This is a genomic window from Mycobacterium timonense, assembly GCF_025821985.1.
Classification (GTDB): domain Bacteria; phylum Actinomycetota; class Actinomycetes; order Mycobacteriales; family Mycobacteriaceae; genus Mycobacterium; species Mycobacterium avium.
This window is the reverse complement of the sequence record NZ_JACKSY010000097.1, coordinates 1-113,229: the sequence shown is the minus strand read 5'-3', so window position 1 is coordinate 113,229 and position 113,229 is coordinate 1. Positions and strand designations below refer to the sequence as shown.

112 protein-coding genes and 7 pseudogenes (1 of these 119 only partly in view) are annotated in these 113,229 nt (G+C 65.5%); 67 read left to right on the top strand and 52 right to left on the bottom strand.

The genetic code is table 11. The features are described from left to right. Together H7I87_RS21240 and H7I87_RS21235 are read right to left on the bottom strand one after the other, a co-directional pair. On the bottom strand, positions 1-237 hold the start of the coding sequence (locus H7I87_RS21240) for a cytochrome P450 (protein WP_023862349.1). 984 nt of this gene lie to the left of the window's left edge; the window shows 237 of its 1,221 coding nt (coding positions 1-237); it begins with the start codon at positions 235-237; the stop codon falls past the left edge of the window. Between the two features lie 23 nt (positions 238-260). Further along, positions 261-1,415: a thiolase family protein gene (locus H7I87_RS21235; RefSeq protein ID WP_023862348.1), complete on the bottom strand. Its 1,155-nt coding sequence runs from the start codon at positions 1,413-1,415 to the stop codon at positions 261-263. Positions 1,416-1,587: 172 nt separating this feature from the next. Between H7I87_RS21235 and H7I87_RS21230 the strand changes: the two genes are divergently transcribed. Together H7I87_RS21230 and H7I87_RS21225 are read left to right on the top strand one after the other, a co-directional pair. Beyond that, positions 1,588-3,090, top strand: a complete 1,503-nt coding sequence (locus tag H7I87_RS21230) for a class I adenylate-forming enzyme family protein (protein ID WP_031345000.1) — start codon at positions 1,588-1,590, stop codon at positions 3,088-3,090. Between the two features lie 29 nt (positions 3,091-3,119). Then, on the top strand, positions 3,120-3,422 hold the full coding sequence (locus H7I87_RS21225; protein ID WP_023862346.1) for a hypothetical protein: 303 nt from the start codon (positions 3,120-3,122) through the stop codon (positions 3,420-3,422). A 72-nt stretch (positions 3,423-3,494) separates the two neighbouring features. On the opposite strand, the gene H7I87_RS21220 is transcribed toward H7I87_RS21225, so the two are convergent. Further along, entirely contained in the window at positions 3,495-3,719 is a 225-nt protein-coding gene (locus H7I87_RS21220) for a hypothetical protein (protein WP_023862345.1), read from the bottom strand. A gap of 25 nt (positions 3,720-3,744) precedes the next feature. Between H7I87_RS21220 and H7I87_RS29055 the strand changes: the two genes are divergently transcribed. Continuing rightward, a complete protein-coding gene (locus H7I87_RS29055; RefSeq protein WP_224111073.1) occupies positions 3,745-4,053 on the top strand; it encodes a hypothetical protein in 309 nt (102 codons plus the stop codon). Here the strand turns inward: H7I87_RS29055 and H7I87_RS29370 are convergent. The 3 genes from H7I87_RS29370 to H7I87_RS21195 form a co-directional block, all read right to left on the bottom strand. Further along, complete coding sequence (locus tag H7I87_RS29370; RefSeq protein WP_504928662.1) at positions 3,948-4,493, bottom strand: helix-turn-helix domain-containing protein; 546 nt, start codon at positions 4,491-4,493, stop codon at positions 3,948-3,950. The two genes, H7I87_RS29055 and H7I87_RS29370, sit on opposite strands and share 106 nt — an antisense overlap. Beyond that, positions 4,463-4,966, bottom strand: coding sequence for a cytochrome c oxidase subunit 3 (locus tag H7I87_RS21200; protein WP_224111257.1), 504 nt, complete (start codon positions 4,964-4,966; stop codon positions 4,463-4,465). Before H7I87_RS21200 ends, H7I87_RS29370 begins: the two co-directional genes overlap by 31 nt. Before the next feature lie 142 nt (positions 4,967-5,108). Beyond that, positions 5,109-5,762: a hypothetical protein gene (locus tag H7I87_RS21195; RefSeq protein WP_031344947.1), complete on the bottom strand. Its 654-nt coding sequence runs from the start codon at positions 5,760-5,762 to the stop codon at positions 5,109-5,111. A gap of 244 nt (positions 5,763-6,006) precedes the next feature. Here H7I87_RS21195 and H7I87_RS21190 point away from each other — a divergent pair. Beyond that, positions 6,007-6,504: pseudogene (locus H7I87_RS21190) on the top strand (wax ester/triacylglycerol synthase domain-containing protein); the annotation flags it as partial. 28 nt (positions 6,505-6,532) lie between these two features. Here the strand turns inward: H7I87_RS21190 and H7I87_RS21185 are convergent. Both H7I87_RS21185 and H7I87_RS21180 read right to left on the bottom strand, forming a co-directional pair. After that, positions 6,533-7,474, bottom strand: a complete 942-nt coding sequence (locus tag H7I87_RS21185; RefSeq protein ID WP_023860639.1) for a class I SAM-dependent methyltransferase — start codon at positions 7,472-7,474, stop codon at positions 6,533-6,535. 85 nt (positions 7,475-7,559) lie between these two features. Beyond that, entirely contained in the window at positions 7,560-8,789 is a 1,230-nt protein-coding gene (locus H7I87_RS21180; protein ID WP_023860640.1) for an amidohydrolase family protein, read from the bottom strand. Positions 8,790-8,937: 148 nt separating this feature from the next. Between H7I87_RS21180 and H7I87_RS21175 the strand changes: the two genes are divergently transcribed. Genes H7I87_RS21175 through H7I87_RS21160 form a run of 4 tightly spaced genes read left to right on the top strand, consistent with a single transcriptional unit; the run spans position 8,938 to position 10,513 of the window. Next, on the top strand, positions 8,938-9,543 hold the full coding sequence (locus H7I87_RS21175) for a TetR/AcrR family transcriptional regulator (protein WP_023860641.1): 606 nt from the start codon (positions 8,938-8,940) through the stop codon (positions 9,541-9,543). After that, entirely contained in the window at positions 9,540-9,980 is a 441-nt protein-coding gene (locus H7I87_RS21170) for a pyridoxamine 5'-phosphate oxidase family protein (RefSeq protein WP_023860642.1), read from the top strand. The genes H7I87_RS21175 and H7I87_RS21170 overlap by 4 nt, the downstream gene beginning before the upstream one ends. Positions 9,981-9,999: 19 nt before the next feature. Continuing rightward, positions 10,000-10,326 carry a hypothetical protein gene (locus H7I87_RS21165; RefSeq protein WP_023860643.1) on the top strand — a complete coding sequence of 109 codons (327 nt, stop codon included), beginning with the start codon at positions 10,000-10,002 and terminating at the stop codon, positions 10,324-10,326. Positions 10,327-10,363: 37 nt separating this feature from the next. Further along, positions 10,364-10,513, top strand: coding sequence for a hypothetical protein (locus H7I87_RS21160; protein ID WP_023860644.1), 150 nt, complete (start codon positions 10,364-10,366; stop codon positions 10,511-10,513). Between the two features lie 16 nt (positions 10,514-10,529). Here H7I87_RS21160 and H7I87_RS21155 read toward each other — a convergent pair whose 3' ends face one another. The 3 genes from H7I87_RS21155 to H7I87_RS21145 are packed head-to-tail and all read right to left on the bottom strand — an operon-like array spanning position 10,530 to position 13,168. Then, positions 10,530-11,534, bottom strand: a complete 1,005-nt coding sequence (locus H7I87_RS21155) for a DUF2889 domain-containing protein (protein WP_023860645.1) — start codon at positions 11,532-11,534, stop codon at positions 10,530-10,532. Positions 11,535-11,544: 10 nt separating this feature from the next. Further along, positions 11,545-11,979, bottom strand: coding sequence for a Zn-ribbon domain-containing OB-fold protein (locus tag H7I87_RS21150; RefSeq protein WP_023860646.1), 435 nt, complete (start codon positions 11,977-11,979; stop codon positions 11,545-11,547). Between the two features lies 1 nt (position 11,980). After that, a complete protein-coding gene (locus H7I87_RS21145; RefSeq protein WP_023860647.1) occupies positions 11,981-13,168 on the bottom strand; it encodes a thiolase family protein in 1,188 nt (395 codons plus the stop codon). 111 nt (positions 13,169-13,279) lie between these two features. Here H7I87_RS21145 and H7I87_RS21140 point away from each other — a divergent pair, with 111 nt between their 5' ends. From H7I87_RS21140 to H7I87_RS21130, 3 genes are read left to right on the top strand one after another with little or no spacing between them, the layout of a single operon-like run. Next, entirely contained in the window at positions 13,280-13,738 is a 459-nt protein-coding gene (locus H7I87_RS21140) for a MaoC family dehydratase (RefSeq protein ID WP_023860648.1), read from the top strand. Beyond that, positions 13,735-14,928: a thiolase family protein gene (locus H7I87_RS21135; RefSeq protein WP_023860649.1), complete on the top strand. Its 1,194-nt coding sequence runs from the start codon at positions 13,735-13,737 to the stop codon at positions 14,926-14,928. The genes H7I87_RS21140 and H7I87_RS21135 overlap by 4 nt, the downstream gene beginning before the upstream one ends. Positions 14,929-14,931: 3 nt before the next feature. Next, entirely contained in the window at positions 14,932-16,524 is a 1,593-nt protein-coding gene (locus tag H7I87_RS21130; RefSeq protein WP_023860650.1) for a class I adenylate-forming enzyme family protein, read from the top strand. Here H7I87_RS21130 and H7I87_RS21125 read toward each other — a convergent pair. Together H7I87_RS21125 and H7I87_RS21120 are read right to left on the bottom strand one after the other, a co-directional pair. After that, positions 16,504-17,829 carry a TetR/AcrR family transcriptional regulator gene (locus H7I87_RS21125; protein WP_224111062.1) on the bottom strand — a complete coding sequence of 442 codons (1,326 nt, stop codon included), beginning with the start codon at positions 17,827-17,829 and terminating at the stop codon, positions 16,504-16,506. The two genes, H7I87_RS21130 and H7I87_RS21125, sit on opposite strands and share 21 nt — an antisense overlap. Then, positions 17,826-18,140 carry a hypothetical protein gene (locus H7I87_RS21120; protein WP_023860652.1) on the bottom strand — a complete coding sequence of 105 codons (315 nt, stop codon included), beginning with the start codon at positions 18,138-18,140 and terminating at the stop codon, positions 17,826-17,828. Before H7I87_RS21120 ends, H7I87_RS21125 begins: the two co-directional genes overlap by 4 nt. A 121-nt stretch (positions 18,141-18,261) precedes the next feature. On the opposite strand from H7I87_RS21120, the gene H7I87_RS21115 reads away from it, so the two are divergent. Continuing rightward, the gene (locus H7I87_RS21115; protein ID WP_023860653.1) at positions 18,262-19,461 is read left to right on the top strand and encodes an amidohydrolase family protein; all 1,200 of its coding nucleotides are present in this window, start codon (positions 18,262-18,264) and stop codon (positions 19,459-19,461) included. Between the two features lie 26 nt (positions 19,462-19,487). Here H7I87_RS21115 and H7I87_RS21110 read toward each other — a convergent pair whose 3' ends face one another. After that, the gene (locus H7I87_RS21110; RefSeq protein WP_023860654.1) at positions 19,488-20,642 is read right to left on the bottom strand and encodes an acyl-CoA dehydrogenase family protein; all 1,155 of its coding nucleotides are present in this window, start codon (positions 20,640-20,642) and stop codon (positions 19,488-19,490) included. Between the two features lie 226 nt (positions 20,643-20,868). Here H7I87_RS21110 and fdxE point away from each other — a divergent pair, with 226 nt between their 5' ends. From fdxE to H7I87_RS21095, 3 genes are all read left to right on the top strand, one after another. Continuing rightward, on the top strand, positions 20,869-21,063 hold the full coding sequence (gene fdxE / locus H7I87_RS21105; RefSeq protein WP_023860655.1) for a ferredoxin FdxE: 195 nt from the start codon (positions 20,869-20,871) through the stop codon (positions 21,061-21,063). Positions 21,064-21,138: 75 nt separating this feature from the next. Continuing rightward, positions 21,139-23,421: an acyl-CoA dehydrogenase family protein gene (locus tag H7I87_RS21100; protein ID WP_023860656.1), complete on the top strand. Its 2,283-nt coding sequence runs from the start codon at positions 21,139-21,141 to the stop codon at positions 23,419-23,421. A gap of 55 nt (positions 23,422-23,476) precedes the next feature. After that, complete coding sequence (locus tag H7I87_RS21095; RefSeq protein ID WP_023860657.1) at positions 23,477-24,667, top strand: acyl-CoA dehydrogenase family protein; 1,191 nt, start codon at positions 23,477-23,479, stop codon at positions 24,665-24,667. Positions 24,668-24,670: 3 nt separating this feature from the next. Here the strand turns inward: H7I87_RS21095 and H7I87_RS21090 are convergent, their stop codons facing one another. Continuing rightward, complete coding sequence (locus H7I87_RS21090; RefSeq protein ID WP_062886474.1) at positions 24,671-25,690, bottom strand: acyl-CoA dehydrogenase family protein; 1,020 nt, start codon at positions 25,688-25,690, stop codon at positions 24,671-24,673. A 93-nt stretch (positions 25,691-25,783) separates the two neighbouring features. Here H7I87_RS21090 and H7I87_RS21085 point away from each other — a divergent pair, with 93 nt between their 5' ends. From H7I87_RS21085 to H7I87_RS21030, 12 genes and pseudogenes are all read left to right on the top strand, one after another. Further along, positions 25,784-27,334: a class I adenylate-forming enzyme family protein gene (locus H7I87_RS21085; RefSeq protein ID WP_062886473.1), complete on the top strand. Its 1,551-nt coding sequence runs from the start codon at positions 25,784-25,786 to the stop codon at positions 27,332-27,334. Between the two features lie 10 nt (positions 27,335-27,344). Further along, positions 27,345-28,154: an enoyl-CoA hydratase-related protein gene (locus H7I87_RS21080; RefSeq protein ID WP_062886472.1), complete on the top strand. Its 810-nt coding sequence runs from the start codon at positions 27,345-27,347 to the stop codon at positions 28,152-28,154. 1 nt (position 28,155) lies between these two features. Further along, on the top strand, positions 28,156-29,007 hold the full coding sequence (locus H7I87_RS21075) for a mycofactocin-coupled SDR family oxidoreductase (RefSeq protein WP_083071349.1): 852 nt from the start codon (positions 28,156-28,158) through the stop codon (positions 29,005-29,007). Between the two features lie 12 nt (positions 29,008-29,019). Next, a complete protein-coding gene (locus tag H7I87_RS21070) occupies positions 29,020-30,315 on the top strand; it encodes an FAS1-like dehydratase domain-containing protein (protein WP_083071350.1) in 1,296 nt (431 codons plus the stop codon). Between the two features lie 9 nt (positions 30,316-30,324). After that, a complete protein-coding gene (locus H7I87_RS21065) occupies positions 30,325-31,467 on the top strand; it encodes an acyl-CoA dehydrogenase family protein (RefSeq protein WP_062886469.1) in 1,143 nt (380 codons plus the stop codon). A 10-nt stretch (positions 31,468-31,477) separates the two neighbouring features. Beyond that, entirely contained in the window at positions 31,478-32,233 is a 756-nt protein-coding gene (locus H7I87_RS21060; RefSeq protein ID WP_062886468.1) for an enoyl-CoA hydratase, read from the top strand. 15 nt (positions 32,234-32,248) lie between these two features. Then, positions 32,249-33,076: an alpha/beta fold hydrolase gene (locus tag H7I87_RS21055; RefSeq protein WP_062886467.1), complete on the top strand. Its 828-nt coding sequence runs from the start codon at positions 32,249-32,251 to the stop codon at positions 33,074-33,076. Positions 33,077-33,140: 64 nt separating this feature from the next. After that, positions 33,141-34,130, top strand: coding sequence for an NAD-dependent epimerase/dehydratase family protein (locus H7I87_RS21050; RefSeq protein WP_062886466.1), 990 nt, complete (start codon positions 33,141-33,143; stop codon positions 34,128-34,130). Between the two features lie 173 nt (positions 34,131-34,303). Beyond that, positions 34,304-34,544, top strand: a pseudogene (locus H7I87_RS21045) (CoA transferase); the annotation flags it as partial. Positions 34,545-34,625: 81 nt separating this feature from the next. After that, positions 34,626-35,846: an IS21 family transposase gene (gene istA, locus H7I87_RS21040; protein WP_062888175.1), complete on the top strand. Its 1,221-nt coding sequence runs from the start codon at positions 34,626-34,628 to the stop codon at positions 35,844-35,846. Continuing rightward, positions 35,846-36,661, top strand: a complete 816-nt coding sequence (gene istB, locus H7I87_RS21035) for an IS21-like element ISMyma9 family helper ATPase IstB (RefSeq protein ID WP_083071352.1) — start codon at positions 35,846-35,848, stop codon at positions 36,659-36,661. Before istA ends, istB begins: the two co-directional genes overlap by 1 nt. A 53-nt stretch (positions 36,662-36,714) precedes the next feature. After that, positions 36,715-37,704: pseudogene (locus H7I87_RS21030) on the top strand (CaiB/BaiF CoA transferase family protein); the annotation flags it as partial. 7 nt (positions 37,705-37,711) lie between these two features. On the opposite strand, the gene H7I87_RS21025 reads toward H7I87_RS21030, so the two are convergent. Genes H7I87_RS21025 through H7I87_RS20965 form a run of 13 tightly spaced genes read right to left on the bottom strand, consistent with a single transcriptional unit; the run spans position 37,712 to position 49,586 of the window. Further along, positions 37,712-38,563: a thioesterase family protein gene (locus H7I87_RS21025; RefSeq protein ID WP_031347540.1), complete on the bottom strand. Its 852-nt coding sequence runs from the start codon at positions 38,561-38,563 to the stop codon at positions 37,712-37,714. Positions 38,564-38,570: 7 nt separating this feature from the next. Beyond that, positions 38,571-39,323, bottom strand: a complete 753-nt coding sequence (locus H7I87_RS21020) for an alpha/beta fold hydrolase (protein WP_023864518.1) — start codon at positions 39,321-39,323, stop codon at positions 38,571-38,573. Further along, positions 39,320-40,216, bottom strand: a complete 897-nt coding sequence (locus tag H7I87_RS21015; RefSeq protein ID WP_170926748.1) for a TIGR03619 family F420-dependent LLM class oxidoreductase — start codon at positions 40,214-40,216, stop codon at positions 39,320-39,322. Before H7I87_RS21015 ends, H7I87_RS21020 begins: the two co-directional genes overlap by 4 nt. 45 nt (positions 40,217-40,261) lie before the next feature. After that, complete coding sequence (locus H7I87_RS21010; RefSeq protein ID WP_023860679.1) at positions 40,262-41,425, bottom strand: acyl-CoA dehydrogenase family protein; 1,164 nt, start codon at positions 41,423-41,425, stop codon at positions 40,262-40,264. Continuing rightward, on the bottom strand, positions 41,425-42,015 hold the full coding sequence (locus H7I87_RS21005) for a flavin reductase family protein (protein WP_023860680.1): 591 nt from the start codon (positions 42,013-42,015) through the stop codon (positions 41,425-41,427). Before H7I87_RS21005 ends, H7I87_RS21010 begins: the two co-directional genes overlap by 1 nt. A 29-nt stretch (positions 42,016-42,044) precedes the next feature. After that, positions 42,045-43,535, bottom strand: coding sequence for an aldehyde dehydrogenase (locus H7I87_RS21000; protein WP_023860681.1), 1,491 nt, complete (start codon positions 43,533-43,535; stop codon positions 42,045-42,047). Positions 43,536-43,545: 10 nt separating this feature from the next. Further along, complete coding sequence (locus tag H7I87_RS20995) at positions 43,546-44,328, bottom strand: enoyl-CoA hydratase/isomerase family protein (protein WP_023860682.1); 783 nt, start codon at positions 44,326-44,328, stop codon at positions 43,546-43,548. Next, the gene (locus H7I87_RS20990; protein ID WP_023860683.1) at positions 44,325-45,932 is read right to left on the bottom strand and encodes a class I adenylate-forming enzyme family protein; all 1,608 of its coding nucleotides are present in this window, start codon (positions 45,930-45,932) and stop codon (positions 44,325-44,327) included. Before H7I87_RS20990 ends, H7I87_RS20995 begins: the two co-directional genes overlap by 4 nt. Positions 45,933-45,948: 16 nt before the next feature. Next, positions 45,949-46,461 carry an aromatic-ring-hydroxylating dioxygenase subunit beta gene (locus H7I87_RS20985; RefSeq protein WP_023860684.1) on the bottom strand — a complete coding sequence of 171 codons (513 nt, stop codon included), beginning with the start codon at positions 46,459-46,461 and terminating at the stop codon, positions 45,949-45,951. After that, a complete protein-coding gene (locus H7I87_RS20980; RefSeq protein WP_023860685.1) occupies positions 46,458-47,756 on the bottom strand; it encodes an aromatic ring-hydroxylating oxygenase subunit alpha in 1,299 nt (432 codons plus the stop codon). Before H7I87_RS20980 ends, H7I87_RS20985 begins: the two co-directional genes overlap by 4 nt. Continuing rightward, positions 47,753-48,193 carry a Zn-ribbon domain-containing OB-fold protein gene (locus tag H7I87_RS20975; protein WP_023860686.1) on the bottom strand — a complete coding sequence of 147 codons (441 nt, stop codon included), beginning with the start codon at positions 48,191-48,193 and terminating at the stop codon, positions 47,753-47,755. The genes H7I87_RS20980 and H7I87_RS20975 overlap by 4 nt, the downstream gene beginning before the upstream one ends. Next, on the bottom strand, positions 48,190-49,308 hold the full coding sequence (locus H7I87_RS20970) for a thiolase family protein (protein WP_031347541.1): 1,119 nt from the start codon (positions 49,306-49,308) through the stop codon (positions 48,190-48,192). Before H7I87_RS20970 ends, H7I87_RS20975 begins: the two co-directional genes overlap by 4 nt. A 32-nt stretch (positions 49,309-49,340) precedes the next feature. Next, the gene (locus H7I87_RS20965) at positions 49,341-49,586 is read right to left on the bottom strand and encodes a hypothetical protein (protein ID WP_023860688.1); all 246 of its coding nucleotides are present in this window, start codon (positions 49,584-49,586) and stop codon (positions 49,341-49,343) included. Between the two features lie 197 nt (positions 49,587-49,783). Between H7I87_RS20965 and H7I87_RS20960 the strand changes: the two genes are divergently transcribed. The 7 genes from H7I87_RS20960 to H7I87_RS20930 are packed head-to-tail and all read left to right on the top strand — an operon-like array spanning position 49,784 to position 57,196. Continuing rightward, on the top strand, positions 49,784-50,707 hold the full coding sequence (locus tag H7I87_RS20960; RefSeq protein WP_031347542.1) for an alpha/beta fold hydrolase: 924 nt from the start codon (positions 49,784-49,786) through the stop codon (positions 50,705-50,707). Further along, positions 50,704-51,525: a 2-oxo-hept-4-ene-1,7-dioate hydratase gene (gene hpaH / locus H7I87_RS20955; protein WP_023860690.1), complete on the top strand. Its 822-nt coding sequence runs from the start codon at positions 50,704-50,706 to the stop codon at positions 51,523-51,525. The genes H7I87_RS20960 and hpaH overlap by 4 nt, the downstream gene beginning before the upstream one ends. After that, positions 51,522-52,286, top strand: a complete 765-nt coding sequence (locus H7I87_RS20950) for an aldolase/citrate lyase family protein (protein ID WP_023860691.1) — start codon at positions 51,522-51,524, stop codon at positions 52,284-52,286. Before hpaH ends, H7I87_RS20950 begins: the two co-directional genes overlap by 4 nt. A gap of 45 nt (positions 52,287-52,331) precedes the next feature. Beyond that, positions 52,332-53,504 (top strand): acyl-CoA dehydrogenase family protein, encoded by a 1,173-nt coding sequence (locus tag H7I87_RS20945; RefSeq protein ID WP_033724999.1) that lies wholly within the window; start codon positions 52,332-52,334, stop codon positions 53,502-53,504. A gap of 6 nt (positions 53,505-53,510) precedes the next feature. Further along, positions 53,511-54,548, top strand: coding sequence for an acyl-CoA dehydrogenase family protein (locus H7I87_RS20940; protein ID WP_023864507.1), 1,038 nt, complete (start codon positions 53,511-53,513; stop codon positions 54,546-54,548). Then, on the top strand, positions 54,545-55,696 hold the full coding sequence (locus tag H7I87_RS20935) for an acetyl-CoA acetyltransferase (protein ID WP_023873770.1): 1,152 nt from the start codon (positions 54,545-54,547) through the stop codon (positions 55,694-55,696). Before H7I87_RS20940 ends, H7I87_RS20935 begins: the two co-directional genes overlap by 4 nt. Then, positions 55,697-57,196: a class I adenylate-forming enzyme family protein gene (locus H7I87_RS20930; RefSeq protein WP_023864505.1), complete on the top strand. Its 1,500-nt coding sequence runs from the start codon at positions 55,697-55,699 to the stop codon at positions 57,194-57,196. 16 nt (positions 57,197-57,212) lie between these two features. Here H7I87_RS20930 and H7I87_RS20925 read toward each other — a convergent pair whose 3' ends face one another. Beyond that, positions 57,213-57,749, bottom strand: coding sequence for a hotdog domain-containing protein (locus H7I87_RS20925; RefSeq protein WP_083071355.1), 537 nt, complete (start codon positions 57,747-57,749; stop codon positions 57,213-57,215). 206 nt (positions 57,750-57,955) lie between these two features. Here H7I87_RS20925 and H7I87_RS20920 point away from each other — a divergent pair, with 206 nt between their 5' ends. Beyond that, positions 57,956-60,403 carry a CaiB/BaiF CoA-transferase family protein gene (locus H7I87_RS20920; RefSeq protein ID WP_033725002.1) on the top strand — a complete coding sequence of 816 codons (2,448 nt, stop codon included), beginning with the start codon at positions 57,956-57,958 and terminating at the stop codon, positions 60,401-60,403. Between the two features lie 53 nt (positions 60,404-60,456). On the opposite strand, the gene H7I87_RS20915 is transcribed toward H7I87_RS20920, so the two are convergent. After that, on the bottom strand, positions 60,457-61,164 hold the full coding sequence (locus H7I87_RS20915; protein WP_031345010.1) for a TetR/AcrR family transcriptional regulator: 708 nt from the start codon (positions 61,162-61,164) through the stop codon (positions 60,457-60,459). A 135-nt stretch (positions 61,165-61,299) separates the two neighbouring features. Here H7I87_RS20915 and H7I87_RS20910 point away from each other — a divergent pair, with 135 nt between their 5' ends. From H7I87_RS20910 to H7I87_RS20870, 9 genes are all read left to right on the top strand, one after another. Then, a complete protein-coding gene (locus H7I87_RS20910; RefSeq protein ID WP_023864501.1) occupies positions 61,300-62,436 on the top strand; it encodes an amidohydrolase family protein in 1,137 nt (378 codons plus the stop codon). 4 nt (positions 62,437-62,440) lie between these two features. After that, on the top strand, positions 62,441-63,649 hold the full coding sequence (locus tag H7I87_RS20905) for a thiolase C-terminal domain-containing protein (protein ID WP_023864500.1): 1,209 nt from the start codon (positions 62,441-62,443) through the stop codon (positions 63,647-63,649). Continuing rightward, entirely contained in the window at positions 63,646-64,095 is a 450-nt protein-coding gene (locus tag H7I87_RS20900) for a Zn-ribbon domain-containing OB-fold protein (RefSeq protein WP_033725005.1), read from the top strand. Before H7I87_RS20905 ends, H7I87_RS20900 begins: the two co-directional genes overlap by 4 nt. A gap of 4 nt (positions 64,096-64,099) precedes the next feature. Further along, positions 64,100-64,309, top strand: coding sequence for a hypothetical protein (locus tag H7I87_RS20895; protein WP_023860701.1), 210 nt, complete (start codon positions 64,100-64,102; stop codon positions 64,307-64,309). Between the two features lie 19 nt (positions 64,310-64,328). Continuing rightward, positions 64,329-65,144, top strand: coding sequence for a mycofactocin-coupled SDR family oxidoreductase (locus H7I87_RS20890; protein ID WP_023864499.1), 816 nt, complete (start codon positions 64,329-64,331; stop codon positions 65,142-65,144). Positions 65,145-65,317: 173 nt separating this feature from the next. Then, positions 65,318-66,523 (top strand): cytochrome P450, encoded by a 1,206-nt coding sequence (locus H7I87_RS20885; RefSeq protein WP_033725006.1) that lies wholly within the window; start codon positions 65,318-65,320, stop codon positions 66,521-66,523. Positions 66,524-66,578: 55 nt separating this feature from the next. Continuing rightward, complete coding sequence (locus H7I87_RS20880) at positions 66,579-67,418, top strand: NAD(P)-dependent oxidoreductase (RefSeq protein WP_023864497.1); 840 nt, start codon at positions 66,579-66,581, stop codon at positions 67,416-67,418. Beyond that, on the top strand, positions 67,415-68,236 hold the full coding sequence (locus H7I87_RS20875; RefSeq protein WP_033725007.1) for a mycofactocin-coupled SDR family oxidoreductase: 822 nt from the start codon (positions 67,415-67,417) through the stop codon (positions 68,234-68,236). Before H7I87_RS20880 ends, H7I87_RS20875 begins: the two co-directional genes overlap by 4 nt. 176 nt (positions 68,237-68,412) lie before the next feature. Beyond that, positions 68,413-69,530, top strand: a protein-coding gene (locus H7I87_RS20870; protein ID WP_155255800.1) for an IS3 family transposase whose coding sequence is annotated in 2 segments (ribosomal slippage) — positions 68,413-68,680 and positions 68,680-69,530 — 1,119 coding nt in all. Because the reading frame shifts where the segments join, the coding sequence is not laid out codon by codon here. Between the two features lie 155 nt (positions 69,531-69,685). Here the strand turns inward: H7I87_RS20870 and H7I87_RS20865 are convergent. Continuing rightward, the gene (locus H7I87_RS20865) at positions 69,686-70,771 is read right to left on the bottom strand and encodes a phosphotransferase family protein (RefSeq protein ID WP_023864495.1); all 1,086 of its coding nucleotides are present in this window, start codon (positions 70,769-70,771) and stop codon (positions 69,686-69,688) included. Between the two features lie 49 nt (positions 70,772-70,820). Here H7I87_RS20865 and H7I87_RS20860 point away from each other — a divergent pair, with 49 nt between their 5' ends. Beyond that, complete coding sequence (locus H7I87_RS20860) at positions 70,821-71,930, top strand: TIGR03857 family LLM class F420-dependent oxidoreductase (RefSeq protein ID WP_023864494.1); 1,110 nt, start codon at positions 70,821-70,823, stop codon at positions 71,928-71,930. Between the two features lie 44 nt (positions 71,931-71,974). Here H7I87_RS20860 and H7I87_RS20855 read toward each other — a convergent pair whose 3' ends face one another. Genes H7I87_RS20855 through H7I87_RS20835 form a run of 5 tightly spaced genes read right to left on the bottom strand, consistent with a single transcriptional unit; the run spans position 71,975 to position 75,982 of the window. Beyond that, positions 71,975-72,556: a nuclear transport factor 2 family protein gene (locus H7I87_RS20855; protein ID WP_023864493.1), complete on the bottom strand. Its 582-nt coding sequence runs from the start codon at positions 72,554-72,556 to the stop codon at positions 71,975-71,977. Between the two features lie 3 nt (positions 72,557-72,559). Then, positions 72,560-73,483 (bottom strand): SDR family NAD(P)-dependent oxidoreductase, encoded by a 924-nt coding sequence (locus H7I87_RS20850; RefSeq protein WP_023864492.1) that lies wholly within the window; start codon positions 73,481-73,483, stop codon positions 72,560-72,562. After that, positions 73,480-73,914, bottom strand: a complete 435-nt coding sequence (locus H7I87_RS20845) for a Zn-ribbon domain-containing OB-fold protein (protein ID WP_023864491.1) — start codon at positions 73,912-73,914, stop codon at positions 73,480-73,482. The genes H7I87_RS20850 and H7I87_RS20845 overlap by 4 nt, the downstream gene beginning before the upstream one ends. Further along, positions 73,908-74,711 (bottom strand): enoyl-CoA hydratase/isomerase family protein, encoded by an 804-nt coding sequence (locus tag H7I87_RS20840; protein ID WP_023864490.1) that lies wholly within the window; start codon positions 74,709-74,711, stop codon positions 73,908-73,910. The genes H7I87_RS20845 and H7I87_RS20840 overlap by 7 nt, the downstream gene beginning before the upstream one ends. Continuing rightward, the gene (locus H7I87_RS20835) at positions 74,708-75,982 is read right to left on the bottom strand and encodes a cytochrome P450 (protein ID WP_023864489.1); all 1,275 of its coding nucleotides are present in this window, start codon (positions 75,980-75,982) and stop codon (positions 74,708-74,710) included. The genes H7I87_RS20840 and H7I87_RS20835 overlap by 4 nt, the downstream gene beginning before the upstream one ends. A 147-nt stretch (positions 75,983-76,129) precedes the next feature. Here H7I87_RS20835 and H7I87_RS20830 point away from each other — a divergent pair, with 147 nt between their 5' ends. Further along, positions 76,130-77,212, top strand: a complete 1,083-nt coding sequence (locus tag H7I87_RS20830) for a Gfo/Idh/MocA family protein (RefSeq protein ID WP_023864488.1) — start codon at positions 76,130-76,132, stop codon at positions 77,210-77,212. An 18-nt stretch (positions 77,213-77,230) separates the two neighbouring features. Here H7I87_RS20830 and H7I87_RS20825 read toward each other — a convergent pair whose 3' ends face one another. Continuing rightward, positions 77,231-78,067, bottom strand: coding sequence for an SDR family oxidoreductase (locus H7I87_RS20825; RefSeq protein WP_031345208.1), 837 nt, complete (start codon positions 78,065-78,067; stop codon positions 77,231-77,233). 293 nt (positions 78,068-78,360) lie between these two features. Here H7I87_RS20825 and H7I87_RS20820 point away from each other — a divergent pair, with 293 nt between their 5' ends. Continuing rightward, entirely contained in the window at positions 78,361-78,984 is a 624-nt protein-coding gene (locus H7I87_RS20820; RefSeq protein ID WP_023864486.1) for a TetR family transcriptional regulator, read from the top strand. A 97-nt stretch (positions 78,985-79,081) separates the two neighbouring features. Here the strand turns inward: H7I87_RS20820 and H7I87_RS20815 are convergent, their stop codons facing one another. Continuing rightward, positions 79,082-80,206 carry a Zn-dependent alcohol dehydrogenase gene (locus tag H7I87_RS20815; protein ID WP_033726928.1) on the bottom strand — a complete coding sequence of 375 codons (1,125 nt, stop codon included), beginning with the start codon at positions 80,204-80,206 and terminating at the stop codon, positions 79,082-79,084. Between the two features lie 16 nt (positions 80,207-80,222). Continuing rightward, entirely contained in the window at positions 80,223-81,683 is a 1,461-nt protein-coding gene (locus tag H7I87_RS20810; protein ID WP_050483933.1) for an aldehyde dehydrogenase, read from the bottom strand. A gap of 79 nt (positions 81,684-81,762) precedes the next feature. Between H7I87_RS20810 and H7I87_RS20805 the strand changes: the two genes are divergently transcribed. From H7I87_RS20805 to H7I87_RS20795, 3 genes are read left to right on the top strand one after another with little or no spacing between them, the layout of a single operon-like run. Continuing rightward, a complete protein-coding gene (locus H7I87_RS20805) occupies positions 81,763-82,197 on the top strand; it encodes an FAS1-like dehydratase domain-containing protein (RefSeq protein WP_080708765.1) in 435 nt (144 codons plus the stop codon). Then, positions 82,194-82,679, top strand: coding sequence for a MaoC/PaaZ C-terminal domain-containing protein (locus H7I87_RS20800; protein ID WP_033726927.1), 486 nt, complete (start codon positions 82,194-82,196; stop codon positions 82,677-82,679). The genes H7I87_RS20805 and H7I87_RS20800 overlap by 4 nt, the downstream gene beginning before the upstream one ends. 12 nt (positions 82,680-82,691) lie before the next feature. Next, positions 82,692-84,032: a TetR/AcrR family transcriptional regulator gene (locus H7I87_RS20795; protein ID WP_023864478.1), complete on the top strand. Its 1,341-nt coding sequence runs from the start codon at positions 82,692-82,694 to the stop codon at positions 84,030-84,032. Positions 84,033-84,046: 14 nt separating this feature from the next. On the opposite strand, the gene H7I87_RS20790 is transcribed toward H7I87_RS20795, so the two are convergent. The 4 genes from H7I87_RS20790 to H7I87_RS20775 all read right to left on the bottom strand — a co-directional run bounded on the left by H7I87_RS20790 (position 84,047) and on the right by H7I87_RS20775 (position 87,541). Continuing rightward, positions 84,047-85,237 carry a CaiB/BaiF CoA transferase family protein gene (locus H7I87_RS20790; RefSeq protein WP_033726925.1) on the bottom strand — a complete coding sequence of 397 codons (1,191 nt, stop codon included), beginning with the start codon at positions 85,235-85,237 and terminating at the stop codon, positions 84,047-84,049. A 242-nt stretch (positions 85,238-85,479) separates the two neighbouring features. Beyond that, the gene (locus tag H7I87_RS20785; RefSeq protein ID WP_031345066.1) at positions 85,480-86,343 is read right to left on the bottom strand and encodes a 3-carboxyethylcatechol 2,3-dioxygenase; all 864 of its coding nucleotides are present in this window, start codon (positions 86,341-86,343) and stop codon (positions 85,480-85,482) included. A 92-nt stretch (positions 86,344-86,435) separates the two neighbouring features. Continuing rightward, positions 86,436-86,588 carry a DUF7156 family protein gene (locus H7I87_RS20780; RefSeq protein ID WP_167380293.1) on the bottom strand — a complete coding sequence of 51 codons (153 nt, stop codon included), beginning with the start codon at positions 86,586-86,588 and terminating at the stop codon, positions 86,436-86,438. 38 nt (positions 86,589-86,626) lie between these two features. Beyond that, the gene (locus H7I87_RS20775; RefSeq protein WP_158084962.1) at positions 86,627-87,541 is read right to left on the bottom strand and encodes a spirocyclase AveC family protein; all 915 of its coding nucleotides are present in this window, start codon (positions 87,539-87,541) and stop codon (positions 86,627-86,629) included. Positions 87,542-87,844: 303 nt separating this feature from the next. On the opposite strand from H7I87_RS20775, the gene H7I87_RS20770 reads away from it, so the two are divergent. After that, a complete protein-coding gene (locus H7I87_RS20770) occupies positions 87,845-88,885 on the top strand; it encodes a spirocyclase AveC family protein (protein ID WP_167380292.1) in 1,041 nt (346 codons plus the stop codon). 6 nt (positions 88,886-88,891) lie between these two features. Here H7I87_RS20770 and H7I87_RS20765 read toward each other — a convergent pair whose 3' ends face one another. Then, on the bottom strand, positions 88,892-89,482 hold the full coding sequence (locus H7I87_RS20765; protein ID WP_023860726.1) for a TetR family transcriptional regulator: 591 nt from the start codon (positions 89,480-89,482) through the stop codon (positions 88,892-88,894). A 165-nt stretch (positions 89,483-89,647) separates the two neighbouring features. Between H7I87_RS20765 and H7I87_RS20760 the strand changes: the two genes are divergently transcribed. Then, positions 89,648-90,844 (top strand): cytochrome P450, encoded by a 1,197-nt coding sequence (locus H7I87_RS20760; RefSeq protein ID WP_023860727.1) that lies wholly within the window; start codon positions 89,648-89,650, stop codon positions 90,842-90,844. A 15-nt stretch (positions 90,845-90,859) separates the two neighbouring features. Here H7I87_RS20760 and H7I87_RS20755 read toward each other — a convergent pair whose 3' ends face one another. Then, on the bottom strand, positions 90,860-91,780 hold the full coding sequence (locus H7I87_RS20755) for a TIGR03619 family F420-dependent LLM class oxidoreductase (protein WP_023860728.1): 921 nt from the start codon (positions 91,778-91,780) through the stop codon (positions 90,860-90,862). Positions 91,781-91,998: 218 nt separating this feature from the next. Between H7I87_RS20755 and H7I87_RS20750 the strand changes: the two genes are divergently transcribed. The 8 genes from H7I87_RS20750 to H7I87_RS20715 all read left to right on the top strand — a co-directional run bounded on the left by H7I87_RS20750 (position 91,999) and on the right by H7I87_RS20715 (position 100,413). Continuing rightward, positions 91,999-93,621, top strand: a complete 1,623-nt coding sequence (locus H7I87_RS20750) for a PEP-utilizing enzyme (protein ID WP_033726923.1) — start codon at positions 91,999-92,001, stop codon at positions 93,619-93,621. After that, positions 93,618-94,634, top strand: a complete 1,017-nt coding sequence (locus H7I87_RS20745; protein ID WP_033726922.1) for a DUF7064 domain-containing protein — start codon at positions 93,618-93,620, stop codon at positions 94,632-94,634. Before H7I87_RS20750 ends, H7I87_RS20745 begins: the two co-directional genes overlap by 4 nt. 61 nt (positions 94,635-94,695) lie before the next feature. Further along, entirely contained in the window at positions 94,696-95,061 is a 366-nt protein-coding gene (locus H7I87_RS20740) for a DUF4286 family protein (protein WP_023860730.1), read from the top strand. Beyond that, on the top strand, positions 95,061-95,669 hold the full coding sequence (locus H7I87_RS20735; protein ID WP_023864474.1) for a nitroreductase family protein: 609 nt from the start codon (positions 95,061-95,063) through the stop codon (positions 95,667-95,669). The genes H7I87_RS20740 and H7I87_RS20735 overlap by 1 nt, the downstream gene beginning before the upstream one ends. A 19-nt stretch (positions 95,670-95,688) precedes the next feature. After that, positions 95,689-97,839, top strand: a complete 2,151-nt coding sequence (locus H7I87_RS20730; protein ID WP_033726929.1) for an acyl-CoA dehydrogenase family protein — start codon at positions 95,689-95,691, stop codon at positions 97,837-97,839. Positions 97,840-97,852: 13 nt separating this feature from the next. Beyond that, entirely contained in the window at positions 97,853-98,989 is a 1,137-nt protein-coding gene (locus H7I87_RS20725; RefSeq protein ID WP_023864473.1) for a thiolase C-terminal domain-containing protein, read from the top strand. Then, complete coding sequence (locus tag H7I87_RS20720) at positions 98,986-99,396, top strand: Zn-ribbon domain-containing OB-fold protein (protein ID WP_023860734.1); 411 nt, start codon at positions 98,986-98,988, stop codon at positions 99,394-99,396. The genes H7I87_RS20725 and H7I87_RS20720 overlap by 4 nt, the downstream gene beginning before the upstream one ends. A 15-nt stretch (positions 99,397-99,411) precedes the next feature. Next, entirely contained in the window at positions 99,412-100,413 is a 1,002-nt protein-coding gene (locus tag H7I87_RS20715; RefSeq protein WP_080708767.1) for a PEP/pyruvate-binding domain-containing protein, read from the top strand. Positions 100,414-100,500: 87 nt separating this feature from the next. On the opposite strand, the gene H7I87_RS20710 is transcribed toward H7I87_RS20715, so the two are convergent. The 4 genes from H7I87_RS20710 to H7I87_RS20695 form a co-directional block, all read right to left on the bottom strand. Continuing rightward, positions 100,501-101,619, bottom strand: coding sequence for a phosphotransferase (locus H7I87_RS20710; RefSeq protein ID WP_023860736.1), 1,119 nt, complete (start codon positions 101,617-101,619; stop codon positions 100,501-100,503). A 68-nt stretch (positions 101,620-101,687) separates the two neighbouring features. Continuing rightward, positions 101,688-102,158: a Zn-ribbon domain-containing OB-fold protein gene (locus tag H7I87_RS20705; RefSeq protein WP_023860737.1), complete on the bottom strand. Its 471-nt coding sequence runs from the start codon at positions 102,156-102,158 to the stop codon at positions 101,688-101,690. After that, the gene (locus tag H7I87_RS20700; RefSeq protein WP_023860738.1) at positions 102,155-103,297 is read right to left on the bottom strand and encodes an acyl-CoA dehydrogenase family protein; all 1,143 of its coding nucleotides are present in this window, start codon (positions 103,295-103,297) and stop codon (positions 102,155-102,157) included. The genes H7I87_RS20705 and H7I87_RS20700 overlap by 4 nt, the downstream gene beginning before the upstream one ends. Continuing rightward, positions 103,294-104,115, bottom strand: a complete 822-nt coding sequence (locus H7I87_RS20695; RefSeq protein WP_033725017.1) for an SDR family NAD(P)-dependent oxidoreductase — start codon at positions 104,113-104,115, stop codon at positions 103,294-103,296. The genes H7I87_RS20700 and H7I87_RS20695 overlap by 4 nt, the downstream gene beginning before the upstream one ends. Positions 104,116-104,234: 119 nt before the next feature. Between H7I87_RS20695 and H7I87_RS20690 the strand changes: the two genes are divergently transcribed. The 3 genes from H7I87_RS20690 to H7I87_RS20680 all read left to right on the top strand — a co-directional run bounded on the left by H7I87_RS20690 (position 104,235) and on the right by H7I87_RS20680 (position 106,836). Then, entirely contained in the window at positions 104,235-105,716 is a 1,482-nt protein-coding gene (locus tag H7I87_RS20690) for a class I adenylate-forming enzyme family protein (RefSeq protein WP_023860740.1), read from the top strand. A gap of 202 nt (positions 105,717-105,918) precedes the next feature. Continuing rightward, entirely contained in the window at positions 105,919-106,245 is a 327-nt protein-coding gene (locus tag H7I87_RS20685; protein WP_224111056.1) for a DUF732 domain-containing protein, read from the top strand. A 441-nt stretch (positions 106,246-106,686) separates the two neighbouring features. Beyond that, a complete protein-coding gene (locus H7I87_RS20680; protein WP_224111052.1) occupies positions 106,687-106,836 on the top strand; it encodes an MmpS family transport accessory protein in 150 nt (49 codons plus the stop codon). A 15-nt stretch (positions 106,837-106,851) separates the two neighbouring features. Here the strand turns inward: H7I87_RS20680 and H7I87_RS29330 are convergent, their stop codons facing one another. Together H7I87_RS29330 and H7I87_RS20670 are read right to left on the bottom strand one after the other, a co-directional pair. Beyond that, complete coding sequence (locus H7I87_RS29330) at positions 106,852-107,187, bottom strand: hypothetical protein (protein WP_443677351.1); 336 nt, start codon at positions 107,185-107,187, stop codon at positions 106,852-106,854. 40 nt (positions 107,188-107,227) lie between these two features. Beyond that, positions 107,228-108,195, bottom strand: a pseudogene (locus tag H7I87_RS20670) (IS3 family transposase); the annotation flags it as partial. Between the two features lie 55 nt (positions 108,196-108,250). Between H7I87_RS20670 and H7I87_RS20665 the strand changes: the two are divergent. Both H7I87_RS20665 and H7I87_RS20660 read left to right on the top strand, forming a co-directional pair. After that, positions 108,251-109,360: pseudogene (locus tag H7I87_RS20665) on the top strand (IS256 family transposase); the annotation flags it as partial. A gap of 60 nt (positions 109,361-109,420) precedes the next feature. Next, positions 109,421-109,777 (top strand): annotated as a pseudogene (locus H7I87_RS20660) (MmpS family transport accessory protein); the annotation flags it as partial. On the opposite strand, the gene H7I87_RS20655 reads toward H7I87_RS20660, so the two are convergent. After that, positions 109,749-110,729 carry an epoxyqueuosine reductase gene (locus H7I87_RS20655; protein WP_224111051.1) on the bottom strand — a complete coding sequence of 327 codons (981 nt, stop codon included), beginning with the start codon at positions 110,727-110,729 and terminating at the stop codon, positions 109,749-109,751. The pseudogene H7I87_RS20660 and the gene H7I87_RS20655 overlap by 29 nt on opposite strands. Positions 110,730-110,956: 227 nt before the next feature. On the opposite strand from H7I87_RS20655, the pseudogene H7I87_RS20650 reads away from it, so the two are divergent. Next, positions 110,957-111,999 (top strand): annotated as a pseudogene (locus H7I87_RS20650) (hypothetical protein). 144 nt (positions 112,000-112,143) lie between these two features. Further along, on the top strand, positions 112,144-113,229 hold the full coding sequence (locus H7I87_RS20645) for an IS630 family transposase (RefSeq protein WP_264002861.1): 1,086 nt from the start codon (positions 112,144-112,146) through the stop codon (positions 113,227-113,229).

The following is a 113,229-nucleotide window of genomic DNA, read 5'->3' as shown; positions in this document are numbered from 1 at the left end:
GGCCGGCACGCCTACCGACGGGTAGGAGTTGAACAGGTCGTCGTTGCGGGCCGCCTCGAACACGGACGCGTAATCGACCAGCGCCCAGAAGCCCTCGTAGTGGTCGGAATATGCGACGGGGCACCCTGCTTCGCGCATCTCGCGGAAGCGGCCGTAGGGGTCCTCGCGAAAGGCGGGTGAGTGGTGGTCGAGGTCGACCTTGGCGCGCGGGCGCGATTCCGCCTGGGTGTCGGTCATCGGCAGTACTCCCTTCGATAACGCTATTTGGACAGGATGGCGACGGCTGCCGTACCGGGTGCCCCGTATAGCTGGGCGAGGCCGACCCGAGGGTCGTTCGGCACCTGGCGTTCACCCGCGCGGCCACGCAATTGCTGAACTAATTCGTAGACTTGGCGCAGCCCGGATGCGCCGACCGGTTCTCCGTTGGCCAGCAGACCGCCGTCGGTGTTGATCGGCAGCCGCCCTCCGATCGTGGTGGCGCCGTCGGCGAGCAGCGCCTCCTGTTCTCCGTCCTTGCACAGTCCCGTCTCGGCCATGTGGATGATCTCGGACCCGGAGTCGGTGTCCTGCAGTTGCGCGACGTCGACGTCCTCGGGGCCGATGCCGGCCAACTCGTACGCGGCGCGGGCGGCCTCTACGGTGGTGCCCGGCACTACCGGCAGCTCGATCGAGGTCCGCAACAGCTCGTAGGCGCCCTCGCGGCGGCTACGCAGCGCAGTAGCCCGGAGGTAGATCGGGGTGTCGGTGTATTGCTTGGCCACCTCGGCGCGGCACACCACCACCGCGGCGGCGCCCTCGTTGGGGTTGCAGTACATGTATTGGCGCAACGGGGCATTCACGATCGGTGAGGCTAATATTGTGTCGACACTCATCGGCTTGCGGCGCCACGCATGTGGGGTCAACGCCCCGTTGTCGAAGTTCTTGGCGGCCACGCGGGCCAGGGTCTGCTCGGTGATGCCGTGATCGTGCATGTAGCGCATGATCTTGCTGCCGAAGTAGTGCGTCGTCAGGAACATGCCCTGATCGCCGTACCACTGGGGCAGCCCCGACACCGACGGGTCGGCGCCGAACGCGCCGCGCGGATGCTTGTCCAGGCCGACGCCGACTGCAATGTCGGCCTCGCCGAGTTGGACGTCTCGCGCGGCGAGAGTCAACAGAGAGTTCCCTGTGGCGCATCCGCTGAGTGTCGCGCGCGCCGGGACGCCCGTCATGCCGGCCAAGCCGGTCACCGCCTCGGGATTGGCGACCTCGAGGCTGCCCGCGTAGAGACTGCCCACGTCGGACCATTGGACTCCGGCATCGCGTAGCGCCCGACTGATCGCCACCGCGCCCATCTCCAGCGCCGACCGGTCCTCGTACCGACCGAACGGATGAAGGCCGACGCCGATGATCGCGATATCGGGCGTGCTGCTCATTGCGTTCCCTTCAGCATGCGTCACTGTCGAACGTCGGCGACAGGAGTGCGCGTTGACTCAGATATCACTAAGTCTATAACTATATATCTGATTAGTAGGCGCGGGTCTAGAATCGGGTCGCCGTGCAGTGACGGCGTTGGGGCGTCAGTTCGCAGGTGGAGGCTGAGGGGCGTTGAGTATTTCGTTGCTTCTGGAGATGGCGGCGTCGGGTGATCCCGACCGGGCTGCCGTGGTGGACGGTGATATCCGTTTGACCACTGCCGAGCTGAGCGATCTCGCTGACGGCGGCGCGGGCGTGGTCGCCGCATCCGGGGCATCCCACGTTGCCTATGTGGGCACTGGGGGCGTGCTGCTCCCCCTGCTACTGTTCTCGGCGGCGCGCGCAAATACGGCGTTCACGCCGCTGAACTACCGGCTGAGCGTGGACGGGCTGCGCGAACTCATCGACCGGCTGCCCGATCCGTTGGTCGTGGTCGACGGCGAGTACCGCGACGTCGTGGCCGGTTCCATCAAACGGGTGATGACATCGGAGGAGTTCATCGAGGCCGCGCGATCCACCGAGCGCGTCGCGGCGTTCGCCGACCCGGACGACGTGGCGGTGGTGCTGTTCACCTCGGGTACCACGTCGCGTCCTAAAGCCGTTGAGCTGACTCACAATAACCTCACCAGTTACGTCACCGGCACTGTCGAGTTCGGTTCCGCCGATCCTGCCGACGCGGCGCTGGTGTGCGTGCCGCCCTATCACATCGCGGGGGTCGGGGCCGCATTGTCAAACCTGTACGCCGGACGGGCGATCGTGTACTTACGCCTGTTCGACCCGCACGAATGGGTGCGGCTGGTTCGCGACGAGCGGATCACCACGGCCACCGTGGTGCCGACCATGCTGGCCCGCATCGTCGCGGTCCTCGAGGAGCAGTCGGCCGAGCTTCCGACGTTGCGCACCTTCGCCTACGGCGGATCGAAGGTGGCACGGCCCCTGGTCCGGCGGGCGCTCGAGCTGCTGCCGCACGTCGGCTTCGTCAACGCCTACGGGCTGACCGAGACCAGTTCGACCATTGCAGTGCTCACACCCGAGGACCATCGCCTGGCCCACGAGGCGGGGGACGACGAGGCCGTCGCCCGTCGACTGACGTCGGTCGGTCGCCCCGTTCCGGGCATCGAAGTACAGATTCGCGCGGAAGACGGGTCGGTGCTCGGTCCGGACCAGACGGGAGAGCTTTTCGTGCGCGGCTCCCAGGTATCGGGCCGCTACGCCGAAATCGGTTCAGTCCTCGACGCGGAGGGCTGGTTCCCGACCAAAGACATTGCGATGCTCGATGACGACGGCTACTTGTTCATCGGTGGGCGATCCGACGACACCATCATCCGGGGCGGCGAGAACATTGCCCCGTCGGAGGTCGAGGATGTGCTGGTTGAGCATCCGGACGTCCGCGACGTCGTCGTCGTCGGTCTGGACGACGCCGAATGGGGTCAAATCATCGTCGCGGTGATCGTTCCCGAGCCCGGCGCCGCGCCCACCTCCGAGGGGCTGCGCGAGTTCGTCCGCAGCAGGCTGCGTGGCTCTCGGACACCCGATCGCATCGTGTTTCGGGACGAGCTGCCGACCACGCCGACCGGCAAGGTGCTGCGCCGCACGATTCTCGAAGACCTCAAGCCGGCGACTGCCGAGCACTGAAACCACCCTCGAGACAGCAAGGAGTCGACATGATCAAGACCGGCACACGCCTGCAGAGCCAGGTGTGTGACACTCAGGTGATCGTCGTCAAGGCCGCCGAGAGTCTGGACGATCTGCGTTGCGGTGGGCATCCGATGGTGCCGCTCGGCGCCGAGCGGTCCGCCGACGCCGCGCCCGACCCGGCCTTCGCCGAGGGCAGCACGATGGGCAAGCGCTACGTCGACGACGGTGGCGCCGAGGTGCTGGTCACCAAGGCCGGCGCCGGGTCACTCAGCGTCGGCGCGACGCCGCTGGTACTCAAAGAGGCTAAGCCGCTGCCGGCCAGTGACTGACAGCCACAAACGCCCCTGGCTGGTGACGTCGGCGTTTGGATCGCCCTCGGTCCCGACGCCGCGTTCGTGCCGCTAGTTCGGCTTCTCGGGCCCGCCGGGTTGCACGCCTCGAGAGAGCATTGTCGCTAACTCATCGATGACGTCTTTGTCTTCCGGAAGCTCCTCGTCGTCGCCATAGGTCATGGAAAGGAAGGCCGCCGCGACGCCGACGAATAGCATGGCCAGGCGCAGCTTCAGAGCAGGTGAGGAGTGCCGCAGCCCCTCGGATGCCAGGTATTCGTCGACGGGCTCGACCATCGGCGCCAAGCTTTCGCTGATTTTGGTGGCGCAGCCGCTCGACTTCGCCCGCGGTCGGCCGGCTGGCGAACAGATGGACCACCGCCCGAGCTATCGATCGATTCGCCGCTACGAACTCATAGAAGCCGGTGGTGAAACGCCGGATCAACCGGTCGTGGTCCATTGTCGTGAGCACGGGGTCATCAAGCCAACGTTGGTACAGACCGCCCACGCCATCGAGCAAGGGTGTCACGACTGCGTCGAAGAACAGTTCTCCTTACTGTCGAAGTATCGGAAGATCAGCTTGTGTGATACGCCTGCGCGCAACGCGATTTCGCGCGTGGTGGCCTCGTAGCCGCGCTCGGCGAAGACTTCGCGGGCGGCCTCCTGCAACAGTCCGGGGGGGGGGGGGGGCTGCCTCGTCGCACTCGTTGGCCGTGACCTGCCTGAGCCGAACCCTAGAGCCAGAGGTACATACCGGCGAGGACCGTCCACAGGACCGCACAGTATGCCTCGAAGACTCCCCGCAGAATGTGTGGTGCGGTGCGCAACTCCATGAAGTCCAGGCCTACGAATCGGACTTTGATCATCGCCAGCGCGAGAACGACGACGGCGACCGTCGAGCCGATACCGTGTTCTGCGCCCACCGCCCACGACACGGTCGTGATGGAGACCAGAGCCAGCCAGACGTACGGCGACCGGGCGTTGAAAAGCGAACGGGGCATCACTCAGCTCACCAGGTAGAGAAGGGCGAACAAAACGATCTACAATAGGTCGACGAGGTGCCGGAAACATGCGCCACCTTCGACGAGGCCCGTTCGGGTGGGGCTCAGTTCGGTGCGTCGACCCTGAAAGAACAGCAGGATGAGCACCGCGACCCCGATCAGCACATGGAACAGGTGCAGCCCGGTGAGGATGAAGTAGTAGAGGCAGAAGTTGTTTTGGGTGGGGACGTGGCCCTGGGACACCTTGGCGGCGTACTCGACGGCCTTGAGTCCGACGAACGCGAGGCCGCAGATCAGCGCACCTGCGAGTTGCGCTGGGCCGCGTTGCGACGAGCGAATCGCCCGCATCGCGGTCACCACGAACAATGAGCTGGTCAGCAGGACCAGCGTGTTGTTTAGCCCGATGCCGATGCTCCTGGTGTGACGCGAGTCGTCGAACAGCTTCGGTGCCAACGAACGCTGATACATGAAGGTGGCGAAGAACACTCCGAATACCGCCATGTCGCCGAACAGAAAGATCCACACCCCTGGTTCACCGGGCACTCGGCGAGCGGCTTCGGCCGCGTTCGACCTCCTGACGCCAGCTGATCCTAGGGCCGTCTGGTTCACGCCGCCGGTTCCCGTATCTGTTCTGCCGCCGCCTTGTCGCGCTCGGCGGCCTCGACGTCGACGGCCTTGGCGAGCATCACGGAGGCGATGACTTGCCAGATGCAGAACACGGTGAGGGGATCCAGAAGGCGAAGATCCCATTCCACGCCAACGGTCCGGTCTTGAACAAGTAAACGGCGCAGCCAGGCACCCCTAAAACCGCGTACCAGATGTTGAAGTAGCCGAACCAGCGCGGAAAGCTCGGCACCGGGCGCTTGTCGACGAACAGGACGGCGAACGCAAGGATCACGACCTGAGTGATCAGCGGGCCGACGAGCCCGACGAAGATGAACCAGAACACATCGTTGAGTGCTTGCGTCACATCGGGATTGCGTTCCGGACGATAACCTGCAGTGACGGCGAAGATGGCGCACAGCGAGAAACCGAACGGGAAGGTCACGCCGAGCAGGATCTGCGTGAGCGACATAACGCCCCTATAGCCTTCGATCCTGCGCACTTGCCGAGCCAGCAGCGCCCAGAACGGGGTCCAGGCGAAGGCGAAGAAAATCATCAACGCCAAGCCGATTCGGATGCGCAGCCCGTCCTGGGTGTATCTCGCGGCGACCTGCGCTGCGGTGTCACTGGGGTCAATCGGTGGGATGACGCCGGCGATGAACCAGAACATCACCAGAAACGCGAACAACATGCCGATACCCGACCAGGCAGCTAACTTCTCGACCTTCACGTGCATGACACGCTCCTACAGTCGCAAACACCGAGCGCTCGTCGTTCTGCGTCACCGAGCGACTCGATCTCAGCGGACGGATCGGGACCGGCAGCCGTGTGGTCAGTGCCGGCTCCCGCTTGGTCACGGCCGTCGGCTCGAGCGGGGCGATCCAAAGAGGCCCACGAACAAGTAGCTAAATGTTTTGATGTTATCCGTGGCACATCGGGGTACCCGAATACGATGACTCCGATGCAGGGGAGGGGGAGCGGTGAAGAGGCTTGGGGGCTGGGACGCCGTCCTGCTCTATAACGAGATTCCCAACCTGCCTCAGCACACCCTGAAGATAGGCATCGTCGACGCGTCGGATTCCGACGAATTCGGCTTTGACCACTACCGTCGGGCCTTGGCGCGCAAACTGCATCTTCTCGAACCGCTGCGCTATCAACCCGTCGACATCCCGCGCCGTCTACATCGTGCAATGTGGCTGGAGAACTGCGACATCGACCTCGACTACCACGTCCGGCGCTTGCAGATCCGGGCTCCCGGGGGTCGCCGCGAGCTCGATGCCGCGATCGGAGAAATCGCCAGCACCGCACTGGATCGCAGTAAGCCGTTGTGGGAGTTCCACTTCGTGGAGGGCATGGCGGACAATCGGTTCGCGATTATCGGGAAGGTTCATCACGCGTTGGCCGACGGCGTCGCCTCTGCCAATTTGATTGCGCGCGCTCTGGACTTTCCCGACGCCTCGTGGCCGGACAGGGACGACTACCCACGCGACCCCCGCAGGCGTGTCATCAGTGCAGTCGGGCTTCGACGAACACGCTTTCCGGGATTGCGGCATCGAGGCCGGCGGGCGCGGCCCGGTTGCTGGCGGCCATCAGATCGTGTGCGCTCGTCGCCGAGGTGACGGACCATCCGTGCGCTCGTAACCAGTCGACGACCTCCGTGCGCTCCCCCTCGTAGAGCAGGTTGCCGGACTCGGTGATGTCTTTGCCGCCCAGCTTGACCGCGACGTTCCGATACAGTTCCGTCTGCTTTTCACGGCGCGCGAAACTCTCTGCGCTGAAGAACTCGTTGGTGAACGCTTCGACGGCGACCCGGCTCCCGGGGGCGCTGAGTGACTGGATCCGCTCGAACAGCAGGTCCTGGGCGTCGGCTGTCAGATACGGCAACAGGCCCTCCGCCGACCATGCCGTTGGAACCGATGCGTCGAACCCCGCCGCCGTCAAGGCTTTCGGCCAGTCCAGACGCAGATCGATGCCGACGCCGATGTGGGAAGCAACCGGGTCGACCGCATGAGATTCCAGTGTGCTGGTCTTGAATTCCAGCACCTTGGGCTGATCGATCTCGTAGACGACGCATCCGGGAGGCCAGGCGAGCCGCCACGCGCGTGAGTCCAGACCGGCCGCTAGGATCACGACCTGCCGGATGCCGTCGCCGGCCGCCGCCAGGAAGTAGTCGTCGAAGAACTTCGTTCGGCACGCCGTGTAACCCAGCATCGCCTGCATCCGGTCCTCGAATTGTGGATCGACATCAGCCAATTGGGCCGGCAGTTCGTCGTCCAGGTAAACCCGCCAGATGCCGTCGCCGGCCGCCTCGAGGAACAGTTTCGCGTAGGGATCGCTGATCAGCGGATCGGCGCTCTGGGTCTCCTTCGCCCGCCCACCGGCAACGCCGAGCGCGGTGGCGCCGACGCTCTCGTTTATGTCCCAAGTGTCATCGTCAGTTCTGGCCATCGGATCCCTTTCGCAGCTCTCGGTGAAACGAGCCTACACGAAAGTTAGCTGTGCTTATTAAATGACGGTCGGCGCAGCCGGCGACTCAGGCGTTCACGAGCGCGGGCGGCTTGATGGCCTCCGGGTCGGGATTGGCGATCGGCAGACCCATGAAGCGACGAACATTGTCACCCATGAAGTCATAGGTGCGCCGGCGGTCCATGCCTTCGGCATATTTCCAGTACCGCTTGGGCTCGGCCAAGCCTTCGGGATGCGGCCAGTCCGAACCGAACATCACCTTGTCCCATCCGACTGTCTCCACGACATCGGCAACGGAACCCTCCCAGAACGGGCTCACCCAGATGTTACGGCGAAACACGTCGTGCGGATGCTCGGGGAAGTTCTGCGGCATCTTGCTGTAGGTCGACTGCAGATCGTCGAAGAGCGGCTTGATCCACGCGCTACCGTTCTCCACGCTGGCGATGCGTAGCTTGGGGAATCGGGTCAACGTGCCGTGGCAGATAAGGCTGGTCAGCATGTCTGCGATCTCGCGGTGACCCAACGCCGTCCACTTGAATGCCGACATCTCGAACGCGCTACTGGTTGACGGCGGCTCCCACCTGTCGATGTACTCCTGCAGCGGCGGCTGGCTGGCGTGCAACACGATCGGCAGCCCCGCATCCTCGACGTCGCGCCAGAACGGATCGAACTCGGGGAGCGCGGGGGAGCGCCATCCCTTGTAGCCGTTAACCGGCGCCGGCTTGATCAATGCGACCTTGGCGCCGTTGTCCAAGATGTATTCCAGCTCGCGGCGGGCTTCGTCGACGAGGCCGAGAGTGAGCACCGGCGTCGAGTAGATCCGGTTGGCGTGGTTGAAACCCCAGCGCTCGAGCATCCACTGGTTGAGGGCATGGATGATCGCCGCCGTCAGGTCGGGATCCTCCGCGGCCGAATGCTCGACCAGGTTGGCCAGGGTCGGGTAATTCAGGCACGCGTCAACGCCTTGGCGGTCGAGTTCGGCGATCCGGTCCTCGGGGTTGCGTGCACCCGGCGGCGTTTCGATGCCCCGGCCCGACATCTCCCGCATGGTCAGACCCTCGGGGTTCTGGCCGGAGTAGAACTTCTCGTGCGCCCCGGGAGCGGCGACCCGTTCGAACGTCGGGTTCGGCATGTAATCGGTGATCTTGTTCAGGATCGCGATGCGGGTGTGCCGGCCGATCTGGACGAACTGCACCTTCGGCCGGAACTGTTCGGGCAGATATTTCGTCAGCGCATCGGGCGTCTCGTACATGTGCTGATCGGCATCGAAGATCGGTGCGTCGGTGAACTGTGTCATCGTGGTGCCTCCCGCTACTCGACATGTGGCTCGACTACGAGCTTGACTGAAGTTGACGGTGGTGTCAAGTGATTGCCATTGAATCCCGAGATAAACTTGATCATCTGCGGAGATTGCGGTTGACGGTGGTGTCATATACAGTCGTCGCATGACGCTGACCCCGTCGGCCGAACGACAACTGGACGCCACCCGGGGTGAACGCACCCGTTCGGCGATCCTGGACGCCAGCCGTCGTCTCTTTCTGGAACGCGGCTATGCGGGGACGCCGATCAACGCGATCACCGAGGCGTGCGGGATATCGCGAGCCGGCTTCTACACCTACTTCAAGGACAAGCGCGAAATCTTCAACGTTCTTGGTCAGAACGCATACCGCGAGGCCCTCGCCGTCATCGCCGGATGGGCCGACGCCGACGAGCCGTTCGGACCCGCCGACATCCGAGCCTGGGTCGGCCACTACTTCGACTACATGGACCACCACGGCGCGTTCGTTCTCGCGTCGGCGCAGTCGGCGCCCGACGACGACGACTTCCGAAACTCGCGCAACCGCATGGTGACCCGGGCGTCATGGAAGCTGGGTCAGGCGATCGCCCGACACGGCACGCACTCGCCAGACGTCATCGGGGTCGCGGTGATGGGGCTGTTGGACCGGGCCTGGGATACGGTTCACCGGCAGACCGTGGCCGTCGACCGCGACGAAATGATCGCGGTGGTAGCGGAGATGATCGTCGCGATGGCAACGCCCCTCGCCTCGTGATCGCGCTGTCGCTCGACGCGCCGTACGTCATCGAGTTCATCCGTACCAACCACCGCGTTTTTCTGTTCTGTCGTGATGGCGCCCGACGTCCGGCCGGCTATGCCATGCGTTCGATCGCGTACCGGTCCGACACCCGCCGCCTCTACTTCGCCACCTATGCCAAGAGCGCCAAGGTGCACCACCTGCGCTCGGCCCCCGAGGTCGCATGCTTGGTCGGCGACGACCAGGGCTGGGTGTCCGTTGCTGGCCTCGCGCATGTCTACCAACCGTCCGCGGCCGAGGTCGACGAACTCATCGGCGAAAGCTCACCGGACCCACGCGTGCCCGAGTCGGTCGTGACGCAGGTCCGCGACCGCCTCCTCAGCGGCAAGCGGTGCTTCATCGGCGTGACGCTCACCGAGGTCCGCGCCGCCGAGCTCCCCGGTCGACGTGCCTAGTCCGCGCGGTCCGGTCGCTATGACCGAGGACGAACTAGCCGAATTCTTGGCGCGGGGGCCCACCGGCGCGATCTGTGTGGTCGACGCCGACGACCGGTTGCTGGCCCTACCGGCGCGCGTGGTCGACTCCGACTCCGCTACGATCACCGTCACCGTCGGCGGCGTTGATGGCGGCGCCACGCAGCGTGCCGAGGTCCAGGCCTGCATTGTGGCCGACACCTTCACCGCCTATCGGGACATTCGTGGGGTGATCGTGCAGGGGACAGTGAGGTGGCCACCCGCGCCGGATGACGTGGCGGTGCTGGCGGCTCGCCGCACGCTGACGTTCTCGTTCGCGAATGTCTAGAGGATTGGTCGCCGGCATTCTGGTTACTCGGTAAGGCATGTCAGGATTCGATACCAGCCAACCGATCACCGACGAGGCAGCCCTCGAAGACATCGACGAGGCAGACCAAGCGACCGTGCAGAAGTCCGGGTCCGAGCGTCCTGCCGAACCCGACGAATTAGGTGACGCGACGCCCGGCCCGCGCTGAGGCGCTCAGGCGTCCTTCACGTGGCGATCAGCGCCTCGACGTCGGCGACGCTGCGCAGCAGATCGTTGAGGTGGGTGCAGGTGCTGGTGCCGAACAGCTCTCGGCGGACACGAAAGTGCAGCTCCTGCAACGTCATTCCGGTGATTCGTTCGGCGCTCGCCACAGCACCCGGGCATTCCTGCCACGGCAGCACCCGCGGAGTGGCACGTGACTCGACGATGACGCCGGTCTCGGCGTCCACGACAGCGTCCAAGGTGTACTCGTGGATGATCGTCTCCACCCCGTCGCTTCGGACATAGGTGTCACGGAACATCGCGTCGACGCCCATTCGCCCGGCGGCTTGTTCGTGGATGTCGATGCGGCGTCTGCGGCGCATGCCGTGGCGCGGCAACTGCGCCACGTCGTGCCAGGCCGAAGGATCGTCGTCGTGATCGAGGTCGGGAGCCTGCGGGCCGGTCACGATCACGGGGTCACCCGCCTCGAATGACGTCTGCAGCAGTCCCCCCGTCGCGAAGCCCGCGCACTGGTCGGCAACCGGCAGGTAACCCGACTTCGCGACGTCGCCGAGCAGGTTCGACGCCGACAGCGCATGACCGGATATCAGCGTGGCCACGGGGACATCGTCCAGCAGCGTGTAGCGCAGGTCGCGGGCTTGCCGCAGCTCGGGAGCCACCTTGTCGACCGCCGCGCGAAACCCGCTCATCGCGGGCGCGCCCGCCAGCCGGGACATCGCTGCGACCGGCGGTGTCACCTCGACGTGACGGACGACGCGGGCGATCAGCTCGATGGTGGCCGAGAGTGTTGCGGAGCCGAGTTCGGTCACCGTCCCGTCGGCCGCCGTCCACAGGTCGCGCGCCCGCCCGTTCAGATACACCGGGTCCAACGAGCCCTCGTCCCGGGTCATGTCGATCGACGTGGTCCGCCGCGCCGACCGCGGCCGACGCGGCGGATTGCCGGTCGTGGGTTCGTGCACGCCGTGCAGCGGATGAAGCCCGACGGGCGGGGAGCCCAGGTCCGCCACCGGATGGACTCTAGCTGTCCTTGGCGGGCCGGAACGCGAAGGTCAAGAGCGACTGACCGTCGGCGGTCTCCAGCGTGGTGGTGGCCGACACGAGGGGCTGGCCGATCCGCAGTTCGGCCGCGGTCGCGTCGACGATCAGCGTCTCAACCAGCACACCTTCGGCCAGCTCGACGAAGCCCACCACGTACGGCCGGAACGTCTTGGGATCGCGATTGCCCTTGTACGGCAGCGGCGGCGGGAACTCCTGGGTGGTGTAGGTGTAAAGCGTTCCCGACGTGGACAGTTCGATCGGCTCGATGTCGTCCTGGATTTCGGGGTCACCGTCGAAAAGGTCGGGCCGTTCCGCGGGGAACTTCACCGCGCCCGTGGAACGTCTGCGCGAGCCGAACAGCACCGCGCGGTCGCCGTCCACCCGGAACAGACCCTCGGTGATCAGCGCGGTCATCTCATGCCACCTCGATGACCATCGCGGCACCCATGCCACCGCCGGCGCACATGGACAACACGCCGATGCCGCCGCCGCGCCTGCGCAATTCGTAGATCGCCGAGGTGACCATGCGGGCGCCGGTCGCCGCGATCGGGTGGCCCAGGCTGATGCCCGAGCCGTAGACGTTGACGATTTCTTCGTCGAGCCCGAGTTCGCGGGCACACGCCACCGCCTGCGCGGCGAACGCCTCGTTGATCTCGAACAGCGCCACGTCCTCGAGCTTGCGGCCAGCCAACTCGAGCGCCTTGGGGATGGCGGTGATGGGTCCGCTGCCGGTGCGGTTCGGCGCAACCCCGACCGCGCTCCACGAAAGGATATGAGCAAGAACGTTGTTCGCGGTGTCCGGGGCGGCGAGCGCCACCGCGGCGGCGGCGTCGTTGATACCCGAGGAGTTGCCGGCGGTCACCGTGAAGCCGTCGATCTCGGGATGCAACACCTTCAGGGCGGCCAGCGACTCCATCGAACTGCCGCGTCGGGGATGCTCGTCTTCGGCGAACGTGATCGTGGTGCCGTCGGCCTGCGGCACCTGGATCGGCACGATCTCTTCAACGAATGAGCCGGCATCGATCGCCTTTACCGCGCGCTGGTGGCTGCGCAGCGCCCATTCGTCCTGCGCCTCACGGGAGATGCCGTACTGCACGGCGCAGTTGTGCGCGACGGTAATGGACATATCCAGCGCGGGCGCGTCCGCGGTCGGGGGATGCGACAGCGGAGTCCATGGCTCGTAGTCCTCGGGGGATTTGCCGGTGGTGAAGGGCTTGCGTTTTTGCAATATCGGTCCGGTGGACAACGATTCCATGCCGCCGGCCAAAATGGCGCGGCTCATGCCCGCCGCGATCTGCCCCGCGCCCACTGCGATCGCCGAGAGGCTGGATGCGCACTGGCGGTTGACGGCCAGCCCGGGAACGTTGGTCAGCCCGAGGTCGACAGCGACGTAGCGGGCGCTGTCGCCGCCGCCTTGCATGCTCTCGGCCAGTACCAGGTCGTCGAACTCCGCCGCATCGAGGCCGGACCGATCGACGACCGCCGCGACGACGGGCTTGGCGAGCTCGATCGCGGGCACGTTGGCCAGCGTGCCCTTGCGCGCCGTTCCGATCGGTGTGCGGGCAGCGGCCACGATCGCTGCACGGGACGTGGTGGTGGCCATGTGTCTCCCAGATCGTTAGAGTTGACGGGCTGCTTGCCCGACGAGCGAGGCCAGTCTATACCGTTAAATAGATATCGGTATAACGGCGCAGGTGAGGTTGGGAGCAGCCCCATGAAGGTGATCAGGTCCGTGGACGATGCCCTCGCGACGATCGGGGAGGAACTCGGCGTCAGCCGCTGGGTCGACGTCGACCAGAGTCGGATCGATGCGTTCGCCGATGTCACCATGGATCACCAATGGATACACGTCGACGTCGAGAAGGCCAAGGCTGAAAGCCCTTACGGGGCAACGATCGCGCACGGCTTCCTGACCCTGTCCCTCATCCCCGGCGTGAGCAAGGACAACTACCGCGTCGAGAACGCCAAAATGGGCATCAACTACGGCCTGAACAAGGTGCGGTTCCTTTCCGCGGTCACCGCCGGCAGCCGCATCCGGGTCCGATCCGAGCTTGCGGACGCCGCCAAGGTCGCCGATGACACGGTGAACCTCACCGTGCGTCACACTGTCGAGATAGACGGAGTCGACAAGCCGGCCGCGGTCGCCGAGCTGATCGCGCGGTTCGTCTGGTGACCGGCGGTCCGTTCGGGGGAAAGGCCGTCCTCACCGGGATGGGCAAGTCGCAGATCGGTCGGCGGCTCGGCCGAACGGGCCTGGACCTCACGCTCGAGGCGGTGCTCCGGGCGATCGAGGACGCAGGGCTGAGCGTCGACGACGTGGACGGTATCGCCAGCTACCCGGGGCCGGGTGTACCCGATCCCGGGTTCTCCGGTGCCACCGTCCAGGAGGTCCGCAATGCGCTCGGACTGCGCTCGCGGTGGTACGTCTCGGCGCTGGAGACCGCGGGTCAGATAGGCCCGGCGATCGAGGCATGCATGGCGGTCAGTCTCGGGCTCGCCAATCATATCGTCGTCTATCGGTCGGTGTGGGAATCCACTGCCGCGCAGCAGGCCGGCGGCGGCCGCGCCTCGGTGTTGTTCGGCGGCGGGGAGCTGCCCCCGCACCTGGAGTGGACCGCACCCTTCGGCGCACTGTCGGCGGCCAATTGGCTGGCGATGCCCGCCCAGCGATATATGCACGACTTCGGGCTGACCCGCGAGCATTTGGGTCGCATCGCGATCAACGCCCGCACCAACGCCGGACTCAACCCCGACGCGATCTACCGCGAACCCATGACGATGGACGACTACCTCGGCGCGCGCATGATCTCCGAGCCGCTGTGCCTCTATGATTGCGACGTGCCCTGCGACGGCGCCACCGCCGTGATCGTGTCCCGTCGTGACGCCGCCAACGGCCTGCCGCGGCACCCGCTGACGGTAGAGTCCGTCGGACCGGGCATGTTCGAGCGGGCGACCTGGGATCAGCGCCGCGACGTGACCACGATGGCCGCCCACGACTCGGCCGCCACGTTGTGGGAGCACACCACGCTGACTCCCGCCGACGTCGACATGGCCCAGCTTTACGACGGCTTCTCCTTCCTGACCGTGATGTGGTTGGAGGCGATGGGCTTCTGCGAGCACGGCAAGGTCGGCGAATTCCTCGACGACGGTTCACGTATCGCTTTGGACGGCTCGCTGCCGATCAACACCAGCGGCGGGCAACTCTCCGGCGGGCGACTGCACGGCATGGGCTTCCTGCACGAGGCGTGCGTGCAGTTGTGGGGCGAGGGCGGCGACCGGCAGGCGCCCCGTACTCCCGAGGTGGTGGCCGTCGGGGTGGGCGGCGGGCCGGTGGCCGGATCGATGCTGCTGAGTAGCCGGTAGCCCATGCCCGCGGCCGGAGTCGACGACATGACGCTCGGTGACATCGTGACCGACAACGCGGTCCGCTTTCCCGACGTCGTCGCCTACCGGCACGGCCACCGCACCGTCACCCACGCACAGCTGCGGGACCGGGCGGTCCGGCTGGTGTCCGCGATGGCCGCGGCCGGGGTGAAGCGTCAGGATCGCATCGCGGTGTTGAGCCGCAACAGCATCAAGTTCGGCGAACTGAACGCCGCTGCTCAGCTCAGTGGAATCGTCATGGCGACCATCAACTTTCGGCTCTCGGTATCGGAGATGGACGACGCGCTGCGCCGCGTCGCCCCGTCGATGGTGTTCTGCGCGGACGAGTTCGTGCCGATGGTCGCCGAGCTGGTCCCCGAACTGCCGTGCATACCCCTCTTCGTGACCGTCGGCGGCGAGCCACCGCGCGGCGGCGTCGATTACGAGCGGTTCGTCGACGGCGGCCGCGGCGGCGAACCCGAGTTCGTCTCCCACCCAGACGACATCGCGTACTTACTGTTCACCAGTGGCACCACCGGCGCGTCCAAGTGCTGCATCCTCGGACAGCGGGAGATGCGCCGGGTCGCGTTCACCATGAACAACGAGATGCGTTGCGGCAGCACCGATCGGGGGCTGATCAACATGCCGATGTTCCATTTCGGCGCGCTCGGCATCATCGGTGGACTGCATGCTCGGGGTGGAAGCGTGGTGCTGCAGCAGCAGTTCGACGCGGCCGATGCGGTGCGGCTGATCGCTGACGAGCGGATCACGACGCTACACCTGGCCCCGGTCATGCTGAGGGCACTCCTTGATGAGGTGAGTGATCGCTCGGCGATGCAATCGGTACGCACGGTGGTCTATTCGGCCGCGCCGATGACCGCGGCCATCCTGCGGCGGGCGCTTGCCGTGCTGCCGGACGCGGGTTTCCTCAACCTTTACGGGCAGACGGAAGTCATCGTCTCTGGACTGCCCCGCGAACTGCACATTCTCGACGAACCCAACGCCGCCGAGCGGCTGAGTTCGGTTGGCTTCCCATTTCCCGACACACGGGTGCGTGTGGTCGATCCGGACGGCGGCGTCGTGCCCGTAGGGCAGGCAGGCGAGATCATCGTGCACTCCGACTCGATGTTTCGCGGCTACTGGCAGGACGTGGCGGCAACGCAAGCGACGCTGCAGGATGGGTGGTGCCACACCGGCGATATGGGCCGATTGGACGGGCGCGGGCTGCTCTATCTGATGGATCGCAAGAAGGACGTGATCATCAGCGGCGGGGAGAATATTTATTCGCCCGAGGTCGAGGATGCGATCAGTGCGGTTGATGGAGTGGCCGCCTGCGCGGTGGTCGGGGTGCCCGACGACAAATGGGGCGAGGCGGTCTGCGCCGTCGTCGTGCCGCGCAGCGGTTCGTCGCCGACCCTGGAAATGCTGCAAGAAGGTGTGCGGGAACGGCTGGCGCGCTACAAAGTGCCTCGTCGACTGGCGCTGGTCGCCGAGCTGCCTGTACTGGCCAGCGGCAAGGTGGACAAGAAACGGCTGCGCGCCGATCTCACGGCCCATGCCGGTGGGCTCCCAAGCTCACGCTTCACGCAAGAGTGAACGGCGCAATAGTTTGACCATCAGTTCAGCGGCCCGCTCCTCGCTGTCCGACGCGCTGGCCCCCGTCGGTTCGGACATCCGGCCCAGGACCGCCACGAACACGGCGGCCGCCACGTCGACGTCGATACCAGCCGGTAGGTCCACAGTGGACACCAGCGCCGAAACCGCCTGGAAAATCGCGCCGATGCCGTGGTCAACATCGGCATCGGAGAGCTGTTCGGCGACCGTGCCGTCGAACCACGCCCGGATCACGCCGCGGTAGGTGCGATGGAATCGGACGTAGCCACGCATCCACTCGATCAGCGAACCGGCTGCAAGGGCAGGCAGGGCGGCGGCGTGCTCCTCGATCTCGACGACCGCGCGGCGGGTCAGGTCGGCGAGGATCTTGTCCTTGGTGCTGAAGTACCGGTACAAGGTCGCGCGACTGATATCGGCGGCGGCCGCGATCTCTTCCATGCCGACGGCGTAGTAACCGCGTTCAGCGAACAACGCGGAGCTGACCGACAGCACGTCGCGCGCAATCGGCGACACCGACTCCTCGATAGCCGCCGCCGTAACTGCGGCGCCGCCGAGCGTGCGCGGTCTGATGACTGCGCGCGCACCTGTGGTCCGCGGTGCGGCCGCCTGCAGCGCGTCGGCTGGGGTCTCGGGAAAAAGCATCAATTGCAATGCGATGGTCAGCGACCACGTGACGCTCGCGCCAGCGGGCAACGGGAACATGGCCCTGTACCGGTAGAGATGGACCATGTGGGGGATCCGCCCCAGTACTGCGGCTGCGTCGTCGGCGTCCAGACCCCGCAGGCGCACGCTGCGCAACCTATCGGTGACCTCTTTGTGGAACTGGTTGGCGGCGGTGCTCGCATCGATGACGGACAACCCCGAGGGCGTGCCGATGCCAGGGAATTCGGCGAATACGGCGGCGTGGGCGTCGTAGATATCGGCCCACTCGACCAGCCATCGGTGCAACGCGTGCACTCCGTCGACCGTCGGGCCGAGTCCACCGAGGTGTTCGCCGTGTTCGAGTACATCGTGTTCGGCCAAAGCACTCAGTTCGCGGAAGATTTCCTCCTTGCCGGCGAAGTATTGATAGACGGTTGCGCGAGAGGCGTTGGCCGCCTTGGCGATGGCGTCAAGCGAGGTGGCGTGATATCCGTCGGCTAGGAACACTTCTGCGGCGCACGCGAGTATGCGCTCGCGCGTGTGCAGTCCGCGCCGTCCCACGCCGGCATTGGCCACGGGGGCATAACCAGGGCGCCGCAGCTTGTCAGGAATACGGGCCATGGGAGAAGTGTCCGGCAGGCTCATCGGCCCGACGGCGCTCCGGGGAGGTTGCGCTTGGCCTTGCCGGGATAGCCGAAGAACTTCTCGAAGTTGGCGTCATTGATGGGCTGCGCGCTGTTGCGGGCAGCAGCCGACCGCAGCGCGTCGAGGCGGGCCCGGGCCTTGTCGAGCGCCTCCAATGGTCCGGACGCCGTCAGGCGCTGCACCTCGCGCGTGGCCGCGGCGATCTCGAGGCGAAGGCGTTCGCCCGCTTCGCCGAAGGTGAGCAGGTCGTGGTCGTCTTCGTCGACCTTGTCCCGGGTGGCGTCGTCAGCGGGTGGACGTGTGGATTCCATGTAGGGCCTCACAGCGGGTAGACGGTTGTGGCGTGCGTCATATAGTCTGTGAGACAGACCGTCAGAAAACAAGACGATTTGTCAGAACAGTACGACAGCTCGTCCGATGCGAAGGAGCATCATGCCGCTTCAGGATGACCACCAGATCGTGTCCGTCGACGACCACTTGGTCGAGCACCCGCGGGTGTGGCAGGACCGGTTGCCGCAGAAGTACCTCGAACAGGGCCCTCGCATCGTCGAGGAAAACGGTATGCATCTGTGGCACTACGACGGGCAGGTCTTCCCGACAATCGGCCTCAACGCGGTCGCCGGCAAACCGCCGGAGCAGTGGGGCCTGGATCCCGTTCGCTACGAAGACATGATTCCGGGGTGCTACGACCCTGTCGCCCGGGTCGCCGACATGGACCTCGATGGTGTGCAGGCGGCGTTGTGCTTCCCGTCGTTCCCGGGATTCGGCGGCGGGACGTTCCAGCGCGCGCAGGACAAGGAACTCGCCCTGTTGTGCGTCAAGGCGTGGAACGACTTCTACATCGACGAGTGGTGTGCGGTGGCGCCCGAGCGCTACATCCCGTTGGCGATCCTGCCGACTTGGGATATCGACGCTTGTGTTGCCGAGGCCGAGCGCGTCGCGGCGAAGGGCGCGCGCACGATCTCGTTCCCGGACAGCCCGGTGCCGCTGGGTCTGCCGTCGTTCCACTCCGATCACTGGGACGGCTTGTGGCGGGTCTGCTCGGAGGCCAAGATGCCGGTCTCGCTGCACTTCGGGTCCGGCTCTTTCGTGCCAGGCTTTTCGTTCTCATCGGTCAAGCCGATCGCGGGCCAGATCACGGTGCCGGACGCGCCCTTTGCCGTGGCGACGGCGCTGTTCTCGACCAACCTGATGTGGAGCACCGTCGACCTGCTGTTCTCCGGCAAGCTGCAGCAGTTCCCCGACCTGCAGATTTCGCTGGCCGAAGGCGGCATCGGCTGGGTGCCGTACATCCTCGAGCGCTGCGACTACGTCTGGGAGCGGCACCGCTACTACCAGAACATCGACTTCGACACCCGTCCGTCGGATTTGTTCCGCAAGCATTTCTGGGGCTGCTTCATCGACGACGAGCACGGCCTGACGAATCGGCATGCGATCGGCATCGACCGCATCATGCTCGAGATCGACTTCCCGCACAGCGACTCCAACTGGCCGAACTCACGAAAGCGCGCCGCCGAGGTGCTGGCAGATGTGCCCGACGATGAATGCGCGTTGATCGTCGAGGAGAATGCCCGCCGGATGCTTCACTTCCCGCGGGTACCGGCCAGCGATCGGCAGCTCGCCGGCGTCTGACGCCGAAGGCTGTCAGTCGTCTAGGTCTAGAGCCTGCCCCGCGAGACCAGCTGCGCGGCAATGACGTTGCGTTGTATCTCGTTGGTTCCCTCGCCGACGATCATGAGGGGGGCGTCGCGGAAGTAGCGCTCGACATCGTATTCGGTGGAGTACCCGTAGCCACCGTGGATTCGTACGGCGTTGAGCGCTATTTCCATGGCCACCTCCGACGCGAACAGTTTGGCCATCCCAGCTTCCATGTCGCACCGTTCGCCGCTGTCGTACTTCTCTGCGGCGTAGCGGGTGAGTTGGCGTGCCGCGGTGAGTTTGGTGGCCATGTCGGCCAGGTAGTTCCCCACTGATTGGTGCTTCCAGATCGGCTGTCCGAAGCTCTCTCGCTCCTGTGCGTATTTCAGCGCGTCCTCCAGTGCTGCGCTGGCCACCCCCAGCGCCCGCGATGCGACCTGAATGCGGCCCGTTTCAAGGCCTTTCATCATCTGCGCGAATCCGCGGCCCGGCTCGTCTCCGAGGATCGCCGAGACAGGCACGCGGCAGTCGTCGAACGACAGCTCGCAACTCTCCACTCCCTTGTATCCCAGCTTGGGGAGGTCGCGCGAGACGGTGAGGCCTTGACCGTGTTCGACCAGGATGATCGAAATGCCTTTATGGCGTGGTACGGCTTCGGGATCGGTCTTGCACAGCAGTGCGATGAGGCCGGACCTGCGGGCGTTGCTGATCCAGGTCTTCGCGCCGTTGATCACCAGCTGGTCACCGTCGGCTCGTGCTGTGGTCGTCATCGCCTGCAGGTCCGAACCACCGCCGGGTTCGGTGAGCGCCATCGTGGCCCGGAGCTCTCCGGTCGCCATCCGCGGCAGGTATTTTTGTCGCTGTTCGTCGTTGCCGTACATCGAGATCAGCTTCGCGACCACGGTGTGCCCGCCCATCGCGCCCGCCAGGCTCATCCAGCCGCGGGCCAGTTCCTCGGTCACTTGTACGTAGCAGGGCATCGACACCGGCGAACCGCCGTATTCCTCGGGCACGGCAAGACCGAAGATCCCGATCCGCTTCATCTGCTCGATCCACGCTTCCGGGTATTCGTTTGCGTGCTCGACCTCGCGGACGGTGGGCTTGACGTCGCGGTCGACGAAGGCCCGCACCGTGGCGACCAGCATGGTCTCTTCATCGCTGAGCGCGAATGTCATGGCAGTTTCCTACCGGACATGACCGTCAGAATCAAGTGAACCACTAACGGGATCGAGCCTCGCGACGTGGGTCGAGAAATCGAGGTACACCGGATCAATTTCGGTGACAGTTACGTCAGAAAGGCGGCGGCCCGGAGGTCTGTCGAAATAGTTAAAGCTTTAGTCTTATGCTGGCACCTGGACGAGAGACCGTGCGCCGCCGGAACGGTCGAGCGAAGGAGGTCACATGAGAGTTCGGCTCGAGCAATCGAAGTGCGTGGGACATGCCCAGTGTTACGCCGTCGACCCGGATCTGTTCCCGATCGACGACGCTGGCTATTGCATCCTCGAGGAGCGCGAGGTGCGCCCGGAAGACGAGCAGCTCACTCGGGACGGCGTGGCCGCCTGCCCCGAACTCGCACTGATTCTCGAAGAAGGCTGACCGCACGCTTGCCAATCGGCTGCAATAAACGGCACACTGCAGACATAGTTAACCAAGTTGACTTTGTGGAGTGCGATGCAGACTGATGATTGGCGGCCGCGTCTCGAGTCGCTACTCGCCGACTTTCGTCGTCGCCAGGCCGACTCGACTCGCGCGGGGGAGAAAGCTGACCGCATCGAGGTGGCCCGCGCTTGGCACGCCGAACTCGTCGACCACCAGCTGGCTGCGCCCGGGTGGCCCCGCGAGGTCGGTGGCCTCGAATTATCGTTGGCGGATCAGCTGGACTACTACCGGATGACCACGGATGCGGGTGCGCCACCGCATCCGTGTCCGTTGTCGTTCATCGTCGCGCCCACGCTCATCGCGCACGGCACCCAGCAGCAGAAGGATCGTTTCCTCACACCGTTGCTGCGCGCGGACGAGTTCTGGTGTCAAGGGTTTTCCGAACCCGGGGCCGGCAGTGACCTGTCGTCGCTGTCCACCCGCGCGGTCCGTGACGGCGACGTGTACCGGGTGACGGGCCAGAAGGTGTGGACCACGATGGCCGACCGCGCCGATTGGATGTTCGCGCTGGTGCGCACGGGGTCGGGGGACAGACCGTCCGACGGGATCACCTATCTCTTGATCCCGATGAAAAGTCCGGGAATCACTGTGCGCCCGCTGCGCGACATCAGCGGCGCGGCGCACTTCGCCGAGGTCTTCCTCGACGACGTCGAGGTGTCCGTCGAGAACGTGGTCGGGGCTGAGGGCGCGGGCTGGTCGATCATGCGCACGTCGCTGGGCCACGAGCGGGCCACCGCTTTTCTGGCTGACGAGTTCAAGTACCGGCGCACGGTCGACCGGGTGATCGATCTTGTCGTCTCCCGAGGGCTCGCCGACGACCCGTCGGTACGGCAGGACGTCGCTCGGCTGGAATCCGGGGTTCGCACGATCGCCGCCAATAGCGCCCGCGCATTGGCTGCGGTATTGCGCGGCGAGGATCCGGGCGGTGTGGCTTCGGTGAACCGGTTGGTGAAATCGGAGTTCGAGCAGCACATGCACGCGCTCGCTTTGCGCGCGGCCGGTCCCTTTGCGGCGCTGGGCAGCCGCGCCCCCGACGCCGTGGACAACGGACGCTGGACGTTCGGCTACCTGATGAGTCGGGCGACCACGATCGGCGCGGGAACGGCGGAGATCCAACGCAACACGATCGCCGAGAGCGTACTTGGGCTGCCTTCACACCGCGGCGAGGGTACCCGGGCAGCCGCCGTCGCGCCGGGTGCCCCGCTCGCCGTGCCCGAGGAGGATGAACGCGAGCTGCGCGAGGTGTTGTCGGCGACACTGCGGGCCAAGGTGGATGTAGCGGCATTGCTCGACCGCAAGCGTCCCGTCGACGCGTTCGACATCGACGTGTGGTCGGCGCTCGTCGAATTCGGCCTACCGGGGCTTGCCGTCGACGAATCCCTGGGCGGCGCCGGCGCCCGGCCGCGCCTGCTCTACGTCGCCATCGAGGAAGCTGCGAAGGCATTGGCTCCTGCGCCGCTGGTCCCGACGGTGATCGCACTCGACGTCGCGTTGCATTGTGGTGCAAAGACTTTGGTCCAGCGAATCACGGACGGGGCGGCTGCCGCGTTCGCCGTGACGATGGATGACAGCGGCTGGGTGACCAGCGGCGCTGCGCTGCCCGAGTGGGACGGGGCGCGTCTTGTCGGTGTGGTCCCGATCGTGGCGGGAGCACCAGTGGCCGAGGTGCTGGTGGTGTTGGCGCGTCTCGCCAGCGGAGCCGGTGAGGTATTGGTGGCCGTCGACGCGTCCGCTGACGGCGTCGAGGTGACGGCCCATCAGCCGCTCGACCTCACCGGCACCATCGGTGCGGTCACCTTCAGCAGCGCGGCCGGGGAGGTGCTGGCCGACGGAACTGATGTGCCCGCGGCGCTACGCGACGCGTACGGCCAGGCGGTGCTGGCGGTGGCCGCGGACTCGATCGGGGTGGGCTCGCGCGCTCTGGCGATGGCCGTCGACTGGGCACGTGAACGCCGCCAGTTCGGCAGGCCCATCGGCAGCTTCCAGGCGGTCTCGCATCGGTGCGCGGACATGCTGGTCGCCCTGGAGGGCGCCCGCGGCCAGGTCCTCGCCGCGGCCGGGACCGGAGTCGAGAAGTCGGGCTACTTGCCAGATTTGGCTGCCGCCGCCGCGCTCGATGCCGCGGTGGCCGCCACCGAGGGCGCGTTGCAGATCCACGGCGGTATCGGCTTCACCTGGGAACACCCGATCCACTTGTTGCTACGTCGCGCCAAGGCCAACTCGGTGTTGGTCGGCCGCGCCGACGCGCTGCGAGACCGGGCCGCCGGCAAACTGACGGCGCCGTACCGGGAATAGCGCTTCGAGCAGCACTGAGCGGCAAAGATGTCACATCGAACAGGAAGACGGAAACGTGGAATACGGGATGGGTCCCGAATTGGAGGCCTTCCGGGCCGAAGTGCGGGCTTTCATTGCGGAGCATGCACCGCCCGTCCGTCCGCGGGCCGGTGTCCGTAGCGCCGAGAACGAGGCCGAGCTCAAAGCCCTTCAGGACTGGACGGCGCGCCTCTTCGAAGCCGGCTATGTCGGCGCGGACTGGCCCGTGGAGTTCGGCGGCCGCGATGACCGCTCCGCCGAACATGCCATCGTGGTGGGTGAGGAGCTTGCCCGAGCCGCGGTGCCAGGTGTGCCGAGCGGTAACGCGCTGGCCTCGCACGCGCTGATCCACTACGGCACCGACGACCAGCGCCGCCGGCACCTGCCCGAGATTCGGGCGGGTCGACAGTTGTGGTGCCAGTTGTTCAGCGAGCCCGGTGCGGGAAGCGACCTTGCCTCGCTGCGCACACGCGCGGTGCTCGACGGCGATACCTATACGGTCAGCGGGCAGAAGGTATGGACCACTGACGGGCACTGGGCCGACTACGGATATCTGTTGGCGCGCACCGATCCCGACGTCCCGAAGCACAAAGGCATCAGCGCGTTCATCCTCGACATGTCCAGTCCGGGCATCACGGTCCGTCCGCTGCGCGAGTTGACTGGCACCTCGGATTTCAACGAGGTGTTCTTCGATTCCGTCGAAGTGCCCACCGACGCCATGATCGGAGAACCAGGACAGGGCTGGGCGATCGCGAACGCCACGTTGGGGCATGAACGCACCAGTGTCGGCGCCGCGGTTGTCAAGCTCAGGCTGGCCATCGACGGACTCGTCGCGCTCGCCTCGCGCGTCACCGTCAACGGCCGTCCCGCGATCGACAACGATCGGATCCGCGATCGGATCGGCGAGTTCAGCGCCGAGGCGGAGGCGCTGTCCGCGCTGACGTACGCCAACCTCACGCGTTGGCTGCGGGGCACCGAACGCATGCACGACGGCGCGATGGCCAAGTTGATGTTCAGCGAACTGAACCTCGAGATGGCGCGCTTCGCCCTCGAACTCGGCGGCGAGGCAGGCGTATTGGTGGAGGGCGACCCGGAGGTCCTCGACGGCGGTCGCTGGCAGGACGAGTGGCTCTACGCCCGGGCCTACACCATTGCCGGTGGCAGTTCGGAGATCATGCGCAACCTGATCGCCGAGCGGGGCCTGGCGCTACCGCGGGATCGGCGCTGAATGTCAGGCCCTGACCAGCGCCGCGCGGTGTTCGGCGACGCTCCCGTTGAAGGCCTCGTCGACCTTGATCCGGCGCAGGAACAGATGCAGATCATGCTCCCAGGTGAAACCGATGCCGCCGTGCACCTGCAGCGCCGTTCCGGCCACCTTGGCGGCCGCGGACTTCGTGTACGCCGCCGCGGCGGACGCGGCCCGGGACCGTGCAGCGCCCGAAGCGGTGTCCAGCGCGAGCGCCGCGGCCCACAGGCTGGCCCGGCCTGCCTCCACCGCGACGGCCATGTCGGCGCAGTGATGCTTGACAGCCTGGAAAGACCCGATCGGCGCGCCGAACTGCTCGCGCCGCCTGGCGTAGGACACCGTCATGTCGAGCAGACGGGCCGCCGCGCCCAACGCATCGAACGCCCGGTGCACCGCCAACGCGTCGTGCAGCAGGGCCAGAGTGCCGCCAGGCAGCCGCGTCCAGTCGGCGATCGTCGCGTCGAGGTCCAGTCGAGCCCACGAACGGCTCAGGTCGAGCGTCGACATGCCCGACATGCCCGACAGCGTCGGCGCATCGAGGACTGCCAGGTACTCGCCGTCGTTGCCCACTCGGCCCGCCACCGCGATGGAGTCCATATCGGCCGCCATCGGCACCGGCCGGGTGACGCCGGCCAGCCGCAGCGCATCGCCATCGAGTCTGCCGTCGGGACCAAGCGCCAATCCGGTCAGCTCGCCGCCCGCCGCGGACGAGTCGACATGGTCGAGCAACCAGGCCGCGATGTTGAGGTCTGCGACCGGCAGCGAGCTCGCCGTATACCCGTGCTCCTCGGTGATGACGGCGAGATCGACATGAGTGCCACCTGTTTCGGGGATGAGCAGCGTCAGAAGGCCCGATTCCGCCGCATGCCGGACCGCCGCGGGATCAACGGTGGCCGCCGCCGAATCCAGCGTCGCGCGCACCCTGGCGATGGGGTTATTTTTGTTGAGCCAGTCCCGCTCCGTCGCGGCGAGTTGATCCTGTTCGTCCGTCAGCCCGAAGTCCATCGCAACGCCTTTCACGAAGTTGACCTAGTAAACCATGTCTACTAGGTTCAGCGGAACGGCTGTCCGCCGCAGAGGTCGATCGGGAAAGTCGAGATGACGAGCATCCACGAGGCGCTGGGACGACTCTGGGACGCCAACGACCACGACCGCATGTTGGAGCGCGACGGGCATTGGGTGTCCTGGGGTTCCGTGCGATCGCTCGCCGAGCAGATCGACCGGGAACTGACCGCTGCCGGGTGTCAGACCGGTGGCCGAGTCGCCGTCGTGCTCTCCAATCGAATGGAGTCCGTCGCGGCGCTCATCGCAATCTTCCGGAGCAGACGCACGTTGGTGACCATCAGCCCGTTGCAGCCGCCGGATCGGCTGAGTGACGATCTTTCGGCCTCTACAGCCCCTTTCGTCCTTGCACCGGCGGCGTTGTGGTCCGAAGAGGCGTTCACCCGCGCCGTCGCCGATCTCGGAGCGACCGGCTGGAGGCTCGACGACGGTGAACTCGCGCTCGAGGTACGCGGCACAAAGGAGCCGGTCAGTGGCGATCCAGCGGTCGCCATCGAGATGCTGACCTCGGGCACGACGGGTGCCCCGAAACGCATCCCCCTGACCCGTGTGCAGCTCGAGGCCGCCTTGGGCGCGGCGTTGCGGCACAACGATCGCCCGGACGTCAGGACCAAGCCCCCGTTCACCGGAACGGTCGGCCTGGTGACTTTGCCGATCGTGCACATCGGTGGGCTGTGGTCGTTGTTGCAGTCGCTGGTGGCGGCCCGTCCGATCGCGATGCTCGATCGATTCACGGTGCAGGGCTGGCACGCCGTGGTCAAGCAGTACCGGCCGGCGGTGGCGGGCCTGCCCCCGGCGGCCATGCGATCGGTGCTCGACGCCGATATCCCGCGGGAGGATTTGGCGAGTATTCGTGCCATCAATGCGGGCACCAGCCCAGTCGACCCCGCGTTGGTCGACGCGTTCTTCGAGAGATACGGAATCCCGGTCCTCGTCGTCTACGGCGCGACCGAGTTCTCCGGCGCGGTGGCGGGATGGACGGTCAAGGACTTCCACACGCGCTGGGCCGACAAGAGAGGCAGTGTCGGGCGCGCCTTTCCCGGGGTGCGGCTGCAGGTCGTCGACGACGACGGCGCTGTGCTCGGGCCGGGGGTCAGCGGCAGGCTGCAGATCGCCACACTCCAGGCTGGGAGTTCCGGTGAATCTTGGGTGACCACAAGCGACTTGGCGCATATCGACGCCGACGGCTTCCTGTACATCGACGGCCGTGCCGACGACGTGATCATCCGCGGCGGCTTCAAGGTGGCGCCGGAAACCGTGGTCCGGGCGTTGCGGACACACCCGGCGGTCGCCGACGTGGCCGTAGCACCGATACCGGACCGGAGATTGGGTCACGTCCCCGTCGCGGCCGTCGAGTTGCGCAACGGGGCCGAAGTCGATGCCGAAGCTCTGCGCGAACACTGCCGGACCACGCTGACGCCCTACGAGGTGCCGGCTCGCGTGTTCATCGTCGACGAGTTGCCTCGTGGAGCGGCACTCAAGGTCGACCGGCGCAGGCTGCTCGCGATGTTGGATGAACTCGGCATCGGCAACGTCCAAACTGCGGGAGTGGCTGAAAACCACCATCAGGAAAACTCATTGACTTGAAAGGATCCGAATGACCGACACAGCGTCCGACGTGGCGAGCCAGGCGGCCCGCGTGGAGCGGCGCGGCAACGTCATGTTGATCACCATCAACCGGCCGGAGGCGCGCAATGCCGTTAACGGGGCCGTGAGCACGGCCGTCGGCGACGCGTTGGAGGAGGCACAGGGCGATCCCGGGGTGTGGGCGGTCGTCATCACCGGTGCCGGCGATAAGTCTTTCTCGGCGGGTGCGGACCTGAAGGCCATCTCGCGGGGCGAGAATCTCTTCCACGCGGAGCACCCCGAGTGGGGCTTCGCCGGCTACGTGCATCACTTCATCGACAAGCCCACGATCGCCGCGGTCAACGGCACCGCGCTCGGCGGAGGCTCCGAGCTCGCTCTGGCCAGTGATTTGGTGGTTGCCTCCGAAACTGCGAGTTTCGGACTGCCTGAAGTGAAGCGCGGCCTGATCGCCGGTGCGGGCGGCGTATTCCGGATCATCGAACAGCTGCCGCGTAAGGTCGCGTTGGAATTAGTGTTGACAGGTGAGCCGATGTCTGCCGTGGACGCTCTGCGTTGGGGCCTGATCAATGAGGTCGTGCCGCACGGCGCCGTCGTGGAAGCCGCCTTGGCACTAGCTGAGCGGATCACCTGCAACGCGCCACTGTCGGTACAAGCCAGCAAGCGGCTCGCCTACGGTGCCGATGAGGGGATCATCGGCGCGGAAGAACCCAAGTGGGAGCGCACGACAAGGGAGTTCACGGCTCTCCTGAAAACCGAGGACGCCAAGGAAGGTCCATTGGCCTTCGCGCAGAAGCGTCAACCCGTATGGAAGGCACGCTGAAATGGGTCGAGTACAGGACAAAGTGGTTCTGGTTACCGGCGGGGCACGCGGCCAGGGCCGCAGCCACGCCGTCAAACTGGCCGAGGAGGGTGCCGACGTCATCCTCTTCGACATCTGTCACGACATCGACACCAACGAATACCCGCTGGCGACATTGCGTGACCTCGAGGAAGCCGGTCTGGAGGTGGAGAAGACGGGTCGCAAGGCTTACACGGCCGAGGTCGACGTTCGCGACCGGGCCGCGGTGAGCCGCGAACTTGCCAATGCGGTAGCCGAGTTCGGCAAACTCGACGTGGTAGTCGCCAATGCCGGTATCTGTCCGCTGGGCGGTCATCTGCCGATCCAGGCCTTCGCCGACGCCTTCGACGTCGACTTCATCGGCGTCGTCAACACCGTCGATGCCGCGTTGCCCTACCTGACGTCCGGTGCGTCGATCATCACCACCGGCTCGATCGCCGGCCTCATCGCGGCCGCGCAGCCCCCAGGAGCGGGCGGCCCTCAGGGCCCGGGTGGCGCGGGCTACAGCTTCGCCAAGCAGCTGGTGGATTCCTACACCTTGCAGCTCGCGGCACAACTCGCCCAGAAATCCATCCGCGCCAACGTGATTCACCCCACCAACGTGAATACGTCCATGCTCAACAGTGCGCCGATGTACCGGCAGTTCCGGCCGGACCTCCAGGCACCGAGTCGCGACGACGCCCTGCTCGCCTTCCCCGCCATGCAGGCCATGCCCATCCCCTATGTCGAAGCCTCGGACATCTCGAACGCGGTCTGTTTCCTGGCCTCCGACGAGTCCCGGTATGTGACGGGCCTGCAGTTCAAGGTCGACGCCGGCGCCATGCTGAAGTTCTAGGAGGTAACAGCGATGACCACCACCGAGAAGGCCGCTGCCGACGCGGCCGCCGAAGAGGGCCGGATCACCGACGAGGACATCGAACGTGCCAAGCGGCAGATCGGAATTCCCGTCAACCAGCGCGACGAAGCCTGGAACAGGCTGCCGTCGGCCGATGCCATCACGCACTTCGCATTCGGCTGCGGTGACGACAACCCCTTGTTCTACGATCCGACGTACGGAACGTCGACACGCTGGCACGGACAGATCGCGCCCCCGACCTTTCCGATCACGACGGGCCTGGATCAGACTCCGAAGTTCACGGATCCGGAGCGAAAGAAGCTGTTCCGCGGACTGTTCCGCGGGACTGGCAAGTACTACGCGGGGGTGAAGTGGACATGGTACTGCCCTATCTATGCCGGTAGGCCGGTGTTGTCGGAGAACTACACGCTCGACGTCCAGGTGAAGGAGAGCGAATTCTCCGGTGGACGTTCGGTCAAAGAGACCTTTCGGTATCTCTACGTCGACATCGACGGCAACCCGATCGCGACCCGTGACGAGTCCTACATCAACGCCGAACGCCAAGGGTCGAAGAAGTCCGGGAAGCTCAAGGATATTCAGCGCAAGCACTGGACTCCCGAGGAGTTCGCCCAGGTCGAGGAAGAGTACGAGGCAGAGGTACGGCGAGGCGCCGATCCGCAGTGGTGGGAGGATGTCTCCGTCGGCGACGAACTTCCGGGAATCATCAAGGGCCCCTTGACTGTCGTCGACATCATCTCCATGCACATGGGGTGGGGCTGGGGCGGCTACGGCGTAGGGCCGCTCAAATTCGCCCACCAGTTGCGCAAGCGGATGCCCGCCTTCTACCAGCCGGACGAATTTGGCGTCCCTGACGTCGTGCAACGCCTGCATTGGGATGCCGGACGCGCTCAGGCACTGGGTATTCCGGCACCGTACGACTACGGTCAGATGCGCGCCGCGTGGGTGAGCCACTTGCTCACCAACTGGATCGGCGACGATGGCTGGCTGGCCGAGATGGACTTGCAGCTGCGCGGCTTCAACTACCACGGGGACGTGCACAGGTGCACAGGTACCGTCACCGCGAAGGGGCACGGGCCCGATGAACCGGTGTCACTGGATGTCTTCGCCACCAGCCAACGGGACGAGACCACAACGCGGGGCACCGCCAAGGTGTTGCTGCCGTCGAAAACGACCGGCGCCGTAGTGCTACCGATCCCGGACATCGACCTCAGACGGCGGGGCGCGCAGGTGGTTTCACGGGTATCGGGCAAGGTCGGTGAAGAGATGCGACGACTGTATGGAGAGTGAGATCGGCACATGAAGAGACTCGTTCTGGAGGCCGAGCACGAGGCCTTCCGCGAGACGGTGCGGCAGTTCATCGACCGCGAGCTCGTACCTAACGCCGAACAGTGGGAACGTGATCGTCTCGTCGACCGCTCGGCATTCGTCGCCGCCGGCAAATACGGGCTGATCGGGTTCAATATGCCCGAGCAGTACGGCGGCGGCGGCGTCGACGACTTCCGCTTCAATGCGGTCATCGACGAGGAGATCGCCCGCTACGGCGGGCCGGCGCCGTCGCTGAGCCTGCAGAACGACGTTGTGGGCCCGTACTTCTCGTCGTTGGCCAACGACGAGCAGAAGGAGCGCTGGCTACCGGGCATCATCAGCGGTGAGTCGATCGTGGCCGTCGCGATGACCGAGCCAGGCGCGGGTAGCGACCTGGCCGGCATCCGCACCTCGGCCGTGCGTGATGGTGACGACTGGATCATCAACGGTGCCAAGACATTCATTTCCTCGGGTATCAACTGCGATCTGGTCGTGGTGGTGTGCCGCACAGACCCCGAGGCCGGGCACAAGGGCTTCACGTTGTTCGTCGTCGAGGCGGGCATGGAGGGTTTCACCCGTGGCCGCAAGCTCGACAAGATGGGGTTGCATTACCAGGACACCGCCGAGCTGGCCTTCGAGAATGTCCGGGTGCCGTCGGCGAACCTGCTGGGCAAGGAGGGGAGGGGATTCTATCACCTGATGCACAACCTCCCGTCGGAACGGTTGTCCATCGCCATCTCGGCTCTCGCAGGCGCACGCGAGACCTGGCGCCAGACGCTCCAATACGCCAAGGACCGCAAGGCTTTCGGGCAGCCGATCGGCAGCTTCCAGCACAACCGGTTCCTGTTGGCAGAGATGGACACCGAACTCGAGATCGGTGAGCAATACATCGACCGATGCCTTCAGGCGGTCGTGGACGGCGACCTGACCGCAGTCGAGGCGTCAAAGGCAAAGTGGTGGTGCACCGAGACCGCCAAGAAGGTCATCGACGGTTGCGTCCAGTTGCACGGCGGCTACGGCTACATGACCGAATACCGGGTTGCGCGCGACTATATGGACAACCGCATCATGACTATCTTCGGTGGCACCACAGAGATCATGAAGGACATCATCGGACGCGACCTCGGCCTGTGATTCTGCGGTAATGAGCAGCATCTCGGTCGAGCACGACGGCGCGGTTCTACGAATCCGGCTGGACCGGCCGGAGAAGCTCAACGCCGTCGACACCCCGATGCTCGACGAGTTGGCGGCACGTATCCGCGGCGCGGAGGCCGATGAGGCCGTTCGTGCGGTACTGCTTACCGGCGCTGGACGAGGCTTCTGTTCCGGCGGCGGCCTCACCGGCGGTGACACGGCGGGCGCGGCTTATGCCGCCAACCGGGTGGTCCGCGCCATCACCTCGCTACCCAAACCGGTCGTCGCGGGGGTGCACGGTGGGGCGGTCGGATTCGGCTGTGTGCTGGCGCTTTGCTGCGATCTGGTGGTGGCCGCCCCGTCGGCGTACTTCCAATTGGCCTTCACCCGGGTCGGGCTGATGCCGGACGGCGGTGCGTCCGCGCTGCTACCGGGGCTGATCGGGAGGGCGCGTTCCGCGCGCATGGCGATGACTGCGGAACGAGTCTCCGCGGAAACCGCATTCGGCTGGGGGATGATCTCGCATCTCACGGGCGAGCACGAGTACCACCCCGTGCTGGCCGATGTGCTGCAGTCCGTCTCGGACGGTCCGACAGTGGCGTTCGGATGGACCAAGCGCGCGCTGGCCGCGGCGACCCTGACCGACCTCGAGCCGGTACAGGCGATCGAAGCTGAGGGCCAGTCAGCGTTGCTCTACACGGTTGACTTCCGAGAAGGCGTGCGCGCCTTTCGGGAGCGGCACCCGCCAGATTTTCGTGGTCACTGACAAAGGAGGGCCGTAGTGACAACCCCAAGGGTACAAGTGGATGGCCTCGACATCGAATACAGCGACACCGGGCGAGGACCTACCGTCCTGTTCGTGCACGGCGTCTACGTGACCGGCGCGTTGTGGAACGACGTCGTGGCCGAACTCGGTGGTGGATTTCGCTGCATCGCGCCGACCTGGCCGTTGGGCGCCCACAGTACACCCACCGACGGCGCCGACCTTGGCGCTGAGGCAGCTTCGCGGCGCATCGTCCATTTCATGGAAGCCCTCGATCTGACCGATGTCACCGTGGTGGCCAACGACACCGGCGGCGGTCTGGTGCTGGCGTCGCTGGGTGACCCAACGCTGGACACATCCCGGGTCGCGCGGCTGGTACTGACCAATTGTGATAGCTACGAACACTTTCCGCCCGGGTCGTTCGCTCAGATCGTCAAGCTGTGCCGACTTAGCTCCACGTTGGGTGGCGCGGTATTGCGGATCTTGGCCACCGGGCCCGGGCAGGCCTTCTTCCTCAAGGCCGTGTCCAAGCATCCGCAGAGCCGGCAACGGCAGCGGGAGATCTTCGGAGCCTTCGCCACCAGCGCAGCCGCCCGCCGCGATGCCGTTACGGTGACCGCCTCGCTGGATCCGGCTCTCACGTTGCGCGCCGCACCCGCGATCGAGGCGTTCGACCGACCCGTCGCGCTGACGTGGGGCACCGAGGATCAGCTATTCCCACTCGACCACGCCCGACGACTGCGCGACGCATTCCCGCATGCCACGTTGATCGAGATCCCCGACAGCTCGACCTTCGTCATGCTCGATGCGCCCGGCAAACTTGCCGGCGTGATTCGCAACCGATAACCTACCCAATTGTGACAGTGCACTGTCATAGTTCCCAATCGCCCGAGCCGAAGGGATTCCCGATGTGGCAGGTCCGCTGAAGCTGGTAATCGGCGCGAGCGGCTTCCTCGGCTCACACGTCACGCGGCAATTGGTGGAGCGTGGCGAACGAGTGCGAGTCCTGCTGCGCCGCACCAGTTCCACAGCGGCGATCGACGATCTCGACGTCGAGCGCCACTACGGTGACATCTTCGACGACGACGCCTTGAGGGCTGCGATGACGGATTGCGACGACGTGTACTACTGCGTTGTCGACACCAGAGCCTGGCTGCGCGACCCGGCCCCGTTGTTCCGCACCAACGTCGAGGGCCTGCGCCACGTGCTCGACGCTGCCGCGGACGCGGAGCTGCACCGGTTTGTCTTCACCAGTACCATCGGCACGATCGCGCTGAGCGAGAATGGCCGCCCGGTCACTGAGGATGAGCCATTCAACTGGGCCGGCAAGGGCGGCGGCTACATCGGTTCTCGCGTAGCGGCCGAGCAGCTGGTATTTCAGTATGTGCGTGAACGGGGTTTGCCCGCGGTCGCGCTATGCGTCTCGAATACTTACGGCCCCGGTGACTTTCAGCCGACGCCGCACGGCTCACTGCTGGCCGCCGCGGCGAAGGGCAAGATGCCGGTGTACGTCAAGGGCATGTGGATGGAGGTGGTCGGCATAGAAGACGCCGCCCGCGCACTGATTCTTGCCGCCGAGAAGGGTCGCATCGGCGAGCGGTACATCATCTCGGAGCGCTTCATCAGTGCGCGCGAGCTCTACGGGACCGCCGCTGAGGCCGGGGGAACGCGGCCACCCTGGATTGGGATCCCATTGAAGGTCATGTACGCGTTGGGCTTTGGCGGCGACGTCGCCGCGACCCTATTGCGACGCGACATGCTGTTGTCCACCCTGTCGGTGCGGTTGATGCACATCATGTCCCCGATGGACCACGGCAAGGCCGAGCGCGAACTGGGTTGGCGTCCCGAGCCGATCCACGATTCGATCCGGCGCGCAGTGGCATTCTACCGAACGCGCTAGCGCCTTCGGGACAGCTCGAGTTCCTCGAGTTCGATGCCATCTGGTCGACGGATGAGCACCCTTAGGGGTTCTAGAACATATGTGTTGATAGTAAAACCTCGACCGACATTGCTTACCTAGTAACCTATGTTGGCACTGAGCCGCTCTGTACGCACCAGGATGGATGTGAGCGGATGCAGAAACCGATGACCGGTGCGTGTGCTCGAAGTCGCGCAATTCACCTTCGTGCCGTCTGCGGGCGCGGTCCTCGCCGACTGGGGCGCCGACGTCATCAAGATCGAGAACCCCGTGACAGGAGATGCGCAAAGAGGACTCGTCACCGTCGCCGGTCGCTCCGCCACCACACCGGGAGTCTCTTTCTCGCCGACCGTCGAAGCCCCCAACCGTGGTAAGCGCAGCGTCGGACTGTCCCTGGCGTGTCGGTTCCGGTCGAAAATTGAGCAGGTAGTTCCGGTCGAAAAGTGAGCACCCTTCAACGTTTGGAGAGTGATCACTGTGGAGGATTGGGCTGAGATCCGGCGGTTGTACCGGTCGGAGAAGCTCTCGCAGGCTGAGATCGCCCGGCGGCTGGGCTTGGCACGGAACACCGTGGCCAGCGCCGTGCGGTCGGATTCGCCGCCACGCTATGAACGCCCGCCGGTGATGACCTCGGCCTGGGCGCAGATCGAACCCGCGGTGCGGGTCGTGCTGAGTCAGCATCCGACGATGGCGGCGTCGGTAATCGCCGAGCGGGTCGGCTGGACCGGTGGTCATTCCTGGTTCTCGGAGAACGTGGCGCGGATCCGCCCGCAGTATGCGCCGCCCGATCCGTGCGACCGGCTGGTGCATCGCCCGGGTGAGCAGGTGCAGTGCGATCTGTGGTTCCCCGGAGCGGTGGTGCCCGACCACGCCGGGGTGCTGCGGTCCTTTCCGGTGTTGGTGATGGTCGCCGCCTATTCGCGGTTCATCGCCGCACTGATGATCCCGTCGCGGGTGACCGGGGATCTACTGGCGGGGATGTGGCAGCTGCTGGCCGGCGGCATCGGCGCGGTCCCACGAACACTGCTGTGGGACAACGAGTCCGGTATCGGCCAACGCGGCCGACTGGCCGACGGTGTAGCCGGGTTCTGTGGCGTGCTGGGAACCCGGCTGATCCAGGCCCGCCCCTATGACCCGGAAACCAAAGGGCTCGTGGAGCGGGCCAACGGCTACCTGCGCTCGTCGTTTCTGCCCGGACGCCAGTTTGGCTCGCCCGCACAGTTCAATACCCAGCTCGCCGATTGGCTGGCCCAGGTGGCCAACCCGCGCACGCACGCCACCACCACGGCGATCCCGGCCGACGCCCTGGCCGCGGACCGGGCGGCGATGGCGGTGTTGCCGCCGGTGGCCCCGACGACCGGCACCACGGTCAGCACCCGACTGGGCCGTGACTATTACGTCAGCCTCGGCGGTAACGCCTATTCGGTGCATCCGGAGGTCATCGGGCGGATGATCACCGTGACCGCACATCTGGACCGTGTCGTGGCCGCATGCGGTGACCGCAGGGTCGCCGAGCATCAAAGACTCTGGGGCACAAACGGATTAGTTTGCGCCCCAGAGCATCTGGCAGCGGCTTCGGTATTGCGGGAGCACTACCGGCAACGCCCCGCGGTCAGCAGCCATCTCGACGTCGAGGTCCAGATCGCAGATCTGGGCGCTTACGACGCGGCGTTCGGGACCGGAGAGGAGGTCGCCTGATGGCCACCACCAAACGCACCCCGGCTCCCGGCGAGGCCGACAAGCTGATCGCCCACCAATCCCGACTCCTCAAAGCGCCGCGGATTGCCGCGCACTATCACCGGCTGGCCGAACAAGGCCGCGCCGCCGACTGGTCGTTGGAGGACTACCTGGCCGCCGTGCTCGCAGTGGAATCCAACGCCCGCGCGGAATCCGGGGCCCGCCAACGCATCCGTTATGCCGGTTTCCCGGCGATCAAGACCATCACCGACTTCGACTTCACCGCCCAACCCCACGTCGATCGCGCCCAGATCGCCCGACTGGAAGCCGGCGGCTGGCTAGCCGAAGCCCGCAACATCGTCCTGCTCGGCCCACCGGGCACCGGCAAGACCCACTTGGCCACAGCGCTGGCGATCGCCGCCGCCCAGGCCGGACACCGGGTCGCGTTCGCCCCGGCTACCGGCTGGATCAGCAGGCTGGCCGAGGCCCACCACATCGACCGGCTCGAGACCGAGCTACGCAAGATCTCCCGCTACGGGCTCATCGTCATCGACGAAGTCGGCTACATCCCCTTCGACACCGAAGCGGCCAACCTGTTCTTCCAACTGATCTCCACCCGATACGAAAAGTCGTCGGTCATCTTGACCTCCAACCTGCCGTTTTCCCGCTGGGGACAGGTATTCGGGGAAGCCACCATCGCCTCAGCGATGATCGACCGCATCGTGCACCACGCCGACGTCATCGCCCTCAAAGGCGCCAGCTACCGCATCAAACACACCGCGATCGAGTCACTGCCCTCCGTCGAAGTCGATCGTCAGGCAGACTCAACCCCGTAACCTGCTCACTTTTCGACCGGAAGAAACTGCGCAGGATTCGACCGGAGCCGACACTGGCGTTGCAACAGACCCGACCGGTGTTCGAGGAGCTTGTCCGGCGCAGCGATGTCTTCCTGACCAACCTGTTGCCTCAGGCGAGGGCGAAACTGCGGATTGACCTGGATGAGGTGCGGCGTATCAATCCGTCGATCGTCTACGTCGCGGGCAGCGGCTTCGGGAGCGAAGGGCCCGACCGTGAGACGGGCGCACACGACGCTACGGCGTTCTGGGCGCGCGCCGGCAACGCCGACGGAGTGACGCCGACGGAATCCGAAGTGCCGACAGGCATGCCGGCGGGCGCGTTCGGCGACAACATGGGCGGCATCACCATCGCGGGCGCGGTCGCCGCGGCCCTTTACGGCCGGCAAACGACTGGGCAGACGTCCGTCGTCGACGTGTCGTTGTTGGCGGTCGGGGCGTGGGCCAATCAGTCCAGCGTCAACCTCTCCATGCTCTACGGCTGTCCCCTGCCGAAGATCGACCAGCGCACGCAAGCGCCGGGCAACCCGCTGACCGGCGCCTACCGGTGCTCGGACGGCCGCTTCATTCAGCTTTCGATGCTTCAGCCCACTCGCTACTGGAGTCCCCTCTGCCGACTCCTCGGTCTCGACGCAGCCGCCGTGGACGAGCGGTTCGCCTCGTTCGAGTCGTTGGCGGCCAACGCCGATGAAGCCACCGCGCTGCTCGCCGACGCGATCGGATCGCGAACCTTCGACGATTGCACGCGACTGCTGAGCCTTCTGAAGGGCCAGTGGTCTCCGGTGCAGGACGCCTGGGAGGTCGCCCACGACGAGTCATTGATCGCCAACGGGCGCATCGCCGATGTCAGGGATGCCCAGGGAAATCAGCAACGGCTGGTGGCGAACCCGGTGAAATTCGACGAAGCGGCCGTCCACCTGACACGCGCACCGCTGTTCGCCGAGCACACCGACGAGGTGCTGCGGGAACTGGGCATGGACGACCATGAGCTGATCGAGCTGAAGATCGAAGGTGCCATTGCCTGAGCGCCGGTCAGCCCGACACTATTGATGCCGGTGGCGTGAATCCAGGGTTCGCCAATGCCGTCGCCATGCCGCTGCCGATGGGGCCCGATTCGTCGAACAGCGTCGCCACGCCGGTGGCAACCCCGGCCTGGCTGTAGTGCGTCATCGCAGCTAATCCGATGTAGACGCCCTCCGGTAAGCGACTGAGCGTGATCGTGTAGTCGGCGTTGATGAACTGCAAACCCTCAGTGCCCCAATGGGTTATCGAACTGGTGACGTCCCCGGCCATGATGGCGCGAGTGAACGGCGACAGCGGCTCGTCATCGACCAGCAACTTGGTCTCCCGTATCCACGCGAATTTCTGCCCATGGTGGCGCCACTCTTTGACGCCGACACCCGGACTGCCCGCCACCGGGTCCCGGCCGAACGAATGCAGCACCATCGGGACATCGTCCGCCAACGTCACTGGCTCCGCCGGAACGGCGGGCATGGTGATGGGCGAGGTCCACACCGTGTCCACGGTGGTGTGCTCGCTGCGCCGGAGGAACAATGCGCTGGCCCGGGCCACGATCACGTCAGCCTGAGTCATGACCGCGTCCACCAGCCGAAGTCGGCGGCCGTGGCGCACCACCGACGAGTGCATCCGCACGGGCTGCAACGCCACCGGCCTGAGCAGATCCACCGTCAGCCGGGCGGGCTGGAGGTCGGCGTCGTCGACTTCCTGCTCCACCGCTCGCCCCAGCAGCCCGCCTACGTAGTTGCCGCTGATCGACGGACCCCATGGCCCTCTGGCCAACCGGGTTGGCACATACTCGTCACCGTCGGTGACGAAGAAGCATGTCGGCACCGGGTCGGATGGATTCGTCGATGAGTCTGTCATCTAGTTTTTAACCCCTTAGCCGGCATCGCTGGATGAGTATCTCCGCCAATCGTGCCGGATGGCTGAACATCACCTCGTGGCAGGCATCGACGGGGATGACGGTGTCTACTCCGCCGAGTGCGGCGATGCTGGCGTGTTGTGATGCCACCGATAGGGCGCGGTCGCGGGTGGTCAGTATCCAGGTGCGCGGCACGTCGGCGGGCAGGCCGCTGCGGTCGACCGGCTCTGCGGGTATCCGCGCGGACTCAGCGTGCAGCTTCGACATCGTCAGCCGGCGCTGCGCTGGGGTCATGCCGTTGCAGAATGCCCACCGTGCCGCCGGTGCCGGAATCTTCATGGGTTTGCCGATACGGGCGGCGCGTCGGGCGAAGATCGCCAAGGGGCCGCCGAGGGTGTCCGCGATGGAGGAACCCTGAGGTGGTACGAATGCCGTCGCGAGGATCATCTCTCGGACCCGCGATGAACCGAGCTTGGTGACGACGCCGGGCACCGTCACGCCCGCCATCGAGTGGCCGACGATCACGATGTCACCGAAACCGGCGTTTTCGATGTCGGCGACGACTGAGTCGACCCAGTCGGCGATCGTGACGGTAGCGAGGTCGCCGGGCTTGTTCCCGTGACCAGGAAGATCCACCGCCAGAGTCCGCAATCCCGGCTCCGCGCGCCGCAATTCGGCGACGACGAGATCCCAGCAGTCACCGGCATGTTCGCCGCCGTGGACGAGCACGAGATCGGGCAGCCCCGCGGTGGGCTCCGTCACCGGTGGACCAGCTGAGAGCTCAGCATGTCGATGTCGGCCCGGAAGTCGGTGAAGCTCCTGCTGGCCGGCTCGATGGTGATCCACGTGACCCCCGCCTCGGCGTAGGCGCCGAGCCGTGGTTGTACTGCAGCGCAAAATCCTGCGCAGTCACCGCTGGCGAGCAGGTCTGCCTCGAACGGGACGAAGGCGACGTCGGCAGCCTGGCGGCCCGTCTCCCCGCGTTGCTTGTTCACTCTCGCGATCCAGTCGGCGAGCGTGTCGAGGTTCTCGAGTGGACGGGCTCGGGTAATGGCGGCCATTTCGCCCGATGCGGCCATCGGCATCCAGCCGTCGGCGACCTCGATGACCCGCCGCTGTGCGGCCGCGCTGTTGCCGCCGATCCAGATCGGGGGGCCCCCGGTCGTCAGCGGCGGTGGCAACGCGACGTGGCCGCTCACCCCGAACTCGGGACCGTCGTGGTCGACTCCCGCCCAGGCGGCCTTCCAGGCCGCGATCGCCTCGTCGAGCAGCGCGCCTCGCCGGTGGAAATCAGCTCCCAGTGCTTCGAATTCGGCTTTCAGGTAGCCAGCCCCGGTGCCCAAGGTGAACCGGCCGCCGGAAAGCAGATCGAGGCTCGCTGCGGCCTTCGCCGTCAGATACGGGTTGCGATAACCCGACACCAGGATGTAGGTCATCAATCGGATCCGGGTGGTGGCGGCAGCCGCGAAGCTCAGCGACACGAACGGGTCGAAAGCGTGGTGGCCGCCGCGGGCCAACCACTCCCGGTCGGGATAGGGATGTTCGGACATCGAAAAGCCATCGAAGCCGGCATCCTCCACCAACCGCGCGACATCGCCGATCCCGGCGCCCTCACACCAGCGGCTCCAGTGTTTGACGGCCCGCATGGGGAACATCAGGTTGTATCGCACTTCATCCCTCCGGCTCCTGTACTCGACCCGCTACCGCACCAGCGATCGGGCGATGATCTCACGCTGCACTTCGGTAGCACCCTCGCCGAGCCGCTTGACCCGCAGGTCGCGGAACCATCTTTCCAGCGGCAGTTCGGTGGAGATTCCCAGTGCACCGTGAATCTGGATGCAGCGGTCCAGAACTCGGTAGGCGGCCTCGGTGGCGAACATCTTGGCCGCCGAGGCGTCTACCCGGACGTCGCGTCCGAGGTCGGCGTTCCACGCGGCTTGGTAGATCAGCAGCCGGGCGGCCCGCAGGTCTACCTCACTGTCCGCAAGCATCCACTTGACGCCCTGCTTCTCGGCAAGCCTGCCGCCGAAGACGTCTCGGTTCTTGGCCCACTGGCAGGTCATGTCCAGTGCGCTCTGCGCGATGCCGATCGGCCCCGCCCCGTACACGATACGGCCGTGCACCAGGAACTCGGTGGCCAGCGAAAAGCCCTGTCCCTCACTGCCGATCAATTGTTCGGTCGGGACCCGGACATTGTCGAAGTGCAGCTCGTAAGGGGCGAAGGACGCCATCACAGGGATGCGGCTGAACGTGACGCCGGGCGTGTCCTTTTCGAGAATGAATGCCGAGATCCCTTGTCGCCCCTCACCAGTGCGGGCGTACACCACCCCCCAATCGGCGTGCGGCGCGTGCGAGATCCACATCTTGGCTCCGTTGAGCACATAGCCGCCGTTGTCGCGCGTCGCTCTGAGCTTGATCGCCCGCGCCGGATCAGATCCGCCGGAGGCCTCGGTGATCGCGGTGTACGCCTTGGACATGACACCATCGATGACGGGTCTGGCGTACTTCTCGAACTGCTCGGGCGATGCCTTGAACATGATGTTGGGCGGGTTGCCGCCGAACGCACCGAGGGCCGGAAAGAAGGCTCCCATGCGGCATTTCGCGGCTTCTTCGGCGACCACGACTTGGCCGAGCACGCTGAGCCCGGCGCCGCCGTATTCGGCCGGCGTCTGCAGCGCCCACAGCCCGAGCTCCCTGGCTTTCGCCTGCAACCCCACGAGCTGTTCGCGAGGTAACCCGACCGCGTCGTGGTCCAGCTTCTCTTCGAGCGGATGCACGTGCGTAGCCATGAACCGCCGCACCGTGTCGCGCAGCATCACCAATTCTTCAGGCAGCTGCCATGCGCCGGAAGGCTCTTCGGCCATCAGGCCCGCGCCGCTGCTGCCGCCCGCAGGTCGCGTGCACTCTGCAACTGGGGCTCGTGGTTGGCCTCGTACTGCTCGATCCACTCGCGCGGCAACCTGCCCCACGCCTCGCCGATCCGCAGCCGTTGCGCGGAGCTGAACACCTCCGCAGCGACCACGTCACCGACGAAGATGGTGTTCTCGTCATTGTCCAGCGACCCCGTGATGCGGCACTCCACGTAACTGTGTGCGTCGAGCAGGATCGGCGCACCCGTCACGCCCGGTTTGGTGCGCAGTTTCGAGATCTTGTCGCCATCGCGGCCCGAACTGCCGCCGAGTGTCATCAGGATCTCGAGAGACTTGTCGATTTCGTCCGGGCCTGCCGACAGCATGTGCATGACGAAGATGCCGGAGTTGACCAGCATGTCGTGCGTCTTGTTGTATTTGGTCAGGCTGACGGTCGCGCGGGGTAGTTCAGGCACGATGCTGGCCGCGCCCGCCGACAGCGACATCAGCCCGTTAGCGAAGCCGGCGTCGATCGTGGTTACTGCCACCGGAAATGGCCGCAACCCGGCCAGCACCTTGTCGGCGGCCGCGAGGTCGAGTGTCATGTGTATTCCCCTTGTCCGAGTGATTGAAGTCAGCCGAGTGTGAAGGGGTCGCGCGTGTCCCCAGACAGCTCCACCCACACCGCCTTGGTTTCGGTGAAGTCCTTGACGGCGTCGATGCCGTTCTCTCGCCCGATGCCGCTGTAGCCGATGCCGCCGAACGGAACATGAGGTGCGACGACGCGGTAGGCGTTGACCCACACGGTGCCGGCGCGCAGCTTGGCGGCCACCCGGTGTGCGCGGTGAACGTCCTTGGTCCACACGGCTGCGGCCAACCCGAACTCGGTGCCGTTGGCCGCGGCCACGGCTTCGTCCTCGTCGGCGAAGGTCATCACCGCCAGCACCGGACCGAAGATCTCTTCGGCGACGGCCCGCATCGAAGGGTCCACACCGGTCAGCACCGTCGGCTTGACGAAGTAACCGCCGAGGTCCGTGGCCGGCTCGCCGCCATAGGCGATCGTGGCTCCCTGCTCGCGGGCAGACGCGAAGTGCGCCAGCACCTTTTCGTATTGCGGCTGGTTGGACACCGGGCCCATCTCGGTCGTCGGGTCCTTCGGGTCACCGAGTTTGATGGTCGCGGCCCGCGCGACGATCCTGTCCACCAGGGCATCGGCGACGCTGTGTTCGACGAGAAGGCGCGAGCCCGCCAGACACGTCTGGCCGGTAGCGGCGAAGACGCCGGCGATCACCCCGTTGGCCGCGGCATCGAGGTCGGCGTCGGCGAACACCACCTGCGCCGACTTACCGCCGAGTTCTAGCGAGAGCCGGGTCATGTTCTCGATCGCGGCCTTGCCGACCTGGATGCCGGTCGCCGTCGATCCCGTGAAAGCGATCTTGTCGACGCCCGGGTGCGACGCGAGCGCGGCACCCGTCTTCGGCCCCCAGCCGGTGACGACGTTGATCACGCCCGGCGGAAAACCGGCTTCGGCGAATAGCTTTGCGAACGCGAGCGTCGATGTCGGGGTGTGGTCGCTGGGCTTGACTACGAAGGTGCAACCCGCGGCCAGACCAGCCGCCAGTTTCCACGTCAACAGCAACAGCGGTGAGTTCCAGGGTGTGATCGCGCCGACCACCCCGACGGGTTCATGCCGGGTGTAGACGAAGTAGTTGGGCTTATCCACCGGTATGACGTCGCCCTGCAGCTTGTCTGCCAGTCCGCCGTAGTAGAAGTAGTAGTCCGGCAGCGACCGCATTTGGCCGACCATTTCGCGGACCAGCTTTCCGCCGTCGCGCACCTCAAGCTCGGCAAGCTGTTCCGCCTCTCGGGCGACGATCTCGCCGAGTCGTCGAAGCAACTTGCCGCGTGCGGTCGCAGTGAGCACGCCCCACGGTCCGTTGAGTGCGGCACGGGCGGCGGCTACGGCGCGGTCCACATCGGCGGTCCCACCGTCAGGCACCCGCGCCCACGGCCTGCCGGTGTAGGGGTCGACGCTGTCGTAGGTGGAACCCGATGCGGCGGCCGACGGCTCGCCCCCGATCAGCAGGTCGAATTCCACCAACTGCTCGGTCGCTGCGTCGGTCATCGCCTCCTCCTCATCGAGTCCGGGGTTTCTTCTTGTTATTCAACGAGTCCGGGGTGGCCCCGGCATTACCGAGATCGGTGAAGAGCTTGCCGTGTCGGGCTGCGATGCTGGGGGCAAGATCACGAGCCTCCCACATTGCGCGAACGGTGCCTTGGACTCCATTGGGTCTGCGAGCGGCGATCTCGGAGGCCAGTTCGAATGCGCGGGCGCGTAATCGATCATCCGGAACCACCTCGGTGACGAGACCTATGCGCAGCGCGGTCTGCGCCGACATCCGCTCCTCGCTGCCGAGCAGCGCCCAGCGCATCACCTCGCCGTAGGGCACGCCGAGGGCCAACATGCCCATCGGCTCTAACGCCGAGACGATGCCCGCGTTGGCATGTGGGTCAAAGAACGTGGCCGTCTCACTACAGATCGAGAAGTCGCATTCGTTGACGAAGTACATGGCTCCACCAGCCACGATGCCATGTAGTGCCGCGATCACCGGCTTCCACACCTTGTGCGCCTTCGGCCCCAGGAGTTCGCCAGGGTCTTCCTGGTTGAAGATAGGCTTGTGCGTCCACCAGGTGCCCTCGATTACGTCGATTCCGGTGCAGAACGCGCGCTCGCCGTTGGCGCACAGCACCGCGACCCGGATGTCGTCGTCCTCGCGGACCCGGGTCCAGACGGTGCCGAGTTCGGCGGCCATCTGTTGTGTGAAGCTGTTCAGTTTCTCGGGCCGGTTGAGCGCCACGATGGCGACGTGGTCGGTCACCTCGAACTCGATGGTGGCAAGGTCGGTCTGCTTGATCACAAGCGCTCCTCGGTCGATCCGGTCGGTACCGGCATCTTCGCACCCGCGTTGCCGACATGGCTAACCTGGTTAGCGATCTCGCGCTTGAGGATCTTGCCGGCGGGGCCCAACGGGAACTCGCGCCAGAACACGAACCGGCGCGGCTGCTTGTACCCGGCCAATTCGGCGCGGCACAGCGCAGCAAGATCGGCGGTCAGCGCGTCCTGATCGCGCACGTGGGCTTTGGGAATCACCGCGGCGACCGGCGTCTCACCCCACTCGGGATCAGGCACCCCGACCACCGCCACCATGTCCACGTCGTGGTGCTGGGACAGTACCCGCTCAATTTCTGCCGGGTAGACATTGAACCCGCCAGAGATGATGAGATCGGTTTTGCGACCCGTGATATGGAGGTAGCCCTCGTGGTCGAGGTAGCCCAAGTCGCCGCTGCGTAATCCGTCGGGCCGGAACGTCTCTGCGGTCTGCTCGGGCCGGTTCCAGTACCCAACTGCGTTGGCCGGGCTGGTGATCACGATTTCACCGACGTCGCCGGGTGCGGCGTCGTTGCCCTCGGCGTCGATGACGCGGATCACGCACATCGGGGTTTCCCGCCCACACGACGTAGCGATCGACGTTCTGCCGGAGACGATATCGCGATGGTCCTGCGGCGTGAGAATCGTCGCCTGTCCGCCGCATTCGGTCAACCCATAGCGTTGCTGCAGATCACAGCCGAGCAGGTCCATCGCCTTGCGCGCGAGGCCCGGCGGCACGGGGGCCGAACCGTAAGAGATGCGCCGCAGGCTCGACATGTCCCGTGGTGGTCCTTCTTCGAGGATCGCCAACGTCCGGTGCAGCATCGTCGGGATGAAGGTCGTGAACGTGATGGCACTGCGTTCGATCTCGTCGATGACGGCGTGGGGGTCGAACCTCTGATGGATCACCATGGTCTGACCGAGATAAAGCCAGGACACCGTGCGCACCATGCCGCCCGCAGTAAAGAAGGGGGTGGTCGCCAGCATGACGTCTGAGCGATTTGCCTCGGTCACGAGGTTGGTGTCCGCCGCCTGATAGAGCAGAGCCCGGTGAGTGTGCATCACACCCTTGGCGCGACCGGTGGTGCCGCTGGTGTACAGGATGACCGCGACGTCGTCCGGCGCGATGTCGCGGCGCGGGGCGCCAGGCCGTGCTTGCGCCAAGGCCGTGTCGTAGTCGGAGACCAGTTCGCTGGTCCCGGGTGCTGACCCGGCGCCTATCCCCAGTATCAGCCCCAGCTCGGTTAATTCGCCCAGGAACCTCTCGAGGTGATCCGCGTGGATGATTACCGCTCGTGCGCCGGAGTCATCGCGCACGTGGGCGACCTCGTCGGGAGCCAGCCGTATGTTCACCGGCACCGCGATCAGCCCGGCCTTGGCCAGGCCGAACGAGATCTCCGGCCATTCCAGGCAGTTGCGCGCGATCACCATCACGCGGTCCCCTGGTGTGAGCCCCCGGCTGGCCAGGACTCCAGCCAGCCGCCGGGCCCGCTCGTCGACCTGCGACCAGGTCAACGACCGGTCGGCGTCGACGAGCGCCCGTTTGTTGGGGTAGCGCCGTGCGTTGTTGGTCGCGATGTCTCCGACGAGCATCAGATGCGAGGGCCCTTCAAATCAGGAAAGCAAGTGTCTCGACTGGTCCGCCTGCGTCGATCAGGTGCACGATTTTGCGGATCAGTTGCAGGCCGTTGGGTGATCGGCGGATCACGTGGGTAACGCGGCCAGCCCAGAATCGTTGGCGCAGACGGTATTCGAACAGAGCAAAGTTGGATTCCACTGTGACAGTGTCGGGGCCAGTGTGCACTACCTCGCTGTTGGAGATGACCCGGCGCATCACCGATGGTGGTGTCTGTGAGTGCCGGTTTCCGGTGTTGAGCTGAGCCACCCGGCTTTTGATCCGTCGCCGGTTGTCGTTGATGTAGGCCAGTGCGGTGCGCGGGTCGTCGTCGGGATGCATCGGGACGCGGTATTCGACCGTGTCGTCGTCGGCCCACAGCGCCTCCCACTCCGAGTAGCGGCCCTCGTCGGCCAGGCGCGCCTCGAGATATAGAAATGACAGGATCTCGGCGTCCGGAATCGGGCGCAGCGCCGGACGTGCCTGGGTTTCGGAGTTGACGGTCATGCTCCGGCCCGCCCGCCGACCACGGCAGCCCACTGCGCATAGAAACCGCGCTGGGGAGTCTCGGCGCTTTTGTCCCGGTTGATGATTCCGGTCGCGTCGTCGACATCGCTTTCCACGCCGCGGGACAACACCAGCCACTCCGGCAGCTCGGCGGCGAGCCCGGCTTGGTTGCGCATGCCGATTTCTCCGTCGTCGGCGATCAGGAATCCGGCCGGGCCCATCGCTCCCTCGGAGCGGCGTAGCGTGCGCTCGTTCAACGCATCCTGACCGGGTATCAGGACCGCGGTGGTGTAGGCGATGGTGCGGTCGGGGGCCTGCGGCTCGACGAACATGACGTTCATCTCCGCCAGGAACAGGTTGGGCCAGATCAACGTGTGCGGCGGGCCCACCACCAGCGCGTCGTGCGCCTGCTCCGGACCGTAGGCACCCTCGAGTGCCGCGACGTAGTCGGCGAGCTTGGCCCGCGGGATCCGGCCGTACCAGACGAATTCCTCGTCGAGCTTGCGGTATTCGTCGCTGTAGTCGATCTCGGAATGGCCGTTGCCGAGGTCGCGGACCAGCACGTCGACCTTGGTGGGGACATGCGACACCTTGGCGGGCTTGATCGCGTCGTACACAGAGGCATGGGTGAACAGTGCGTGGTAGCCGTCGACGTTGTTCTCCACCACCATCTTCCAGTTGGCGTGGTGCAAGTGCTTCATCCAGTTGGCACGCAAGTCGATCTTGCGTGTGGGGGACAGGTTGAGGAGACGATCGATGGCGTGCGTTGCCTTGCCGAGATGCTCGATCAACGAGATGCCCTCCGGCGCCAGTGACGCGAAGATGAATCCGCCGTAGCTGTCCACCCGGGGTGCCTGGGCAAGACCGAGTTCGGAGCGCACCCGGTTGAACGCCTCCCCGTAGCCTTCCCGCATCGGAACGCCCTGCAGCGCGCCGGTGTTGCTGAATGTCCAGCCATGGTATGGGCACCTGAAGGAGTTGGCATTGCCCTTTTCGGCGTTGCACAGCTTGTTGGCGCGGTGGGTGCAGCGGTTGAGCATCACGCGAACGACGCCGTCCTTGCCGCGCGCCACCACGACTGGGTCGCGCCCGATCATCCGGGTGAGGTAGTCACCCGGTTCGCTGACCTCACTCTCGTGGGCGACGTAGACCCAGCCGGTCTTGAAGATGCTGTTCATCTCGCGACGGAAGATCTCGGCGGACGTATACACGGTGCCGTGCACGCGGTCACCACGTACGACGGTGTTGACATCGAAGTCGTCGTCAGCCGCAGTTGTGGATTCAAGTGTCGTCACAGGTCCTCCGGGATGTCGATGGCCGGGATGGCGACGTCGCCGAGGCGGCGGAAGCCGATACGCACCGCTGTGCCGATGGGCGGTGCGGTGTCCGCGGGTTCCACGGTCGTCATCACCACTCGATGCCCGCTGGACAGCTCGACGTCGACGATCGGGTAGGGCGCGAGGCCGTGCACCAGGCCGGGCTCGCGCCGGTGCATGAGCGTCGCAGCGTGTACGGTTCCGCTCGGATCGACTGTACGCCAGTCCCGTTCGCTGTACCCGCACCGGTCGCAGGCCTGTTGGTCGAGCTCCAGCGCCAGAGCGCACGCCGCGCAGAACGGCAGCGCGAGCTCACTGCGGGCGGCCGCCCGGTACAGCGGCGCCAGCAAGTCGTCGTCGACGGCGGGCGCCAGCGCGCTGTTCAGCAGCCAATCCTCGAGCGCGGTGGTGGTCATGCGGCGCGCTCCAGCACCAACGCAGCATGGTGGTCCATCCTGCCGCCGATACCGCCGACGAGCGCCACCGTGGCCCCTGGAACCTGACGTTGCCCGCCGGTGCCGCGCAGCTGAATCATCGCCTCCGCCAACGGCGTCATACCCTGCAAGTAGAAACCGGACAGCTGGCCACCGCCAGTGTTGGTCGGCAGTGTGCCGCCCGGACCGGTGTGGCCGTCGCGCACGAATGCACCCGCGGGAATGTCGCCGGTGAGCCGGTATTCGTCGAGCAGCGCCAAGGTCACGATCGAGAACGGGTCGTACAGTTCGGCGACATCGAGGTCGGAACGGCTCATGCCGGCCTGTTCGAGCGCGTCCTGTACCGCGCGGCCACCGCCGCCGAACCACGACTCGGCACCCGCGCGACGGCGCCGCACCGGGTGTTCACGCCCGGCGCCGCGCACCCGCAACCGGGTGGCGCCGATCGAGGGCCGCCCGGTGAGTACGACGGCGACCGCGCCGTTCACCGGCCGGGCGCAGTCCAGCAGGCGAAGCGGTTCGGCGATCATCGGGGACGAGTCATAGTCGGCGTCATCGAGCGGCTCTCGATTGACCGCATCGGGATTGCCACGCGCCCACTCCCTCGCCGTGGTGGCCACCCAGCGCAGCGCGTCGGTACCGGTTCCGGTGACGTGCAGCCAACGCTGTGTCAGCAGCGCATACGTCGGCACCGAGCCGAGCAGCCCCGAGGCCCGCTCGAGACCACGCACCCCGACGTTGCCCCCACTGTGTGCGTAGGTCGAGCCTGCGCCCCGGCCTGCCACCAACGGTGCGTCGGCGAATACGCACAGTACGGTCGCGGCCTCGCCGGTGACGATCGCGTGGCGTGCGCGCTGGATCATGGCGATGGTCGTCGCGCCCTTGATCTCGACGTGCTCGAGCAAGCGCAGACCCGAGAAGCCGGCCGCCGCGGCGAAGCCGATGCCCAGCCGTTCGGGCCGGACGCCCTGCGACGAGCCGACCAGGATCCCGTCGATGTCGGCACGCCCGAGTCCGGCGTCGACCAGCGCGGTGTCGCTCGCCTTGACGGCCAGTTCGAGCGGGGTCGCGCCCGGACGCAGCGACATCGGTGTCATGCCCAGACCAACCAGGTCGGCGTCGGCGGCGTTCACGGCCGCTCCGTCGGCCGGCGTTCGCCGCGGTAATTGCCCACCCTCACCCACTCCTCGCGGTCTTCGGGGGTGGCCAAGGTGAAGCTCGCCAACTCCAAAGGGCACAGGAAGACCTGCTCGCCGCCCTCGAGGTCCTCGACGAGCAGGCGGGGGCCGTTGCCGTTGACGTCCAACGACAACCGCACGGCCGCGAACTCGTTGACCAGGTCGGCGAGCACGCGGCGTCCGGCCGGAGTGTTCACCTGCCCAGTATTACCGCATACAAGTGTCAGAATCAATGCAGGGAGAGCCAATGCCTGCTGGTGTATCGCTCGTAGGCCGAGCGACGTGAGCCGTTCCCACATGGGAACATGAGGCTTGTGCGACGATGGGAACCAGGCGAGGCGATGTCAGGATTAGATGACGGATGCGTCAGATACGGACATATGAGAAGGTTGGGATGAGCGAAGTACAAGCACCCGCAACGGCGGTCGACGTGAGCCGAGTCGACACGGAGAACTACCGCAGCATCTGGATGTACCTCAAGGAGCTCGAGTTCCGGCAGGGGTTCGTCTCCATCCCGGTCAACGGCGTGTCCGTCCGTACCCGTTATGCCGAGGCGGGCGCCCCGGATAAGCCGCACGCCATCCTGCTGCACGGCACCGGCGGGCACTGGGAGACGTTCGCGCCCAACCTGGCCGCTCTGTCGCAGCACTTCCATTGCGTGGCGATCGACATGGTCGGCAACGGGTTCTCCGACAAGCCGGACTATGACTACGAGATCGCGGTTTACGTCGAACACGTGCTAGGGGTGATGGACCACTTCGGCATGGCGTCGGCCAATTTCGTCGCCATGTCGCTGGGTGCTTTCGTCGCATCGGCGATCTGCGTCGGCCACGCCGACCGGGTGGACAAGGTGATCCTGATGTCGCCCGCCGGGCGGGAGGCGTCGGCGTCGAACATGGCGCGCATTCGGGCGGAACGAACCAAGGCGGTCAACGAACCGACATGGGAATCGCTGCACGCGGTGTTCGCCCACCTGATCGCCGAGGAGGCCAACCGCCTGCCCGATCTCATCGGACTACGCCAGGCGATCTATCGTCGCGAGGACACCCGCAACACCATCGACCGGCTGCTGATCCTGCAGGACGAGAAGGTTCGCCACCGCAACCTCATTCCCGACGACAAGTGGCGCGGCATCGAGGCGCCGGTGATGATCGTGGCCTCGGGCAAGGACCACGGTGTGTACCAGGACACTGCGCGCACCATCGCCGAACTGATACCGAACTCAGAGGTGTTCGAGATGCCTTCCGTGCGGCACTGGCCGCATTTCGAGGATCCCGAGACATTCAATGCCGCGGCGATCGAGTTCCTCACGACATGAGCGGACCTGCCGACGACGAGGTCGCGAAGATCGCCCAGCGGCTGTACGAGGCCGAGCAGACCCGCACGCCGATCCGGCAGTTGTCGCTCGAATATCCCGATATGACCATCGAGGACGCCTACGCGGTGCAGCGGGCGCTCGTCGCGCTCAAGGTGGCCGACGGGCGGGAAGTCAAGGGGCGCAAGATCGGCCTGACCTCGAAGGTGATGCAGCGGGCGGTGTCGATCGACGAACCCGATTACGGCGCGCTGTTCGACGACATGTTCATCGAGGACGGCGGCCGCATACCGTTGGGCCGCTACATCCGCCCGCGTGTCGAGGTCGAATTGGCGTTCGTACTCGGAGAGGAGCTATCCGGCCCGGGCGTCACGTTGTTCGACGTGCTGCGGGCCACCGAGTTCGTGACTCCCGCGCTCGAGATACTCGACGCCAGGGTGCAGATGTCGGATCCCGATACCGGCCATCTGCGCACCATTGTCGACACCATTGCCGACAACGCCGCAGACGCAGGTCTGGTCCTGGGCGGGCGAGTGTTCCGTCCGTTGGACGTCGACCTGCGATGGGTGGCGGCCCTGCTACTGCGCAACGGCACGATCGAGGAGTCAGGGGTGGCCGCCGCGGTGCTCAACCATCCCGGCAACGGCGTGGCCTGGTTGGCCAATCGACTTGCCCCGCATGGGGTTTCGCTGGAGCGCGGGGAGGTCATCTTGTCGGGGTCGTTCACCAAGCCGGTTTTCGCCGAACCGGGTGACAGCTTCGTCGCGGACTACGGGCCGCTGGGCACGGTGTCGGTGACGTTTGAACCGGAGGAGTCGTGACAAATCGGTGGACACAGCGCATCGGCGACGGCGACCCGCGCATCGGCATGTGGGTGGCCTCGGGCAGCGGCTACGTCACCGAAATCTGTGCAGGGTCCGGGATTGACTGGCTGCTGGTGGATCAGGAACACGCGCCCAACGATGTACGCACCACGCTCGAACAGCTGCAGGTCTTGGCCGGCTACCCCGATGTCGACGTGCTGGTGCGTCCACCCTCGGCTGACCCGGTGTTCATCAAGCAATTGCTCGATATCGGGGCTCAGAACATCATCGTTCCGATGATCGACGGCCCTCGTGACGCAGGCGCGGCGGTTGCCGCCACGCGCTACCCGCCGGCGGGCATCCGCGGGGTGGGCAGCGCGTTGGCCCGGGCATCGCGTTGGAACCGTGTTTCTGACTATCTCGTCACCGCGGATGCAACGGTGTCGTTGACCGTCCAGGTGGAGAGTGTGGCAGGCCTGGCTCGGCTCGGAGAGATCGTCGACGTCGAGGGAGTGGACGCCGTCTTCATCGGTCCGGCCGACCTGGCAGCGTCGATGGGCAAACTTGGGCAGCCGGAGCATCCAGACATCGTGAGCGCCATTGAAACCGCGCTGGCGACCATCGTGGAACACGGCAAGTGCGCCGGGGTGAATGCGTTCAGCGAGCCACTCGCGCGCCGCTACATGGCGGCCGGCGCGAGCTTCGTGCTTGTGGGAGCGGACGTGGCACTGCTGGCCCGCGGTACCGAAGCGCTGGCCGCGAGGTATCGCAGCCGATGACTGATGCATTGTTTCTGACTATCGTGTCACCTAGAATTCTGGATCATGGACCTCGACTTCACGCCTGACCAGCTGGAGTTTCGCGACCAGGTCCGCACGTGGCTCGACGAGAACAAGCCGACCGAGCCGCGCCCACGCGACGACGCGGGTATCCGCGAATACGACCTCGCCTGGCAGCGCACTCAGGCCGAAGGCGGTTGGGCGGGCATCGCCTGGCCCACCGAGTACGGCGGTAAAGGGCTGACGTTGCTTCAGCAGTTGATCTGGTATGAGGAGTACGCCGCGCGGGGGTTTCCCGGCATCGATGCATGCTTCGTCGGTAACTCGCACGCCGGGCCGACCCTGATCACCAGAGCCACCGACGAGCAAAAGTCGTTCCACCTCCCGAAAATCCTTGGCGGTGAGGTGATTTGGTGTCAGGGATTTTCTGAGCCTGACGCCGGATCGGATCTGGCGGCGTTGCGCACCAAGGCGGTGATCGACGGCGAGGACCTAGTGGTGTCGGGACAGAAGCTGTGGACCAGCTTCGCCACCGTCGCCGACTACCAGGAACTGCTGGTGCGTACGGACAACACCGGCAGCAAGCACAAGGGCATCACCTGGGTGATCTGTGACATGAGCACGCCGGGCATCGACGTCCGCCCGATCGAGACCATCGAGGGCGGGTCGGAATTCTGCGAAGTGTTCTACGACGATGTGCGCATTCCGCTGAGCAACGTGGTCGGCGCTGTGGGTGAAGGTTGGTCGGTCGCGATGGCGACGCTGTCTTTCGAGCGTGGTACCGCGTTCACCGCCAACCAGGTGCGTTTGGCGAAGATCATCGAGGACCTCATCGACTATGCCCGCGACCACGTCGGGCCGGACGGCCGCAGGCCCGCCATCGCCGACGACGACATCGCGCGACGGCTGGCGCGGGCCCGTGCGTCGGTGGTGTCGCTGCGGGCGCTCACTTACACCAACATTTGCGAGGCCATGAAGACCGACACGCCGGGCCCGCGGGGTTCGATCGTCAAGCTGATGTACGCCGAATTGGCCAAGGAGATCGGCAAATTGGCGATGGATGTTGTCGGTCCCGCCTCGATCAGGTATTCGTCGCGCTGGGACGTCGACGGCTGGGTCGGTTACTACTACTACAGCTTCTCCCAAGCCATCGGCGGTGGAACGTCGGAGATTCAGCGCAACATCGTCGGCGAACGCGTACTGGGACTGCCGCGATGAGAGGACATGACGGTGGATCTGCTGCCCGGAGCTGAGCAACTCGAAATCGTCACGGCAGCAGGAGAATTCCTTGCCGATCGAATGCCCGTTGAACGAATTCGCGCCAATCGCCATGCGCAAGCGCCGGTTCCCGAGTCGCTGTGGCGCGAATGTGGCGAGTTGGGCCTGCTAACGCTCGGACTCGACGAGGAGTCCGGAGGGGCGGGACGGCCCTTCGACGACGAGGCACTGCTTTTCGTCGAACTCGGCAAGCGGCTCGCGCCGGGGCCGTTCCTGGCATGTACGTTGGGCGCCCGGGTGGCTGCCCGTTGTGGCGACGACGCGCTGGCGCAGCGGATCGGCTCCGGGACAGCTTCGGTGGCCCTCGCGGTACTGCGCGGCGACGGCGACGTGCGCCACGCCCGGCCCGTTAAAGGCACCTTCGACCTGTTCGAACCGGCGGGTGCCTCGCACGCCCTGGTGGTGGCCCGTAGTGGCGCCGCTTTGGTCGACATCGATTCCTTCGGCCAACTGGTACCCGTGCACGCCGCCGACCCCGGCACGAGGATATCCTCGGCCACAGTCGAATCCGCCGAACCCCTGCATTGGTTGCCAGCCGAGGACGAATGGATCTGGGCCCGCGCCATGGTGCTCGCGTCGGCCTATCTCACCGGCTTGGCTGCTGCCGCGGCGGCGTTGGCCACCGAACATGCCAAGACTCGGGTGCAGTTCGGGAAGCCGATCGGCGTGCATCAGGCGATCAAGCACGCCTGCGTCAACATGGAGATCGCTGCCGAGGCCGCTCAGGCGCAAACATTCTTCGCTGCGATCGCGTTGGCTGATGGACGCGCCGACGCACTGCTACAGGTGTTGTCGGCTGTCACGGTGGCCGGCTCGGCGGCGGTCGACAACGCCGCGGCAGGCATCCACGTGTTCGGCGGGATGGGCTACACGTTCGAGAATGACATGCACCTGTACCTGAAGCGCGCACACGTGTTTCGGCACTTGTTCGGTGAGCCCACCGAAGTGCTGGCCGAGCTGCTGGCCCAGGACCGCGCCCAATGAGCGGCTCTGTCGCCATCGCGGGCGTCGCCCTGTCCGACGTCGGCCGGGTCGACGACAAGGGACCCTACGAGCTGATCGCCCAGGCCAGCCGCCGCGCCCTGGCGGATGCGGGCCTGACACCGGATGACGTCGACGGGTTGGCCTCTACCGGCCAGGGGACCCTGCCCCCGGTCGATGTCGGCGAGTACCTCGGACTGCGGCCCCGCTGGATCGACTCCACTGCGGTCGGGGGAGCGTCGTGGGAGGTGATGGCCGCGCACGCGGCCGACGCGATCGCCGCCGGTCATGCCGATGTGGTGCTGCTGACCTACGGCTCGACTGCCCGCTCGGACCTTCGAAAGGGGTTGCGTGGGGCCAACATCAACTGGGGTGCGCGTGGGCCGCTGCAGTGGGAAGCGCCGTACGGCCACACCCTGATCTCCAAGTACGCGATGGCCGCGCGGCGGCACATGTTCACCTATGGCACCACGATCGAGCAGCTGGCCGAGGTCGCCGTGTCCGCGCGGTTTAACGCGGCCGACAATCCCGAGGCCTACTACCGCGATCCGATCACCATCGACGACGTGCTGGGCGGACCGATGATCGCGGACCCATTCACCAAACTGCACTGCTGCATTCGCAGCGACGGTGGGGCCGCGGCCGTGCTCGTCAGCGCGGAACGCGCGAAGGATCTGCGTAGCAAGCCGGTATGGGTGCTGGGCTCGGGTGAGACCACCTCGCACATGCTCACTTCCCAGTGGGACGACCTCACCGTCGGGCCGGCCTCGGTCAGCGGGCCGCTTGCTTTCGCCCGCGCCGGCGTCTCCCCGTCCGACGTCGACGTCGCCGAAATCTACGACGCGTTCACCTACATGCTGCTGCTCACCGTCGAGGACCTCGGCTTCTGCCCGAAGGGGGAGGGTGGTGCATTCATCGAGAAAGGCTCGCTGCGGCTGGGCGGTGAGCTTCCCACCAACACCGACGGTGGCGGGCTGTCGGCGTGCCACCCGGGTCAGCGAGGGTTGTTCCTGCTGGTGGAGGCGGCTCGCCAGTTGCGGGGCGAATGCGGGCCGCGGCAGGTGCCGGGCGCCCGGATCGCCTGCGTCAGCGGTACGGGCGGCTGGTTCTGTTCGAGCGGCACCATAATTCTGGGCGTCGAGGAACCGTAAGTGGGCCGCGCACCGCTGAGCGCCGACGTCGCCGACACCCGGGCGATGTTAGAAGCGGCGGCCGCCGTCCACGGCGACATCGAAGCCTACGTCGAGCCTGGGGCGCGGATCACGTTCGCGGAGTGGATCGGCCGGGCCCGTGGCGTGGCAGCGCAACTCGCTGACCTTGGCGTCGGCAAGGGTGACGTGGTCGCGCTGTGGCTGCCGTCGGGCATCGACTACGCGACGTGTTATGCGGCCGCGGCGATGATCGGCGCGATCACCACCGGGCTCAATCCGCGCCTCGGTCGTCGAGAGATCGAATCGATCCTGCGGCAGGTGGATCCGTTGTTGGTCATCGCCGACGGGCGGCTTGGTGCGCTACCCGACGCCGGACACCGGCTGTTGCCGCGCGACGCGCTGTGCAGTGACAAGTCGTGCTCGGCGCCGCCTTCGGCGGAGCTGACCCGCCGCGACCTCGTTGCGTTGATCTTCACCAGCGGCACGACGGGGACGCCGAAGGGCGCGGCCTTCGATGCCGACCGGCTGGCGGCCGGTGCGGCAGCGGCGGGGGTAATGAGCGCGCCGTATGACCGGCGGCTCACGTCCACGCCGTTCGCCCACGCCGGCTATATGTTCAAGCTCTGGGATCAACTCGTGTGGGGCAGCACGCTGGTGGTGCCACCGACACCGTGGTCGGCGCAGGGCATGTTCGAAGTGCTGCGCGAAGAGCGGGTCACCGTCGCTGGTGCGGTACCGACCCAGTGGGCCAAGCTGCTCGACGTCGATGGCGTGAGCCCGCAGGCCTTGCCGCACTTGCGCATCGGGGTCGCGGCAACAGCACCGGCACCACCCGAACTGGTGCGGCGGGTCGCCGAGGGCATCGGCGTTCCGCTGGTGGTGCGCTACGCGATGACCGAATGCCCGACCATCTGCGGCACGGACCCGGCTGATGCACCCGAGGTCCAGTTCCGCACCGTGGGACGGCCCGCCGCGGGAATGGACATACGGATCGCATCCGACGGCATCGTCGAGGTCAGGGGCCCGTGTGTGATGCGTGGATACTGGCGTAACCCGAAACTCACCGCGGAGGTGTTACGCGACGGCTGGTTGCGTACCGGCGACGTCGGCACTCTCGGTGCCGACGGCAACCTCACCCTGGTCGGGCGCAGCGGCGACATGTACATCCGCGGCGGCTACAACGTGCATCCCGGCGAGGTGGAGCGGGTCCTCGCCGGTCATCCCGCGGTGAAACAGGCCGCCGTCGTGGGGCGCTCGGCCCCGGTGATCGGTGAGATCGGAGTCGCTTGTGTCGTGCCGGTGGACGCCGCCGCGCCGCCGACGCTAGCCGAGCTACGCACCCGCGTAGCGGATGAACTGGCCGATTACAAGGCGCCCGACGAGCTTCTCATTGTCGACGAATTGCCACTGACCGCGATGCTCAAGCCGGACCGGCTAGCCTTGCTCAAGCAGATTAGATTGCATGACAAAGACATTCAACGTCAACGGTCGGCGCGATGAGAAGTTTAGCGCTGACTCATGGCTGATCGGGGCGCAACTCGATGAACAGGCCCTCGGCTTCGGCGCACAACGTGTCCCCGTGGGTGAGCTCCGCGCGCAGGATCCGTTTGCGCCCTTGTTCGCTGACGAACCACGCGCGCACCGCGAGTTCCGCGCCGACGGGTGTGATGGACCGGAAGTCGGTGTGTAGATACGCGGTTCGCGCAGGCGCACGACCGCCGCTACTGGCGAGGCGGCCAAGCACCTCATCGAATAACAGCGGGATCGCCCCACCGTGGACGGCTCCGCCGCCGCCCAGGAAATACCGGCCAAACGTAACTGTGCCCGTTACCGTCTCACGGTCGCCCGCAATCGGTGTAAAGCAGGGGGACATGGTTTGCCCGCGACCGGGAAGATCGAGTCGGCGAGCGAAGATCTGTCGGCGCTCGGGGACTGCGGATTCGGCCAGCCGCTCGGCCCACCTGTTCAAGTCGTCCGTCAGGGTCACCAGGGTGGCCGCGTCCGGAGCGGCCGCAGCCACATCGTCGAGGAAATTGCGCAGCGCACAGATCATATCGCCGTATTCGGCACCTCCGCCCGGGTTGCGTACCGTCGGCTCCTGCCAGGTCCTCATCGGCGGGAACCCGCCCCGCGGCTCCGCGTCATGCGTCTCCATCATCGCAGAAGACTAATACATTGACATTAATATTGATCGCTGCGATGCTGGCGTGACGTGTGTCACTTCACGTCTTCATGAGATCGGCGCCAGGGAGAGCGAACATGCCGGAAGTCGCGTCGGACGGCCCGCTGGCCGGCCTCGTGGTGGTCGACCTGTCGACGACGCTGCCCGGCGCGCAGGCGACGCAGTTTCTCGCCGACTGCGGTGCCGAGGTGATCATGGCCGAGCCGCCCGACGGCAGTCCGCTGCGCGAGCTCGCGGGCTGGCCCGCCCTGTTGCGTGGAAAGCGCAGCGTGACGTTGGATCTGCATGACGACGCAGACCTCGACCGGTTGCGGGCAGTGCTGCGGGGCGCCGACGTCATGGTGAACACGCTGCGGCCGAACACCGCCGAGCGCCTCGGCCTCAGTGCCGAGTCGCTCTCCAGCCGGTATCCGCGGTTGGTGGTCGCCAACATCACCGGCTGGGGGTCGACCGGGCCGTTCCGTGACTACAAGGGTTGGGAAGCCCTGGTAATGGCGAAGACCGGTGTCATGCATGAAAAGCGCGGACTGACGACAAGGCCGGGACCGGCTTACACCACATTCTCCTACGCGTCGTGGGGAGCCGCCCACGCCGCTGTGCAAGGTGTGCTGGCCGCGCTCCTCGAGCGAGACAGCAGCGGGCTGGGCCAAACGGTCGAAACCAACCTGGTCACCGGCATGGGTTCGATGGATCCGTACAACTGGTTCTACGAGATGGTGCTCGAGCGGTATCCCGGCGCCTACGAACCGATGGATGCCGCCTACGACGACCAGGGCAGGCCCCAGGCCTACCTCATCTATGCACTCCTGGTGTGTCCGACGAAGGATGGTCGCTGGTTGCAGTTCGCGCAGGTGTCACCGAAGTTGATCGGCGCCTGGCTCACCGAACTCGACTTGCTGAAAGAACTCAGCGACCCGAAGTGGCAAGGGTTTCCGATGCTGCCGACGGCCGAACTTCGGACCGAGTGGTGGGACATGATGATCGAGCGGGTGGGGGCCCGCACCCTCGCCGAGTGGCAGCTGGCCATGACCGAGAACCTCGACCTGAGTGGCGAACTCTTCCGGAGTCCTGCGGAGTCGCTGGACCATCCCCAGACCGTGCACGAAGGCCGCACCGCCACCGTCGTCGACCCCGATCTCGGGCCGGTCCGTCAACCCTCGACCCTCATTCATGCCGACGGCAAGCCACTGACCCAGCTCCGGCCGGCACCGCGCATCGGCGAGCACAACGGCTCGGTCACCTTCGACCAGGTGGGCGACGCTGCGCCGACGCCGCCCGGACACCGCGACGCTCCACCGTTGACGGGCGTGACGGTCTTGGAGTTCGGCAGCATGTTCGCCGGCCCGTACGGCGCCACCCTGCTGGCCGACCTGGGTGCCCGGGTGATCAAGGTCGAGCCGCTGGACGGCGACAACATCCGCAACCTCGTCGCATTTCCCGAAGCCGGCGGCGCAAAAGTGCTGCAGGGCAAGGAAAGCGTCGCGATCGACTTCACCAAACCCGAGGGCCTTGAGCTGGTGTACGAACTGGCCAAGCGGTCCGACATTGTGCTGCAGTGCTTCCGTGGCAAGGCCGCCGAGCGGGCGAAGATCGACGAGCCGTCGCTGCGAGCGGTCAACCCGGACTTGGCGTTCGTGACGACCTCGGGTTACGGGGTCGACGGACCGTTCGCGCACCGCGCCGCCTACGCGCCGTCGGTCGGTGCGGCATCCGGCCTGGCGCTGGTCGATAGCCACGACACGGGCGAGCCGGCTGCCGACTTGGATGACTTGCATCGCCGAGCAGTCAAACTGCACGCGGGCGGGGCTGTGCCCGCAGTGCAATCTGACGGCATCGCCGCGCACGGTGTCGGTTCTGCGCTGCTGGTCGTGCTGTATGCCAAGCGGATGGGACGACCGATGTCCAACGTGGCCACCACGATGCTCGCCACCGCGCAGCAGGCGATGATCGTCTACAACGCAAGCTATGCGTCCCGTCCCGCGGACGCAGCCGCCGACGATCAATTCTTCGGCATGAATGCCCTGTACCGGATGTACCGCGCGGCAGACGGTTACGTCTTTCTCGCCGCACCTTTGCCGCGCGAATGGCCTGCGCTGACGAAGGCGATGTCGCCCTACATCGACTTGGACGCCGATGAGCGCTTTACCGATGCCGAATCTCGCGCGGCGCATGACGACGAGCTGATCGCCGCGCTGACAACCGTTTTCGCCAACAAGACCAAGCTGGAGTGGGAGCACGAACTGTCCGCCCAGGATGTCGGCTGCGTCGAGGTGGTGGAGGCCAATTCCGAATTGGTGCTGCAGACCGATCCGTACCACGAGGCGGGCTATGCCGTGGATGCCTTCAGCCCGATCTTCGAAGAGCACCGCCGGCTCGCCCCGTTGTGCCGGTTCTCCCGCTCACGCACTCGAGCCGACGCAGGATGCACCATCGGGCAGCACACCGATGCGGTGCTGCGCGAAATGGGTCTGGACGACGCGACGATCGCCGACCTCAGGGCGAAGGAGATCGTGGGCGGCAGCTGACCTTCCCGCGCGAGCAGACGCAAAATCTCCCTAGCTTCGGCGTGTCGCGGTGATTATGCGTCTGCTCGCGAGGGGGGGGTGTCGCCGCGCTCAGCCATCAGCGCGCGCGTTTCGTACGACACCGGCGCGGTCAGCATGCCCACCCACGTGTCCACGTAATTGTGCAGCTGCGCCTCGCTGAGTCCGTGGCCCGATCGGGCTGCCGCAGCAAGGACGTTGATCAGGCTGACGTAGAGCTGGAAGGTTCGGCCGCGCCGAACACGCCCGGGCAGGTCCTGGAGGGCGGCCTCGACGAGTTCCTCGACTTTCTCCTGGGTCCACTCGTTGTCGATATGGTCCGGCCAGTAGTCGCTTCGGGCCCGGGGATCCTCGGCGAGCCGGGCGAGGAAAGGCGCGAACATCTCACCCGCGGCGATGCTGTTGGCCAGCGGCCGCACCAGCAGCCATACCACGGCTCGGGGATCCGCTTCCTTGCCCTGCTCACGCATCGCCGCGAGCATCTCCTGGCGATCGGCCCCAAGTGACGCCTGACGGTACGAGATCAGCGCACGTATCAGGTTGTCGCGAGAGCCGAAGTGGTACCGGATCACCGAGGTGTTGGACTGCCCGGCCGCCTGCTGAATCTCCCTGAGTGTCACCGCCTCGATGCCGCGCGTGGCGAACAAACGCTCGGCGACCTCCATCAACATCACCCGAGTGGATTCGCCCGATGCGTTGCGCCGACGCTGGCCCGCGGGCGACTCGGTCCCCGGCTCCGGCATGAGCCTCCTCCAGTTCGCCTCAGTCTCACCAGCGTCACTACCACCAGAAAGAATAATGGCTAGACATTAAAAACCCTGGACTTGAGTCAGATTAGCTGGCATCATCTGCGTGAGCGACGGATCCATGGAGGGGTAATGGGAATGATCTGGACGAATTCGGGTGACTCCCACTTCCTGGAACCCGACGACCTGTGGCGATCCCGCTTGCCCAAGGCACTGGCCGATCTGACGCCGCACGCCGAGAAGGATCCCGACGGCGAGTACGAGACGGTCTCGGTCGACGGGCAGATCTTCCGGCGCAAGCTGCCGTCGTCGGCGATGGAGGCCTTCATCGAGGAGAGCATGAAGCCACAGGGAATCCGGGACGCCAAGGCGCGATTGGCGGATCTGGACAAGGAGGGTGTCTGGGGTGAGGTGATCTTTCCGTCGTTGGGCATGTGGGCCTCCACTTTCCGCACCCCCGAATTGCTCAAGGCGTGCATGCGCGCGAGCAACGAGTGGGCGCTCGAAGAGATCTGCGCGGTATCGCCGCGCTACGTGGTGACCGCGCAGGTGTCCACACTCGTCGTGGAGGATGCCGTCGAGGAGTTGCAGTGGGCCGCGGACAAGGGCTTCAAGGCGGTGTTCTTGCCGACGACACCACACCCGAGCGCCCCGGACTGGCATCGCAAGGAGTGGGAGCCGTTGTGGGCGGCGGCCGAGGAGGCCGGTATGGTGATCGCGTTCCACATCGGCACCGACCCGGTCGACATGACGATCGGTGGCGCCAGTGGCGGGGCGGGGATGGTGTACCGGGGGCCCGGCGGAGCGGTGATGAATTACGCCGAGACCACGTTCTCCGGTCAGCGGGCGGCGATGAAGATGGTCGCCTCCGGCGCGTTGGACCGCCACACCGACCTTCGGGTGCTGATCTCCGAAGGCGGTGCGACCTGGGTGCCGTTCCTCGGTGACCGGATGGTCGAAGGCTACCGGCAACACCATATGGCGGTCCGGCCCAAGCTGAGTCGCAGTCCCAAAGAGATCCTCTACACCCAGGTGTACGCGTCATTTCAGCACGACGAGACCGCGGTGGCTGCCTATGAGCACATGGGCTACAAGAACGTGATGTTCGGCAGCGACTACCCGCACATGGAGGGCACCTTCGGCCACACCCAGGACACCTTGAAAGGCCTCTTCGACGGGGTGAGCGACGAGACCCGGCTACGCATCACCCAGGGCACGTTCTACGAACTGTTCCCCGACGTGCCGCCTATCCCGGCCGAAAACTTCTGAGCGCGTGGCTACTTCCGCTCCCGCAAGAGGGCTGCGAGACGTCGCGATCGTCGGCGTCGGCGCCACGCCCTACTACAAGCGCGGGGGGTCGTTGCCCAAGTCGGTCACCGAACTGGCCGGCGAGGCCATCCTGGCCGCGTGCGAAGACGCCGGCCTTCCTGTCACCGATGTCGACGGGTTCGCCTACTACTCGGGCGCGAGTGCTGGATACACCGAGAAGATGGACACCGCGGACTTCGTGGAAACGCTGGGGATTCCGGAGGTCCGGTTCACGGCCGCACTGACCTCGGGCGGTGGGGGATCCGCGGGCGCGATCGGGCTGGCGCGGGCCGCCATCGTGGCCGGTGATGCCTCGGTGGTCGTCACGGTGATGGCACTGCAGCAATCCAAACAACGTCTGGGCTCGGTTTTTTCGGCATTGGAGCCCGATCCGATCAATTCGTTCCTGCAGCCGTCGGGGCTTTTCGGGCCCGGCCAATTGATGTCGGTGATGGCTCGTCGGCATATGCACCTCTACGGCACCCGCCGCCAGGCGTTCGCCGAGATCGCGCTTTCGACGCGGGCCAACGCGGCGAATCGGCCGAAAGCGATGCACCCCGAACCCCTTACGCTGGAGGACTACTTCAACGCCAGGATGATCGCAGAACCCTTGTGTCTCTACGACTTCTGTCAGGAGACCGACGGCGCCGTCGCGGTGATCACCACCAGCATGGACCGGGCCAAGGATCTGCGGCAGCCACCGGTGCCGGTCGTCGCCGCCGCCCACGGTGGCGTCCGCGAGTGGGGCAGGGCGTTCGCCTGGATGGGGATGCCCGACGAATACTTCGCCTCCTCGGGCAATGCGCCCATCGCCAAGCGGCTCTACGAGCAGGCCGGTATCAGCGCCGCCGACATCGACGTCGCGCTACTCTACGACCACTTCACCCCGATGGTGCTCATGCAATTGGAGGACTACGGGTTCTGCGGCAAGGGAGAGGGCGGTGCTTTCGTCGAAAGCGGAGCGATCCGGTACGACGGCGGCTCGATTCCGGTCAACACCCACGGCGGTCAGCTCTCCGAGGCCTACATCATCGGGATGACCCACATCATGGAAGGAGTCGAGCAGATGCGCGGCACCGCCATCAACCAGGTCCCCGACGCCGAATTGGCGCTGGTTACCGGCGGACCGGCGAGCCTGCCGGTGAGCGGGCTGATTCTGGGACGCGCGGCATGAGCGCATCGACCGCAACGCTGGCCACCACGATTCCCGGCGAGCACGTGCGGATCGCGGTCAACAAAGACACCGAGCCGTTCTGGCAGGCCGCGAAACAACGACGGTTGGTGGCGCCGCAGTGCGGCGACTGTCGGACCTTCCGGCTGCCCCCGACGCCGTTCTGCCCCAATTGCCAATCCAAGACGGTGAATTGGGTCGAACTCAGCGGCGAGGCTGTCATCTACAGCTTCGCCGTCGTGCACGGTTTCCCTGGAATGCCTGACCTCGTGCTGGTGCCGGCGGTCCTCGACCTGCCCGATGCGCCCGGTGCGCGGCTGGTCTCCAACATCGTCGATGTCGCACCCGCCGACGTCGCGATAGGCATGCCTGTGCGCGTCGACTTCTCGCCGATTACCGACGGCTGGCTGCTGCCCGTCTTCCGGGTCGACGATCAGGCCGAGGGATAACGCCGTGTCCGACGACAGCGCTCTGCACGAGAAGCCACTCGAGTTCCTCACCAGCATTGCCAACACCGGCGGATCGTGTGACGGCCAGGCGATCCTGCCCGTCAACGGCCACTTCCGTTGTACGTGCTCGTGTGGCGACTGGGACGTCGAAGTCGACGACCCTCAGGAAGGCTTGCGGCAAGCAAGGATTCACACCGGAAGTGTGACCGGATAGGCTCGAGGAGTAGGGAAACATGGGTAATCTGAACGGCAAAGTCGCCTTCATCACCGGGGTGGCCCGGGGGCAGGGTCGCGCGCATGCGGTCCGGCTCGCGGCGGACGGTGCGGACATCATCGGCCTCGATATCTGCCGCGACATCGAGTCCATCGACTACCCCAACGCGAGCCCCGAGGACCTCGACGAGACCGTCAGGCTCGTCGAGAAGGAGGGCAGACGCATCGTCGCCCGGCAGGCTGACGTGCGCGACGCCGATGCCGTCGAGCAGGTGGTGGCAGACGGGCTCGGCGAATTCGGCCGCATCGACATCGTGATCGCCAACGCCGGCGTCATTCGACTGGGCCACGGCGGAGACCGGCGGCAGACCTTCCGCGACATCGTCGACGTCAACCTGATCGGCGTGTGGAACACCGTCGAGGCCGCTGTCCCCGCCCTTATCGACGGCGGCCGTGGCGGATCGATCGTACTCACATCGTCGAGTGCCGGACTGAAGGGCACCGGCACGGATCGGGCCGGGGGACAGGCCTACACCGCGGCCAAGCGGGGGTTGGTCGGCCTGATGCAGGTCTGGGCGAATGAGTTCGCGCAGTACTCGATCCGCGTCAACACCATCCATCCGACCGGTGTTGCCACCGGAATGGTGATGAACGAGACCATGGGCAAGCTGCTGGAAGCCAACGACACGGCGGTTGCGGCGATGCAGAACGCGTTGCCGATCCAGATCCTGATGCCGGAGGACATAGCAAACGCGGTGGCGTTCCTGGTGTCGGAGGAGGCGAAGTTCATCACCGGCACCGCGTGGCCGCTCGACGCCGGCTTCGCGGTGCGCTGACAGTCACGACGGGTGTCGAGGACTATTGCGTCCGTCCTTCGACGTAGTTAACCTAGTTCGATGAGTCTGGTCGAGTCGTCATCGCCATTCGCGCCAGATTGACAGTGGACTGTCGTAATATGCGAGCCGCGAGGCTTGGAATTGCGCTCCCTCGCGCTGCACGGAAGGACGTCATGATCCAGGATCAGCCCACGGCAACATGTCCCGTGAAGCACATCGATATGAACACGCCGGACTCGCCTGCGCTGACGCACTTCCATCTGCTCGACAAATGTCAGGACGAGGCCCGGCCGGTATTCCGGAATACCGAGGCCGATATGGCTTACTGGGTGTTCACCGACAACTCGGTGATCCTGGACGGCCTGCAGCATCCCGAACTCTGGTCCAGCAGTGTCATCGTGCCGACCGAACCGGAGCCGCCGTACAAGTGGATCCCGATCATGCTCGACCCGCCCGACCATGCCAAGTGGCGCCGCGTGCTGGCCGAGTACTTCTCACCGGGTCGGGTCAAGGGCCTGCGCGACGCGCAGCAGAAGCTCGCCGCGGAACTCGTCGACCAAGTTGCAGGCGAAGGTGGGTGCGACTTTGTGGCGCGGATCTCGCGGGTGTTCCCGTCGACCGTGTTCCTGAGGATCATGGGAATGCCCGTGGAAGATCTCGAGAAGTTCCTGGCTTGGGAGGACATGATCCTGCACCAGAGCGGGGTAGGCGAGGAAGTCAACGCGGCCCGGCTCGAAGGCATGACGCATGTGATGGGCTACTTCTCGGGCTTGATTCAACAGAGGCGCGAGAACCGTGACCCGGACGCCGACGACATCGTCAGCAAGGCCATCGACTGGGCCATCGACGGGGAACCGATCAACGACCTGGAGCTGCTCAACTGCCTGCTACTGCTGTTCATGGCCGGGCTCGACACGGTCTCCAACCAGCTGTCGTACGCAATGCTGCATCTGGCGACCCATCCGGCCGATCGCGCCCGGATCGTCGCCGAGCCCGAGCTCATCCCGAAGGCGGTGGAGGAACTGCTTCGGGTCTATCCGATCGTGCAGACCGCGCGGAAGGCAACCCGGGACATGGACTTTCATGGATGCCCGGTAAAGGCCGGCGACATGGCGTCGTTCTCGCTGGCATTCGCAGGTCGGGACGAATCGGCATATACCGATGCACGTACGGTCGATTTCGACCGCGGCGTCACGCGTCACCTGTCCTTTGGTGGCGGCCCGCACCGGTGCCTGGGTTCGCACCTTGCCCGGCAAGAGCTGGCGGTGGTGTTGGAGGAATGGCACAAGCGCATTCCGGACTACGAGGTTTCCGGGCAGCCTATCGAGCACGGCGGTCAAGTATTCGGCGTGGATGCACTGAACCTGACGTGGCGCTGACGTGCGTGTGCCGTTAGCTTTCGGTGCCAAGCCCATCGACGCCTAAAGGAGCGCAATGCCCAACACCGTCGGGTTCCTCGGTGCCGGACAACTCGGCGAACCGATGGTCGATCGGTTGCTCGGTGCCGGCCATGATGTCGTCGTGTACGCCCGCCGGGAGGAGGTTCGTCGCCGACTAAAGGTGAAGGGCGCGGCGGTAGCCGACTCGGTCGCCGACCTGGCACGCAGCAGTGACGTGCTTATATCGTGCCTATTCTCCGATGCGCAGCTACGAGAAACCGGGCTCGGCACAGGCGGTTTCATCGCCAACATGAAGCCGGGCGCCATCTTCGTGTCCCATACGACGGGCACGCTGCCCACCCTCGCGGCATTGCGGGACTGTTCTCCGGTGCCGCCGGTCGTCCTGGACGCCCCGGTCAGTGGCACCGTCGACGACATCGCCGCGGGCATGCTGACCGTGCTGATCGGCGGGCCCAGTGATGCCGTCGCCTCGGTGACCCCGATCCTCGCCGCCTACGCCGATCCTGTGGTGGCGACCGGGGCACTGGGCAGCGCGTTGGCACTGAAGCTGATCAACAATCTGTTGTTTGCCGCGAATGCCCAACTTTTGGGTTCGGCAACGCAACTAGGACAGCAGCTGGGCATCGCGCCGAGCGTGTTGCTGTCCACGCTGCAGGTGTGCAGCGCGAGGAGTCACGCGGCCGAGCAGGCTCACCGCATCGGCGGGATGGACAGGTTCGCCGAGTTGGCCGGCCCATTCCTACGCAAGGACATCGCGGCGTGCCGCGTGGCGGCGGCCGAGGCGGGGGTGGAGTTGGGACTGTTGGGCAGGGCCGTGCGCGAGGGGCCGCTTGCCTTGGATGTCGAGTCGGCGACTGCAGGGTCGAACCGGTGACGGGTCGGCTCGCGGGAAAGGTGGCGTTCATTACTGGTGCCGCCAGGGGACAGGGCCGCGCGCACGCGGTGCGGATGGCGGAAGAAGGGGCCGGCATCATCGCCGTCGACCTCGCCGGTCCGTTGCCCGACTCGGTGCGCTATCCGTCCGCAACCGCAGACGACCTCGCCGAGACCGTGGCCTTGGTGAAATCGAAGGGTGGTCGAATCTTGGCTAACGCCGCGGACATCCGCGATCTGGACGCGCTGCGGACCGCTGTCGACCAGGGCGTCGAAGCATACGGGCGGCTGGACGTCATCGTGGCCAACGCCGGGATCTGTGTCCCGGCGCCGTGGTATGAGATCACCCCGGAGTCGTTTCACGACATCATCGACGTCAACGTGACGGGTACGTGGAACACAGTGATGGCAGGCGCACAACGGATCATCGACGGGGGTCGGGGCGGGTCGATCATTCTGATCAGCTCCTACGCGGGTGTGAAGGTGCAGCCGTACATGGTGCACTACACCGCCAGCAAGCACGCGGTGACGGGTATGGCCCGGGCCTTCGCCGCGGAGCTGGGCAAGCACGATATCAGGGTCAACAGCGTGCACCCGGGTCCGGTCAACACCCCAATGGGCGGCGGCGACATGGTCGCGGCGCTATTCGTCGCAATCGAGACGAATCCCGCCCTGAACAACATGGGCACGCCGTTCCTGCCGCAGTGGGCCTGCGAGCCGGAAGACGTTGCGGCTGCCGTGTGTTGGCTGGCCTCTGACGAGTCCCGCTTTGTCACGGCCACCCGGTTGTCGGTCGACCAGGGCATGGCGCAGTTCTAGCGTTATCGCGTCATTCTTCGTCGGTAAAGCATCCCGAACCCTGATCGCAGCTGCCCCTCGGCTCAGGCATGCTCGGGTAGCTCCGCCAACGCCCACTGGCCTGACCCCGATCGGTTGATCCATGGCTTATGAGAGTCTTGCGGCCCACGGCGTGGGCAGGAAGGCTCGACAAGATCATGGCAACGAGGAAGCGGCATAGCCCCGAACAGATTGTGCGCAAGTTGATGGCGGCTGATCGGCTGCTGGCGGAGGGCAAGGACACCGCGGCGGTGTGCCGCGAGCTGGGTGTCTCCGAAGCGACCTATCACCGGTGGCGTAACCAGTTCGGCGGGCTTAAGGCCGAGGATGCCAGGCGGCTTAAGGACCTCGAACGTGAGAATGCCACGCTCAAGCGGCTGTTGGCTGATGCGGAGTTGGAGAAGGTCGCGCTCAAGGAGATCGCGAAGGGAAACTTCTAGGCCCGGAACGCCGGCGGGCAGCCGTTCGTCACCTGCAGCGCGTGCTGGGGGTCAGCGAACGGTTCGCCTGCCGGGTGACCGGGCAACACCGCGCCACCCAACGCCATGAACCAGCCTCGGCAACCGCGGCCGATCCTGACGCCGCGTTACGAGGTTGGCTTCGCCAGTACGCCAAGGACCACCCACGACGTGGGTTCCGCCCTGCGTATCACGATGCCCGCGGCGAAGGATGGATTGTGAATCATAAGAAGGTGCAACGCCTTTGGCGCGAAGAAGGGCTTCGAGTGCCGCAGCGCCGCCGGCGCAAACGCCGCGGCAACTCCACCGCCGCTGACGTTGCTACCGCCGATGCGCCCAACCGGGTGTGGGCGGTGGACTTCCAGTTCGACTCCACCACTGACGGCCGGCCGATCAAGATCGTCTCCATCGTCGACGAGCACACCCGCGAATGCCTCGGTGGATTGGTCGAACGCGGTATCACCGGCGAGCACCTGATTGGCGAGCTCGACCGTCTGGCGGGCCAGCGCGGCACTTATCCTGCGGTGCTGCGGTGTGACAACGGCCCCGAATTGGCCTGCAGCGCAATGGCCGACTGGGCCGCCGGGCAGGTCGGGCTGCATTTCATCCCACCCGGCCAGCCGTGGCGCAACGGCTACGTCGAATCCTTCAATTCCCGCATCCGCGACGAATGCTTGAACATCAACAGCTTCTGGTCACTGCCCCAAGCACGGATCGTCATCAGCGACTGGAAACACGAGTACAACCACCATCGCCGGCACTCCTCACTCGGCTACCAGCCCCCGGCCCGCTACGCTGCCACCTGTACCCACCAATGAACGACTCTCGTTCGCTGTGGACCAGTTCACGGGGTCCGGTCACCCACAACTGGGCACGGCGCCCGAGGGGTTGCACGTCGGGCCGTGGGCCGCGCCGTCGGAAGCGTGGACGACCGACTTCCTGGCCGCCCTCGTCCCTGGTGTGATGGATATTGTCAGAACTTATTCAGATAGCATTCGGTTAGCGTGACCGATGTTTGCGGGTAGCTGTGTGCCGTTGCGGCATCCAGCCCGTCGCGCACCAAAAGCCGGGCGAGTCTGTTGTTGATCAGCGACAGGACGAAAGCACCCAGCAGTTGGTAGTAGGCGATGTCACCCGTCAATGTTCCTCCGAACTGCTGATAGCGCCTGACGATTTCGTCGTCATCGGGTACGCCTTGCGGCCGCGTGAAGCCCAGCCCTTCGCACAGGAAGCGCTCGAAGATCAGCCACCACCCGAGGTCGATGTCGGGAGGTCCGGTACCGGCGGTCTCCCAGTCGAACAGTGCGACCACCGCAAGGTCCTCGCCGAAACACATGTTTCCGACCCGGGCGTCGCCCCAGACCACCGTCTCGGCGTCGGTGTCAGGCGCTGTCGCAAGGATAACCTGCAGCGCATCGGCGAGCGTGGTCGTGCCCACCACCAGATCGGCTCGGCACCATTCGTACCAGTCGCTCAGCTTGTCGAGATAGCGTTGCAATGCCGTGCGGGCCGGGTCGGCATCGCCGCGGAGGAACCGCAGCGTTTCGGGGTCGTCGACGCGGTGCAGATCGACCAAGGCGCGTAGCCCGTTGTCGCACAGCAGCTCCCGCTCGCCAGCGGACAGGTCGACAGTCCAACCGCGCTTATGCCAACTCGGAACGTCCGACGGCGTCCGTCCCCGCACGCGGCGCATCACATAAAACGGCGACCCCAAAACCGCCGCATCGCGTTCGATACCGACGATCTCGGGAACCGGAATACCCTGCGCGCCAAGTCGTTGCATCACTTCGGCCTGCCGCGGGGCATCGGGCACAGCAAACAACTGGTGGTCGTCGGCCTGTGTGCGCAACACCAGGTCCTCGGCATGGCGCATGCCGGCTCGGTCGTTCCAGGCGGCGGTGAAGAACACCGTTCGCCCGGAGTAGCCGGCCTGCGGGACGGCGAAATCGGATGTCTCGAAGGCTGTCGCTTCTGCAGCTGCGAGCCGCGAAGGCAGCCAGCTCTGCAGCACCTCGCTCACGCGGTCGCCGACGTCACCGCGCGCCGACGCGTACGCCATCTCCGAACCCCTTGCCAGCCTACTGAACGCTACTGTCAGAATAGCGACCGTGGATAACCGCCGGTTGCGCAGTCCGACGCTCGGTGCCTACGTGCTTCCCGGACGTGTCACCGATCCTGCCGCCGTGATCGGCCAGGCACAGGCCGCCGAGCGCCTCGGACTGCACACGGTGTGGCTCAGCGAACGATGGGGAACCAAGGACCTCGGCGTGATCACCGGTGCGATCAGTCAGGTCACGTCGAAAGTCCGAATAGCTTCGGGCGTAACACATTTACAGTCACGGCATCCCGCAGTGCTAGCGTCGCTGGCGATGACTGCCCAGGCCCTCTCGGACGGGCGGTTCATCCTCGGCGTCGGACGCTCGGTGGAGGCCATGTGGAAGGCTGTCGGGTTGCCGCCGTCCACGAGCGCCTCGATCGTCGACCACGCCGACATCTTCCGTCGGCTGTGCCGCGGGGACAGGGTGCGCTACGACGGACCCGCGGGCACCTACCCGTCGTTGCGGCTCAACGACCTTCCGGATCAACCGGTGCCACCGCTCGTCTTCGCCGCGATCGGCCCCAAGGGCCTCGAGCTTGCGGGCCGTCACTTCGACGGTGTTCTGCTACATCCGTTCTTGACTCCCGCCGCCGTGCGGCGCTCGGTGGATCTGGTTCGGGGCGCTGAACGGGCCTCGGGCCGTCCGGCGGGCAGCGTTCGGGTGTACGCCACCGTGGTGGTCGCGTGCGACCTGCCCCCCGACGAGGAGGTCGCGGTGGTGGCGGCGCGGGCCGTGGCGTATTACCAGATTCCCGGGTTCGGTGAGCGGCTGGCGGCCGCCAATGGATGGGATACGGAGCCCTTGACCCGCTTGCGATCCCATCCAGTGCTCCGCGACGTCAGAGGTTCGGCGGACTCCGTGCTCACCCGCGAGGAAGTCGTCGAGGTCGCGTCGCTGTTACCCGCGGCATGGATCGGCGAGGCGTCGGCGACCGGAGCTGCCGCGGCCTGTCACACCGCCTTTGAGCGCTACCGCGAGGCCGGCGCCGATGAACTCGTCCTGCACGGCAGTACGCCCGACCGGCTCGGAGCAGTGTTTGCTGCGACCGAGGCAGATCCGCGCGTGGGCCCGACACATGGAACTGGATCCAGGTCGAGTCGCCGGAGTTCCGGTGACTGAGACGCGGATGATGTGCCGACCGAGCCCTACCTCGTGGACGGAGGTCAGTGCGACCGGATCCCGAAGTCGATGTCCTGAATACCGGAGAACGGCTTGAAGTCGGCCTTGCCCAGCCACGATGGGGCTGCATTGTGCCCGGGTTCGGGGCGCGCCCAATCCACCCACGAACCCCAATCGTCGCGACGGAGTTTCTGCTCGAGTGTCTGCGGGTGTGCGGCCTCGGCGGCCGCGTAGCGGGCGGCGAAGTCCTTCATTTCGGGCAATAGCCACACGTCCTCCTCAGCCCGCCACTTTCCGCCACCGGCGTACTCGATGAATTGAAAGGAGGGGAAGTCGATGGGCCCGCCGCCCGGCTCCGGATTGTCGGCGCGATTGAGCACCTTGTACGCGACGCGCTCGCCGTCGATGAGGTACCACACCAGCACGCTGTAGACCTGCGGTGCCGCACCCATCGTCCCCTCGAGGAACTTGGCGATCTCCGCGGGGCCGGTGAATGTGCCGTAGAAGTGGTCGAAGTACGTCGCGTCGTCGGTGAACAGGGCGGCCCAGGCCTGCCAGTCTTCGAGTACCGGGCCAGTCATGAAGTAGCGCCTGAATTCCCGCTCGACTTCCGCCGCATCTGGCATCGCTCAACCCCCCAATCGCAGCCCGGTGTTCCGGGTACCGAACACGTCGGTGGCGATGATGGCCCCGAGCTTGGTTGCGTCCCAGCGCTTCTGGCCGTTGGAGACAGACGCGACCGGATGCCAGCCCTTGAGAAGTTGGAGATGCTCGCCCATCGCGCGGATCACCTGACCGCTGACGTGACCGGCCTCGGGGCTGGCCAACCAGGCCACCACCGGCGAGCCCAGTGAAGGGTCCTTGGGGTCGAACTCGTCCTCTGCGCGCTCGTCGGGCTCGATCGGCGCCTGCGCGCCGGGCATGGACGCCGACATCCGGGTGCGCCCGCCCGGGCTGATCGCATTCACGGTGGCGCCGATCGATGCCAACTCGAGGCTCAGGGTCTGGGTCAGGCCCACGATCGCGGCCTTGGCGGCGCTGTAATTGGTCTGCCCGAAGTGACCGTGCAGACCGGCGCCGGAGGTGGTGTTGATGATGCGCCCATAGACCTTTCCGCCGGATTCCTTCGATTCCGCGCGCCACTTGCGGGCGACCGCGCGGCTGGTGAGCCAGCTGCCGCGGACGTGCACCCGCATAACCAGGTCGAAGTCGTCGACGGTCATGTTCCAGATAGCCTTGTCGCGAACGATTCCCGCGTTGTTGACGACGATGTCCAGTCGGCCCAGCTGCGAGTATGCTCGCTCCACAGCAAGGTCGACCTGCTCCTCGTCACCGACATCACTGAAGTCGGAAACAGCGTTGCCGCCGCGGCTTTCGATGATCGCCACCACTTCATCTGCGACCTTGCCGGTGCCCTCGCCGGACAAACTGGTGCCGAGGTCGTTGACGATCACGGTGGCGCCGTGCTTGGCCAGTTCCAACGCATGGCCCCGGCCGATGCCGTGCCCCGCCCCGGTCACCAGGGCGACTTTGCCGTCGAGCAGTCCGGTCATGGGCTCTCCTCGGTTGGTGTGAATACCGTCAGAAATGGGCTCTCGGGATCCGCGTCGTCGACGGGCCGAAACACTGCGGTGACGGGGATTCCGACACGGAGGTCGGCGGGGTCCGCGCCTTCGATCGTCGTCATCAGCCGCGGGCCCTCCGCCAACTCGACGATCGCGGCCACATATGGCAGTCGCTCCTTGAACGGTGCCAGATCATTCACGTACACAGTCGAATACGTGTAGAGCGTTCCGCTCCCGCTCGCTCTTACCGGCCGCACTTCCTCGCTCCAGCAGTATGGGCAGAACGGCCGCGGATAGTGATGCACCTTGCCGCACGCCGCGCACTCTGCGATCAGCAATTCACCCCGTTTCGCGGCCTCCCAGTAGGGAGCACTTGCCGCGTCTATCGTTGGAATGTCAGCGCGCGCCACCTTTACCACCCGGTGAACTCGGTGGGACGTTTCTCCAGGAATGCCTGGACACCCTCGGTGGAGTCGTGCGAATACGACTGGATCTCCTGCGCCATCGCCTCCGCGACGAACGCACCGGACCGGTCGGTGTCGGGGGAGTCATTGAGCAGCCGTTTGGTGAACGCGATCGCCGAAGTCGGCGCGCCGGCCAGCCGCTCGGCGAAGTCTGCGACCGTGGCATCGAAGTCCGTGGCGGCGACCACCCGATTCACCAGGCCCAGCGTGCATGCTTCGGTGGCTGAGAGCTTCTCGCCGAAAAACGCCATCTCCTTGGCCTTCTGCATACCGATACGGCGAGGCAACAGGTAGCAGCCGCCGCCGTCGACGACCAACCCGCGCTTGACGAACGATTCAGCGAAGTAGGCGTTTTCGGTGGCGATCACCAGGTCCGAGGCGTACACCACGTGCGCACCCAGGCCGGTCGCCGCGCCGTGTACCGCGGCGATCACGGGTTTGTTGCAGTCCAGCACGGCGGCCACCAGCTTCTGGGCACCGTTCATGATGCGCCGGGTCGGCTCCAGCACTCGCTTCTCGCCCTTGGCGCGCCGTTGGGCCAGTGATCCCACGTCGGCGCCAGCGCAGAAGTGCTTGCCGTTGGCGCGCAGCACCACCACGCGCACCTTCTCGTCGGCGTCGGCGGTGGCCAGTAACGCGATGAGTGCATCACGGTCGTCGGGACGCACCGCGTTGGCGGCATCGGGCCTGTTCAGGGTGATCGTCATGACGCCGTTCGCGACATCGGACAGAATCGCTGCCTGCGTGTTCATGGTGTGTAGGTGGCCCTCAGGTGCTTGATGCCGTTGACGAAGTTCGACCTCAGCATGACCGGTTCGCCAGCGGCGGTGACGTCGGGGTATCGCGCGTAAAGCATCCTGAACGCCACGTTCAATTCCAAACGGGCCAAGTGGGCGCCCAGGCAGTAGTGCGGTCCCGGACCGCCGAAAGCAACGTGGTTGTTGGGTTTTCGCGCGATGTCGAAGCGCTCCGGCTCATCGAATACTGCGGGGTCGCGGTTGGCGGCAGGATACCAGACCACGACCTTGTCGCCGGCGTTGAAGGTATGGGTGACCTCGCCCGACTCGTTGGTCAGCGTCACACCGTCGCGGGTCACGGTACGGCGGAAGTGGATCACCGGGCTGGCGTACCGAAGGATCTCCTCGACGGCAGTGGAGGCCATCTCGTCGTAGTTCGCCAGCAGGCGGTCCCGCTGGTCCGGGTGCGCGCTGAGGATAAGCAGCCCGTGGGTCAGCGCGTTGCGGGTGGTCTCGTTGCCTGCGCCGATCAGCAGGATGAAGAACTTCGCCAGCTCTTGAGGGGTCAGGTTCTCCTCGTCGGACGTAACCAGCTTGCTGATGACGTCGTCTTGGGGATTGGCGATGCGGTCCTCGGCGATTCGCTTGAGGAGCTCGATGAGCTGTTCGCTGATCTCGGTGACCGCCGCTTCGATGCCTGCGACGCTCTGGTCGGGCACGTACTCGGGGTCCGAGGCACCGAGCACGATGTTGGTCGCCCGCAGGATGAACTGTTCGTGTTCGCGTGGAACCCCGAGCATGGTGTCGATGATGCGCAGCGGCAACAGCGTGGCGAACGAAGAAACGAAGTCGCACTCACCCGTACGCGGCATCTCGTCGAGGATCTCGGCGGTGGTCTCCTCGACCAGGCCACGCAACTCGGACAGAATGCGGGGAGTGAAGCCGCGCGAGACGATCTTGCGTAGTCGCATGTGCTCGGGATCGTCCATGTCGATGATGGAGCCACGGTATTCGCGCATCTCGGGGGTCTGGTCGAAGATCTGCGTGCCCTGCCCGGAACTGAAGTCGGCGGGGCGGCGGCTGATATCGACGACGTCACGGTGGGAGCCGACCGCCCAGAAGCCGCGGGGCCGCGGTGAGTCAGGCCGGTTGGTGCGGACGAACACCGGGCCGCCCGCCTCGCGAAGGCGCCGGTAGAGCGCGCTCCGGTCAGTCCGACGCTCCTGCCACCATTGCAGATCGATCAGCGGTGCGAACTGCTGCTCGTCGGTGTCGATTGCGCTCACAGCACCCGATTCTGGCACCCATGTCACTTATAGGCAATGTCGGGGTACTGGAAAAAACTAGGAACTCGCGCGATACTCGTTCGCGGCGGGCATGAGTTATCTAACATTAGTGTCACTGTAGTCGGAGGAGCGAGCGGAGGAGAGCGCATGACCTTACGGGTCGGCATCATCGGCGTGGGGTGGGGCGCACATGTGCAGGTGCCCGGTTTCCGGGCGGCAAAGGGTTTCGAGCCCGTCGCGCTCTGTGCGCGTACACCTGATCGGCTGGAACGCGTGGCAACCAAACTGGGCATCGAGCAGACTTCCACCGATTGGCAGTCGTTCGTGACCCGCGACGAGCTCGACATCATCTCGGTCGCGACCCCGACGGTGCTGCACCACGAGATGACGATCGCCGCACTGGCGGCGGGTAAGGCTGTGTTGTGCGAGAAGCCGCTGGCCGGTGACCTCGACGCGGCCCGCCAGATGGTGCGTGCCGCGGCCGACTCCGGACTGCCCACGGCCTGCTGCTTCGAAAACCGGTGGAACCCCGACTGGTTAGCCGTCGCGGACCGGGTGCGTTCGGGCTTCCTCGGTTCGCAGTACCTTGCGCGGGTCAGTCGCAGCGCGTCCTACTGGCATCCGAGTCATCCACTGCAGGCCCATTGGATGTACGACCGCGAGCAGGGGGGCGGCTATCTGGCCGGCATGCTGGTACACGATCTGGACTTTCTGTGCAGTCTGCTGGGTCGCCCGGTGTCGGTGTGCGCGGAGGTCCGCACCAGCGACCCGGTCCGCGAACTGCCCGACGGTGGCACGCTGGCCGTCACCGCCGACGACACCGCGGCGCTGCTGATGCGCATGGAGTCCGGGGTGACCGTCATTATGAGCGTTTCCGTGATGGGCGCCCACGCGGATCACTACCGCCTGGAATTGTTCGGTTCCGACGGCACCATCATCGGCGACGGCGACTTGCGTTCCGCAACATATAGTCTCGGCGCTGCCACTGATGCGGGGCTGAGTCCCCTGACCGTCGATGAACGCGAACCCGCGCACCCCGAACGGCTGCCCGGCGGATTGGCTGGTCACGCCAGTCGGGCGATGGCGCTGATGTTGCAGGACTGGCTGCCCGCGTTCGACGGGGGGCCCAGCGGCGCGGCCACCTTCGAGGACGGGCTGCTGTCGCTCGCGGTGATCGACGCGGCGCATCGCTCGTCCGAGGGCGGCGGTTGGGAACCCGTGCGGGTTTGAGGTCGCAAGTCGTCGGCGCTAGTTGAGCGACGAGCCGGCGTCGACTGTGACGTGTCGGCCGGTGATCGATCGCGATTCGTCCGCCGCCAAGAACGCCACCGCCCCGGATGCGTCGGTGTCGGCCCAGGTTGCAGCCGGCCATGACATCGTCGAAAGTGACGCCGCGCCGGCGCGATCGCCTCTGCGGTCCACGTCGAGCATCACCGGCCGATACAGCCGTCCGGCATGCCATAGATTGTGGCCGCTGTCCGAGCCGCTGACGGTATTCACCCGGATCCCCTGGGGAGCAAGCTGTTCAGCGAGAACCTTCACGTACTGCGAGACCATCGACTGAGCGAGTTCATACGCCGCGCCGCCGAGTCCCTGCGGCTGAAAAGACGGTCCTTGCGCGAAGGGTGCGGGACCAGAAGCGATGAGGGATGCGCCTTCGGCCAATTGAGGCAACGCGGCGCTGAAAGTGTTGACCACGCCGATGAAGTCGACGTCGAACGTGTCGATGAAGGCTGTAATCGGGGCGTCCGGCCGAGCCGGGGCAATGGCGGCGTTGGCCACGACGACGTCGAGCGCGCCGAGCTGCCGCACCGTGGCGTCGACGGCGAATTCCATGTCGGTTCGATCGCAGACATCGCAGCGGTACACCGCCGCTCTTCGGTCGAGTTTGTCGATCATGCCCGCTGTGCGGTCGAGGTCTTCACTGGTGGCGAGTGGATAGTCACACGACGGGATGTTGTCGCACAGATCGACCAACATGACGTCTGCGCCTTCCCGGGCCAAACGCAGTGCGTGGCTTCGACCGCGACCCCTGGCTGCGCCGGTCACCAGCGCCACCTTGCCCGCCAGACGTGCGTTGGTCACCGGTTACTCCCGAGACCCGGCCCGCGGCGGACGAGCGCTGCGACTGTGTCGGCGGATTTCGGCGGAAGACATGGCATGTCGGTTCCTTTCTCGCTCCGTCCGGTCGACGCGCTGTCAGAACGTCCTATTCACGCGCAGCGGCCCGCACGCCTTGGAGATTGCATCGGTCCGCCGGACGGTGCAGTAGAAGCTCTGCCTCCCCGCGACACCCGACATTTTCCGTCAGAGTGTCGGACGATCGACACTGTAGCGGTGGGTGTCGGATGAGTCAAGGATCACGTTAGGGTGCAAATGTGGCGGAGCACACGAGCAGGGGTGAGGGGCCGTGGGGCGCTGACACACCGCAGGACGAGGGTCAGGCGCGAGACCGTCTGCTAACGGCGGCCGAGGCGTGTTACGCCCAACGCGGCGTTGCCCGCACGACGATCGTGGACATCGCCCGCGAGGCGGGCGTCCACCGCTCGACGGTCTACGTCTACTTCCAGAGCAAGGACGAGGTGCTGGCTGCCTGCTTCGTCCGGTCGATGGCGTCGGTGCTCGAGGCTGCCGAGCCGTTCTACCACACCGATGAGCCGTTCCTGGAACAGCTGATCCGCGCGACCGTTGTCGGGTTGGTGGCCGCTCGGTCGTCGCCGACTGTGATGCTGCTCTTGGGCGACGATCAGATCGCGCGCACCTATCGCGCCGCCGAGGCCTCCGAACTCTGGCGCAAGAATCTGGTCGAGAACATCGGTCAGCGCATCACGGCGGCCGTCGCGGCGGGTGAGGTTCGCGATGACGTGGCAGTGGAGACGATGGCGCGCTGGGTGACCCGATTGGCGTTCAGCCTCGTCCAAGAGCCCGGTAGCGCCGAAGACGGCGGGGACGAGGCCATCCTGCGAGCATTTCTGCCAGGCGCGCTGTCACCGCGTACCTGAGCTCGACGGTCGGACGTCGCCTTTCACATGTCATTAGGCGTCGTTGTGTCAGTCGAGGCCACGGAATCAGGAGGTGCGTGGGCCGAATGTCTTGGGTTTAGACCTCGGCCGGCGGGTAGATCAGTACGCCGCGGATATTGGCGCCGGCGTGCATGTCGGCGTAACCGTCGTTGACCTTCTCCAGGGGGTAGGTGCGGGTCACCATGGATTCGAGGTCGACCTGCCCGGCGCTGTACAGCTCGAGGATCTTCGGGATGTCGGCGCGGGGATTACCCGAGCCGTAGAGGGTTCCGATGATCTGCTTCTCGGTCAGGGTGAGGTCCATTAGGTTGGCCCGGATCTCCCGCTCCAGCATCGGGTGGATGTTGGTCACCACCAACCGGCCCCGCTTGGCCGTCATGGCCAGGGCCCGGCCCACCAGCCGGCCGTCACCGACTCCCATGGCGCAGATGAACTTGTCCACGCCGCGGTTCCAGGTTGCCTCGGCGACAACATCTTTTGCCTTGTCCCAGTCTGCCGCGGTATGCGTCGCGCCCATTTTTACCGCTTCGGCCCGCTTGTACTCCGACGGGTCGATCACGGTGATCGTGCGGGCACCCGCGAGCCGGGCACCCTGCACCGCCGCGGCGCCGATGCCACCGACCCCGGCGATGGCGACCGTGTCGCCCGGCCGAACCTCGGCGGCGTAGACCGATGATCCCCAACCGGTGATGAAGCCGCAGCCGAGAAGGCAGGCCAAGTCGAGGCGGTAGTGGTCCGGGATCTTCACGCAACTCGCCTCGTGCACCACGGTGTGATGGGCGAACGAGCCGATTCCGCAGGCCAGCGCGAGGTCTTCGCCACCGAGGTGGTGCCGGGCGGTTCCGTCGTGAATCTGCATGCCCGAGTAAATCTTTGCTCCGAGATCACACAGGCTCTGGTGTCCCGTCGAACAGGAGGGACACCGGCCGCAGGACGGGATGAAGCTGAACACCACGTGATCGCCCGGCGAGAGCCAGGACACATGCTCGCCGACGGATTTGACCACGCCGGCGCCCTCGTGGCCACCGATGCAGGGCAGTCGGATCGGCATGTCGCCGGTGACGAGGTGATCGTCGGAGTGGCACATGCCCGACGCGTGCAGTTCGATCAGCACCTCGGTCGCCTTCGGCGGGTCGAGTTCGATGGTCTCGACAGACCAAGGCGTGTTGCGTTCGAACAGGACCGCTGCTTGGGTGTGCACTGAAATTCCTTCCGCCTCAGCGAATAATGGCTTGATGTTCGACGAATCCGGCGATGCCCTCGGGGCCCCCCTCGCGGCCGATCCCGGATTGCTTGAATCCGCCGAACGGGCTGGCGAAGTCGAGCACTGCTGGCGAGTTGACTGCTACCGAACCCACGAGCAGTTGACCTGCCACCGCGGTCGCCCGGTCCTGGTCGGCGGACCACACGGCACCGACCAGGCCGTAGCGGGAGTCGTTGGCGATCGCGACCGCCTCGGCGGCGGCGTCGGCGGTGTCGTCGTAGGCGATGACGACCGCGACCGGACCGAAGACCTCCTCGCGGGCGATCTCCATATCGTTGGTGGCGGCCACGAGCGCGGGGGAGATGAACCACCCTGGGCGGTCGGGGCGCTCGCCACCGACGAGTACGGTGGCGCCCTCCTGCCGCGCGCGCTGCAGGAACCCCTCGACCTTGTCGCGTGCGGCTTCGTTGATCAGTGGGCCGATATCGGTGGCCCGGTCGGCGGGATCTCCTACGACCAGACCGGCGACGGCTGCGGTGAGTGCGGTTACGAATTCGTCATACCTGCTGCGCGGCAATAGGATACGAGTCAACGCCGCGCACAGTTGACCATTGTTGCCCATCACGCCGCCGACCAGCCCGGGCACCGTCGTCTCGAGCGGCGCGTCGGGCAACACGATGGCCGCCGACTTCCCGCCCAGCTCGGTGCTGCAGCGGCGGATGCGGGAGCCGCACGATGCTGCGATCCGAGCGCCGACGGTCGTCGACCCGGTGAAACTGATTTTGTCGACGTCCGGATGATCGGTCAGCAGCTCGCCGGTTTCGGCGCCGCCGTTGACGATGTTGACCACTCCGTCGAGCAGTCCGGCTTCCTCGACCGCTTCCATCAGCGCGCCGAATGCGAGCGGGGCATCGGGCGCCGGCTTGAGCACCACCGTGCAACCCGCGGCTAGCGCGGGACCGAGCTTCAACGCGGCGATGAACAGCGGCGTGTTCCACGGCACGATGGCGCCGACTACGCCGACGGGTAGCTGACGCACCTCGACGGTGCCGCCCGTCACGGAAGGCCGCCTCGACGAGAAGGGATAGTCAGGTGTGATCGCCGCGTAGGCACGCAGCACGCCGACCGCGGTGATCACCTGACCGAACGTGCTCCAGGATCGCGGCGACCCGATCTCCGCGGTCGTCAGATCGGCCAGTTCACCTTTGCGCGCGTTGAGCGCGTCGGCGAGTCGGCCCAGCGCGGCGCCGCGATCGGCGGGGGTCACCCGCCCCCATCCCGGCAGCGCGGCGCGGGCGGCCGCGACAGCTGCGTCCACTTCGGCGGGGCCGGCGATACGCACGGTGCCCAGCAGCTCGCCGGTGCTCGGCGACGTCACGTCCAGTGCTCCGGCGTGTACGTCCGACACCCATTTGCCCGCGACATAGCTCGCCGCCAACTCGACCATGGCCACCGATTCTGGCAGCAATGTCATCTTTCGACAAGCGGCTGATTGCTAGTTGCAGCGCTGCTTAAGTTTCGGAAATCATCAATATCTGACAGTATTGGTCACTATGACTGTATCGCCGGACGATGACGCCGATGGTAATGCCGGACAGCCGTGGGAGCTGGTCGTCGAGCGCGGCAAGATCGCCGAGTTCGCGGAGGCCATGTTGTGCGACGACCCCTCCTACCGCGGTCCGCACGCGATCATCCCACCGACTTTCCTGACGACCGCCGGCCGCTGGGCGCCGGCGGGCGTCCGAGTCGACGTCGGTTTCGACCGCAAGCGCCTGCTGCATGGCGAGCAGGAGTACACCTTCCACTCCGACCTACCCGCCGCCGGTGATGTCCTCACTGCGCAGGAGAGGGTCGTCGACCGGTACTCTAAACCGGGAAAACGGGGAGGCAGAATGCGTTTCGCCACCGTGGTCACCGAGTATCGCAACGCTCGGGGAGCGCTCGTCGCCGAGGCCAAAGCCACCTTCATCGAGACGGCCCCGCGATGACCTCCGGCGAAGGCAGCGGGGCGCAGCTGACGGCGACTACCGCATTGAAGGTGGGTATGCAGGCGCCACCCCGTGAGTTCGGGCCCCTCACCCGGCAGATGTTCGTTCGCTACGCTGGTGCGTCCGGCGACTTCAACCCCATGCATTACGACGATCAACTTGCGCGGTCCGCCGGCTACCCTTCGGTGTTCGCGCAGGGCATGTTCTGCGCGGCGTTGCTGGCCGGGTTCACCACCGACTGGCTGGGTGCGAGCAGCGTGCGCCGGTTCGGCGTCCGCTTTCGTGAGCAGGTCTGGCCGGGCGACGTGCTGACCTGCTCGGGCACCGTGACCGCCGTGTCGGCGGGGTCTGACGGCGAACGCGTGACCGTGGAATTAACCGCTACCCGGCAGACGGGCGGCGTCGCGATCACCGGCACCGCGGAGTTCCTCAACCCGCGAAACGCCGCCCGGCGCGACGCGGGTGGCGCGGATCGGCCATAGGCTGGAAACACCATGTCCGAAGCCTCGATCGTCCGCCGGGCCAGCTACGGCCCCTCGAGTCCGGCTGTGGGTGCTCGCGGCGCCACCACCCGGAGCCGGATCGCCGAAGTCTCGTTGGAGTTGTTCGGCCGGGTCGGGTACTTCGACACATCGGTCGACGCGATTGCCAAAGCGGCCGGGGTGTCCCGGGCCACCCTCTACCAGTACTTCAAGGGCAAGGACGAGATCTTCCTCGAGCTGCTCAACGAATGCGGCAGTGCATTGTTCCGGGTGGCGCGGCGCATCGGGCCCCTCGGACCCGACGAGGTGGGCTTCGACAATCTGAACTGGTGGCTAGGCGAGTGGAGCTGGGTCTTCGACAAGTACTCCACGATGTTCGTGCAGTGGACGGCCATCGCGACGTCAGACACCAAGGTGCGTCCCGAAATCACCCGATTCGTACGCGGTTACAACCACCGCGTCGCCGAGCGACTCGCCGCCTCGGGTCTGCAGGGCATGGACCCGGAGATCGCCGCCATGACGATGACCGCGCTGGTGCACCGCATTAATCTGTTCGTACACACCGACTGCGCTTACGGCCGCAGCGCCAAGGACGCCGTCGACACGCTGTCGGTTTTCCTTCAGCTGATGTTGTTCCCCGACACCCCACGATCGGTTTTGCGGTCGCTGCCTTTACATGCCAGCACAGACCCGGTGGCCGACATCGACGCCATCGAGGTACCCGCTCCGCCGGACGTCGAGGGGCTGTCCATCAGCGAGCGCACCGCCAGCCTCAGTAAGCGTGCCGTCAGCACTGTGAACGTGTTGGCCGATGCCGGTGCCGCCCAGTTCCGTGCCCGCGGCTACCGCAGCACGAGTGTCGATGACATCGTCGAGGCAGCCAACGTGGCGCGGGGCACCTTTTACAAGTATTTCAGCGACAAGCAGGATCTGCTCGCTGCCGTGGCCACCGAGATCTACGGGGCCGGAATGGCATTCGCCGAGCGGATCGCTCACGTCGATCCGGTGGCCAAGAAATCGACGCTGCGGCAGTGGCTGGGCACCTACGTCGAGTTCTATGACCGCTATTCGGGTTGCATCGAGGCGTGGGCCGAGGGCGCCACCGACGATCCCACCATCGTGAGCGTCGGGCGGAACGGTCAGATCCAGATGGATCTCGGTGCGGCCAGGATGCTGATCCGCGGACAGGATCGGTATCCGTTCGACCCGGTGGTTTCGGCACTGATCCTGCGTGCGTTGGTCACCCGGGTGCCGCAGGCGGCTCTCGACCTGCCCGAACCGATTGACCACGACGAGCTCATCGACGTGCTGATGGCCTGCATCAGCCGCGGCTTCTTCGGACGCGCGACGTAGTACCGGTCCTACTGCTATGCCGTCGTGACGCCCGCGGCGATGAGTTCGTCGGTTTCTTGTGTCGAATATCCCAACTCGCGCAGTATCTTTCGATTGTGTTCACCCAGCGCGGGCACGTCGCCGATCACCGGATCGACGCCGGCCAGGGCGGCGGGTGGCGGCAGCGCAGCGGCTGGACCACCAGGCGTCTGAATCTCGTGCCACCGGTCCCGACCGACGAGCACCGGATGCAGCCACAGCTGGTCGACACTGTTCATGCGCGCGTGCGCCACACCGGCGCTTTGCAGACGCTTCTCGAGTTCCTCGGCGCTCAGCCGTGCCGCCACCGACGTGATGATCGCCTCCAACTCCTCGCGGTGCGCTACCCGGTCCGGGTTCGTGGCGAACCGCGGATCGGCGACGAGATCCGTTCTTTCCAAGACGATCTCGCAGAGCCGCTGCCATTCGGCTGGATTCTGCACGGCGAGCAATACGGTGTCGCCGTCGCCCGCGGTGAACGGCCCGTACGGCGCGATCGTCGGATGCCGTGCACCCGTGCGCGGTGGCGCCGTTCCTCCGTACCGGCCGTAGTAGAGCGGCTGGGACATCCATTCGACCAATGCGTCGAACAACGACACCGACACCGGCCGGACAACACCGGTTGTGGCTCGGGTATAGAGCGCGGTGAGGATTCCGGTGAAGGTGAACATGCCCGCGGCGATATCGGCGATCGATACACCGGTGCGAGCTATCTCGGCCGGCGACCCGGTCACCGACAACAGCCCGGCCTCGGCCTGTACTAGCAGGTCGTAGGCCTTGCGATCGCTCCAAGGGCCGTCCTGACCGTATCCGCTGATCGTCGCGGTAATGGTCTGCGGGTGCTTGCGGGCCACCGACTCGGCATCCAAGCCCATCCGGGCCGTAGCACCCGGCGCCAGGTTTTGTACCAGGACATCGGCACCCTCGAGCAGACGGTCGACGATGCGTCTGCCTTCGAGGTGCTTGAAGTCCACGGCTAACGACTCCTTGCCGCGATTCAGCCAGACGAAGTAGCTTGACTCGCCGTGCACCGTGCGGTCATAGCCGCGCGCGAAATCGCCGCCCTGTGGTCGCTCGACTTTCACCACTCGCGCGCCAAGGTCGGCGAGCTGCCGGGTCGCATATGGCGCCGCGACTGCCTGCTCGAGGCTCACCACAGTGATGCCCGCCAACGGGGCATTCGTCATGGGGTACTCCCGGGTGGGATGACGAAGATGTCAGAAGGAGGATAACAGTTGGCGGTATTCAAACGTCTGATGTCCTGTAGCAAGCAAAAAAAGCGATGTACGAAGTGTCAGATACTAGGGGCCCAGCCAGGTGCGCGCGCGCAACGTGTACGTCGCTGTGGACGAATTCCGCCACCCGGCGCCCGCGCCGCACTTCTCCCGAACCCCGGCTACGCAACCGTGCCCGGTCGCGTAGCCGTCGGTCACACTGATGCGGCGACGGCCATTCCGGTGATCCATTCCGGTACAGGCTCATAGACCAGCGGGATTACCGGCCGCCCACCGCCGGCGGCGCCAGCGGCGAGCCAGGTTCTGACCTCGTTGGCGCCCGCGCCCGCGCGCGCGTGGGCGGTGTCGACGAGTCGAATCAGCGCAGCGACATCCCAACTCGACATCGCGTCTAACACTTCGGCGTCCCAGTCGGGACGGATCTTGGTCCGCGCTGCCGCCATACCCTCGGCGATGATGCGTGCCCGCTCCTCGTCACTGAGGTCGTAGGCGTCGACTTCCAGACTCGGCGGGGAATGTGACAACCCTCCGGTACCGATCACCAGCACCCGCTCGGCGATGCCGTCGAGGAACCGGCCCACCTCCGCGCCGAATGCGGCCACCCGATGGCCGGTCGGAAGCGGAGCCGTGGCACAGTTCACCGGCACCGGGATGACGGGCTTGACTGCCAAGCCGCCGAGAAGATCCCGAACGGGTTGGGCGAACGCATGATCCAACGCGATGTCACGACATGCGGCGACATCGAATCCGGCCGACAGCAGGTGTTCACACAATCGGCGCGCCAGCCCGGACGGGACGTCCAGGCCGCCGGCCGGGTGGCCGCCCTCGGCCAGAATCGACGCGGATAACGCCACCCCGAAAGCGGGGACCACGTGGCGAAACGCGCGGCGGTGGTCGCCACCGAACACGATCACCACGTCGGGGTCGAACTGTTGTGCGCGGTCGGCCACTGACGTCAGCGCCGAGCGGAACCGGAGGCCGAAGGCGTGTTCGACATCGCGTTCCTTGCCCGGGCTGTGGCTTGCACAGACAACCAACCGCTCAGGCCTCACGTTCATCCCCTCTTCACTCGAAGTGACACTAATGTTAGGTGAGTGTGGCTACGGGGATAACCCGACGCCGACGCGGAATACGTCGGGCGGCTACGACCTCACGCCTTGATGATAATGCCCTGCGTCATTGCCACGATGATGCCGAGCGTCACGATGAACGCCACGCACACGGCGAGCAGCCGGACGGTTTCTCGCTTCAGCGCGGCGTTGGTCTGCGGAGGAAGAAAGAATTCAGCGGGCAGCTCTTTCATGCTCGTGTTCTGCCAGTCACGGTCGGGCTCCTTTCGGATCACGGAATGTAGGGGCTGTCGACGCCGGTCAAAATGCGCAATACCACGAGCGGGATGATCAGAAAAACAAAGAAGGTGATCTGGAAGACGATGAACCAGGCGCCCAGTCGCATGAGTTCGAATCGCCATCGTGGAATCTTGACCTCGTAGTTGAGGTAATCGTCGAATTCCTGCTGCTTGGTCAACGGCAACTGCTTGGTAGCGACGGCTGACCCGGCCTGGCCTCCGGCGTGGCCCGACGGATGCAACGAGGTCCTCGGATTGGTGAAACGATCCAATCGGCAGAAGCGCTCGAAATGATTAAGACCGCGAATCGGTGGCTTACCGGCCCAATAGGCGATCAGGTTGGGCCACACGCACATGATGCCGATGGTCCAGAGCAACGTGATGCGACCGCCGTTGCCCCACTCGAGAACGGGCCCGATGCCGGGATCGTAGGTCCACCATCCCATTGCCGTAGCGGTGCCCTCGACGACGAAGTCCCAGACGTAGTTGACCGGAATCGCAAGCACCAACATGGATTTGAGCATGCTCCAACCAAACCGCGCGGACACCCATTGACTCAGCCACAACACCAGGAGCGCGTGTACTCCCCAATACACCGCGTAGGCGAACGGCATGAATAGAGGGTCGTTGGGAGTCTTGAGCGGCAGCCACTCGAGCAGATGGTGGTCGGCAAACGCTGGACTGTAGAACAACATCTGGCCCCAGTCACCGATAGTCTCCATCCAATACACCGCAAGGCTGTTGAACAGGAACAGGAATCCCCAGGTCAGACGTCGCCGTCGGATGACATCGGCTACTGCCAGAACGATGAAGACGCTGCCGGCGACCGGTATCACCCAGTTGAAGAACCACACACCAGATGGGTTGAGTGTCGCCGGCGGCGCCAGGTGCGCTGTGGCGAAAAGCATCGTTGCCTCTCAACGAGCAAGCGCCGGAGCGGGCTCCAGCACATTCCTTTAGACATGTGTAACCTAGTTCACTACATAACGTTTGTCAGCAGGATCCTCGATGGAGACTGAGCGCGGATTTGGTCCTGGACGGTACGACGGGGCGTCGCCTTTCGACGGGCCCATCCGGCCGACGAGGATCTTGACACCGCCGCGCTGATGAACAGCCCCTGCCGACAGCCGTGCCGTGAATACGACGCTGGACGTTGACACTATGACAGTAAGCTGTCATCTTTGGTTAGGTCGTGCCAAAGGAGCTGCGCAGTGACGGATCTGAAGTCCCCTCGGCGAGCAGAGCTGTCGGCCATCGAGCCCGCGCGGATCAAGACCATTCGACCAGTGCTGTTCTGGTCGAGCCTCGGCGCGGTGTGCATCGTCATCGCCGCCTACGTCTACGTCGCGTGGATCGTGACCGGCAACGCGACTCCGGTAAAGCCCGGACCCGACCCGATCCCGGCGGCCACCCGCTGGGCAATGACCGCCTTCCAAATCGCTTGTCCTCTACTGGCACTGGTCGCGATCGTTTACGTGATCCGCAAGAGCCTGCGGGAGCGCCAGCTCTGCGTCGAAGCGGCGATCGTGATCGGATCGACGATCGCCTGGTGGCACGACCCCTTGATCAACTGGTTTCAGCCGGCGTTGTTCTACAACGCCGGCTTGGTCAACTTCGGCAACTGGACGCAGAACATCCCCGGCTGGCTGAGCCCTGACGGTCGATTGATGGCCGAGCCGGTGCTGGTGATCGGAATGATCTACATCTGGATGCCGCTGGCCATGGGCTCGCTCGCCCGCTGGGCCATGGGCCGCGCCCGCCACCGGTGGCCGGCGCTGGGACCCGTCCGCACGTTCTGCGCCGGTTGGCTCGCCGTATACGTCATCGAGTTTCCGCTCGAGATCTTTGCGGTGCGCCACGGTCTGCTCGGCTATCCGGCATCGGTCCCGAGCCTCACGCTGTGGGCCGGGCGGACTGTCCAGATACCGCTTTACGGGCCCATTCTGTGGTCGCTGGTGCTCAGTTCGAGTGGTGCGCTGATGTTTTTCCGCAACCGTGACGGGCAGATCCGGGTCGAGGCGGGTGTGGAATCCCTGCGATGGGCCGGACCACGGGTCAGAGGGCTGCTCAGGGTGCTGGCTGTCACCGGCTTTCTACATGCGGTGGCGATAGGCGTGTACGACTTGCCGGTGAACCTCGCCGGGTTCTACGCCGGGCCGACCCAGACCTACCCCAGCTACTTGCGCACGCAGTACTGCGGGCCGGGCACGCCCCGACACTGTCCGGATGGCACCCGGTTCGACGATCACTAGGTCGCGCTACTTCAGGACCGCAGGCAGGGCGGCGAACTCCTGACGGATCAGGTCGTCGAGCGACCGGCCCGGTGCCGACAACCATTGGTTGAGGGCGCGCTCGACGAGCAGCATGCCGACCGCCGCCAGCAGCCGGCATTCGCTGTCGGGTGCGGGCAATCGGCGTCGTTCGGCGATCACCTTGGCGACGGTCTCCGCGTTGGCCTCGTGGTTTCGCCGTTCGCGGCCGAGCAGGACGAGCGACGACGCGACCGCCTCGTGGTACTGCGCGATCCTGTTACGGATGCGTTTGAGGCCCGGGGCAAGCAGCGCGAATGAATTCGCCAAGGCCTCGAAATCCGAGACCTTGTCCGGTTGGGCCAGGTAGACCCCGCTCACGGCGTCGATGAAGTCGTACTCGCCGAAGAACAGCACCGACTCCTTGGTTGGGAAGTAACGGAAGAATGTCCTCGGTGAAATCCCCACGCTCTCGGCGATCTGGTCCGTGGTGGTCTCGTCGTACCCGTTGGTGCTGAACAGGTTCAGGGCCGCATTCAGCAGAGCATTGCGGACCCGGTTCGCATGCTCGTCGCGCGGTGATCGATCACCCCGGGCCATCCGCCAACCTCCTCCTATGTCGGGTGCCCCGACACTACAGCGACGACGGGTGTCGGCGCATCGTTGACACTTGTCGCGGCACCGACAATACTTCCACTATGACAGTCAACTGTCACAGTGATACCTAGGCGCCCTTCGGCGCGGGTAGAGGGGGTTTCCGTCGCAATGAGCGAGCTCGGCGTCACCGCAGCGCTGAATATCAACGATTTGCCCTTCGCGGCGGACCGCACGCGCGCGTGGCGGGAGCTGCGCGAGGCCGGCGAGGCGGTGAGTTCGGGCGACGAGATTATCCTCACCAGCGCCGAGGCCGTGGAGTTCGCGGCCAAAAGACCGGAGATCTTCTCGTCGGCAAGAGCTTTCGACCGCCTCGGAAGTCCGGTACCGCTGGTACCGATCGCGATCGATCCCCCGGATCACACCCGGTTCCGCCGGATGCTCGATCCGTTCTTCAGCCCTAAGAAGATGGCCGAGCGTGAATCCGAATTACGCAGGCAGGCTGGGGAGTTGATCGACGCCATCGTCGCCCGCGGCGAGTGTGACGTGGTAACCGACCTTGCCACACCGTTTCCCTCCCAGGTGTTTCTGACGCTGTTCGGGCTGCCCCTTGCGGATCGCGACCGGTTGGTGCAATGGAAGGACGCGATCCTGCAATTCACCGATCCCGGTGCCACCGAGGCGACTCCGGAGGTGATGGCGCACGCGCTCGAGTTATTCACTTATCTGACCGAGCACATTGCCGAGCGGCGCGCGAATTCAACCGGCAGCGACATGCTCACCCAGCTCATACAAGACACCGAGGAGGGGGGAATGTCGGACAACGAGATCCTCGGTTTGTGCTTTCTGTTTGTGCTGGCCGGACTGGACACTGTCACCTCTGCCGTCGGGTTCTCACTGGCCCGGCTTGCGACCGACGCCGAGATGCGTCACCGTATCGCGAACGACTTGTCACTCATCCCGGCATTCATCGAGGATATTTTGCGCGTCGACGGACCTGTTCCGTTCGCCCCGCGTGTCACCACCGAGGAGGTCGAAGTGGGGGGCAGGGTGGTGCCCAAGGGCACCACGGTCATGCTCAGCTACGGCAGCGCCGACCGCGATCCGCGGCGGTACCAGGACGCCGACGAGGTTCATCTCGACAGCAAGGTCGTGCACTTCGCGTTCGGGCGCGGACCACACCGTTGTCTGGGTTCACATCTGGCGCGTCTCGAACTCCGACTCATCCTCGAGGAATGGCACAACCGCATACCCGAATACACTCTGGCTTCCGACAAGCCGCCACAGATGCCGTGGCCTACCGGGACGATGTCGCTGCAATCGGTGCCGCTGAACATCAAACCGTCGTCGCGGGATCAGCCGCTCTGACGGTTGCGCGAAGGCTCACCCGACTTTCGGGATGATTTCCTCGGCCACCCACTGCATGTGGTCGAGATAGGCATTCAAACCGTCCAGCGCAGGCGGGTTGACCCAGGTGTCTGTGACGCCGCGCTCGGCCAGCATGTTGCAGTTGTCGATGACCTGTTGAGCGTTTTGGCCGAATTGCGCATTCGGGTCGTCGACGATCGCGTGCTCTTGACCGACGGACAGCACCGCCAGGCTGTAGAACAGCGAGAACGACCGGTCGTCGAACCCGGGCTGCGAACGCAGGTAGTCCATCTTGGCCGGCAGCTCGTCGGGTTTGGTCAGCCAGGGTGCCCAGCCGTCGCCGAACCGAGCCGCGCGGCGCAGCACCGCGTCGGCATCTCCGCCCATCCATATCGTCGGGTGGGGCTGGGAGATCGGCTTGGGCCCGAACGCGATGTCGTCGAACTTGACGAAGTCGCCGTCGAAGCTTGGCGAATCGCTGTGCCACAACTCGAACATCGCCTCGAGATACTCGTCGGTCATGCGGCCGCGCTTGTTGAAGGGGACGCCGATCGCGTCGTACTCCTCCTTGAGCCAGCCGACGCCGACGGTAGTCTGGGCGCGACCGCCACTTAACCAATCGAATGTTGCGATCTGCTTTGCGGCGATGATCGGGTTGTGCAGCGGCAGGATCGTCACCATCGATCCGATGGTGATCGTCGAGGTGGCGCCCGCGACGAAGGCTTGGGCTGTGGTTGCGTCGAAGTAGTGATCGCCGGACAACGCGACGTGAGCACTCGGGGTGAGGAAATGTTCGGGTAGGAACACCATCGAATACCCCAGCTGCTCGGCATGTTGGGCGACTCGCGCGATGTCGGCACCGGTGAGCTGGTATTCCCATGGCTGCGTGATCGCGGCGACGTGCATGCAGTTGGGTAGGTAGACGGTGAATCTCATCTGGCGCCTTCCGATTTCATGGTCCGGCGGCGGAGCGCTGACTGGCGAACTGATCCTACCTGGACCCCGGCAAGCCGATTATGACAGTCTACTGTCACCCGTCAAGACCTGGGGCCGCCGCATTCATGGATTCAAATCAGCGGACATGCCAGTTAGTCTGGTGCCACAATCCGCTGCGGAGACGACAGTCTACTGTCGCGCAATAGACCAGGAGAACCATGAACGCCGGCCCCACGGTGCCCTTGACCGATCCGATCCGAGGCAGGAGCGAACCCGGTCGGCTCTGGACGTTGACCAACGTCGGCGAAGCGACGCCGGACATCCTCTCGCCGCTGTGCTGGTCGCTCTGGGGGGCCGGTGTCGAGTTCGCTTCCCGTGGCGGCCTCTACGACTTCGGAGTGCTGGGCTCCTCGGCGCTTCAGGTACCCGACGACCCGAACCAGTGGAGCACAGCCTGCTTTTTTGGCAGACAAGCTATGAACGTCGATCGCGCCCGCGAACTCGCCGGGTTGCTACCCGGAATGACCGGTGATGACTTCGAACGCGACTTGTTGGGTGCAGTGCGGCCTGATGCGGTTCCGACCCGTAGCAACCCCCGCCGGTTGCCGGTGGTCGTCGTCAAGGCACCGTTGGTGCTGGCGCGCGAGCGGTCCGCTCCGCGCCGTCTGCACGAGCGGCAGATGAACTGGTGGCGGGCAACCGTGCTGAATGGACGATGGACCGATGCGCGGACTCTGCTGGCGGATTCGTCGCACCGGTTCAGGGCGGCGATGCGGGTGCATGTCCGCACTCGGCTCATCCTCAATGTGTTTCGCGCACAGGTCGAATCGGTCGCCGCCAAGGCGGGTCGCAGTGATCTGGTTCCCGCCCTGTTGGCCGGCTACGGCGGCGTGATCGAAACCGAGTTGGCCGATGACGTCTGGTCGTTGGGACACGGACGTATCACGTTGAACGAGTTTCTGTCCCGGCACGGCTTCCATGGTCCCAATGAGGGCAACGTAATCGGGCATTCGTGGCGCGAGGACCCCGACGCGGTCCTGCGCGCTGCTTCCGCCCACGCCAGTAGGCCGGAGACCGACCGTCCAATCTTGCGCGCCGAACGCGCGGCCGCTGCGCGTCGGCGCGCCGAGACCGATTTGCTCTCAACACTTCCCGCGGTGCGACGCCCTTTGGTGCGTCGGCTGCTGGCATGGACGGGGGCTCAGGTGCGGTCCGTCGAGCTGACCAAGACCTCGTTCCTGACCGCCATCGACGGATGCCGCGCGGCCGCCGGTGGGTTCGGTGCCGAGCAGGTCGCCGCCGGGACGCTGGATCGGGTCGACGACGCCTGTTACCTGACCCTTGACGAACTGCTGGCTCCGCTGCCTGCGAACGTGCGCGATTTGGTGGAGTTTCGCCGAAGCCGGCGCGAGGAGTACCGACGCCTCGAGGTGCCGTCGGTTTTCACCGGGATGCCGCAGGCCATCGAAAGGTCGGCCGGGCAGCCCGCCGAAGATACCGTCATTCATGGAACACCCGCAGGCCCAGGGATCTTCGAAGGCGTCGTAAGAGTGGTGGTCGACCCCGAATCCCAGGACACCCTCGACGACGGCGAGGTGCTGGTCTGCAAATTCGTCGACCCTGGCTGGACCGCCTTGGTCTCGCTGGCGGGTGCCCTGGTAACCGACATCGGCAGTCCTGCGAGTCATGGCGCGATCGTCGCGCGCGAGCTCGGCATCACGTGCGTGGTCGGAACGGGCAACGGCACCCGTGTATTACGCAGCGGTGACATCGTGCGGGTGGACGGCTCCACCGGTGCGATCGCAGTGCTGACCCGGTCTCGGGACTCGGTGCAGAAGTGAACGTGGGACCGAACGCGCTCTCCTCGGGTCTGCCCGCGGCCAAGGAACAGATCGTGACCAGTTGCCCGCCGGTGCCGGGTTGGACCGAAAATCTGCTGTTCACGCCCTACGACCCGGTGCGCGACATCGGCATGTGGCTGCATTTGGGCACAGTCGCCGACATGTGGGAGATGTGGGAGGACCGCGTCCTCGTCGCGCTGCCCGCGGACCAGGGAGTGTTGTCCATGTGGGCGTATCACCGAACCGCGCCCGAGCACCGGCCAGCGGGGGCCAACCTGGCCTTTCGCTGTAAAGAGCCATTCAGTAAGTGGCACATCACCTTCGATGGTTTCTGTCTGCGGTCCTCCTATGACGCGATGCGCAGCGCACTCCTGCCTGACGGGCCCAAGACCCACGTCCGGCTGGAGCTGGAAGTGCACGGTGTGACTCCGGTGTGGGACGCCGAGGCCGGCCCACCGACCGCCTCGGGGGCCGGCATGGCCGAACAGAGCTGGGCCCGAGAACACTACGAGCAGCTCACCCATGTCGTCGGCGAAGTCACCGTGGGGTCGGAGACCTTCCCGTTCGACGGTGGCGGCTGGCGCGATCATTCCCGCGGCCCACGTGGTGCCGACACCTTGACCGACTGGGGCGGCCACGTCATCGCCGGGGGAGTCATGCCCAGCGGCCGCGCATTCGGGTTCTGCAAGTATTGGACCCGCGAGGGCCGCACCACGCTCCAGGGCGCTTACACGGTCACCGACGGTGTGCTCAGGCACGTCGGGCTCGATGCGATTCCGCCGCCAGCGGTGTTGCAACGCGACGGTGAGCGATTTGACTGCGAGCTCGACGGTCAACCGATCGAGGGCACCATCTGCTCGTCGCTGTGGCTGTCGATGGCCGACGGTCTGCCCTACGGGCTCGTGGATCCGGCGCGGGCCTACACCGTCAGTTGGGCCGAGGTGACGTGGGGCGGGGAGACCGGCTACGCCTACCTCGAGAGGTCGAGCCCGGCTGGGCCGCCGCGTCGTTGACTGTGACAGTCGACTGTCATAATGTGGCGACAGACCCGAAACGTCCAGAAAGGCGTGTGGCGTGGCTTCGAACCTGTTCATAGTTCTTACCAACCCGATCGACGGGGAAGATGACGCCTTCAACAAGTGGTATGACACCCAGCATGTGCCCGAGGTTCTCGATGTTCCTGGCGTCGTTGCGGCACAGCGATACGACATCAGCGAACTGAAGGTGCCCGATGACCCGGAGCTGCCCGCTCAGCTGCCGCCTCCGACGCACCGCTACATGGTGATCTACGAGCTGGACAACGAACCCGAGATCGTGATGGCGGAGTTTCTGAAACGTGTTATGGCCGGCGGGCTGTCATTGGGGGAGTGGCTGGATCTGACCACCGTGTCTCTCACCGGATGGTCCCCGCGCGGCGAACGCGTGCTGGCGGAGCGCTAGTGGGGGAGCTGCTCGCCGTCATCCACGCCCAGCGCGCATGTCGGCGCTTCGATCCGGACGGCAAGGTACCCGACGCCGACGTGGAGCAGATGCTGGCGGCTGCGGTGCACGCGCCGAGCGCGGAGAATACCCAGCCTTGGACCTTCATCGTGGTCCGCGACGAGAGCAACCGTGCGCTACTAGCGGATTGGTGGACCGAGACCTGGAACGCAGGTGGCGGTGACTTCGTCAAGCAGAACATCGAGGACAAGGTGCTGGTCGCCGACCTGGAATTCGGTTTCAGCAAAGGGGGGTTTGCTGCGGCGCCGGTCGTGATCGTGGTATGCGCCGACACCGACCGTGTGCCCGAGATCTACGCACCGTCGTCGATCTACCCGGCCGTGCAAAACATGCTGCTGGCCGCTGCCGACCTCGGGTATGGCTCATGCCTGACCACCGGCCTGACCACTTTCGGTGTCGACCGCGTCTGCGAACTGCTGCAGCTGCCGCAGAACCTGATCCCGATGGCGGCCGTCTATGTGGGCCTACCCGCACGCAAGCTCTCGCCACCCCGCCGCCGCCCGGCGACATCGGTGGCCCACCGCGAGCGGTTTGGTAATTCGTGGTGAACACAACGGAGAGGTGCCAATGCCTTTAGCGATAACCGAGGATCATCGCGCGCTCGCCGATGTGGCGCGCGCGATGGTGACCGGGCGTGCGGGCACCGCGGGTGCCCGACGGATCCTGCTCGACCGTGAAAAGAGCGGTCGCTGGTGGTCTACCGACGGACTCTGGAAAGAGATGGTCTCCACCGGGTGGCTCGGCCTGCACATCGACGAACGTTTCGCCGGTCAGGGTTACGGACTTCCTGAACTGACGATCGTGTTGGAGCAGCTGGGACGCGCCGCGGTGGCCGGGCCGTTCCTGCCCACCGTCACGGTGTCCGCGGTGATCGCCGAGGTGGGAACCGACGAGCAGCGGGAACGGTGGTTACCGCGGCTGGTATCTGGTGACGTGGTCGCGGGTATAGGGACCAATGGCGATGTCGTCCTTCATGATTCGAAGGCCTCAGCCACGGGCACGCCGGCACTGGCCGAGGCGGAAGCAGACCTGTTCCTGCTGCCCGCGGGCGACGACCTCGTCCTTGTGCAGGCTGGTGACGGTGTCACTACACGTTGCAATGACTCGGTGGACCGGTTACTCGCCCCGGTGGTCGTGGTCAGCCTGAGCTCCGTGCAGGTCGCCGAGGTCTTCCCGGGCGCCGCTGGGGCAGCGGTGCGCATTCTTCGGCTGCTGGCCGCGGCCGAAGCCGTGGGCGGGCTGGGCGCATGCACCGAGATGGCGACGGCGTACGCCGCGAGTCGCGAACAGTTTGGCAGGCCTATCGGCTCTTTTCAGGCGATCAAACACCACTGCGCGAACATGCTCGTCGATACCGAGCTGGCCGTCGCGGCGACCTGGGACGCCGCGCGTGCCGTTGGCGCGGAGGCTGAGCTGGCCGCGGCGATGGCTGCCGGGCATGCGCTGAGCGCCTACCAGCGGGTGGCGCTGCAGAACGTGCAGGTGCACGGCGGCATCGGCTATACCTGGGAGCACGACGCGCACCTCTACATCAGGCGCGCCACTGTGCTACACGCGTTCGCCGGTGATCAGGATGTGCTGCGGGACACCGTGATTGCTATGCAACGCAAGGGCATCCGCCGTCGCCGATCGGTAGACCTGCCCGAGGGTGCCGAGCAGTATCGACAGGCCGCACTGGATTTCCGCTCCGAACTCGAGGCCGCCGACCCCGACGACCGCCAACGACTCTGGGCGCGCAGCGGTTACCTGCAACCACACTGGCCCGCGCCGTACGGACGGGGTGCGAACAGCGTCGAGCAGTTGATCATCGAGGACACACTGCAGGGTTTGGACAAACCTAGCCTCGGACTCGGCGAGTGGGTGGTGCCCACCCTGCTGCAGCACGGCAGCCCCGAACAGATCGATCGATTGATCTGGCCGAGCCTCGAGGGCGAACTGCGATGGTGCCAGCTGTTCAGCGAGCCCGGCGCCGGCTCGGACGCGGCGGCGGTAGCCACCAAGGCCAGACGAGTCGACGACGGCTGGGTCCTCACCGGACAGAAAGTGTGGACCAGCGATGCTGTGAATTGCCAGCGCGGGCTGGCCACCGTGCGCACCGATCCGAATGCGCGCAAGCACAAAGGCATTACGGCGATGATCATCGACCTCGCCGACCCGGCGGTGCGGATTCGCCCGCTCACCGAGATCACCGGTGAGACGCTGTTCAACGAGGTCTTCTTCGACGACGTCTTCGTGTCCGATGACAACGTGGTGGGTGGTGTGAACGAAGGCTGGAGCGTGGCGATGGCGGCCTTCGGTAATGAGCGGGTGTCCATCGGCGGTGGCTCGGTCACCATGACCGCCGACGCTTTGATCGATCTGCTGGCCCGGCACCGGCCAGACGATACTGGTGCGGCCCGCGACGTCGGCGCCCTGCTGATCGAGTCGTACACCCTGGCCACGCTGAATCTGCGGCAGGCGGCGCGGGCGGTCTTCGCCGGCGGCCCCGGAATCGAGGGCAACATCGCCAAGCTGTTCGGGGCAGAGCACGCCCAACGCGTGGCCGAGTTGGGACTCCGGCTCGCCAGCCGGGCCATCCTGGCCGGCGGGGAACCCGACGTTGTGCACGACTATCTGTTCAGCCGGTGCCTGACGATCGCGGGCGGCACCTCGGAGATCGTCAGAAACCTGATCGCCGAGCGCATCCTTGGCCTGCCGCGCGATCCGGCACCTAAGTAGATTGGAGAGCCAGATGACCTGTGCCGTCGTCGGGATCGGCCGTACCGAGTATTCCCGCAAGTCCGGCCGCACGACCCGCGGCATGGCCGTGGCCGCCTGCCGCGACGCCATCGCCGATGCCGGACTGGAGCCGACCGACATCGACGGTATCTGCACTTACATGGCCAACGACTCCGAGCAGCCGATCTATGTTGGGTGGGCGCTGGGCATCGACGAATTGGCCTGGGCCAACGCCATGTACGGCGGAGGCAATCTGGTAGCTGACCAAATCGCCACGGCAGCGGCGGTTATCGAGGCCGGTATGTGCAAGGCGGTGCTGGTGTACCGGTCGCTCAACGGCCGCTCGGGTTACCGATTCGGCCATGTCGAGGGACCGATGCAGGTGCAGCACCATGACCAGTTCGACACGGCGTCCGGGTTCATGGTGCCGCCGCAGTGGTTCGCCATGTGGGCCCGTCGCCATCAGCATGAGTACGGCTCTACCAGCGAGGATCTGGCGCATATCGCGATCACCCAGCGCAACCATGCGGGGCCCAACGAGCACGCTTTGCGACGCGAACCGTTGACCATGGATGACTATCTCGCGGCACGCTGGATCAACGAGCCGTTCCGGGTACTGGACTGCACGTCGGAGGTCGATGGCGCGGTAGCGGTGCTGATCGTCGGCGAGGACATGGCCCGTGATAGCAAGCAGCCACCGATGTGGCTCGTCGGATCGTCGAACTCGCAGGGCGGTTCGGGCTGGAGCGACTGGGACGACCCCACCGAGATGTACTCGCGCACGGCCGGTCCGAAAATCTGGGAGCAGACGGGCCTGCGCCCCGGCGACATCGATGTAGCCTGCATGTATGACTGCTTCACCTACACAGTGATGGCGACCATGGAGGGATTCGGCTTCTGCGAAAAAGGCGAAGTGGGCAAGTTCTTTTCGACCGGGCGCGCCACCTACGGGGGGGACGTGGTGGTTAACCCGCACGGTGGGCTGTTGTCCGAAGGCTATATCCACGGCCTCAACCACCACTACGAGGCAGCACTCCAATTGCGGCACGCAGCCGGCGTGCGGCAGGTCGATGGCGCCCAACTTGCCTTGGTGACCGCGGGCGGCGGGCCTTTCGGCGGAGCGAACATCTACAGCAGGGAGCACCCGTGACGAATCCTGCGCTGGCGGCACCGATTCCAGTACCTGACCCCGATACGGCACCGTACTGGGAGGGTTTGAAGGCCGGCAAGTTGATGCTGTGCCGCTGTGACGACACCGGCAAGTGGATCCACCCGCCGTTGGAGCGCAGCCGCTTCACCGGTGGCCCGGTACACTTCGAGGAAGTCAGCGGCGACGGCACGATCTTCAGCTACATTGTGGTCCGCCAGGCGCTCGTTCCCGGCCGTGTGCCCCCTTACGTCGTCGGGCTCATCGAACTGGTGGAGCAGCCGGGCCTGCGGATCAACGCGGTCATCGATGCGGATCCAGCCGATGTCCGGATCGGGCAGCCGGTGCAGATGCGCATCGTCGACCTAGGTGACAGCGGTTATCGCATACCCGAATTCGTCATCAAATAGAGGCCGGCGACCACTATGACGACTGGCTCGGCTAACGGCCCGGGGGTGGCGGAAGGTACGCCCCGGACGGAAAACGCGGCGACGCATGTTGTCCCGCTGCACCGGTGTACTCAGCAGATAGGACACGAGGTCGGCGGCAAGGCTACAGGCCTCGGCGCGCTGGCCCAGCAAGGCCTTTCGGTTCCCCCAGGATTCGTAATCACCGTGAGCGCCTACCGCGAGGCCGTTGCCGCCGCAGGAGTGGCGCCACGCATCGCCGAACTACTGGCGACAACGGGTACCGACCGGGACCGGTCAGCGGCAATCACCGCGCTGTTCGATCAAGTCGCCCTGCCGGAGACCCTCGCTGACCAGATTGTGGAGTCGTACGCCCAGATCGGTGGCGGACCGGTGGCTGTACGGTCGAGCGCGATCGCCGAGGACACGGCCGCGGCGTCGTTTGCCGGTCAGCAAGACACCTATTTGTGGATCGAGGGTGCACCCGCGCTGCTTGATGCCGTTGTCCGCTGTTGGGCAAGTCTGTATACACCGCGGGCGATCGGGTATCGGCGGCGGTTCAACGTGGCCTCCGATGATGTCGCGATGGCGGTGGTTGTTCAGCAAATGGTGCCGGCGGTCGCAGCGGGGGTGACGATGACGTTGGAGCCGGTGACGGGAGACCGTACCCAGATTTATATCGCGTCAGCCCTTGGCCTGGGTGAAGGAGTGGTCAGGGGCGATGTGGAAAGCGACAGCGCCTGGGTCGACAAGTCCTCGTTGAGCGTGCGCAAGCGGGCGATTGCGCGCCAGACTCGCGCGCATCGGTACGAGTCCGGGGCTGTCCGGATTGTCGATCTCGCCCCCGGCGAGGGAGATGCCCCCAGCCTCGATGACGATACGCTGCTCCGGGTTGCGCGACTCGCCCTACAAATCGAGCAGAACGCCGGGTACGCCATGGACGTGGAGTGGGCGGTGGATGCCGACGGCGAGGTTCATCTGCTGCAGGCTAGACCGGAGACCGTCTGGAACAACCGATAGGCCGGGCTGGAAGGATAGCCAGAGCCGCATGTCGCACGTACGCGCCGACCTTCCCGCTCACTGACATCTCGGCAACGATGTTGTTGCTCAGCTCAACAACTTGCCGGTGCCGAGGTCTGCATACGCCTCGGCGAAGCGGCCGAGCACAGCACGCACGATCTCGACGGAATACATCTGATCGGGCGTAATGGCCCACATGCAAAATCCCCACGCCGGGCTCTGCCGATAGGCGGTCCAGATCTGTTCGCGGTCCGGCAGGGATGAGACACCGGCGTCGAGCAATCGCCCGCGGTACTTATCGAGCAGTTCACGCTCGTGCTCGCGACGCAACGCCGGCGGTAGCGCGCCGATCAACGCGTATCCGACGTCGTGGGACCAAGAGCCCCGCCGCACCAACTGCCAGTCCAGTAGCCCCACCCGGCCGTCGGGTAGAACGTAGGTATTGCGCGGGTGCGGGTCTCCGTGCAACAGCGTGATCGGTTCGCGAGCCACTCGGTCCTGCAGGGTCCAGAACGCCGCCTCCATGGTGTCCATGTCCGCGCCGGTCGCATCGAGAAGCTCTCGCTTATAGGGAATGTCGATGAACGCACGTATGATCGCGAAACCGTTGGTGCGCAAGAATTCTGCGAACCCCCCCGTGACGGGATGCTGCAGCCACGTCAGGTCGCCGCGCGCGTCGAGCCTCGGATTCGCCCAGAAAGGGGCATGCACGCGGCTCAGCGTCGCCAATAGTTCATCGACCTGCTCGACAGTCAGACCGGCTACCGCGTCGGGCACCTGCGCTCCGCGCAATGTGATGTCTTCGCCGATCACCAGGAACTGTGACGGGCCGTCGAGGTGTTCGGCGAAGTAGGTCGTCATGGTCTCGACGTCGAGGTCTTCACGAAGATTGCGATAGAACGTCGTCTCGTCGTCCAGTAGAACCGTCCCGCCGCCACCCTCCGATAGGGACTCGTCGACCGCGGCGGGAAGATCGTGCACCGTGCCCAGTTGCGTCTTGACGAAAAGTTTCGGTGGTAGGTCGGTGTCGGCGTCGGCGTAGTCCACGTCGATGTGGATGTGTGACGTGGTCCCCTGCCAGGTGCTCCGGACGCGCACGTCGGTGACCGTCACCGCTGGCCGGTGCCGACGCAGCAGCGAGGTCAGGAGGGCCGGAGTCAGGTCCGCGGGCGAGCGCAGCGTGACGGGCATTGCTTGGCTGGTCATTTCACGTCCTCTTCGACGGTTTGACAGTTGACTGTCACATTAGCAGCACGGCCGGCCCACTGGCGTGATCAGCTTTTGACGGGACGGAATAGCGGCAACCACACCCGGCTGTCCTCCTCGCCCGACAGCGCGGTCCAGTCCTCGAAGAAAACCTCCACCGGCATACCGACGCCGATCTCGTCCGGGCCGATGTCGACCACGTTGGTGATCAGGCGAACGTCGGAATCCTCGACAAGCTCGACCATCGCCACGATGTAGGGCGGTTCGAAACCCGGAATCCAGTTCTGGCGGTTGACCGTATAGGCCGCGACAACGGCTCGACCGGAGACGGCTTCCGGTGCAACGTCGGTGCTGCGGCAACGCCAGCAGGCCGGCCCCGGTGGGTGGAAGAAGTGGCCGCAGCCGTGGCAGCGGGTGATCAATAACTCGCCGTTGCGGCCGCCGGTCCAGAATGCTCGCGACTCGGCGGTAGGGCTGGGCGCCAGGCGCAACTGGGGACGTTGGTAGCTGCTGTCCGCTGAACCCAGGCGAGAAGTCATGATCCGACCAACGATCGACCGATGACCAGCCGCTGGATCTGGTTTGTGCCTTCGAAAATCTGGGTGATCTTTGCTTCGCGCATGTAGCGCTCGACGCGATAATCCCGGGTGTAGCCATAGCCGCCGAACACCTGGACGGCGTCGGTGGTGACCTTCATCGCGGCGTCGGTGGCGACGAGCTTTGCCACGGAGGCGTTGCGCGAGTACGGCAGGCCGGCATCGCGTCGGCGCGCCGCGTCCAGGTATGTGGCACGCGCAGAGTCGACGGCGGCGGCCATGTCGGCCAGCAGGAACGCCAGGCCTTGATGGTCGATGATCCTGCGGCCGAAAGTCGTCCGTTGATGGGCATAGGAAACCGCCTCGTCGAGTGCCGCCTGCGCCAGCCCGACGGCTACCGCGGCAATGCCCAGGCGTCCGGAATCCAGTGCGCTGAAGGCGATCTGGAGTCCCTGCCCCTCGGCGCCGATCCGGCGTTGGGCAGACACAAAAGCGTTGTCGTAGTGCGCTGTGGTGGTCGGGATGGCATGCAAGCCCATCTTCTCCTCGGGTTTGCCGAATGTCAGCCCGTCGGTGTCCTTGTCGACCAAGAAGCAGGAAATGCCTTGGCTACCTTCACCCGTGCGGGCGAAGAGGCTGTAGAAGTCTGCTATGCCGCCGTGGGTGATCCACGCCTTCGCGCCGTTGACGCGGTAACCCCCGTCGACTGCGGCGGCCTTACAGGTCAGCGCGGCGGCATCGGAACCGGCCTGCGGCTCGGACAAGCTGTAGGCACCGATCGTGTGGCCACTCAGCATGGTCGGCAGCCACTGCTGTTGTTGCTCGTCGGTGCCGAACGCGATCAACGGATGGCAAGCCAGTACGTGGACGCTGACAGCTACCGCGACCGCCGCCCACCGAGCGGCCAATTCCTCGAGAACCTGCAGGTAGACCTCGTACGGCTGTCCGCCACCGCCCCATTCCTGCGGATGCGGCAGTGTCAGCAGACCGGTCTCACCCAGCGTCGCGAAGACTCCTTCGGGATAGGTCTCGTTCTTCTCGTGCGCGTCGACGATCGGATCGAGCACCTTGTCGGCGACATCGGCCGCGAGGCGGACCAGTTCGCGTGTCTCGGGCGTCGGCAGTAGGCGCTCGACAGTCATGGACGGCTGTCCTGCCACTCGCAACCGGTGAGCGACGCAGAGATCTCCCAGAGTCGCCGCGCGCTCTCCGGGTCGCGCGCCTTGGCTCTGAGCTTGGTCGGCTTCGGTGTGCCCCACTGGTGCATGAGACCGCGCGGCGCGATGTAGGTGCCGTTGGGCAGGTTCGTGGTGATCGCCTGAATGGTCGAGCGGGCGCCGTCGGCCGGACTCTGCGCGATGCGCGGCGAGAGCACTCGGCCCGCCCACTGCATTACGCCCGAACCATTACGGGTGATCCCGGTATCGGTCATGCCGGGATCGGAGGCATAGGCGGTCTTGCCGCGGGCGACCAATTCCCGCACGAACAGCAGGTTCGCCAGTTTGGATTCTCCGTAGGCCGACCACGGGTTGTAGCGGCGGTGGTGATAGTTGAGGTCGTCGAAGTGCATGCGGGCAGTGAGGTAGTTGGTACTGGCCACCGCGACGACACGGTCGCGGATCCGGTCGCCGAGCAGGCAGGTCAAGGCGAAGTGGCCGAGGTGGTTGGTGCCCATGTGAGCCTCGAAACCGTCGGCTGTTCGGGTCAGAGGTAAGCCCAACACGCCGGCGTTGTTCACAAGCACGTCGACGAAGTCGACGGTATCGGCGAACTTGCGCACGCTGGTGAGGTCGGCCAGATCCAGCTCGCGCACCTCGACATTGCCGGGCATCGACGCCGCGGCCTCGTACGCCGTCGCCAGGGTCCGGCAGGCGATGATCACTTCGTGGCCGGCGGAGGCCATCGCGTGCGCGGTCGCTTTCCCGACTCCACTGTTTCCACCCGTGACGATAATCCGCACCCGGCCGTGCCCTCCTTCGTGACAATTCACGTAAACAGTAAACTATTTATCGTTTTAGTGAAACGGCGAGGAGAACGCTTGCGAAGTTCCTTTTCAACCAGTTCGGCTCGGCCGCTCTTATGACCTGGCTCGAGCGGATTTGCGCCGTCCACCAAAGCAGTGAACGTCCCGCTGTCATCGGCGACGCGGGCCCCGTCAGTGGTCGCGACCTGATCGGACAAGCCGTGGCAGGCGCGGACCTGCTCGTCGACCTCGACGTTCCGGCAGGCCAACCGATACCCGCCTTGCTCACCACCAATGCCCGTGCGCTTGCACTCCTGCTAGGCGGTGCCGCCGCCAACAGACCGCTCGCTCCGCTCGGGCCGCGGATGACGGCGGTGGAGCTGGCTGAGATAGTGCGTCGGAGCGGATCGTCAGTCCTGCTCACCGAGGCCGCGTTCGCGGAGACGGCTCGCCAGGTTGCCGACGCGGTTGGGATACGGGCGATACCGATACCTTCCTTGCCGGTGTCGAGGCGTCCGCCGCATCCGGAACCAGGTTCCACGTCGATCTTCCTGCACACCGCGGGAACAACCGGAGTTCCCAAGCGCGTTCCGCTCAGCGATCTCGTGCTGGACGCTCGCTCTACGCTTTTGCGTCGCCTGATCGGCATTGGCCCCGACGACCGCTACGCCACCGGCTCACCGCTGCATCACATCGGGGGATTGGGCAACGTCTTGGTAGCCCTCACGGCCGGAGCGGCAGTTATCTGCACCACCAAATTCTCCTTCGATTGGTGGCGCAACCTGACGCGGTTCGGCGCTACCCACTGCCTGCTCGTCCCGACCATGATCGAGATGTTGCTCAGCGAGGGGCTTCTCGACGCAGTTCCGCTGAAAACATTGATCTATGGTGCCGCGCCGATCACCGTCGACACGTTGCGACGCGTTCTTGAAGTGGTGCCCGACGTCGCGATGGTCAGCCTCTACGGCCAAACCGAGGGCAGCCCGATCAGCAGCTTGGGTCCAGACGATCATCGGTGGGCCGCAGCCAAAGACCCCGACGTGCTGTCCACCGTCGGCCGGCCGGTGACCGGCCTTCGTCTGCGGATCGACGAGCCGGACCGGGCTGGAGTCGGCGAAGTGTTCGCCGCCGCGGCGCACCTTTCGGTCCAGGACGCCGATGGATGGTTGCACACAGGCGATCTGGGTGTGGTAGATGCCGACGGCTATCTCCACCTTCGCGGTCGTCGGCACGACATGGTGGTTCGCGGTGGGGAGAACATTTATCCGCTGGAAGTCGAGAATGTGCTCAGCGCCCACCCCGCGGTCGCCGCCGTCGGCGTTGTGGGGGTGCCGGAGACACGACTCGGAGAAACCTTGGCTGCGTTCATCGTTCCAATGAACTCGGCTCATCCGCCACGGCCCGAGGAACTGGGTGCCTTCGCCCGCCTCAAGCTCGCGGGCTTCAAAATTCCGCAATACTGGTATGCGGTAGCGGAGCTGCCGCTCAACAGCGCAGGCAAGGTCAGTCGCGCCGCACTCCGCGCGTCACATCTGGAGCGTCAGCACAAGCGCGTCCCCGTGGGTTATCGGGAAGCGCGCGGCCAGGATGGTGAGTAGGTCCGTATGCAGAGGAACTTGGACCTCATCGGTTAAATAGTTTAACATCTATAGCCGTGCCTGTAGGCGTGCGAAGCCGGTCAGCTCGGCAGGTGGCCGAGGGGCACCTTTGTTGCATCCGATTGCGGTGACGCCGGCAATGAATCGTAAATGGCTGGTCGCTTCCCTCGTCGGCGCAGTTGCCGTCGGCGGGCTCCTGGTGATGTCACCACCGAGGGTGCAAGCCGCTCCAGCGCCCGAGGTCGAGTACGTATATGACGTCGTGGTGCGGCGGCATTACGCATTTCCCAACAATGACGCGATCGGCTACGGCCACGGAATCTGTGACAAAGTCGGCCGGGGACAGGGCTACGGACAAGTCATGGGCGATGTCAAGAGTGACGTCACGCCCAACGACGAGTTCGCAGCCAATTACCTGGTTTCGTATGCGGTGAACTTGCTCTGCCCTGAGCTGATATGGCAGCTGCGGAATTCAGCAGCTGGCTATCAACCGCCAGGCGGCGCAGCCGCGCCTGATACCTATTACTGAGCCGGACTACTCGGACTCACTCGGAAGCCGACCGTCTCAGGACTCGACGTGGCGACCAACGGTCGTTCGCAAGCAGTGTCAGCAGCTACCGGCGCAAGTGACCCGGAGTCGAACAAACGTATTCGATTTTGGCCGGAGGTCCAGTCGGCGATCACCTTGTGGATCAACAGAAGCGAAGCAATCATGGCTGCGGTCTGCGGGCACGGATCGCAGAACACAGTGCGGCGGGGCCGTTCTTCACGGTCACGAATTGGATCTGTCCTTACCGCCCGCTTCGACTGAGGTTCCGGCGAGAAAACAGTCTGCCCGTCCTGTACAGCTCTCGACGACCGGCACGCGGAACTTGAGTTCCAGTTAGGCCTTAGGGTGTGTGGGCGGCGCTTGGGCGGTTGTCCCGTTTGGGTTGTGGTCTCGACCGCCGCGAAAGTCAGGAGGTAGCGGATGTTTCGTACTTTACGAAGGGCGTGGATGCCGCTGCTTCTTGTTGTTGTGATTTCGCTGGGTGCGTATGCAGTTGTCCGCATTCGGGGGGTTGCGTCCAGCACAGTGGTGTACGAGTCGGACCTGATGAGCGGTACCGGCGTGTCGTAGCCGAGTGATTGAAGGTCATCGCGTGATTCTTCGAGAGACCGTCCAAAGTTTCTCGAGCAAAGGAATCGACGCGATGACCACTGCCCACAATATCGATCTGCCTGCCGTGTTGGCCGAACGACTCACCACCTGCCACCCGACGTGCTGCGCGAGTTGCTTGCCACGTTCATCCACAGAGGAATTGTCAATACCTGTGGATTGGGGTGTTTCAGGCGACCTCCGTTTCGGTTGATGGCGTTCGAGCAGTTTTCCTTTGTGGAACACCGCCCCGGCTCGGACGAGGGCGACCAGGTGTGGTGCGTTGACGGCACGCCAGCGGGCTTGTGCGGCGTCAATGAGCTTGTAGGCCATGGCAATGTCCGCGTCGTATGAAAACTGACCCCGTGTCGACCTGAGATCCCCTATCCGTATGGTGGACAACATCTTTGAAATCCAGCACCCCTTCTTGTTGGCGAGTCCAGATGGCCTGCTCGATGGCGTCGAGGACCATCGAGGTGGCCATCGTCGCCGCGACCCGCCAGCCCAGGATCCGTCGCGCATAAGCGTCGGTCACGAAGGCGACGTAGGCAAACCCAGACCACGTCGATACATAGGTGAGGTCGGCAACCCACAATCGGTTCGGCGCCGGCGGCCCGAACCGGCGCCCCACGAGATCAGCGGGCCGGGTCGCGGCCGGATCAGCGATCGTCGTCTTGCGCACCTTGCCTCGTATGGTCCCCGCCAGGCCAAGTTCGGCCATCAGCCGCTCCACGGTGCATCGGGCGACCGCAATGCCCTCACGATTTAAGGCCAACCGCACTTTGCGGGCACCGTAAACGTTGTAGTTGGCGGCATGCACCCGCCTGATGTGGTCTTTGAGCTCATCATCGCGGATCTCACGACGGCTCGGCTGATGATTGAGCTGGTCGTAGTAGGTCGATGGGGCGATCGGTACACCCAGCTCGGCGAGCTCGGTGCAGATCGACTCGACGCCCCAACGCAGACCGTCAGGACCCTCACGGCGGCCCTGATGCTCTGCGATGAACCGGGTGATCAGTATGTTGGCCGGTCGATCTCGACCGCGAAAAAAGCCGACGCCGTCTTCAAAATCGCGTTAGCCCTGCGCAGTTCAGCGTTTTCCCGCCGCAAGCGTTTAAGCTCTGCGGACTCTTCAGTCGTCGTTCCTGGCCGTGTACCGGCATCGATCTGGGCCCGGCGCACCCAGCGGCGCACCGTCTCGGCCGTGCCAACCCCGAGCAGCCGGGCAACCTCACAAATCGCTGCCCACTCCGAATCGTGCTGATCGCTGATCTCGACGACCGTCCGCACCGCCCGCTCACGCAGCTCCGGCGGGTACCTCTTCGACGCACCACCTGACATGACATGACTCCATCTTTTCCAAGAAATGGAGTCTCCGGACATCCCGGGATGCTTCTCACTGTGCGGCGCCGGATACGGTGAGCGCAGCACCGAACGCACCAATTTTCGCCACGGGTACCGACACCGCCAATTCGACACTCGCGCAGGCTCATTAGTCTTGCGATTCCCAAAGCTGCGTCAGGGTAGTTACTTCCCGGACTGGCTGTTGGAACGGCGCAAGCGTGCTGAGCGGGCACTGACCACAGTGGTCGCCACCTGTTACCTGCTCGGGGTGTCCATGCGGCGGATGGACCGCCTCGTCGAGACCCTGGGCATCACCGGCCTGTCGAAGTCCCAAGTCAGCGTCATGGCCAAGGAACTCGACACCGCCGTCGAGGCCTTCCGCACCCGGCCCCTGGATGCTGGCCCCTACACGTTCGTCGCAGCCGACGCCCTGGTACTCAAGGTCCGTGAAGCCGGCCGGGTGGTCAACGTGCACGCTTTGATCGCCGTCGCGGTCAACGCCGATGGTTACCGCGAGATCCTGGGCATCGACGTGTCCACCGCCGAGGACGGGGCAGGCTGGCTGACGTTCCTGCGGTCGCTGACCGCCCGCGGCCTGTCCGGGGTGAAGCTGGTGACCTCCGACGCGCATGCGGGGCTGGTGGCCGCGATCGGTGCCACACTGCCAGGAGCTACGTGGCAGCGCTGCCGCACGCATTACACGACGAATCTGATGGCCGTTACTCCGAAGGCATCGTGGCCGTGGGTCAAGACTCTGTTGCATTCGGTGTTCGACCAATCCGACGCGGAATCCGTTGCTGCCCCACATGACCGGATCATCGACGCACTCGCCGAGAAGCTCCCCAAGACCGCCGAGCATTTGGAGGAGGCGCGGCCGGATCTACTGGCTTTCACCGCGTTTCCCAAGCAGATCTGGCGCCAAATCTGGTCGAACAACCCCCAGGAGCGTCTCAACAAAGAGATCCGCCGCCGTACCGACGTCGTCGGCATCTTCCCCGACCGTAACGCCCTCATCCGCCTTGTCGGAGCCGTGCTGGCCGAGCAGCATGACGAGGGGGCCGAGTCCCGGCGCTACCTCGGCCTCGACGTCTTGAGCAAATCACGCGGCATCAACGAAACGCCGACAGAACAGGAGGACACCCCCGCGGCACTGACTGCCTGAACCATCACCCCACGAAGAATCACACGATGACCTCGTACACCACGTTCCTGGACTTGACCCATTCGGGACACATTCGGGGTTAACGGCGGGGCGGGGAGTGGTGAGGGCAACGCCGGTGACACCAAGCCCTTTCACCCTAAGCACATCACCTACGAGATAACCGGTGTCCCAGACGGGACGGTGGACGCCAATTACCGCGACGAAAACGGTCAGCCGCACCTCGTTGACGGTGTCCCACTGCCGTGGTCGTTCACCATCGTCACGACGCTGCCATCGATGTCGGCCAACATAGTTGCTCAAGGCAGCACAACGGTGCATGCCCTGCGGTGTCGCGTCATCGTCGATGGCGAGGTGCGCGACGACCGCAACAGCAGCGAGTACCAACCATTCATCTACTGCTTGGTGAAATCCGTATGAGTAACCCGCGTCTGAGGCCCCGCCTGCCGGTAATCCCCCGGCTCATCCGCATCCTGTCGCTGCCGATCACCCTGGGCTGGCTGTTCATCGCGGTCGCTCTCGGTGTGCTCTCGCCTTCTCTGGACGACGTTGCCACGCAGCACTCCGTTCCGATGACACCCAAGGACGCCCCCGCATTCAAATCGATGATGCACATCGGCGAGAAGTTCAAGGAGTTCAATACCGACTCCACGGCGATGGTGGTCCAGTCGGTGAAGCCGCCCATGAACTCGCGGTAGTTGTGCGTCGAACAGGCGAGGAAGTCGAAGTCGCCGTTCTTCTTGATGGCGCCCACCGGGCATGCGGCCACGCACAGCTTGCACTGCAGGCACGGCGAATAGTCAAGTGGCTCACCGTAGCTAGTGATAGGCGCGGCGACGATGATGGTGGCCAGCAGGATGAAGTTGCCGAACTTCGGATGGATCACGTTACGGTGAATGCCCATCACGCCCAGGCCGGCGGCCACGGCGACGGGCTTGTGCGCCACCACCCAGATGCGCCCGGGGAAGTTGTCCATCTCCATCGGAAAGCTCGCCGAGGGGCTTAAGGCGCGGTAGCCGGCGTCTTCGAGCACACGGGTGATCCGGTGCGCGGCCTCGTTGCTCCTCTCTCCGCTGCGATGGAATTCCTGGTTCGCCACACTGCGCGCCGTCGAGCGAACGTTGTCGCGGTTCATCTTCACCACTAGCGAGATGTAGCTTTGGGCGCCGGGGAGCGCGGCCTGGACGTGTTCGCGCTCGGATGCCAAGTCCGGATTGTCGACGCGGGCGAAGGCCACGTCGTCGACGCCGGCCGCCAGGCATAGTCCGCGCAGCCAGTCGGCGTCGATCACGCCGGGGCTCTGGCGTTCGCGGGCCAGCACCGTGCGCACCGTGGGGTGATCGGCCATGCGGGCGGGAATCGGCGCGGCCACGCTGAGTATAGTACACCGTACTTAGATTCGTGCAATACGTAGGCCAGCACGCGCGACAACCCTTATGCCGCAGCACGATTACCGTGATGTGCGGGCGCTGACGGGTAGCTGCTGTCCGCTGACGCTGCCGGCGGGTTCGCCGGTTACTCGCATACCACCTCCGGCAGCGGTCCCGGGGGTCTACATTGTTGCGATCGGTAGGGGGCCGGCGAAAGGACGCTATCGATATGAGCATCGACAACGAATCGACGGCGTCGCGCCAGTTCGTCGCCTCCGCTGCCGCCTTCTCCTCCAAGTGGATCAAGGGAATTCGGTACTGGCAGGCGGGCTACACCGCAGTCTTCATCGCCTTCGTCGTGTTCATCGCGGTGAAAGATCGTCAATCTCCGCACGCCGCACATCGGCGCCGCGGCCATCTACGCCCTGCCGCTCGGGCTGGTTGTGGTGGGCGCGGCGATCGGTGGCTACCTGTGTGGGCGGTCGCGCCGCACCTACCTCCTCACTGTCGCCGGCGACAGGCTCACCATCGGCCGCCGGCGCCCCGAGGTCTATCCACTGGCTGACGCGCAGCTGGGCCTGTGGGTGGACAACGGCGCCGCCCTTCATCTGCACTCCGGCCGACGCCGCTTCGTGTTGGGCGGTCGAGACCGTCGCATCGGGCCGGGGACACCGCTTGCCGCGCCGCCGGTCCGCTGGTCGACGCGTCGCTCGGCGCGGCCGACTTCGACGAATTGCTTGCCCTGGGCGGCTGGTCGGCGGCGCGCGGGCCCGCCACCGGGGAACCGATTCGGTGTCTGCTGTTCCCCAACCCGTTGGAGAGCCAACGGATGGGTTCGTTCGCGCTGCGGAAGCAGCAACGCCTGATCCGGTCGCTCTCGCAACCGCAACTGTTCATCGACCTGGACGCCGACCGTATCCGGGTCATCGACCCGAACAACGACGCCGTCATGGCGATGACCTGGGTGGCACGGGTGACGGCCACCCCGGCCACCTACCGGCTCTCGGCCGGACATGCCGTCCCGTCCGCCCGGCATGTCGCGAGCGACGCTGTGGGCCAATACTTTTCGACCATGCCAGCGCTACGGATCGACATCGCCGGCATGCCATCCCTGACCGTCGGCTGTCGCGCGTTCGACGGGCTCAAGCAGCGTTGCTCGTGGTCGCCGGACGTTCCCACCACCCACGTCCGACCTATGCGGTCTCGGCGGCCGACTGGCAGAGCCTCGTCGAAAAGCTCGGCCTGGCTGCCCGCCTGGCCGACACCGCCTAGTGTCCTGAGTCGTTAATTCGTGGGTTCTTGTTATTGTAGGTGATGCCGTCCCCGCATGCCGCGAAGATCGTGTTGACCGAGGATGAACGCGCCGAGTTAGAGGGTTGGGTGCGGCGCCGCAATAGTGCCGCGGGGTTGTAGGTGATGCCGTCCCCGCATGCCGCGAAGATCGTGTTGACCGAGGATGAACGCGCCGAGTTAGAGGGTTGGGTGCGGCGCCGCAATAGTGCCGCGGGGTTGGCGCTGCGGGCCCGGATCGTGCTGGCGTGTGCTGATGGCGGCAGCAATGTCGAGGTCGCCGACCGGCTGGAGTTGGATCGGAACACGATTTCCAAGTGGCGCAACCGGTTCGCCGCTAAGCGGTGCGACGGACTGCTCGACGAGCCGCGACCGGGCCGGCCTCGGGTAGTGGGTGACGAGCAGATCGAGGCGTTGATCACTGCGACGTTGNAGACAGCGCCACCGGGTGCCACACATTGGTCAACCCGGTCGATGGCGCAGCACCTGGGACTGAGCCAGTCGATGGTCTCACGGGTGTGGCGGGCGTTCGGATTGGCTCCACACAAACAGGATTCGTGGAAACTGTCCAAGGATCCGCTGTTTGTGGCCAAGGTCCGCGACATCGTCGGGCTCTATCTGGACCCGCCGGAGCGGGCCATGGTCTTGTGCGTGGACGAGAAGACTCAGATCCAGGCGCTTAACCGCACCGCACCGGTGTTCCCGATGCTGCCCGGCACCCCGGCGCGNGCCANCCACGACTACGTCCGTCACGGCACCTCAAGCCTGTATGCCGCGCTGGATCTGGCCACCGGCAAGGTGATCGGCTCTCTGCATTCGCGGCATCGCGCCCAGGAGTTCCTGGCTTTCCTGAAGAAGATCGACGCCGAAGTCCCCGCCGATCTGGACTGCCACGTCGTGCTCGACAACGCCTCCACCCACAAAACCCCGGCGGTAAAACGTTGGCTGACCAACCATCCCCGCTTCGTTCTGCACTTCACCCCGACCAGCTCAAGCTGGCTCAACCTCGTCGAACGCTGGTTCGCCGAACTGACCACCAANAAACTACGCCGCGGCACCCATACCTCAGTCCGCCAACTCAACACCGACATCCGCGCCTGGATCGAGCACTGGAACGACAACCCTAAGCCCTACGTCTGGACAAAAACCGCCGACCAAATCCTGGAATCCGTCGCCAACTACTGCAAACGAATTAATAACTCAGGACACTAG

Excerpts from the sequence above, each read along its gene's own strand:
- H7I87_RS21160 (WP_023860644.1), top strand. The coding sequence starts at position 10,364 with ATGTCAGGATTCGATACCAGCCAACCGATCACCGACGAGGCAGCCCTC.
- H7I87_RS21075 (WP_083071349.1), top strand. The coding sequence starts at position 28,156 with ATGGGTCGAGTACAGGACAAAGTGGTTCTGGTTACCGGCGGGGCACGC.
- H7I87_RS20855 (WP_023864493.1), bottom strand. The coding sequence starts at position 72,556 with ATGCCAGATGCGGCGGAAGTCGAGCGGGAATTCAGGCGCTACTTCATG.
- H7I87_RS20920 (WP_033725002.1), top strand. The coding sequence starts at position 57,956 with ATGCCGGAAGTCGCGTCGGACGGCCCGCTGGCCGGCCTCGTGGTGGTC.
- H7I87_RS21130 (WP_023860650.1), top strand. The coding sequence starts at position 14,932 with ATGCCCGCGGCCGGAGTCGACGACATGACGCTCGGTGACATCGTGACC.
- H7I87_RS20885 (WP_033725006.1), top strand. The coding sequence starts at position 65,318 with ATGATCCAGGATCAGCCCACGGCAACATGTCCCGTGAAGCACATCGAT.
- H7I87_RS21120 (WP_023860652.1), bottom strand. The coding sequence starts at position 18,140 with ATGGAATCCACACGTCCACCCGCTGACGACGCCACCCGGGACAAGGTC.
- fdxE (WP_023860655.1), top strand. The coding sequence starts at position 20,869 with ATGAGAGTTCGGCTCGAGCAATCGAAGTGCGTGGGACATGCCCAGTGT.
- hpaH (WP_023860690.1), top strand. The coding sequence starts at position 50,704 with ATGAGCGGACCTGCCGACGACGAGGTCGCGAAGATCGCCCAGCGGCTG.
- H7I87_RS20690 (WP_023860740.1), top strand. The coding sequence starts at position 104,235 with ATGACCTGGCTCGAGCGGATTTGCGCCGTCCACCAAAGCAGTGAACGT.
- H7I87_RS29370 (WP_504928662.1), bottom strand. The coding sequence starts at position 4,493 with ATGTTTCCGGCACCTCGTCGACCTATTGTAGATCGTTTTGTTCGCCCT.
- H7I87_RS20680 (WP_224111052.1), top strand. The coding sequence starts at position 106,687 with ATGTTTCGTACTTTACGAAGGGCGTGGATGCCGCTGCTTCTTGTTGTT.
- H7I87_RS20945 (WP_033724999.1), top strand. The coding sequence starts at position 52,332 with ATGGACCTCGACTTCACGCCTGACCAGCTGGAGTTTCGCGACCAGGTC.
- H7I87_RS21235 (WP_023862348.1), bottom strand. The coding sequence starts at position 1,415 with ATGAGCAGCACGCCCGATATCGCGATCATCGGCGTCGGCCTTCATCCG.
- H7I87_RS21125 (WP_224111062.1), bottom strand. The coding sequence starts at position 17,829 with ATGAGCCTGCCGGACACTTCTCCCATGGCCCGTATTCCTGACAAGCTG.
- H7I87_RS20725 (WP_023864473.1), top strand. The coding sequence starts at position 97,853 with ATGACCTGTGCCGTCGTCGGGATCGGCCGTACCGAGTATTCCCGCAAG.
- H7I87_RS20985 (WP_023860684.1), bottom strand. The coding sequence starts at position 46,461 with ATGACCGTCAACTCCGAAACCCAGGCACGTCCGGCGCTGCGCCCGATT.
- H7I87_RS20775 (WP_158084962.1), bottom strand. The coding sequence starts at position 87,541 with ATGCTTTTCGCCACAGCGCACCTGGCGCCGCCGGCGACACTCAACCCA.
- H7I87_RS21010 (WP_023860679.1), bottom strand. The coding sequence starts at position 41,425 with ATGGCCGAAGAGCCTTCCGGCGCATGGCAGCTGCCTGAAGAATTGGTG.
- H7I87_RS20975 (WP_023860686.1), bottom strand. The coding sequence starts at position 48,193 with ATGACCACCACCGCGCTCGAGGATTGGCTGCTGAACAGCGCGCTGGCG.
- H7I87_RS20765 (WP_023860726.1), bottom strand. The coding sequence starts at position 89,482 with ATGGCCCGGGGTGATCGATCACCGCGCGACGAGCATGCGAACCGGGTC.
- H7I87_RS21145 (WP_023860647.1), bottom strand. The coding sequence starts at position 13,168 with ATGGCCACCACCACGTCCCGTGCAGCGATCGTGGCCGCTGCCCGCACA.
- H7I87_RS20890 (WP_023864499.1), top strand. The coding sequence starts at position 64,329 with ATGGGTAATCTGAACGGCAAAGTCGCCTTCATCACCGGGGTGGCCCGG.
- H7I87_RS29330 (WP_443677351.1), bottom strand. The coding sequence starts at position 107,187 with ATGGCCTACAAGCTCATTGACGCCGCACAAGCCCGCTGGCGTGCCGTC.
- H7I87_RS21085 (WP_062886473.1), top strand. The coding sequence starts at position 25,784 with ATGACGAGCATCCACGAGGCGCTGGGACGACTCTGGGACGCCAACGAC.
- H7I87_RS20710 (WP_023860736.1), bottom strand. The coding sequence starts at position 101,619 with ATGACCAGCCAAGCAATGCCCGTCACGCTGCGCTCGCCCGCGGACCTG.
- H7I87_RS21090 (WP_062886474.1), bottom strand. The coding sequence starts at position 25,690 with ATGGACTTCGGGCTGACGGACGAACAGGATCAACTCGCCGCGACGGAG.
- H7I87_RS21110 (WP_023860654.1), bottom strand. The coding sequence starts at position 20,642 with ATGACATTCGCGCTCAGCGATGAAGAGACCATGCTGGTCGCCACGGTG.
- H7I87_RS20830 (WP_023864488.1), top strand. The coding sequence starts at position 76,130 with ATGACCTTACGGGTCGGCATCATCGGCGTGGGGTGGGGCGCACATGTG.
- H7I87_RS21000 (WP_023860681.1), bottom strand. The coding sequence starts at position 43,535 with ATGACCGACGCAGCGACCGAGCAGTTGGTGGAATTCGACCTGCTGATC.
- H7I87_RS20810 (WP_050483933.1), bottom strand. The coding sequence starts at position 81,683 with ATGACATTGCTGCCAGAATCGGTGGCCATGGTCGAGTTGGCGGCGAGC.
- H7I87_RS20750 (WP_033726923.1), top strand. The coding sequence starts at position 91,999 with ATGAACGCCGGCCCCACGGTGCCCTTGACCGATCCGATCCGAGGCAGG.
- H7I87_RS20940 (WP_023864507.1), top strand. The coding sequence starts at position 53,511 with ATGACGGTGGATCTGCTGCCCGGAGCTGAGCAACTCGAAATCGTCACG.
- H7I87_RS20790 (WP_033726925.1), bottom strand. The coding sequence starts at position 85,237 with ATGACGAATGCCCCGTTGGCGGGCATCACTGTGGTGAGCCTCGAGCAG.
- H7I87_RS21150 (WP_023860646.1), bottom strand. The coding sequence starts at position 11,979 with ATGACCGCGCTGATCACCGAGGGTCTGTTCCGGGTGGACGGCGACCGC.
- H7I87_RS21185 (WP_023860639.1), bottom strand. The coding sequence starts at position 7,474 with ATGGCCAGAACTGACGATGACACTTGGGACATAAACGAGAGCGTCGGC.
- H7I87_RS20990 (WP_023860683.1), bottom strand. The coding sequence starts at position 45,932 with ATGCTCGTCGGAGACATCGCGACCAACAACGCACGGCGCTACCCCAAC.
- H7I87_RS21060 (WP_062886468.1), top strand. The coding sequence starts at position 31,478 with ATGAGCAGCATCTCGGTCGAGCACGACGGCGCGGTTCTACGAATCCGG.
- H7I87_RS20915 (WP_031345010.1), bottom strand. The coding sequence starts at position 61,164 with ATGCCGGAGCCGGGGACCGAGTCGCCCGCGGGCCAGCGTCGGCGCAAC.
- H7I87_RS20685 (WP_224111056.1), top strand. The coding sequence starts at position 105,919 with ATGTCACCACCGAGGGTGCAAGCCGCTCCAGCGCCCGAGGTCGAGTAC.
- H7I87_RS20880 (WP_023864497.1), top strand. The coding sequence starts at position 66,579 with ATGCCCAACACCGTCGGGTTCCTCGGTGCCGGACAACTCGGCGAACCG.
- H7I87_RS21070 (WP_083071350.1), top strand. The coding sequence starts at position 29,020 with ATGACCACCACCGAGAAGGCCGCTGCCGACGCGGCCGCCGAAGAGGGC.
- H7I87_RS20970 (WP_031347541.1), bottom strand. The coding sequence starts at position 49,308 with ATGACACCGATGTCGCTGCGTCCGGGCGCGACCCCGCTCGAACTGGCC.
- H7I87_RS21175 (WP_023860641.1), top strand. The coding sequence starts at position 8,938 with ATGACGCTGACCCCGTCGGCCGAACGACAACTGGACGCCACCCGGGGT.
- H7I87_RS21015 (WP_170926748.1), bottom strand. The coding sequence starts at position 40,216 with ATGTTCCCCATGCGGGCCGTCAAACACTGGAGCCGCTGGTGTGAGGGC.
- H7I87_RS21225 (WP_023862346.1), top strand. The coding sequence starts at position 3,120 with ATGATCAAGACCGGCACACGCCTGCAGAGCCAGGTGTGTGACACTCAG.
- H7I87_RS21065 (WP_062886469.1), top strand. The coding sequence starts at position 30,325 with ATGAAGAGACTCGTTCTGGAGGCCGAGCACGAGGCCTTCCGCGAGACG.
- H7I87_RS20840 (WP_023864490.1), bottom strand. The coding sequence starts at position 74,711 with ATGAACACGCAGGCAGCGATTCTGTCCGATGTCGCGAACGGCGTCATG.
- H7I87_RS20780 (WP_167380293.1), bottom strand. The coding sequence starts at position 86,588 with ATGAAAGAGCTGCCCGCTGAATTCTTTCTTCCTCCGCAGACCAACGCC.
- istB (WP_083071352.1), top strand. The coding sequence starts at position 35,846 with ATGGCCACCACCAAACGCACCCCGGCTCCCGGCGAGGCCGACAAGCTG.
- H7I87_RS20760 (WP_023860727.1), top strand. The coding sequence starts at position 89,648 with ATGAGCGAGCTCGGCGTCACCGCAGCGCTGAATATCAACGATTTGCCC.
- H7I87_RS21195 (WP_031344947.1), bottom strand. The coding sequence starts at position 5,762 with ATGCACGTGAAGGTCGAGAAGTTAGCTGCCTGGTCGGGTATCGGCATG.
- H7I87_RS20795 (WP_023864478.1), top strand. The coding sequence starts at position 82,692 with ATGTCCGAAGCCTCGATCGTCCGCCGGGCCAGCTACGGCCCCTCGAGT.
- H7I87_RS20900 (WP_033725005.1), top strand. The coding sequence starts at position 63,646 with ATGAGCGCATCGACCGCAACGCTGGCCACCACGATTCCCGGCGAGCAC.
- H7I87_RS20935 (WP_023873770.1), top strand. The coding sequence starts at position 54,545 with ATGAGCGGCTCTGTCGCCATCGCGGGCGTCGCCCTGTCCGACGTCGGC.
- H7I87_RS21025 (WP_031347540.1), bottom strand. The coding sequence starts at position 38,563 with ATGACAGACTCATCGACGAATCCATCCGACCCGGTGCCGACATGCTTC.
- H7I87_RS21165 (WP_023860643.1), top strand. The coding sequence starts at position 10,000 with ATGACCGAGGACGAACTAGCCGAATTCTTGGCGCGGGGGCCCACCGGC.
- H7I87_RS20705 (WP_023860737.1), bottom strand. The coding sequence starts at position 102,158 with ATGACTTCTCGCCTGGGTTCAGCGGACAGCAGCTACCAACGTCCCCAG.
- H7I87_RS20910 (WP_023864501.1), top strand. The coding sequence starts at position 61,300 with ATGGGAATGATCTGGACGAATTCGGGTGACTCCCACTTCCTGGAACCC.
- H7I87_RS21140 (WP_023860648.1), top strand. The coding sequence starts at position 13,280 with ATGAAGGTGATCAGGTCCGTGGACGATGCCCTCGCGACGATCGGGGAG.
- H7I87_RS20755 (WP_023860728.1), bottom strand. The coding sequence starts at position 91,780 with ATGAGATTCACCGTCTACCTACCCAACTGCATGCACGTCGCCGCGATC.
- H7I87_RS21115 (WP_023860653.1), top strand. The coding sequence starts at position 18,262 with ATGCCGCTTCAGGATGACCACCAGATCGTGTCCGTCGACGACCACTTG.
- H7I87_RS20960 (WP_031347542.1), top strand. The coding sequence starts at position 49,784 with ATGAGCGAAGTACAAGCACCCGCAACGGCGGTCGACGTGAGCCGAGTC.
- H7I87_RS20865 (WP_023864495.1), bottom strand. The coding sequence starts at position 70,771 with ATGGCGTACGCGTCGGCGCGCGGTGACGTCGGCGACCGCGTGAGCGAG.
- H7I87_RS20700 (WP_023860738.1), bottom strand. The coding sequence starts at position 103,297 with ATGACTGTCGAGCGCCTACTGCCGACGCCCGAGACACGCGAACTGGTC.
- H7I87_RS20730 (WP_033726929.1), top strand. The coding sequence starts at position 95,689 with ATGCCTTTAGCGATAACCGAGGATCATCGCGCGCTCGCCGATGTGGCG.
- H7I87_RS21080 (WP_062886472.1), top strand. The coding sequence starts at position 27,345 with ATGACCGACACAGCGTCCGACGTGGCGAGCCAGGCGGCCCGCGTGGAG.
- H7I87_RS20850 (WP_023864492.1), bottom strand. The coding sequence starts at position 73,483 with ATGACCGGACTGCTCGACGGCAAAGTCGCCCTGGTGACCGGGGCGGGG.
- H7I87_RS20715 (WP_080708767.1), top strand. The coding sequence starts at position 99,412 with ATGACGACTGGCTCGGCTAACGGCCCGGGGGTGGCGGAAGGTACGCCC.
- H7I87_RS21100 (WP_023860656.1), top strand. The coding sequence starts at position 21,139 with ATGCAGACTGATGATTGGCGGCCGCGTCTCGAGTCGCTACTCGCCGAC.
- H7I87_RS20800 (WP_033726927.1), top strand. The coding sequence starts at position 82,194 with ATGACCTCCGGCGAAGGCAGCGGGGCGCAGCTGACGGCGACTACCGCA.
- H7I87_RS20925 (WP_083071355.1), bottom strand. The coding sequence starts at position 57,749 with ATGATCTGTGCGCTGCGCAATTTCCTCGACGATGTGGCTGCGGCCGCT.
- H7I87_RS20785 (WP_031345066.1), bottom strand. The coding sequence starts at position 86,343 with ATGAACGTGAGGCCTGAGCGGTTGGTTGTCTGTGCAAGCCACAGCCCG.
- H7I87_RS21180 (WP_023860640.1), bottom strand. The coding sequence starts at position 8,789 with ATGACACAGTTCACCGACGCACCGATCTTCGATGCCGATCAGCACATG.
- H7I87_RS21220 (WP_023862345.1), bottom strand. The coding sequence starts at position 3,719 with ATGGTCGAGCCCGTCGACGAATACCTGGCATCCGAGGGGCTGCGGCAC.
- H7I87_RS21005 (WP_023860680.1), bottom strand. The coding sequence starts at position 42,015 with ATGACACTCGACCTCGCGGCCGCCGACAAGGTGCTGGCCGGGTTGCGG.
- H7I87_RS20805 (WP_080708765.1), top strand. The coding sequence starts at position 81,763 with ATGACTGTATCGCCGGACGATGACGCCGATGGTAATGCCGGACAGCCG.